Below are 112,218 nucleotides of genomic sequence, written 5' to 3'. Positions count from 1 at the left end.
TGACGCTGACGCTGCTGGTTATCCTGGTGGCGTTTCCGTTGTTGTTTATCACCTTACAGGCGGTGTTCCCGCAATTTTACTCAGGTGACTTTAGTGGCGCCTTTAGCGGCGTTCGCACGCTGCTGGCTGAGCCACAACTGCCCGCGATGCTTGGCGGAACGCTTCAGATTGCCATCGGTGTTGCGCTGGTGAGTGCCTTAATCGGTTTTCCGCTTGGGGTTGCCCGGGGGCTGTTGAACCTGCCTGCGCCACGGCTGTGGGATTTGCTTTTTCTGATCCCGTTCTTAACGCCACCCTATATTGCGGCATTGTCGTGGATGCTGGTATTGCAAACCAACGGCTATCTCCAGCAGTTAACCGGCATCAATCTCAACGATGTGCTGTTCAGTAAAACCGGCATCGTGCTGGTGATGGCGCTGAACATTTTCCCAGTGGTCTATTTTGCGGTGTCGCGCAGCCTGCTGGCGAGTGGGCAGCGTCTGGCGCTGGTGGCCCGCGTTCACGGCGCGAGTGCCGCCAGGGCTTTCTGGCATATCACCTTGCCGATGTTGTCACCGGCGTTGGCGGCAGGAATGCTGCTTGCATTTACCCTGGCCATTGAGGAGTTTGGCGTACCTGCGGCGCTGGGCACCCGCGCGGGCGTGCTGATGCTAACCACGGATATCGAAAAGAAACTGGCTGACTGGCCGGTGGATCTTTCCGGGGCGTCGATGCTTTCTGTGGTGCTGATGGTTATCGCCCTGTCGGCGTGGGGGTTACAGAAAAAGCTGACCGGACATCATGATGTCACCAGCGTGACCGGCAAACCGACGGAAAATAGCGGGGCGAACGCGGGCGTATTTACGCTGCCGATAGTGGTGATGATGGCAATTGTGGGCGGTATTGCAGTGATCCTGCCGGGCGCATCGATGGCGTTATCCGGGGTGTTAGGAACCTTATCCGGTGGGGTGACGCTGTCTAACGTGACAATGTCACATTATGTGGCGCTGTTTAGCCAGCAGGGTGACGCGCTTTCTGCGCTGGGCACCAGTCTGTCGCTGGCGTTGGGTGCCGCGTGTATCACCGGGATGTTGGGGCTGCTGGCGTCCTGGCTGGTGGTTGTGCAGAAGATAAAAGGGCGCGCGGCGCTGGATGCGCTGTCGCTGATGCCTGCCGCGCTGCCAGGAATTGTGGTGGGTGTGGGGCTGATCCTTTTGTGGAATCAGCGCTTCTGGCCCGTTTCGCCCTATAACACCTGGGTCATTTTACTGCTGTCGTACAGTTGTTTGCTCCTGCCATGGCCGGTGCGTTATGTGGGCAGTGCCTTACGCCAGCTTGGCGGTAATCTGGAGCCTGCCGCGCGGGTTCACGGGGCGTCGGCGTTTCAGGCGTTACGTTTTATTGTGATGCCGCTGGTGTCGCCTGCACTGCTGGCGGCGATGCTGATGGTGTTTGCTATCGCCTCGCGTGAGCTGGTGACATCGTTATTACTTGCGCCAGCGGGAACGCAGACCGTGTCGGTCTTTATCTGGCGGCAGTTCGAACAAGGTTCAGTCGGACAAGGGATGGCGATGGCAACCCTGACACTCATCACCGGGCTGATTTTGATGCTGGTTGCGCTTGGCATCATGCAGCGCAATACCCAAAGATAAAAAGCACTTTTGCACCAGTGGGCAGACAAAAATAGTTTATAAACAGGGAATCACTGAACAAGGAACCTCTGACATGTCTCCATTTCTGAGTGCGTATTTTGCGCGAACAGGCTGGCAACAGCCTGTATCGGTTGATATCGACACCCTGCATGCGCTGCATTTGCAGCATAACTGCACCATCCCCTTTGAAAATATCGACGTCGTGCTGCCGCGCGAAATTCATCTTGAGGATCAGTGCCTGGTCGACAAGCTGGTGACGGCGCGCCGCGGCGGTTACTGCTTTGAGCAAAACGGCCTGTTCGAGCGCGTATTGCGTGAAATCGGCTTTACGGTGCGCAGCGTACTGGGTCGCGTGGTGTTATCTAATCCTCCACAAATGCCGCCGCGCACGCATCGGTTACTACTGGTTGAGCTTAACGGCGAGCGCTGGATTGCGGACGTAGGTTTTGGCGGACAGACGCTGACGGCGCCGATTCGCTTAATTGCCAATAAAGAACAAGCCACTCCGCACGGGCTTTATCGGCTGCTCAGCGAAGGCAACGACTGGGTGCTCCAGTTCCGCCATCACGAGCACTGGCAGTCGATGTACCATTTCGACCTGACGGCGCAGTATTTCAGTGATTATGTGATGGGGAATTTCTGGTCGGCGCACTGGCCGCAATCGCATTTCCGCCACCATTTGCTGATGTGTCGTCATCTGCCGGAGGGCGGCAAACTGACCCTGACCAACTTTAACTTTACCCACTGGCAGAACGGGCATGTGGAAGAGCAAGTCCATCTGGCGGATGCAGAAGCGCTGTATGCATTGATGGCAGAACGGTTTGGGCTGGGTGTGGACGACCCAAAACACGGTTTTTCGCTGGCAGAACTGACGGCGGTAATGGCCGGGTTTGAAACACATCCACAGGCCGGAAAATAGCCCGGCGCGCTAACGCTTACCCGGCCTACAAAATCCCCGAACGTAGGCCCGGTAAGGCGTAGCCATCACCCGGCACCATCAGCGGCGCGATCGGACCACCTGATACCTGCGCGTCAGATACTCCACCGGCGCGCTCCACACGTGCACCAGACGCGTGAACGGGAACAGCAGGAAGATGGTCATCCCCAGCACCAGGTGAACGCGGAAGATAAACGCCACACCGTCCAGATGCGCTGACGCACCACCGCGGAAGGTGACGACCGCCTGCGCCCAGTCCACCAGTTTCAGCATTTCACTGCCGTCCGGGTGTTGAGCTGAAAACGGGATCGTGGTCAGACCGAGAATACACTGCACCAGCAGCACGCAGAGGATCAGGATATCGGCGGTTGATGAGGTCGCCCGAATCCGCGGGTTGGTCAGCCGGCGCACCAGCAGACCCGCACCGCCCACCAGCGTCAGTACACCGCACACGCCACCGGCAATCATCGCCATCAGCTGTTTTTGCGACATCGGCAGGAACCACGAATAAACCCAGTGCGGTGTCAGCATCCCGAACAGGTGGCCGAAGAAGATCCCCAGAATGCCGATATGGAACAAGTTCGACCACAGCACCATCCCGCGTTTATCCAGCATCTGACTTGATGAGGCTCTCCAGGTGTACTGCCCGTAGTCGTAACGCAGCCAGCTTCCCACCAGGAAAACCGTGCCGCACAGGTAGGGGTAGATATCATAGAAAAAGACGTTCAGATACTGGATCATTTTGGGCCTCCGGCGCTGACGTCGACGTACTGCGGGGCGACGTCCTGGCTAAAGCGTCGTTGATATTGCTGCATCGGCGAGCTGTCGCACGATGTGGCGTTGTCCTCAATAAACTTAACCTGTTCCTCTTCCCAGACCGCGTCCAGCGCCTGGCGGGTATCATCCCGTTTTTCACCTGAAACCTGTTTTGCCACGCTGTCGCTGGTAAGGCGGCTGCCGGCTAGCGACAGCAGGGCATCAAACAGCTGATAATGCGCCACACCGCGTTGTTTCAGGCGACCGCCAATCAGCGCCAGGATCGGCGCCACGTTTTGCAGCCCTTCGCGCGCCTCGTCATTGGTGACGATACTGAGGTATTCCAGATACAGCGGCAGATAGTCCGGCAGCTCGCGGCAGTCCAGCTGAAGCCCGGCTTTCTCATATTGCCCCATGAGATCAACCATTGCCTGTCCGCGATCGCGGGATTCCGCATGAACATGTTCAAACAGCAGCAGTGAGGTTGCGCGGCCACGCTCAAACACTTCACACCACTCAGCCTGTTTATCCAGCAGGTTTGCGCCCAGGTGCTGCCGGGCAAACGGCAGCAGCACGGGCGCATCCTGCGCAATAAGCCAAAGCGCTTCGTCACGGCTTTCCCACAGTGTTTCATCGGGATACTCAATCAGCAGCGCGATGATTTTAAGGATTTGCATTATTCTCCCTCCCCATGTTCGCGCACCTCGGAGATGTTGATGGCATCAATGCGATGGCTGTTGAAGAGGTTAAATTTGGTGTCGGAGCCGTGGCAGCCGTCGCCAAAGGTAAAGCCGCAGCCGTTCTTCTCCGGGAAGGCGTCCTGCGCCATTTCGCGGTGGCTGGTTGGGATCACAAAGCGGTCTTCATAGTTGGCAATCGCAAGATAACGGTACATCTCCTCAACCTGTTCCACGCTCAGGCCCACTTCCTCGATGGCGCGGGTATCGGTCACACCCTCAACGGTCTGGGAGCGTTTGTAATGGCGCATCGCCATCATGCGTTTCAGGGCGCGCAGCACCGGCCCGGTATCGCCTGCGCTGAGCATGTTCGCCAGGTACTGCACCGGAATACGCAGGTTTTCTACGGCAGGGAGCACGCCGTCGTTCATCGGCAGGCCACCCGCGTCAGCGTAAGACTGAATCGGCGACAGCGGCGGCACATACCAGACCATCGGCAGGGTGCGGTATTCCGGATGCAGCGGCAGGGCCAGCTTCCAGTCCATCGCCATTTTATAAACCGGTGAACGCTGGGCGGCATCAATCACGTTCTGCGGAATGCCTTGTTTCACCGCTTCTTCAATCACTGCGGGATCGTGCGGGTCGAGGAACACATCGCATTGACGCTCGTAGAGATCGGTTTCATGCTCGGTGCTCGCCGCTTCTTCGATACGGTCTGCGTCATACAGCAGTACGCCGAGGTAACGGATACGCCCGACGCAGGTTTCCGAGCAGACGGTCGGCTGGCCTGATTCAATGCGCGGATAGCAGAAGATGCATTTTTCTGACTTGCCGCTCTTCCAGTTGAAGTAGATTTTTTTGTATGGGCAGCCGCTGATGCACATGCGCCAGCCGCGGCACTTGTCCTGGTCGATCAGCACAATGCCGTCTTCTTCACGCTTGTAGATAGCGCCGCTCGGGCAGGTGGCGACACAGCTCGGGTTGAGGCAGTGTTCGCACAGGCGCGGCAGGTACATCATGAAGGTGTTTTCAAACTGGCCGTACATCTCTTTCTGGATCTTCTGGAAGTTGCGGTCGCGGGCGCGTTTTTCGAACTCGCCACCCAGCAGCTCTTCCCAGTTCGGGCCACCGACGATTTTGTCCATCCGTTTGCCGCTAATCAGCGAGCGCGGGCGGGCGGTGGGCAGGTGGTCTCCCTCCGGTGCGCGGTGCAGATCCTGGTAGTCGAAAGTGAAGGGTTCGTAGTAATCGTCAATGCCCGGCAGGGACGGGTTGGCGAAGATTTTCGACAGAACGCCCACGCGGCTGCCGAGGCGTGGCGTCAACTTGCCGGTAATACCTCGTACCCAGCCGCCTTGCCACTCCTCCTGATCTTCCCAGTTTTTCGGGTAGCCGATACCCGGCTTGGTTTCGACGTTGTTGAACCACGCATATTCCATGCCTTCACGCCCGGTCCAGACGTTTTTACAGGTGACCGAGCAGGTGTGGCAGCCAATGCATTTATCGAGATTCAGTACCATTCCAACCTGTGAGCGTATTTTCATTTTTTCGCCTCCTGAATCTGATCCCGACCTTCGCCGTCCAGCCAGTTAATGTTTTTCATTTTGCGGATCATGATGAATTCGTCGCGGTTGGAGCCGACGGTACCGTAGTAGTTGAAGCTGTACGCCAGCTGCGCGTAACCGCCGATCATGTGCGTCGGTTTCGGGCAGACGCGCGTCACCGAGTTGTGAATACCGCCACGACGGCCGGTCACTTCTGAACCCGGAATGTTCAGAATGCGCTCCTGAGCGTGGTACATCATGGTCATGCCCGGCGGCACGCGCTGGCTGACCACCGCGCGGGCGGTGAGGGCGCCGTTGGCATTGAAGGCTTCGATCCAGTCGTTATCTTCAATGCCTAACTCTTTGGCGTCCGCTTCGCTTATCCAGACAATCGGCCCGCCGCGAGACAGGGTCTGCATCAGCAGGTTTTCGCTGTAGGTGGAGTGAATGCCCCATTTCTGGTGCGGCGTCAGGAAGTTCAGCGCTTTCTCCGGGAAGCCGTTCGGTGGGATCTCGCGCATGTGGGTGACGCTGCGGGTATCAATTGGCGGACGATAGGCCACCAGGCTCTCCCCGAATGCGCGCATCCAGGTGTGATCCTGATACAGCTGCTGACGCCCGGAAATCGTCCGCCACGGGATCAGTTCGTGTACGTTGGTGTACCCGGCGTTATAAGAAACATGCTCGCTCTCAAGACCAGACCATGTCGGGCTGGAGATGATTTTGCGCGGCTGGGCCTGGATATCACGGAAGCGGATTTTCTCGTCTTCTTTGTTGATTGCCAGGTGCGTGTGATCGCGTCCGGTCAGTTGCCCGAGTGCTTCCCAGGCTTTTACCGCCACTTGGCCGTTGGTTTCTGGTGCCAGGGCGAGGATCACCTCAGAGGCATCAATCGCCGTTTCAATCAGTGGGCGACCTTTTGCCGGGCCGTCGAGTTTGACGTAGTTCAGCTTGCCGAGGAAATCGACCTCGTTTTGCGTGTTCCACGAAATGCCTTTCCCGCCGTTGCCAAGCTTATCCAGCAGTGGGCCGAGGGAAGTGAAGCGTTCATAGGTATCCGGATAGTTACGTTCCACCACCGCAATACTCGGAGCCGTTTTACCGGGGATAAGGTCACATTCCCCTTTGCGCCAGTCCTGGATATCAAACGGCTGCGACAGCTCCGCCGGGGAGTCGTGCTGTAACGGTTGCAGCACCACGTCCGTTTCGGTGCCCAGATGGCCGACACATACTTCAGAGAAAACTTTGGCGATGCCTTTGTAGATCTCCCAGTCGCTACGGGATTCCCACGCCGGATCAACGGCGGCTGAAAGCGGGTGAATAAACGGATGCATATCCGAGGTATTCATGTCGTCTTTTTCATACCAGGTGGCGGTCGGCAGGACGATATCCGAGAACAGGCAGGTGCTCGACATACGGAAATCAAGCGTCACCAGCAGGTCGAGCTTGCCTTCGATGGCTTTAGTCTGCCATTCCACCTCTTCGGGTTTGACATCATCCGTTGAGCCTAAATCCTCGCCCTGAATCCCGCTTTCGGTACCGAGCAAATATTTGAGCATGTACTCGTGGCCTTTACCGGACGAGCCAAGCAGGTTAGAGCGCCAGACAAACAGGTTACGCGGGTGGTTTTTGCCGTTGTCTGGTTGTTCGCAGGCAAAGCGGATATCACCTGATTTTAATGCCTGGACGGTGTACTCCTGCGGTGTCATTCCGGCAGCATCCGAGCGGGCCTTGATGTGCAGCGGGTTGAGGTTAAGCTGTGGCGCAGACGGCAGCCAGCCCATGCGTTCAGCGCGCACATTAAAGTCGATCAGATGTCCGGTGAATTTAGAGACATCCGCCAGCGGAGAGAGCAGTTCCTGCGCGGTCAGTTTTTCGTAGCGCCACTGGCTCGCATGGTTGTAGAAATATGAGGTGCTGTTCATCTGACGCGGCGGACGGTTCCAGTCCAGCGCGAAGGCCAGCGGCAGCCAGCCGGTTTGTGGGCGCAGCTTTTCCTGGCCGACATAGTGCGACCAGCCGCCGCCGCTTTGCCCGACACAACCGCAGAAGACCAGCATGTTGATCATCCCACGGTAATTCATGTCCATGTGATACCAGTGGTTCACCCCGGCACCGAGAATAATCATGGAGCGGCCATGGGTTTTATTCGCGGTATCGGCAAACTCGCGGGCAATTTTTTCAATCAGATACGCCGGTACGCCGGTAATCTGCGCGCCCCAGCCAGGGGTGTAGGCTTTGATTTCAGCGTAATCTTTCGCCGCATTGGTATCTTCCAGACCGCGATCAAGCCCGTAGTTTGCCAGCACCAGATCATACACGCTGACCACGCGTTTCTGGCTGCCATCGGCCAGCGTCAGGGTTTTGCTGGGCAAGCGGCGAACCAGGACCGGCTCTTGTTTCACGCTGCGGAAATGCGGGTTCTCGTTGCCACCGAAATAGGGGAAAGCGACATCGGTGATACTGTCGTGGGTGATCAGCAAAGAGAGCGTAAGCTCCGTTTCATGCCCGGCCGCCAGCGGCTCGAGGTTCCATTTGCCTTTTTCGCCCCAGCGAAAACCAATTGAGCCATTCGGTGCGACCAGGTTACCGGCGATATCAAAGGCGATGGTTTTCCATTCCGGGTTATTGGCTTCACCAAGCCCGTCAGCAAGGTCTGATGCGCGCAGCATTCGGCCAGGAACCACATAGCCATCGTCCCGCTCATCCAGCATAACCAGCATCGGCATGTCCGTGTAACGGCGGCAGTAGTTCAGGAAATAGTCGCTTGGGTTATTCAGGTGGAATTCTTTGAGGATCACATGGCCCATCGCCATGGCCAGGGCGCTGTCGGTGCCTTGTTTTGGCGCCAGCCACTGGTCACTGAGCTTCGCTACTTCGGAGAAATCCGGGGTAATGGCAACGGTTTTGGTCCCTTTATAGCGTACTTCGGTAAAGAAGTGGGCATCGGGCGTGCGGGTCTGCGGCACGTTAGAGCCCCAGGCGATGATATAGCTGGAGTTGTACCAGTCGGCAGATTCCGGTACGTCGGTCTGCTCGCCCCAGGTCATCGGCGATGCGGGCGGTAAATCGCAGTACCAGTCATAGAAGCTCAGGCAGGTTCCGCCTAACAGCGAGAGATAGCGTGTCCCGGCAGCGTAAGAAACCATCGACATCGCCGGAATAGGTGAGAAACCGGCCACGCGATCCGGGCCAAAATTCTTGATAGTCCAGACGTTGGCGGCGGCGATCAGCTGGTTCAGCTCTTTCCAGTTCGATCGGATAAACCCGCCGCGCCCGCGCGCCTGTTTATAGCTTTGGCTCTTTTGCGGGTCACTCTGGATGGCATCCCACGCCAGCACCGGATCGTTATGCTGCGCCAGCGCGTCGCGCCACAGTTCAATCAGCTTACGGCGCACCAGCGGGTATTTCAGGCGGTTGGCGCTGTACAGATACCAGGAGTAGCTTGCGCCACGCGGGCAGCCGCGCGGTTCGTGGTTCGGTAAATCCGGGCGGGTGCGGGGGTAGTCGGTTTGCTGCGTTTCCCAGGTCACTAACCCGTTTTTGACATAGATTTTCCAGCTACAGGAGCCGGTACAGTTCACGCCGTGGGTGGATCGCACAATTTTGTCGAACTGCCAGCGCTGGCGATAGCTGTCCTCCCAGTCACGGTTGGTGTTGTACATCTGCCCGTGTCCATCGGCGAACGTATCGCCTTTTTGTTTGAAATAACGAAAGCGATCCAACAGTTTACTCATGACATTTCTCCTGCTCCGATAACATTGCCGGAAAGCGCTGCACCGCTCGCCGGCGAAAGGCTATTTGTTATTTTTGTGAGGATTTACGGCCATAAACCAGCCAGGTGACGAATACGCAGACGATATAAAACACGAGGAAAACTTTCATGGCGCCAACCGGCGAGCCGGTCATGGCAAGCGAAGTGCCAAAGGCTTTAGGAATAAAGAATCCACCCACCGCGCCAATGGCTGAGATAAAGCCCAGCGCCGCCGCCGTTTCGGTGACGGCTTCATGCTGTGCCTGTTCATCGTTGCCGCCTTGTTGCTTCACACGGGTCATGGTTATCTGGCGAAAGATGATGGCAATCATCTGGAAGGTTGAGCCGCTGCCCAGTCCGGCGGTCAGGAACAGGCCCATAAACACCAGATAGAACGCGACAAAACTACCGGAACCTGAACCGGGCAGCGTCAGGAACAGCAGGGCGCTGAAAATCGCCATAAACACGAAGTTAATCAGCGTAACGCGCACCCCGCCAAGCCGGTCAGAGATCATCCCGCCGGCAGAACGAGCCAGCGCACCAATTAAGGGGCCAAAGAAGGCGAGGTGCAGGATGTTCACATCCGGGAACTGAGTTTTTGACAGCATGGCAAAGCCTGCGGAGAAACCGATAAACGATCCGAACGTTGCCAGGTAAAGCAGGCTCAACAGCCAGAGGTGAAAGCGCTTCAGCACTGGAAGCTGGCTGGCGATAGAGGCCTTAGAACTGGCGATATCGTTCATACCGAAGAAGGCGGCGATGGTGGCCAGCAGCAGAAGCGGTGCCCATATCCAGGCGGCATTGGCCAGCCAAAGCGTCGAGCCATCATCCTGAGGCACGCCATTCACGCCGAGAAACGTGTACATCGGCAGGAAAATCACCAGCGGCGCGACCAGTTGCATCACGCTGACACCCAGATTCCCCAGCCCGCCGTTGATACCCAACGCACTGCCCTGTTTTGCTTTCGGGAAGAAAAAGCTGATGTTCCCCATGCTGGAAGCAAAGTTCGCCCCGGCAAAACCGCACAGCAGGGCGATTACAATAAAGATCCAGTAGGGGGTGGCCGTGTTCTGCACGGCGATGCCCAGCCAGACGCAGGGAACAATCAAAATGACGGTGCTTAATACCGTCCAGTAACGGCCGCCAAATATCGGCACCATAAAGGAGTAGGGGACGCGTAATATGGCACCCGAAAGCGAAGGTAATGCGGTTAACATGAACAACTGGTCGGTGGTGAAATTAAATCCGACTTTATTAAGATTCACCGTAATGGCGCTAAATAACATCCATACGCAAAAGGCTAAAAGCAGACAAGCGACAGATATAACAAGGTTTCTTCGGGCAATACCTTTTCCTTTTTTCTCCCAAAAATCGCTGTTTTCCGGTTTCCAGTTACTGAGTAGATAATGATTATTCTTCTCACTTTGTTGTGACATATCGCCCTCTTGCTTACGCACAATGAACAAAAAAAGTGAATTGAAAACAAGCAGATATCTTACGTCGTGTTGTTCGGGGTTATTGGAGTTATTGGGGTGCAGTTGAAAGGATAGATAAAAAAGCGAACCCACGACCCGGGAATGGAATAGTGGATTCGCTTTATGTGTTACTAATTGTAACTTTTTCCGGTTTTTAATACCCCGTTATGGGTATTAAAACAATTCCAGAGCGATTAATTTATCAAGGTGTTTATTAAATGCGGCATTGTCCATATCAGGCATATTTAAAACGTATATACCGTCCAGGCCGCAGACCAGCCCAATCAAACGCCAGGCAATATTTTCTGCCCGGTCGGACAGGGTAAATTCTTTTGCTTCAGCGCCGCCCCGGATAATGGCCACCGTTTCCTGGTGCCACATTTCCATCGTCATGATGTACGCACTTTTGATTTCCGGGTCACGGCTTGCGAGGATTTGCGCTTCCCGCCATAGCCTGATGTACGGTTCAAATCCGCCGTCATCGCTGCCCAGCATCCCGTGCAGGCGTTCCCGCCAACTGGCGTTTTCAGCGACCACATCTGCATCCAACAGGGCGCGGATAAGCCGGACAAAGGCTAATGATTTTAATTCGCCGCCAGAGGCAAAATGGTGGTGAACCTGCCCGGTGGCAACGCCCGCTTCGGTGGCGATGCGCCTTACCGTCATCGCGGACAGCCCTTCGGCTAGCGCCACGCGCATTGCCGCCTGAAGAATATCTTCCCGCCGTTCGTCCTTGCTCAGATAACGCATTTTTACTCACTCTTAATGGGGATGAAACGAGTGTAACAAAGAGCTGGACATGCGTTCAACTTTACGTAGGATCGCATTCTGGACATGTGTCCAGATTTAAAATGAAAAGGACATTTATGTTTCGTCAGTGGTTAGCGTTAGTGATTATCGTGCTGGTCTATATTCCGGTGGCGATTGACGCAACGGTGCTGCACGTGGCGGTACCGACATTGAGCATGACGCTTGGCGCAAGTGGCAATGAATTGCTGTGGATTATTGATATTTACTCGCTGGTGATGGCGGGGATGGTGCTGCCGATGGGCGCACTGGGTGACCGCATCGGCTTTAAGCACCTGCTGATGATCGGCAGTACGCTGTTTGGCCTCTCGTCGCTGGCTGCGGCGTTTGCACCCTCTGCGGGCTGGCTGATTGCCGCGCGGGCTTCTCTGGCGATTGGCGCGGCGATGATCATTCCGGCCACGCTTGCCGGGATCCGCACGCTGTTTATCGATGCCCGGCATCGCAATATCGCGCTGGGGGTATGGGCCGCCGTCGGTTCAGGCGGTGCCGCGTTTGGGCCGCTTATTGGCGGGATGCTGCTTGAGCATTTTTACTGGGGCTCGGTCTTTTTGATCAACGTACCGATCGTGGTGGTGGTGGTTTCACTGGCGGCGCGATTTGTCCCGGCACAACAAGGGCGACCGGAGCAGCCGCTGAATATCAGCCATGCCATCATGTTGATTGTCGCCATCTTACTGCTGGTGTATAGCGCCAAAACTGCGCTGAAAGGCGCGCTTGCCCCGTGGATGGTGGCGTGTACGCTGCTTACCGGCGCGGTGATGTTGTTTGTTTTTGTGCGCATTCAGTTGCGCGCCCGTGTACCGATGATTGACATGCGCTTGTTCTGCCATCGCATCATCTTAAGCGGTGTGGTGATGGCAATGACTGCTATGATTGCGCTGGTGGGATTCGAGTTGCTGATGGCCCAGGAGCTCCAGTTCGTTCACGGTTTTACGCCATTTGAGGCCGGGATGTTTATGCTGCCGCTGATGGTTGCCAGCGGGTTCAGCGGCCCTATTGCCGGGGTGCTGGTCGGGCGTCTGGGGCTGCGGATTGTGGCCGCTGGGGGCATGGGGCTGAGCGCGATAAGTTTTATTGGCCTGTCGTTGCTTGATTTCAGTACCCAGCAGTGGCAAGCGTGGAGCCTGATGGTGTTGCTGGGGTTTAGCGCCGCCAGCGCGCTGCTGGCGTCTACGTCCGCCATTATGGCTGCCGCGCCGAAAGAGAAAGCCGCTGCCGCAGGGGCCATCGAAACCATGTCCTATGAACTGGGTGCCGGGCTGGGGATTGCCATTTTTGGCCTGCTGTTAACCCGCAGTTTTGCGGCATCGATAACTCTGCCGGAAGGGTTAACCCCGGCACTGACCGACAAAGCGTCCTCGTCAATTGGCGAAGCGGTGAAAGTGGCCCAGGAGCTGACGCCAGCGCTGGGAGATTCCGTGATCGCCGCGGCGAAAACGGCGTTTATTACGTCACACAGCGTGGCGCTGGGCAGTGCTGGCGGCATGTTGCTGCTGCTTGCCATCGGGATCTGGTTCAGCCTCTCAAAGGTGAACCAAAGCTAGCAGCGTATTGGCGTGAAAAAGGGATGTGGGCTATGATTTTTAAAGGATTATTAGACTCAAGCTGGATTTTATGAACCTGCTCAACAGCAGTGAAACATCGTCCGCATCCCCCCGGGCAGTCTTGCTGGCGGGCAGTGCGCTTGGTGTGGTGTTCGGTGATATCGGCACCAGCCCGCTCTATACCTTCAAAACGGTGCTGTCGTTGTCCGGGCATGACCCGACACCCGCGGTCATTTTAGGCCTGCTCTCGCTGATTACCTGGACGCTTATCCTGGTCACTTCAGTTAAATATGCCGCGTTCGCCATGCGCATTGATAACCACGGCGAGGGCGGCATCATGGCATTAATGTCATTGCTGGTTGAAAAGGGGAAAGGCGGGCGCTGGGTGATATTTGCGGCGCTGGTTGGCGCGGCGTTAATTTACGGTGACGGGGCGATCACCCCGGCCATCTCCGTGCTCTCAGCGTTAGAAGGCCTGGAAATTGTTATCCCGGCGTCTAAACCCTTCATCCTGCCTGCAACGGTTGCCATTTTGCTGGCACTCTTTTTTATTCAGCCTTTTGGCACCGCCAGAATTGGCAAAATTTTTGGCCCGATCATGGCGTTGTGGTTTTTCACCATCGCCGCGCTGGGGGTATGGGGTATAACGCAGCACCCGGCGGTACTGCTGGCCCTGAATCCGTACTACGGCATCACTTTTTTGCTCTCAAATGGTTTTACCAGTTTTCTGGTGTTAGGCGGGGTTTTCCTTTGCGTCACCGGCGCGGAAGCCCTGTACGCGGATATGGGCCATTTTGGTAAAAAACCTATCTGGCTGGCCTGGTATGGGGTGGTCTTTCCCGCGCTGCTGCTCAATTACGCCGGGCAATCGGCATTGATACTGGCGGGCGCAGACAGCACCAAAAACGTCTTCTTTATGCTGTGTCCCGGCGTGCTCCAGGTTCCGCTGATTGTTCTTGCCGCACTGGCGACCATTATTGCCAGCCAGGCGATTATCACCGGCGCTTTCTCGATGACCCGACAGGCGATCCAACTTGGCTGGCTGCCGCGCTTGCGGATCAAGCAGACTGCCGCCGAAAGCTACGGGCAGATTTATATCGGTGCGATCAACTGGCTGCTGATGGTGGTAACCATCGGGCTGGTCGTGTTCTTTAAATCGTCTGATAAACTTGCTGCCGCCTATGGCATCGCCGTGTCGTTAACCATGCTGATGACAACCGGCTTGCTGTTTGTCGCCATGCGTGAAATATGGCGCTGGAGCTTGTTCAGCAGTGCATTGATAGCCATGCTGTTTTTCATCATCGATACCAGTTTCTTATTCGCCAATATGATTAAAGTCCTTGAAGGGGGGTACATCCCGCTGTTGCTGGCCGCTGCCATCTGCACCGTTATGCTGATCTGGAATCGCGGGATTAAGGCGGTAGCAAAGGCGATTGGCGAGAAAGGGATCAGTGTCGATGGTTTCTTTTCGGCACTTTCGCAAAAAGAGGTGCCCAGAGTGGCGGGCTCGGCCATCTTTTTGACGCGCACCCGGGATAACATCCCGCCCGTGATGCGCTGGCATGTGGCACGAAACCGCGCCTTACAGCGCGAAGTGCTCTCCCTGACGATTGATATTCTCAACGTGCCTTACGTGGATGATGAACAGCGAATCGAAGTGATGCAACGCGCCCCGGGATACTGGCATGGCATCGCGCAATACGGTTTTATGGAGCACCCGGACATCCCGCATTTGCTGCAAGGGGTAAGTGAAATCAACGCGATATTTGCGACCGATGATGCAACCTGGTACGTCGGGCATGAAACCATTGTCGCGGGTGAAGGCACTGCGGGGATGGCGGTCTGGCAGCGCCACATCTTTGCCTTTATGAAGCGCAACTGTACGCATGTTATCAATCACTACCATCTGCCGAGCGACAGGGTGGTCGAAATCAGCCGACGCGTTGCGATATAGGTTCTGGCGAAAGCAGAGCGCATCTGCTTTCGCACAGTGTTATTGCTCCTGAGCCGCCGCCAGCACGCTGTGCAGCAGCACATTCGCCCCTTTCTCTGACCATTCCGGCAGGATCTTTTCTGCTTCGTTATGGCTGATGCCTTTCACGCACGGAATGAAAATCATGCTCGCCGGGGCAATTTTGCTGACATAACAGGTGTCATGCCCCGCGCCGGATACCATCGGTTTTGATGAATAACCCAGTGCCGCCACGGCCTGCTCTGTGCGGGCCAGACACTGCGGGTTGAATGTAATCGGCGCGTAGTCAAAAATGCGCTCAACAGTGGCGGTAACGCCGCGTGCAGCCAGCGATTCCGCAGCCTGATGCAGCTCCGACTCCATCACTTCAAGCGCATCCTGCGCCGGGTGGCGAAACTCCACGCTGCACACCACGCGAGACGGCACCACGTTGCGCGAATTCGGCGTGACCTGTGCCATGCCGATAGTGGCGCGACCATCTGGTTGATGCTGATAGCCAATCTCTTCCACTTTTAATGCCAGTTCGGCAAAGGCGGTTAATGCATCGCGTCGGCTGTGCATCGGGGTCGTACCCGCATGAGCGGCAAAACCGTCCAGGGTAATGGTAAACCAGCGCTGACCCATTGCGGCCCGCACCAGCCCGATATCAATGGCTTCATCTTCCAGAATCGGCCCCTGTTCGATGTGCAGTTCGTAACAGGCGTGAACCGGAAATGCCTGTGCCGGTTGTTCACCGCGATAGCCGATAGCGTCAAGCGCTTCACCAACGGTGATCCCCGCGTTATCGGCCCGGGCGTGGGCATAGGCTTCGCTAAACTGCCCGGTCCAGACCCCGGAAGAGAGCATCGCCGGAGCAAAGCGCGCGCCTTCTTCGTTGGTCCAGTTTACCAGCACGATATCGCGCTCGGTTTCCAGCTGGTTATCGTTCAGGGTACGCAGCAGCTCAAGCCCGGCCAGCACGCCGTAAATCCCGTCGTAGTTTCCGCCAAGCGGCTGGGAATCAACATGCGATCCGGTCATCACCGGAGCCAGAGCCCGGTTTTTCCCGGCGCGGCGGATAAACATGTTGCCCATGCTATCCACATCACAGGTAAAACCGGCGTCCAGCGCCCAGTCGCGCAGCAGATTGCGTGCGATCCGGTCTTCTTCGCTTAACGCCAGACGGGTGATGCCACCGGCGGGCGTGCCGCCGATTTGCGCCATCATTTCCAGCGTGGCCCACAGGCGCTCTGCGTTTACGCGGATCATGCTTTGTCCTTTGTGCTGCGATAGCGGAAGTCGCAGCATGAACCGCCCTGCATGATGGTGGACGTGCGGGTCAGCTCCACATCCGGCGCATAACCCACAATGAATTTCTCATCGCGCGCGCAGGAGAGCAGATGCCCGATTTCGCCAAGCCCCATCTCGTGATACATCTCGGCGTAGCGGCAACGGGTCACGTTGTAGTTGTACTGCTGATCGTCGGCGTCGATCACTTTGACGTCCAGCGCGTTGTCTTTCTCCAGCAGATATTGCAGGGCGATAAAACTTTTCACATCCGCGCCATCAGGCTCTTTGCTGGCAAATTCTTTACCCGCATCGATAGCGGCCTGTTCAATGGCCTCGCCAATCACCGCCTGGGCGCGGGTTTTCCCTATCTCGCGCACCAGGATTTCATAAATTGGCTTAATAATTTCTGCTTCAATTTTGCGGCGGGCGAGAATGCCCAGCTCATTATTATCACTCATCACATTGCCTCACTGCGTTACTTCGCTTTGGTGCCGCCCAGAACGGTCTGCGGCTGCCATTTGCCATCCACCACTTTGTACACGGTGAAGGACGGCGCTTTCAGGTTACCTTCGTTATCAAACGCAATTTGTCCGGTGACGCCAGAGTAGTTAATGGCGCGCAGGGCGGGCAGGTAGTCAGACGGCGCAACGGAGTTGGCTTTTTCCATTGCGGCAACCAGCACGCGGGTGGCGTCATAGGCGAACGGCGCGTGCAGCTCGATATGGGTGTGGTAACGGGACTGATACGCCTGCTCGAACGCTTTACCACCCGGCATCTGATCAACCGGCAGACCTGGCTCCAGCGCCACAACGCCTTCGCCTTCTTTCTGCGCCAGTTGCAGGAAGGTCTGGCTGACGAATCCGCCAGCGCCCATCAGGGTAGCGTTCATGCCGAGCTGTTTGATACGGCGCGCCAGCGGTGCGGCCTGGCTGTCCACGCCGCCGAAGAAGATCAGGTCAGCGTTTTTGCTGCGGATCGCGGTCAGAACGGCGCTGAAATCCACGGTTTTGTCATCAACGTACTGGCGGTCAACAATCTTCACGCCCTGGGCTTCCAGCGATTTAATAAATTCATCGGCCAGACCCTGACCAAACGCGGTACGGTCGTCGATCACCGCAATGCGTTTCGCCTTCAGGGTATTTACCGCGTACTGCCCGGCAAACTGGCCGCCGTCATCGTCATGACCCATCACGCGGAAACTGGTGTCGAAGCCCTGTTTGGTATAGGCGTGACCGGTGGCAACAGGGGCAACCTGCGCGATACCGGCATCGTGATACACGCGTGCGGCCGGAATACTGGTGCCGGTGTTCCAGTGACCCACCACACCTGCCACGCCGATGTCGACCAGACGCTGTGCGACTGCCACGGCGGTGCGTGGGTCAGACTGATCGTCTTCGGATTGCAGTTTGAAAGTGACGGCTTTGCCGCCGATGGTTGGATGCTGTTTGTTGATATCGTCGATAGCTAACTGCGCGCCGTTTTCCAGATCCTTACCGATACGGGCAGACGGACCGGTTAACGGGCCTGCCAGGCCAATAACAACGGTTTCGCTATCCGCTGCCCATGCGCCCGTTGAGGCAAAACCACTGAGCAGAATGGCGGCGCTGAGCGCACTGATTTTTACTGTTTTCATTGTTTTCCCTGATGTTGGTTGGTGTGGTTAAACGGGCATTTCGCCCAAATAAATCTGTGCAATCTGGTCGTCATCCAGCATGGCTTTCGACGCGCCGTGATGAACGATGCTGCCGCTGTCCATGACCCAGGCGTTGTCGGTCACTTCCAGCGCCAGGCGCGCATTTTGTTCAATCAGCAGCAGAGCCACGCCGCGTTCACGCAGCCCGGAAATGACGGCAAAAATGTTCTCTACCATTTTCGGTGCCAGCCCCATCGACGGTTCATCGAGGATCAGCAGGCGCGGGCGGCTGAGCAGGGCGCGGTTAAGCGCCAGCAGCTGTTGTTCCCCGCCGGAAAGCAGCCCAGCCAGCTGGTGCTGGCGTTCGCCGAGGCGTGGGAAGCGTTCAAATATTTCGTTCATTTCATGCCTGACCGTGACGGTGTCACGCCTTAACCAGGCGCCCATCTGCAAGTTTTCCAGTACCGTCATGCGGGCAAAGATGCCGCGACCTTCGGGAACCATCACCAGCCCGTCACGCAGCAGGGCTTCCGGCTTGTGTTTACGCACATTTTTGCCGCTGAAGGTGATGCTGCCGGTGAAACTTTCCAGCCCGGTAATGGCCCGCACGGTGGAGCTTTTCCCCGCGCCGTTGGCACCGATCAACGTGGCCTGTTCCCCTTCGTGCAGGGTAAAGGAGACATCGCGTACGGCCTGAATGCCGCCGTAATGCACGTCAAGACGCTCAACCTTTAATAACTCAGACATGCGCATTGCCTCCTAACCAGGCGGCAATCACGGCCGGGTCGCGGCGTACGCTGTCCGGCGTGCCGCTGGCGAGCGTTTTGCCATAATCAAGAACCGTCAGACGGTCGCAGATACCCATCACCAGTTTGACGTCATGTTCGATCATCAGCAGGGTTTTACCGTCGTCACGAATGCGGGTAAGCAGTTCGCCGAGTGCCACTTTCTCTGCCGCGTTCATTCCGGCGGCCGGTTCGTCGAGCGCCAGCAGCAGCGGGTCGGTTGCCAGCGCACGGGCAATCTCCAGCCGACGCTGGTGGCCGTAAGCCAGATCGCAGGCGCGGTAGTGGGCGAATTTTGCAATGCCGGTATATTCCAGCCAGTGCCAGGCTTGTTCGCGGGTGTCGGTTTCTTCTGCCCGTGCGCGCTTGTGGCGACTCAGTGCAGCCCACAGCCCGTTGCGGGTGCGTACATGGCGGCCGACCATCACGTTTTCCAGCACCGACATCTGGTTAAACAGGCGCACGTTCTGGAAGGTGCGTGCGATCCCGGCGGCAGTGACTTTCTCGATCTGTTTCGGGTAATAGGGTTTATCGGCAATCAGAAATTCGCCGCTGTCGGCCGGGTATAACCCGGTTATCAGGTTAAAACAGGTGGTTTTACCCGCGCCGTTAGGGCCAATCAGACCGTAGATTTCACCCTTGTTGATTGAAAGTGAAACATCGTCCACGGCGGTCAGGCCGCCGAAGCGTTTGGACATGTTGCGAACGGTGAGCAGACTCATGCTTTTACCTCCTTGTGACGCACCGGCCAGATCCCGGACGGACGAAGGAGCATCACCAGCACCAGCGCCAGGCCGTAAAACAGCTGACGGAGAATTTCCGGGTCAATCAGCACCGTTCCGAACAGCGCCTGCTGTACAGGGGCAGCCTGGCTGCGCAACAGCTCCGGTAGTGCGGTCAGTAGCACAGCGCCGAGGATAACGCCGGGGATGTGCCCCATACCACCCAGCACCACCATCGCCAGTACGGCGATAGACTCCTGCAACGTGAAGGATTCCGGCGAGACAAAGCCCTGAAACGCACCAAACAGCGCGCCCGCCACGCCGCCAAAAGAGGCGCCCATGGCAAAGGCCAGCAGCTTATAGTTGCGCACGTTGATCCCCATCGCGCGGGCCACGTCTTCATCTTCACGGATGGCGTGCCAGGCGCGGCCAATACGTGAGTGTTGCAGGCGCACGCAAACAAAAATGATCGCCACAATTACCAGCATCAGCAGGTAGTACCACAGCCAGAGCGCAGGTACTTTAACGCCGAACCAGTGGTACACGCCGCTGAACTTCAGGCCGAAAAGGTTCAGCGTATCCACGCCGGTAATGCCTTTCGCGCCGTTGGTGATATTGACCGGGCGGTCGAGGTTACGCATCAGGATGCGGATAATCTCGCCAAAGCCCAGCGTTACGATCGCCAGATAATCCCCGCGCAGCTTAAGCGTCGGTGCGCCGAGCACGATGCCGCACACCGCGGCGACGAGGGCCGCGACCGGAATAATCAGCAGATAGGATGTATGCAGTCCGTCGGGGAACCAGACGGCGAGGATTGGGAAAACCTCAAGCAGATGCGGTGAGGCCAGCAGGGCGGCCAGATAAGCCCCCACGGCGTAAAAGGCGATAAAGCCCATATCCAGCAGCCCGGTATAGCCGACCACGATGTTCAGTCCCAGCGCCAGCATGATGTAGAGCAGAGCGAAGTCGATTACCCGCACCCAGTAGTTGCCGCCAAGCTGGCTGGCAATAATAGGTGCAAGCAACAGGGCGAGGCAAAACAGGGTCATTCCTGACCAGAATTTACGGGTGGCGACGGGAGTCTGTAATTGTACGGTTGTCATAGTGTTCCTTACGCCCTGTGTGCCACACGTTCGCCGAGCAGGCCCGCCGGACGGAAGACCAGCACCAGGATCAGCACCATGAACGCAAACACGTCCTGGTAGTTACTGCCGAATACGCCGTTGGTGAGTTCACCGAGATAGCCCGCGCCCAGTGCTTCGATGATGCCGAGTAAAATCCCGCCTACCATAGCGCCACGGATATTGCCGATACCGCCCAGAACAGCCGCCGTGAAGGCTTTGATCCCCGGTAAAAAGCCCATCGAGAAACTGGCGTTGCCGTAGTTGCTGGCCATCATCACGCCTGCCAGCGCGGCAAACACACCGCCAATAGCGAAGGTCAGGGTGATAATGGCGTTAGGGTTAACGCCCATCAACGTGGCGACACGGGGATTTTCGGCAACCGCACGCATTCCTCGTCCAAGGCGGGTGTATTCAACCAGCAGCCACAGCGCGGTCATGACGACCAGCGCCAGCACCACGGTCACAATACCGGTGACGGTGACAATGGCTGGAGGGTGGGCTTCACTGCCTGCGGTGACGGCAATCGGGTCCATTGGCAAGATCTGCGGGAACATCAGCGGATTTCGTGTCCAGACGATCATCGCCACGGTCTGCAGCAATACCGAAACGCCAATCCCGGAGATCAGCGGCGCCAGACGTGGCGCGTTGCGCAGGCGGCGATACGCAAAGCGTTCAACCGCCATTGCCAGCAGGGCGCAGACGCCCATTGCAATCACCAGCGCGCAGCCCAGCTGAAGCAGCAGCGGCAGATGCGGGAAGGTATTATTCAGGACGTTAATGGCAGAAAGCGTGGTAAGCGCGCCAACCATCAGAATATCGCCGTGGGCAAAGTTAATAATGCGCAAGATGCCATACACCATGGTATAGCCCAGCGCGATCAGCGCGTAGATGCTTCCCAGCATCACACCGTTGATCAGTTGTTGTATGAGTGTATCCAACGTTTGTACCCGACAAATTGCTCTTTCAGCGGCTACCATCTAATAATTGAATTAAATTGTAAAATACGCATATATTATTTCTTATGAAAAACCGGTATCGTTTTATATTTATGATTTATATGGTTTTAATAAGCTTGCCTGATCGGGTGAATGGTCTAAAGAAGTCAACATATGAATAAAACAGAACAATTGAAAGGCCAGCCTCTCTTTGCTGAAACCCGTCTTGCTAACGATCCACCCCTGCGGGCCGTACGCGCGTTTGAAGCCATTGCCAGGCTCGGCAGCGTGACGCTGGCCGCGCAGGAGCTGGCGATTTCACCATCCGCCGTGAGTCACCAGCTCCGGGTACTTGAAGGGTATCTGCAAATGCCGCTTACAGAGCGTCAGGGACGCAGGCTGGTGCTGAGCCAGCAAGGGCGCGATTACTACCGCTCTATCCGGGCAGCATTTAACGTGCTGCGCCAGGCCACGGAACATCTGGTAGAACAATCACAAACGCGGCAGGTCACCATTAGCCTGATCCCGCTGTTTGGCATGGGCTGGTTTATCCCGCGTCTGCCTGCTTTTATGCGGGCTAACCCACAGACTGAAATCAATGTGGTGTATGCCAACCACCGCAACTACCTGAGTGATGCCTCAGATATGTCGATTCGTTTTGGCAATGGGCAGTGGGCGGGCTATCTGAGTGAAAAACTGATTTCCGGGCAGATGGTGCCGGTATGCAGCCGGGCTTTTTTGCGCATTCACGGGCACATCGACACGCCGGAACAGCTGCTACAAATGCCGCTGTTGCATGATGAGGAACGCAGTACCTGGCAGCAGTGGTTTATGCTACAGGGGGTAAAGCGCCCGCCACGACGAAGCGGCCCGATGTTTGAAGATGGCCTGCTGACGCTGGCGGGTGTTCAGGCCGGGCTGGGCTGTGCGCTGATGCGCGAACCGCTTATCGCGCCGTATCTTGAAAGTGGGGAACTGGTCAAAATTTTCGATTTGCCTATTGATGATGGTCGCGACTATTACCTGTGCGTGCGTTCAGATACAGAAATGACCGAGGACGGTAAGCTCCTGCAAAACTGGCTGCGCCGTGCTGCGGGCAGTGAACAGCCTACGGTGTGAGCAGACAGCTTTTGTCCTGCGCTTCGATTTCCGTCCCGCTATAGCGTGCGTATTGCCCGGTCAGCCCCCAGAAAGCGGGCTGGGTTTCGGTATAAATTTCGGCGGCCAGCACCAGGCGACGACGTTCGTCTTCGCTCATCTCCAGCAGCGTCCAGGGAATTAAGTAGCGTGCTGATGAGGTTAACTCAAACCATAGTGGGCAGCCGCAACCCGGGCAGAACCAGCGTTCACCACGCGGGGAGGACGAAAAATGAGAAGGGGCGATGGAATCGTCCTCGACCAGAGGATGACCTTGCGCTTCCAGATACATGGCGATACCGCCGGACCATTTCTGGCACAGCGTACAATGGCAGGCATACACGTCGAAATTGGTGAGATTCACACTGAACTGACTCATCCCACACAAACAGCGTCCTTTGAATATGTGCATGGCGTACTCCTTTATCACGCCAGTAAAACCGGATAAAAAAAGCCAGCCACGAGGGCTGGCCTTTTTATACTGACAAATCTTAGAACTGGTAGGTCAGACCCAGTGCAACGATGTTGTCGGTAGAAACACCAGCAGCTTTGGTGAAGCTGTTGTCGTCAACCAGGTTGATTTTGTAATCAACATAGGTAGACATGTTTTTGTTGAAGTAGTAGGTCGCACCCAGGTCTACGTATTCAACCAGATCCTGGTCGCCGTAAGAACCGATGTCTTTACCTTTGGATTTCAGGTATGCGATGGATGGACGCAGACCGAAATCGAACTGGTACTGAGCAACAACTTCGAAGTTCTGTGCTTTGTTCGCGATATAACCGTCACCGAAGTTGGTCATGTTGCGAGTTTCAGAGTAGGTGGTTGCCAGGTAGATGTTGTTCGCATCGTATTTCAGGCCAGTAGCCCACACTTCTGCGTTCTCGCCGCCAGCATTCAGGTTGCTTGCAGAACGAACTTGCAGGTCAGTACGGTCAGATTTCGCATAGGTCGCACCCACGCCGAAACCGTTCATTTCATAGGTAGAAGACAGACCCCAGCCGTCACCGTTCGCTTCGGTGATGTCGCGGTTGTCGTTTTTACCCTGGTACTGAGCAGCGAAGTTCAGACCGTCAACCAGACCGAAGAAGTCGGTGTTACGGTAGGTTGCAACGCCAGTGGTACGGCCAGTCATAAAGCCATCAGTCTGGGTCCAGGTATCGCCACCGAACTCTGGCAGAACGTCAGTCCATGCGCCGATGTCGTAAGCAACACCGTAGTTACGACCGTAGTCGAAAGAACCGAATTCGTTGAATTTCAGACCTGCGAATGCCAGACGGGTTTTGTTGCCGTCAGAACCCTGAGATTCAGAGCGGTTGCCCTTGAACTCATATTCCCACTGGCCGTAACCGCTCATCTGGTCGTTGATCTGAGTTTCACCTTTGAAGCCCAGACGAACGTAGGTTTTGTCACCGTCGTTGCTGGAATCATCAGAGAAATAGTGCAGACCTGTTACTTTACCGTACAGATCCAGTTTGTTACCGTCTTTGTTATAAACTTCAGCCGCGTTTACAACGCCCGCTGCCAACATGGAAGTCACTGCCACTGCAACTAATTTAAGTTTCATCTCAAATAATCCTTATAATTTCTTTAGGTATATCCTGAGCCAAATTGAACGATTTCTAAACGAGGCTGTTCGTCAATGGCATGTTATTTTTAAAAATCTTGTAGCTTCGTTTCAATAATAAGTTTCAAAATATTAGAGATAATTTCAATTAGTGTGATCCTGATCTGAAAAATTGCCGTTAAAAGCGCGGTTTTGACTAATTAATGCACAGGTAAACACTATTTACAGCCGCAAATAATTGTCATAGGTATAGTTTTTTTGGGGTTCTATTTTTCACTGAAATTAATGGCGATGACGCGATAGATATTAGATACACCGCGTAATTGATGGCGGTAAAACAGTAGGTTATGAGATTGCTCGCATAATCGTTGCGCAAAATCCTATGAAACATCCAGAAATAAACTATTGCAATAAGTGCTATATACAATGTGAATATTCGCAGGGAATTAGTTACACGCCGTTGTCAATTTGTGTCAATAAGTGCGAAAAGGAATTTACGAAGGGAGATAAATATAAACAGAATCTAAACCTCTTAACTACGAGTCGTGTAAATATTCTGAGGTGCGATCACGTTTTATTTTTACAGGGATTTTGCCGGGCAGGGAGTTTGCCCGGCAGAAGGGGCATCAGGCTCTATTTCGCGTGGCATACCAGCACAGCAGAGAACCGGCGCAAACCATCAGAGCGCCTTGCCAGAAGGCGAAAGAGAGCGGTGCGTTGAGTAGCGCGGCGGCCAGCGCGGCGGATAATACGGGGGTAAAATAGGATACCGCAGCAAGTACCGTGACATTTCCGTGCAAAATGCCGATATTCCACGAAGCATAGCCAAACCCAAGCGCAACACCGCACATTAATAGCTTCACTACCACCTGAACGCTGAACACCATTTCCGGCTGGCTGCTCAGGGCATATTTCACCCACAGGCTCAGGGCGGTGAGCAATACGAAGAGGGTGATGCCATTTTGCCCTTTCGCAAATTTGCTGGTGACGGTGCAGTAGGCCGCCCAGATAAATGCCCCGGCAAAGGCCAGCGCATAGCTCAGTGGGCTGGAGACAATATTGCTGGTGATTTCATCAATATGCAGGCCATGTTCGCCCCCTAATACCCAGCAAACACCCAGCAGCGATATCGCTAGTCCTGGGATCACCCACAGGGTTGTTTTTTGACCATTAAACAAAATTGCAAACACAATGGTCAGGCTGGGCCAGAGATAATTGACCATCCCCACTTCAATCGCCTGCGGCCGTGTTGCCGCATACCCTAAAGAGAGCGCCAGGCAAATTTCATAACTGACAAACAGGACACTGCCTGCAATAAGGTATCGGGTTGAGAAACGTCTAATATCAGGAAAACCCACCGTCACCAGACACAGTAATCCGCTGACGGTATAAATCATTGCCGCGCCGCCCACCGGCCCCAGCCCTTCACTGACACTGCGAATAAGCCCGACCATCGTGCTCCATAACAGGATTGCCGCCAGCCCAATGAGCGTTGCTCTTTTTTTGTCCATCACCTTGCCATTGCCATCAAATATAAAGGAAAAATTTATAGCATTAATCCACGGTTTACCGCGAATAATTCTGTTAAGCGCTTAACCCAAAAGGATTATTCAATTTCGCCAGTCGCGACTATTAAGGGGGCGATGCCGTTCGACATTGATTTGACGCAAAAAAATCAGGGGCTTTGCTGTTAGTTTGCGGCGCGAAGTCTTATCAGAAAAAGAGGACAGCAATGGACGTCAGCCGCAGACAATTTTTCAAAATCTGCGCGGGCGGTATGGCCGGAACAACAGCTGCGATGTTGGGATTTGCTCCTAAAATGGCACTGGCTCAGGCACGCAACTATAAACTGCTGCGCGCCAAAGAGATCCGTAACACCTGCACATACTGCTCCGTGGGATGCGGGCTATTAATGTTTAGCCTGGGCGATGGTGCGAAGAACGCCAAAGAAGCGATTTATCATATTGAAGGTGACCCGGATCATCCGGTAAGCCGCGGGGCGCTGTGTCCTAAAGGGGCTGGGCTGCTCGATTATGTTCACAGTGAAAACCGTCTGCGTTATCCCGAATACCGTGCGCCAGGTTCAGATAAATGGCAGCGTATCTCGTGGGATGAAGCTTTCTCCCGTATTGCAAAACACATGAAAGCCGACCGCGACGCCAATTTCATTGAAAAAAACGCGCAGGGCGTCACCGTCAACCGTTGGCTTTCCACCGGGATGTTGTGTGCCTCTGCGGCAAGTAATGAAACCGGGATGCTGACGCAAAAATTTGTGCGTTCGCTCGGGATGCTGGCGGTAGATAACCAGGCGCGCGTCTGACACGGACCAACGGTAGCAAGTCTTGCTCCAACATTTGGTCGCGGTGCGATGACCAACCACTGGGTTGATATCAAAAACGCTAACGTCGTGATGGTGATGGGCGGTAATGCCGCTGAAGCACATCCGGTGGGATTCCGCTGGGCGATGGAAGCGAAAAATAACAATGATGCGACGCTTATCGTCGTCGATCCGCGCTTTACGCGTACGGCATCGGTGGCAGATATCTATGCGCCTATTCGTTCCGGTACGGACATTACGTTCCTGTCTGGCGTGCTGTTGTACCTGATTGAAAACAACAAAATTAATGCTGAGTACGTCAAACACTACACCAACGCTAACCTGCTGGTGCGGGATGACTTTGCCTTTGATGACGGGCTGTTCAGCGGTTATGACGCGGAAAAACGGCAATACGATAAGTCGTCCTGGCACTACCAGTTCGATGAAAACGGCTATGCGAAACGCGATGAGACGCTGTCCGATCCACGCTGTGTGTGGAACCTGCTGAAACAGCACGTTTCCCGCTATACGCCGGACGTGGTCGAGAACATCTGTGGAACGCCAAAAGCAGACTTCCTGAAAGTGTGTGAAGTACTGGCGTCTACCAGTGCGGCCGACAGAACCACCACGTTCCTGTATGCACTGGGCTGGACGCAACACACCGTAGGTGCGCAGAACATCCGCACCATGGCGATGATCCAGCTGCTGCTCGGCAATATGGGGATGGCCGGTGGCGGGGTGAACGCACTTCGTGGTCACTCGAACATTCAGGGATTAACCGATCTCGGACTGCTCTCCACCAGCCTGACGGGGTATCTGACGCTGCCGTCGGATAAACAACCAGACCTGCAAACCTATCTGGCTGCCAGCACGCCAAAAGCCATGCTGCCTGACCAGGTCAACTACTGGAGCAACTATCCGAAGTTCTTCGTTAGCCTGATGAAATCCTTCTACGGCAATGCGGCGCAGAAAGAGAACGACTGGGGCTTTGAGTGGTTGCCGAAATGGGACCAGGCCTACGATGTCATCAAGTATTTCAACATGATGGATAAGGGCAACGTCACGGGTTATATCTGCCAGGGCTTTAACCCGGTGGCCTCTTTCCCGGACAAAAACAAAGTCGTTCGCAGCCTGAGCAAGCTGAAGTACATGGTGGTTATCGATCCGCTGGTGACTGAAACCTCGAACTTCTGGCAAAACCACGGCGAGATGAATGACGTGGATACCGCGTCGATTCAGACCGAGGTGTTCCGCCTGCCGTCGACCTGCTTTGCCGAAGAGGATGGCTCCATTGCCAACTCTGGCCGCTGGTTGCAGTGGCACTGGAAAGGGCAGGATGCTCCGGGCGAAGCGCGGAATGACGGCGAGATCCTGGCCGGGATTTATCATCGCCTGCGTGAGATGTACCGCACCGAGGGCGGTAAGGGCGTTGAGCCACTGCTGAGGATGAGCTGGGACTACAAGCAGCCCGATCATCCTGAATCTGAAGAGGTGGCAAAAGAGAACAACGGCGTTGCGCTGGCGGATCTCTACGACACAACCGGCAACCTGGTGGCGAAGAAGGGGCAACTGTTGAGTAGTTTCGCGCTGCTGCGTGACGACGGCACCACGGCGTCTTCCTGCTGGATTTATGCCGGTAGCTGGACGGAGCAGGGTAACCAGATGGCCAACCGCGATAACGCCGACCCTTCAGGGTTAGGCAATACGTTGGGCTGGGCCTGGGCGTGGCCGCTGAACCGCCGCGTGCTGTACAACCGCGCCTCGGCGGATATCAACGGTAAACCCTGGGATCCGAAACGGATGCTCATCCAGTGGAACGGGGCGAAGTGGACGGGTAACGACATCCCGGACTTCAACACTGCACCGCCGGGTAGCGCAACGGGGCCGTTCATCATGCAGCAGGAGGGCTTAGGTCGACTCTTTGCGCTCGATAAGCTGGCAGAAGGTCCGTTCCCGGAACACTACGAGCCAATGGAAACGCCGCTCGGCACGAACCCGCTGCACCCGAACGTGGTTTCAAGCCCGGTTGTGCGTATCTACGAAGAGGATGTGCTGCGTTTAGGTAAGAAGGACAAATTCCCTTACGTGGGGACAACCTATCGTCTGACCGAGCATTTCCACACCTGGACCAAGCACGCACGGCTTAACGCCATCGCGCAGCCTGAACAGTTTGTCGAAATCAGCGAAACCCTGGCGAAAGCGAAAGGGATTGCCAATGGCGATCGCGTAACGGTAAGCAGCAAACGCGGTTTTATTCGCGCCGTGGCCGTGGTGACACGCCGCCTGCAATCGTTAAACGTGCATGGTCAGCAGGTGGAAACAGTCGGTATTCCTCTGCACTGGGGCTTTGAAGGCGTGGCGCAGAAAGGTTATATCGCCAACACCCTGACGCCGAACGTTGGCGATTCCAACTCGCAAACGCCGGAGTACAAAGCGTTTCTGGTCAACATCGAGAAAGCGTAAGGAGCGAATAAATGGCGATGGAAACACAAGACATTATTAAACGCTCCGCGACCAACCCTATTACCCCCGCGCCGCGCGCGCGGGATTACAAGGCAGAAGTCGCAAAGCTTATCGATGTCTCTTCCTGTGTGGGCTGTAAAGCCTGCCAGGTGGCCTGTTCAGAATGGAACGACATCCGCGATGAAGTGGGGCACTGCGTTGGGGTCTACGATAATCCTGCCGATCTGAGCGCCAAATCCTGGACGGTGATGCGCTTTAGCGAAACCGACCAGAACGGCAAGCTGGAGTGGCTTATCCGCAAAGATGGCTGTATGCACTGCGAAGATCCGGGCTGCCTCAAGGCATGTCCGTCAGCCGGGGCAATCATCCAGTACGCCAACGGTATTGTCGACTTCCAGCAGGACAACTGTATCGGCTGCGGTTACTGCATTGCAGGCTGTCCGTTTACTATTCCGCGTCTCAACAAAGAGGATAACCGGGTCTACAAATGCACTCTGTGCGTGGATCGCGTCAGCGTCGGGCAGGAGCCTGCCTGTGTTAAGACGTGCCCGACCGGGGCTATCCACTTTGGCACCAAAAAAGAGATGCTGGAAGTGGGGCAGCAACGCGTGGACAAGCTGAAAGCGCGCGGCTATGAAAACGCGGGGATTTATAACCCGCAGGGCGTGGGCGGTACGCACGTGATGTATGTGCTGCACCATAACGACCAGCCGGAGTTGTACCACAATCTGCCGAAAGATCCGGCGATCGATACCGCGATCAACCTGTGGAAAGGGGCGCTTAAACCGCTTTCGGCGGCGGGCTTTATCGCCACCTTTGCCGGGTTGATTTATCACTACATTGGTATCGGGCCAAACAAAGAGGTGGATGACGACGAGGAGGAGCACCATGAGTAAGTCAAAGATGATTGTGCGCACGAAGTTTGTTGACCGCGCCTGTCACTGGACGGTGGTGATCTGCTTCTTCCTGGTGGCGGTATCGGGGATTTCGTTCTTTTTCCCGACGCTACAGTGGCTGACCGAAACCTTCGGCACACCGCAGATGGGGCGCATTTTGCACCCGTTTTTTGGGGTGCTGATTTTCATCGTGTTGATGTTTATGTTCGTGCGCTTTGTTCACCACAACATCCCGGATAAGCAAGATATTCCGTGGGTGAAGGGAATAGTCGAAGTCCTGAAAGGAAATGAACATAAAGTCGCGAGAGTGGGGAAATACAACGCCGGGCAGAAAATGATGTTCTGGACCATCATGAGCATGATTTTTGTGCTGCTGGTGACTGGAGTGATCATCTGGCGTCCATATTTTGCGCACTACTTCCCGATTCAGGTCGTGCGATATGCGCTGTTGATCCATGCGACGTCGGCCATCATTCTGATCCACGCCATTCTGATCCATATGTATATGGCATTCTGGGTAAAAGGGTCGATTAAAGGGATGATTGAAGGCAAAGTGAGCCGCCGCTGGGCGCAAAAGCACCATCCGCGCTGGTATCGGGATGTTGAACGCCTGGAAGCGAAGAAAGAGAGTACTGAAGGGATGAAGTAAGCGTTAGCGCCGTCGGCGTGGGTCGGCGGCGTTTAACAATTGCCAGTGCGTTAGAAAATGCAGGCCAGGTATACTGAATGGTCAGGTATTGGTTAACAGCCTGTCAATGGCTGAAATAACATCATGACGTGAATCGCGTAAATTACAGATAAAGTCTTTTCGGTTAATTTTATTAGTGTTGATGTTGGTGATCATGGGTGCATAAATAAGGAATGATTCGAATTCTATATTTATGCCTGGCGCAAGAGGGCTATGCCATAAGGGTAACTGATGATTTCGCATTAAGGGCAAAATTACACGTGTTGCCAGATCCTCATAGCAATCATCCTGAATAAGCATGTAATAAGGCAGTTTATCCCGGGTCATCGTAGAGGGGTTACGATAAACGTTAAATTGTTTAAGCATTAAAGCACCCTGAAAAATTCATCATCGGTAATCGTCCCGTTCTTTTCGACAAAATCATTCATTGCTTGAATAAACTGCCGGTCATGCTCTGATAGCTTACGCTGAGAGCTTGAGCGCCTGTGAGTAAGGGCTACATGGCTTTGGGACGGACTGGATTGATGTTCATGTACTGCTGCTGAATCTTTCATTTTTCACCTCCTGTGTGGGTGCGCTCATTATCAACCTCTGCCGCGCAAAAACAATACTGTTTCCCCTGGCAATATTAATATTGCGAGCAGCATTCCAGACAACAGTGAATGAAATGGCCTCTTTGCATTCAACAAAGAGGCCGGGAATATCAGAAGCGTTCCGCGACATACCTGAAGGGGTATTTTGTCGGTTTGACTTTGCCGATTTTACGTTTCGGCAATTCAACAGACTCAACGTGCAGTTCTTTATATGGGATCTGGGTAAGCAGGTGAGAAATAATATTCAGGCGAACACGTTTCTTATCTTCAGAGCGGGCGACAAACCAGGGCGCCCAGGCGGTGTCGGTAGCGGCAAACATGGCATCGCGTGCGACGGTATAATCATCCCACATAGTGAAGGATTTAATGTCCATTGGGGATAATTTCCAGATCTTACGCCCGTCGTTAATGCGATCGCGCAGACGGCGTTCCTGCTCTTTTGGCGTCACCTCCAGCCAGTATTTCACCAGGATTATCCCGGCATCCACCATCGCTTTTTCCATCACAGGTGTGCCATCCAGAAACTTTTCTACCTGTTCCGGGGTGCAAAAGCCCATCACCCGTTCAACGCCTGCCCGGTTGTACCAACTGCGATCGAAGATAACTATTTCACCCGCTGCAGGCAGGTGGGGCACATAACGCTGGAAGTAGAGCTGACTTTTTTCTTTCTCGGTCGGGGCTGGTAAAGCAATCACCCGGAACACTCGCGGGCTGACGCGCTCGGTGATCGCTTTAATCGTACCGCCTTTACCTGCGCCGTCACGTCCTTCAAAGACAATGCACACTTTCAAGCCTTTACTGACGACCCATTGCTGGAGCTTAACCAGCTCAACATGGAGACGGCGCAGCTCTTTTTCATACTCTTTGGTTTTGAGAGGTGCATCTTTAACGACATCAACAACGACACTGGCTTTCTTTTTTTTACTGACCATCATTGTCATCCTCTTATTGTCCGGTCGCGGAATAAAGGGCCGTGCTTTGAAGTGTAATCTACCTGAATTAATGGATTAACCTGTCAGCGAGCCGTTTTGAACTGGCTCACCATACAAGATTATTTAATAATAGCTGTTGCAAATTTTTAACAAGTGGTTGCGGTATGAAAAAGACTATTTTTTCGTTAGCACTTGGCACATTCGGCCTTGGCATGGCTGAATTTGGCATTATGGGTGTGTTAACCGAGCTGGCGAAAGATACGGGGATTTCAATTCCTTCCGCCGGCAATATGATTTCGTTTTATGCCTTCGGTGTAGTGATCGGTGCGCCGATTGTGGCGCTGTTTTCCGGTAAGTTCTCGCTGAAATCAACGCTGCTGTTTTTAGTGGCGATGTGCGCGGTCGGGAATGCCATCTTTACCTTTTCGACCTCCTATACCGGGCTGGCGATAGGGCGCCTGATTTCCGGTTTTCCGCACGGGGCCATTTTTGGCGTGGGTGCCATCATCCTCTCGAAAATTGCCCCTCCGGGTAAGGTGACGCTTGCGGTCGCAGGCATGATTGCCGGGATGACGGTCGCCAATCTGGTGGGTGTCCCGCTCGGGACGTGGCTTGGGCATGAATACAACTGGCGCTACACCTTCTTACTGATTGCCGTGTTCGATGCGCTGGTGATCCTGTCCGTCATTTTCTGGGTGCCAACACTCTACGATAAAACGGAAACCCGGCTCAGCGAGCAGTTTCATTTTCTGAAAAAACCGGAACCCTGGCTTATTTTTGCCGCCACCATGTTTGGCAACGCCGGGGTGTTTGCCTGGTTCAGCTTTGTTAAGCCGTTTATGGTAAATGTCTCTGGTTTTTCAGAAGGGCTGATGACCGTGATCATGATGCTGATGGGGCTGGGCATGGTGTTGGGTAATATGCTGAGCGGTAAATTATCCGGGCGTTATAGCCCGCTGCGCATCGCGGCAACGACCGATATGGTGATTGTCGCCTCATTGTTACTGCTCTTTGCGTTTGGGGAGCACCAGACAGCTTCTCTGGTGATGGGCTTTATTTGCTGCGCTGGGCTGTTTGCCCTCTCGGCACCACTGCAAATACTGCTGCTGCAAAATGCAAAAGGTGGGGAACTGCTGGGTGCTGCGGGTGGTCAGGTGGCATTTAATCTGGGCAGTGCAATTGGTGCCTATTTTGGCGGGATGATGATAACGCTTGGCTTTAGCTGGAGCTACGTCACCTTGCCCGCGGCCATTCTTTCGTTCTCCGCCATGACGTCTCTGCTGATGTATGGCTACCTGAAAGCCAAACGAAATCAGGCTAACACACACGCGTTAGCCTGATACCCATCAGGACAGCCAGGGTTCGCCCAGGGTCAACATCAACCGGTTGGCCCAGGCGAAGAAGGCGGCAGACTGAATCAAATCGAGTTGTTCCAGCGTATCCAGCGACTGTTTTTCCAGTGCCGCAAGGTGATGTGGCGTCACAGCCGGTGGCGTGACGGACAGCGCCGCCGCAAATTCAATTTCCGCCTGCCAGCGCGCAGACTGCCCTTCACTCAGCGACTGCCCGGGGCGGATGGCCAGCAGCGCTTCAACGGCGCTGTCATCCTTTGATAACTGACTAGCTTTACGCGCATGGACAGATGCGCAGTAAATGCAGCCGTTAACCTTGCTGGTGACCGTTGCCGCAAGCTCGCGTTCGGCGCGGGGAAGGCCTCCCGACGTATAAAAAATCCCTTTATCCGTGAGTGTGCGTTGTTCCAGTACCGGCAAATTGCGCCCCAGCAGGCGGAAATAGTCAGAGTCGGTGTGGCCAAACTTCGCGAGGATAGCCACCTCATCGTTGGTAAAATCGGCCAGCGGTTTTGCCGCAATCCACGGCTCCCAGCCGAGTTCAGCCTGGGTGAAGGCTACTGGCGCGGCTTTGCCCGTTGCGGTGGTGTTTGTTGTGTGCCAGATACCCGCCACAGCCGGTGTATCACTGGCTGTTACCGGTTTATCGTTCAGCAAACGTAGCCCGGTAATAAGCCGGCTCTGGAAGCTGACAAACGCGATGAGCTGCGCCAGCGTCACAATGCCTTCTTTGCTCCAGCCTGCCTGAGTCAGTGTTTTCAGGGCTGACGGGGTGGCTTCTACCGGAGAAAAGGTCAACAAACGGGCGAAATTAAGGGCCGGAGTCAGACGCGCAGAGGTCGGGTCAGCCAGCCCAAATCCGGCGTAGTGCGCCGCAAGTGCGTCTGCGTTATGCCATTTCGCGACTTTTGCCGCCACGGCAAAACGTTCATCCAGCGGAAATGCCGTGTCCTGCTGGCTGAACAACGTTTCGTAACTCCCCTGGGCATGACGCGTTGCGGCATCACGCGTGGCGCGGGCCTGCGCCAGAGCGGAACCTGGGGCGATCTCTGCCAGTTCGGCGAGAATATCCTGACTTAATGCCATCTGTGACTCCTCAAAGAATGTGGGGGGCGATATGTGCTGCAATCAATTCAATCGAACGCAGGGTATCCGGGTGCGAGGGTTCCACCGAATGCACCTGGAATGAAATATCCGTCGCGCGCGCCAGGACGGAATCGGCCTGCAGCGAGGCGAGAACGGTTTCAGGCGCGCCAATATGGGCGTCAAACTGGCGGCGATAATCCGCCACGCTATCGCCTGTTACCTGATGCCCGGCCGCGCGATGCTGCTGAGCCTGTTTTGTCAGCCCGGGGGTTGCCACCGCTAGCGCATAGTCATCGCTGTCGGTGACGAATGCCGTACGCGAGGCCAGAATACGTGGCGCGACGCCCGCAGGCAGGGCATCCAGATAGGCATCCACGATCGGGTTCTGGATTTCATCCAGCGTCAAATCCAGCCTGTCTGCCGGGCGGGGTTGCGTGCGTGAGAGCATCAGACCGTGCCCGGCCTGTGCCGCGCGTATGGCTCCTTCCACCGAAAAGGTCGCAATCCATACCCGCTGGTTGAGCTGTGGGGAGGGTGGATAAAGATGGTTGTCGGGATGGGTGAGCGAATCCCCGCCCCAGGCGCTCTGGATAACATGCAGATGTTCAGCAAACACGGCGGAGCGTTCCTCGAACGTCAGGCCAAACGGCAGGAATGAGGTGGGTGTACCCCCGGAGCCAAAGCCCACTTCCAGGCGGCCATTCGCCAGCAGATCCAGCACGGCGGCATCTTCCGCTACCCGCAGCGGGTTTTCCATCGGCAGCGTGATGATGGCGGTTCCCAGACGAATGTTGCGCGTATGCGCCGCCACATGTGCCAGGAATAACAGCGGAGAGGGCAGCCCGCCTTCGTGCTCATGAAAGTGGTGCTGCGCAATCCAGGCGCTGTCGAAACCGTGGCGCTCCGCGTGCTGTATTTGTTCTGTTGCCAGGCGGTAACGTTCTTTCGGCGTGGCGTCATCCAGCAGGCGGGTGAAAAATCCCAGGCGTTTTCGCGTCATGCGAACTCCTCCGTAACGGGTGAAAAATGGGGAATGGCGTCAATCAGTTCGCGGGTGTAGCTATTCTGCGGTGTGGCAAACAGCGCTTCTACCGCGCCATGCTCTACAACCTGGCCGCTACGCAGCACCGTCACGCTGTGCGCAATGCGGCGAACGGTCGACAGATCGTGAGTGATAAAGAGATAGGTCAGCCCCAGCTGTTGCTGTAACTGCTGAAGCAGGGCCAGGATTTGCGCCTGTACCGTGACATCCAGCGCCGAGGTGGCTTCGTCCAGCACCAGGATGGTCGGTTCAAGGATTAGTGCCCGCGCAATGGCTACGCGCTGACGCTGCCCGCCGGACAGTTCGCGTGCCGTCCGGCTCAGAAGCTCTGCGGGCAACGCGACACGCCGGGCAACGTTCTCGACGCGCGTCTTGCGTTCCGTTTTGCTGAGGCGGGCAAAGTTTTTCAGTGGTTCTTCGATTATCTCAAAAAGGGTTTGCCGCGGATCCAGTGACGCAAACGGGTTCTGGTATACAAACTGGATTTTCTGGCGCAGCTGGCGGCGTGCCTCATTGCTTAAGGTGGTGGCGTCGATATCGTCAATCACTACGCGGCCGCTGTCGGCCTGTTCGAATCCCAGTAAAATGCGGGCGAGGGTGGTTTTCCCGGAACCCGATTCGCCCACCAGGGCGTGCGTACTGCCGCGCGTCACGTCGAAACTAACCTGGTCCAGGGCCTGAAGCTGATGACCTTTACCCAGCGAAAATTGTTTGCTGATCCCCTGCGCGCGTATGGCTGGTGACGCCAGCGGTAAACCTGACACCGGGGCAATGGTCAGCCGTTGTCCCAGGAGATCGCTTAACAGCTGGCGAGTGTAGGCGTGCTGCGGTGCACGCACGATATCTGCTGTGGCACCGTGCTCCTGTACCTCTCCGTGACGGAACACCAGCAGCCTGTCGGCGCGTTGTGCGGCAAGCGCCAGGTCGTGCGTGACAAACAGCACCGCCGTACCGGACTCGCGACGCAGCACGTCCAGTAAATCGAGAATGCGCTTTTGTACCGTGACGTCCAGCGCACTGGTCGGTTCATCGGCGATGATCACATCGGGGCGCAGGGCAATGGCGATGGCAATCAGAACGCGTTGCTTCATTCCCCCGGAAAGTTGATGCGGGTACTGTTTCATGCGTTGTTGCGGGTGGCTTAACCCCACTTTGGTTAACAGGGCTAACACCTGTTCATCCCGCTGGACGGCAGTGATTTTTTGATGGATCTGAATAATTTCCCCCACCTGCGCGCCGATAGTCTGAACCGGATTCAGTGAGTTACCGGGGTCTTGCGGGACAAGGCTAATCCGCGTGCCGCGCAGGGCATCGAGCCGTTTAGCAGACCAGAGGCTGATATCTTCACCATTAAGCAGAATGCTACCGCCATCGCGGCGGGCGTTGTCTGCCAACAGGCCAATAATCGCCTGTGCGGTCGTGGTTTTGCCCGACCCGGACTCGCCTACAAACGCCAGCATTTCGCCGCGTTTTAAGCTAAAGCTGACGTTATGGACCACTTCCCGCCACTGGCGGCCGGTGCGGTAGCTGAGGCTGAGGTTTTCCACGCTGAGAACGGTCATATACGGCCTCCGCTGAACTGCTGGCTAATACGGTTGGTGGCAAGCACTACCGCGATGACGACAATGCCCGGGAAGGTGGTTAACCACCAGGCGGTGGAGAGATAGTTACGTCCCTCAGCGATCAATAATCCCCACTCCGGGACGGGCGGCGGCGTACCATAGCCGAGAAAACTCAGCGTAGAGAGCGCCAGAATCGCCTGGCCAAACTGTAAGGTGGCAAATGCCAGTACCGCAGTGAGTGAATTGGGAAGAATGTGTCGCCACAGCACGGCCAGGAATGTGCCGCCGCTACCAAACGCCGCTTCGACGTAATCCGTATGGCGAATACGGACCACTTCACCGCGCGCCAGCCGGGCGAAGCTGGCGATGGAGGCCACCCCGACGGCAATGGCGGCGTTTACGGTACCAAAACCGAGCAGAATAATGACCGTCAGCGAGAGCAGCAGAGACGGAATTGACAGCAGGACATCGACAAAGCGCATCAGCAAGGACTCAACACGCCCGGCAAACGCGCCGGCAATGACGCCAAGCCCTGTTCCGGCGACTAATCCCATGGTGACGGCAGCCAATGCAGCGCTCAGGGAGTGTGAAGCGCCGTAAATAATGCGCGTATACACATCCCGACCAAGCTGGTCGGTACCGAGCCAGTGGCCCGCCTGCGGCACCAGACGTTGCGCCCCCGCGATGCCTTCAATAGGGCTGTAGTGGGTGAGCAGGCCCGGCGCGAAGGCAGCAAATGCGGCAAGCACAATTACGGCCCATGCCAGCCATAATCCGGGTTGCCACGAAATACCGGGCAACCGGGGCACGCGTTTTCGTGCGGCCGCGGCGTAATCAACAAGACTCATTGGGCACCTCCGGTGACGGTTTGCAGGCGAGGATCGAACAGCGGCATCAGCAGATCCACCAGCAGGTTAATCAGGACAAACCCCAGGGCAGAAATCATCACCACCGCCTGGAGCACGGCAATATCCTGGTTATTCACCGCCTGCTGGGTTAGCTGGCCCAGGCCGCTGCGCCCGAAGACGGTTTCAGTGATAAGCGCCCCGGCAATCAGTTCGCCCAGCAGTAAACCGGCAATATTCAGCACCGGTAGCAGGGCGTTACCCGTGACGTGGCGCCACAGAACAGCGGTTTCGCTCAGGCCTTTGGCACGCGCTACGGCCACAAAAGGCTGAGATGCCACCTGGTCCAGACTGCGCATTAAAATCTGTGCTAGTGGGGCGGAGATCGGAATGGCGACGGTCACGATCGGCAGGATCAGGCCTTGCAGGGGCGTTGGGTTAATGACCGGTATCCACTTCAGCTGGAACGAAAAGAGCTGGATTAAGGCGATACCCAGCCAGAATGTCGGCAGAGAGATAAACAGCACCGGCAAAGACTGAATGGTATTGCTGAGCCAGCGCAAACCTGGCAGTCGCGAAGCAAAAGCCAGTGCGAAAGCCAGCAACACCGCTAGCGCAAACGCCGGGAGCGCCAGGCTCAGGGTATCCGGCAGATTGCTGGTAATCAGCTCGCTGACCGGGACACCCGCCTGGAGCGAGTAGCCGAAATCTCCGCGTAACATGGCAAACAGCGTATGGCCATACTGCTGCCACAGTGGGCTGTCTGCCCCGTAAGCCACGCGCATCTCCTGAATTTGCGCCGGGCTTAAACCAAGATCAGGGTTCTGAAATTTGATTAGCACTGCATCACCCGGCAGCACCTGAAGCAGCACGAACGACAGGGTAAAGGCGGCCCATAATACCAGCAGCCCATGGCCTGAACGTCGAAGCAGTGCGTGGCTCATGTTCGACTCCTTAATGTTTCTCAATCCATGCGCCGTAGAACGACGGGCGGCCAACGGCTTCAAAGTTCACCCCTTTAAGCCAGGGTGCGCCAGCAAAGACCTGCGGCTCTTCGAAGATCGGGATCACGTAGGCATTGTCCAGCAGATACCGCTGTGCATCCCCTGTCAGCTGAAGGCGTTTTTGCGGGTCCACTTCTGCGGAAATATTTAACAGCAGTTCGTTCAGCTTGTCGTCGCGGAAACTCTTAACCTTGTCGCTGGAACCACCTTTTTGCAGCAGCGCATCGCGGTTAGCTGGGTAGAACATGCTTTTCACCACATCCGGGTCGGCGCGACCCACTTCAGAAACCGTCAGCGGTGTTTTTAACGGGTCGAGGTTATCCAGCGTGCGGCTTCCTGCGTCACCGGCTTTGACGTTCAGCGCCACGCCAACCTGACGCCACTGCTGGGCTACCAGTTGTAACACCTCTTTGTTTTGAGGCTGAGGCAGAGATTCATAAATGGTCAGCGCCAGGCGTTGCCCGTCTTTGGCGCGGATCCCGTCGCTGCCCGCTTTCCAGCCGGCATCATCGAGTAATGCGTTGGCTTTTGACGCATCGAAGGTCAGTTTGTCGCTCAGATCAACAAAGCCCGCGGCGGAACCTGCAATAACGGATTTTGCCTGCGGGTAATGGGGTGAGAAGAGGGTGTCGACGACCTGTTTCGCGTTTGTGGCATGGAGCAGTGCCTGGCGGACCCGAACATCGGCAACCAGCGGGTTATCCGGGCGGAAACTAATACTGTCGTTCACTCCTCGAGTCGGAGCGGCGTAGATGTGATAACCCTGATCCGTGGCCTGTTTTTCGTCATACGCCTGCACCTGGCGAATCAAATCTGCCTGGCCTGCCAGCAAGGCGCCAATGCGAACGCTGTCTTCCTGGGTGACAATAAACTTGATGCCATCGAGGTTGGCCGGGCCTTGTTGGGCCAGATTTTTTGGCCCCCATTGATAGTCTTTACGCGCCTCGAGCGTCACTTCGCGGCCCAGCTTTTCGTCTTTCACCACGAACGGCCCGGAACCAATAATATGGCGGGCATCACCCAGCTCTTCGAAATTACGCTTCAGCGTACTGAGCGAAACCAGACCCGAACCGATGGTGGCCGTACCTTGTAAGAATCCCGGCGATGACTTTTTAAAGAAGAACTTCACGGTGAGCGGGTCGACCACTTCGCTGTGATCGTAGTTGTTGATCACCTCAGAAACCGGCAGGCGCTGTGCCTTATTCCCCAGACCATAGGTGTCGAAGTTTTTCGCCACGGCGTTAGCATCAAGCGATGTGCCGTCCGAGAACGTGATCCCCGGGCGGATCTTAAAGGTGTATTCGGTTTTATCGGCGTTTGTGCTCCAGCTTTCCGCCACCCAGGGTTCAACCGCCAGCGTCTGCGGGTTCTGCCAGGTCAGTTTGTCGGTTATCTGATTCAGAATGCCGCCGTTAGGGTAAAAACCCCCGGCGGGCGGATAAAGGTTGGTATGCGCCTGTTGTTCCAGATAGATAAGCGTGCCGCCTTTAACTGGCGTATCAGCCGCGTAAGCCGCCGTGGTAGCCAGAATCAGCGCTGTCAGCAGCGGCAGGCGAAATGGGGTTTGCATGGTGAATTCCTTTGTTATCTTCTTGTTAGCGTCGGATTCATCATCGGGCGCGGGGGAAAACAAGGGAACAAAGGAATTGAGATAAGGTTTGCCGGAAACTGAAAATGTAAACGCCCCATCAGCGGGGCGTTGAAAGCAAACTACACAAATTTAGCCAGCGGATCGGCGGCAGCAAATGCCACGGCTTTATCTGCCGCAGGTGGGTAGATAAGTTCGTTGGTGATGGCGATTTTGATCTTCTTCGCCTCTTCACGAACAGACCTCACCTCCTGCTCCCAGCCTTCGGTATACACCGCGCCCCAGGCTCCTAAATCAAGGCAGGTGACATAATTCACCTGGCGATAAGGATACGGCTCGACGTTTAACAGGCTGGCTGCGGCGTTGTGCCCGGCAAATTTACCCAGTTGAATAGCGTGCTGGCAGGTCATCAGCGCCGTGTTGCCCACATCGTCGGTTTTGGCGTGCGCCATATCGCCGGTGGCGTAAATGTCCGGGTGAGCGGGCACTTGCAGGCTCTCTTCAACAATCAGACGCCCCTGGCTATCACGCTCGCCTTCAATCTGCTGGTTAAGCGGGCTGGCTTCTACACCGGCCGTCCAGACCACGGTTGAAGACGGGATGCGCTCGCCATTTTTCAGGGTAATGCCGTCAGCATCAATGGCTTCGATTTCGCTGTTCAGACGCCATTCAACTCCCAGCGATATGCTCGCCTCTTCAATGGTATTGCGCAGCGCTTCGCTATAGCGGCCACCGATAACTGCACCGCGTTCAACTACGATAACTTTAGTCTCTGTATCTTCACCGAAACGCGCACGAAGACGGGCAGGGAGCTCGGTTGCCAGTTCAATTCCGGTAAACCCGCCGCCACACACGACAATGGTATTACGTGCCTGTGTTGACGGGCGAGCCACCAGGGAATCAAGGTGTTTTTCGAATACCTGGGCAGATTCTAACTGGTCGATATCAAATGCATAGTTGGCAAGCCCGGCAATCGCTGGGCGGCGGGTCTGGCTGCCTGTGGCCAGTACCAGTTTATCGTAGGCGGCAGACGCGGTAGCGCCGTTCACGTCACGATAAAAAACAATTTTTTCTTTAGTATCAATTAGTTCTGCGCTTCCGGCGATAAACGAAATGCCCAGTTCAGCAAACAAATCGTTCAGCGGTGCAACCAGCGTGGACACCTTCTCTTCATAAAAGCGCGGACGAACGCGCAGCTCAGGGACGGGTGCCAGCACGGTGATCTTCAGGTCATTACCTTTTTCCAGGTCGGCCAGGCGCGCTGCACTTACCGCCGCCCACATACCGGAAAAACCACTGCCTACAATTAAAATTTGCTTCTTCATATTCGATCCTTTTGATCGTCAGGCTGTATGTCTGACATAACTGCAACTATACTTGTCGCAGTTAACTGCGACAACTTTTTTCTGAGTTAAAATTAAAAGTCGCCTGAAATCAGTTTGTTAAAGCAAAAGGGTGGTGAGAGGTGTTTTTCCTTTGAGGAACATCGCTATAATGACCCGGATTATTGACTTCGGAGTTAACCATGGCTTTTTACAGTTCCGGTGTGGAATACGGCATTCACAGCCTGATGTGTATGGTGGATGCAAAAGGCAACGAACGTGAGATGAGCGTCAGAGAGATGGCAGCCTTACAGGGCGTGCCATACGATTATCTGGGCAAAATTTTCACCCGTTTGTCCCGCGCGGGTCTGGTGATCAGTACCGAAGGCAAGGGCGGCGGATTCAAGTTGGCTCGCCCGGCAGAGTTGATCACGGTGCTGGATGTGGCGCACGCCATCGACGGTGAAAAGAACATGTTTGAGTGCCGGGAAGTGCGTCAGCGTTTGGCCGTATTTGATGAAACACCGCCCGCCTGGGTGTGTGATGGGCCATGTGGTGTACGTTCAGTGATGGACAGCGCGCAGCAGAGAATGGAAGAGGAACTTTCGCGCCACACGATCCTCGATCTGGCCCGCAAGATGTTCCGAAAAGCACCGGATACGTTTCAGATTGAAGTGCAGGAGTGGATTGCTGACAGGCGCAGTGCGAACTGACACCTTGGCATGTCCCGTACTTAAAAGTACGGGACCGGTACCCGGTTGCTTTTCCAGATATAATCGTCTTTCCGATTGATATGTTCACAGCCTTGCGGAGACAAATGCGATAGCAGTTGCTCGTTGATCCTCATCCCCTTTATTCATTCCAGCCTGTACTCGACTAAGAAGTAACGGATCACGGAACCAGTCGAGCATATAACATCGTTTGTTAAATCTGGCTGATTTCCCTCACTGCTTTTTTAGCTGAGCTCGCGAGCAGAATACAGCCCCTCCCAGATATGCCACTTCCAGGCACTGTACCGGCAATCAGAAGCGAGTAATTTTGGTTAAGTTTCGGATGTTGTATGATAGCGGTGGGTATAACCGCTTATATATTGAGGGATTAATATAGATGAAGAGTCAGACCACGCCAGCCGACAATACAACATCCACCTGACTGAAATTACAATCCACCGGTGTCACGGTGTACTGCACCTTTGGACCTGCACTCTATTTTCATCACTGACAGTGAAACCCTGATTGCCGTCGATGCCTGTGATAATGATGCCATTGAGCGGGAGCATGGACGGTTACTCCTTAAGAATTAGAGTTTTGTCGGTGTTATGCAAGGCCGCAGCAACATAATGTCATTATTTTATTAGGTTTTTGTTCATTAATGCGGCAAGGCAGCATCATTCCCCTCAATTCAGGGGGGTGGTAAAAAACTGACAAAAAACTGTCATGGTTCTGACATGAACCAAACGTAACGTGTTGTCTTCCTAATAACCGAAGAGTTAAAAGACAATGCATCTGGTGAAAAAACTTATCGCAATCAGCGTTCTCCTGTCCGCTTCCGTTCAGGCGCAAAACATTCTTGAATTCCCTCAGCCGGAGAACAACCCGGAAGAGTTCTATGCCGTTACGGAAATCCCCGCAGGCGGCATTATCAAATATGAAACCGATGCCAGGACCGGTTTTATCGTTGCTGACCGTTTCCAGTCCATGCCTGTGGCTTATCCGGCTAACTATGGTTCCCTGACACAATCTCTGGCCGGTGATGGTGATCCGCTGGATGTGATTTTCTATACCCGTGCGCCAATGGCACCGGGTACGCTCATTAAGCTGCGTGCGATTGGCGTGCTGAAGATGGTGGATGGTGGTGAGAAGGACGATAAAATCGTCGCGGTTCCGGCGAGTAAAATCGACCCAACTTACGACGATATTAAAGAACTGAAAGACCTGCCGAAAATCGAAGTGCAGCGCCTGGAGTCGTTCTTCCGCGTCTACAAACAGCTGCCAGAAGGGCGCAAAAAAGTTGAGCTGAGCGGCTTTAACGATGCGGCGACCGCGAAGCAGGAAATTAAACAGGCATGGGATGCCTGGAAAGAGAAAAACCCGCAGTAATACTCTGGCCCGGCGGGGTTAACCGCCGGGCGCAGACTTACAGTTGTGCTTCCAGCTCCTCAATTTCTTTACGCCATTGCGCCTGCAACTGCGGCTTTTGATGCTTCGGCTTGCGTGCTAAGTCATCTGCAAGCAGTGTCTCCAGCGCCACCAGTTTTTCCAGCACATCATCATACGGCGACGGGGCTTCCTCCCGTGGTAGCACGGTATCGACCGGTTGCGTCAGCCCCGAGCTTTCACGCAGACGTTCGAACACGGCGTCGGCATCGTGCCATTCACTGAGCTTACCGTCTTCAATCAGCCAGAAACGATTGCAGCTCTGGCTAATCAGCTGTCGGTCGTGGCTAACCAGTAGTACACCGCCTTCAAACTGTTGCAGAGTGTCGGCCAGCGCCTCTTTGCCCTCCATGTCCAGATGGTTGGTCGGTTCATCGAGCATCAGAAGGCTATAGCGGGCGAGCGTCAGCCCGACAAACAGCAGTCGAGAGCGCTCGCCTCCGCTGAGTGTGCTGACCTGCTGCCCATGACGCGCCCACGGGAAACCCGCACTTATCAGCGCCATTTTGCGATCCTGTGGGTTTGGCGCAAAGGGCTCCAGCGCGTCCAGCAGAGGGGCATCGTCCGGTAGCTGGTGTAGCGTCTGGTCGTAATAACCCGGCGCAACACGTGGGTGGAGTTTCAGCGTATCCGTTGATTGCTCAGCACTAAATTGCTGCCAGATAAGCTTCATCAGGGATGATTTTCCGCAGCCGTTACGCCCGATTATGGCAACCCGATCACCACTTTTCAGCCGTGCGATGTCCACCCTGAACAGGGCAGGTAAACCCGGCGCCGGTGGAACGTCGAGGTTATCCAACTCCAGCAGACGGTCGGCACGTAGTGCATCACCCCGCAGAGTTAACGTCCACTGACTACCGGCTGTGACTTCCGTCTGGCTCTCTTTGAGCCGTTCGACCTGTTTTTCCATTTGTTTGGCTTTGCGGGCGAGATCTTCGTTATCGTAAACCTTGCCCCAGGTCGCCAGCCGTTTAGCACTGGCCGCGACGCGGTCGATCTCCTTTTGCTCTGCCTTGTGGCGCAGGGCATCGCTTTCATCCTTTGCGACCAGCGCTTTGCGTGCCGCAGTACAGGGGAGCGCAAAGTAGTGCAGCGTTTTGTCTCGCAGGATCCAGCTTCCGTTGGTGACGGCATCCAGCAATTGTCGGTCGTGGGATACCAGCACAAAGCTACCGGACCAGTTTTGTAAAAACTGCTCCAGCCAGAGCATCGTCGGCAGATCAAGGTGGTTACTGGGTTCATCCAGCAGCAGCAGATCCGGCTCGCTGATTAGCGCACGTGCCAGCAGCAGGCGGGTATGTTGCCCACCGCTAAGGGTAGCCGATTGCAGGGCGGTGTCCTGCGGTGTAAAGCCCATGCCGGCCAGCAGCGTTTCCGCTTTCCAGCGAAGACTGTCACGTTCAGCTGCGGGCAACTGCGCCAGTACGGCATCCAGCATAGTTTGCGGATAAATTGCTTCCGGCAGATGTTGTTCTACACGCGCCATCATACAGTGTCCGGCCAGCGCGACGTTGCCCGCAGCGGGGGAGTCTGTGCCGTCCAGCACCTTCAGCAGCGTACTTTTACCGCAGCCGTTATCGCCCAGCAGGCCGATGCGGTCGCCTTTTTTCAGCGTAAAGGAGAGTGAGTCGAAGAGCGTGCCAAACGCCGTATCAACACGTAAAGATTGTGCAGTGAGTAAAGTGCTCATTTGTTGCTTACCCAAGAGTTACAGGCATGTTTATGCCTCGTCAAACATCGCTGACGATAACTCAGTAAGCCCGAGAGAAGGGATTTCAGGAATTGGTGTCTTCGCTCAAGCCGAAGTTATCGCAGCACGATATCGATAACGCTTGAGCTGGTGCGATCACCAAATGTATGTGAAACATTGAAAATTTCACAGTACAGCATAATTGGCCTCCTTATATATTCAGTGGGTTAATGAGTGTCGAAAGTATAATCGAATGCTGCACTATTGAACATTAAGATTTTTGTCGTTATGCCGATACCATTCCATATGAAAACAAAAGGAGATTGAGTGCATGGCTTATTTTTACGCCTATCATAGTGCATCTAATACCACCGATTTTGATTACACAAAGGGGTATGGTGTTAGTGCGGAAAGTGAGAAAAAGCTGACTCATGTGAATACAGGTGACTTTGTCTTTGTCATCCAGAATGTGCATAAATCCGTGGGTTACCAGCTATGCGGTCTTTACCGTATTGAAAGCATCAATTTCGAGCAGGATAGCGTCTATCCCCATCGAGTGCAGTTAAGCGATGTTTCTGAACTGAATGATTTTATTACTCTTAACCGCCACGAACTGAGCAAAGTGCTGCCTCCTGCGGGTAAAGAGGGTCACTGGGATCGTTTTATGAACCACTTTGCACAGACAGGGCGGACATTCCAGAAGCCTCTGGATGTGTCGGTCATTGCCATCCTTAAGGAACAACTTAACCTGCAACATGAGGAGAGTGAAGATATTCCGGGTAGCGACGAAATAGACTTTTACGACAAAGTCAGCAGGGCGTTAAAACTAAAATCTGCGGAAAGAAAAAAGCGCCTGAAAAATGCGTCTGTTCATCCGGCGAAAAAACAGGTTTCCGTCTGGCGTTACGATCGTAATCCCGATGTGGTGGCCGAAGTACTTCTCAGGGCTCAAAATAATTGCGAATGTTGTCATTCCCTGGCACCGTTTCAGCGTATGAAGGATGGGGCTTATTATTTAGAAGTTCATCACATTATTCCACTATCAGAAAATGGGGAAGACAACGTAGATAATGCCATTGCCCTTTGCCCAAACTGTCATCGGCAGGAGCATTACGGTGAACAGAAAATAGATAAAAACTGGCGACCTGCCAAAAAATAAGTGGGCCAGCGGCCCACTTACAGTTTTAGATGGAGGTACGGCGATAACTCCGGTATTCCGGCATCCAGAAGTTATCGTCGATGGCTTGTTGCAGCGCATCAGCAGAGGTTTTGATTGCCACGCCTTGCTGCTGCGCCATTTTGCCCACCGCAAAGGCGATAGCGCGGGACACCTTGTGAATGTCTTTCAGCTCTGGCAACACCAGGCCTTCACCGTTATTGACCAGCGGCGAGTGCTTCGCCAGCGTTTCACTGGCAGACATCAGCATTTCGTCGGTAATGCGCGATGCACCGGAAGCAATAACCCCCAGACCAATTCCCGGGAAGATGTAGGAGTTGTTGCACTGGGCGATTGGGTAGGTTTTATCCTTCCACACCACCGGATCAAACGGGCTACCGGTGGCAACCAGCGCATTGCCTTCGGTCCAGGCGATGATGTCCTGCGGGGTCGCTTCCACACGTGAGGTCGGGTTAGAGAGCGGCATCACGATAGGGCGTTCACAGTGTTTGTGCATCTCACGAATAATCTCTTCGGTGAAGAGACCCGTTTGTCCGGAAACGCCAATCAGAATATCCGGCTTCATGTTGCGCACCACATCCAGCAGGGACAACACTTCGTTATCGGTATCCCAGTTTTTCAGGTTATCGCGTTTTTGCACCAGCTTGGTCTGGAACGGCAGCAGGTTTGGCATTGCGTCGGTCAGCAGGCCAAAACGGTCGACCATAAAGACACGGGAGCGCGCCAGCTCTTCGCTTAAGCCTTCACGCTGGGTCTGGGCGATAATCTGTTCGGCGATACCGCAACCCGCCGAACCTGCTCCCAGGAAGACGATTTTCTGATAACTGAGTTGGCTGCCTGCCGCACGGCTGGCGGCGATCAACGTGCCAACGGTCACGGACGCAGTACCCTGAATATCGTCGTTGAAAGAGCAGATCTCATCGCGATAGCGGTTCAGCAGCGGCATGGCGTTTTTCTGCGCAAAATCTTCGAATTGCAGCAGCACATCCGGCCAGCGGTGCTTCACGGCCTGGATAAAATCATCGACAAACTGATAGTACTCGTCGTCGGTAATACGCGGATGACGCCAGCCCATGTACAGCGGATCGTTCAGCAACTGCTGGTTGTTGGTTCCGACATCCAGCACTACTGGCAGGGTATACGCCGGGCTGATACCGCCGCACGCGGTGTACAACGACAGCTTACCGATTGGAATGCCCATCCCGCCGATGCCCTGGTCACCCAGGCCCAGAATACGTTCGCCGTCAGTTACCACGATCACTTTGATATTGTGGTTTGGCACGTTTTGCAGAATGTCATCCATGTTGTGACGGTTCTGATAAGAGATAAACACGCCGCGGGAACGACGGTAGATTTCAGAGAAACGCTCACACGCCGCACCCACCGTTGGGGTGTAGATAACCGGCATCATCTCTTCGAGATGGTTTTGCACCAGACGATAGAACAGGGTTTCGTTAGTATCCTGGATGTTACGCAGATAGATGTGCTTATCGATTTCGGTTTTGAAGCCTTGATACTGGATCCAGGCGCGTTCAGCCTGTTCCTCGATAGTTTCAACCACTTCTGGTAACAGGCCGAGCAGGTTGAAACTGCCGCGCTCTTCCATGCTGAAGGCGCTGCCTTTGTTAAGCAGGGGGAATTCAAGCAGGACGGGTCCGGCATAGGGAATATATAGGGAACGATGTTTTTTCAGTTTATTGTCCATGTCACTCACTCTTTTTTGAAGATCCGTCCCTGACACTGCGGTTGTCATCTTTCTGGCCTGTGCTGCGGGTTTCGGTCGGGCAGTATTATAGAGGAGCTGAATGTTAATTACCGCAACACATAAACAAAAACACCATCGGTGTTGCCGATGGTGTTGTGCGTCATAAGCGGAAACTTACTTGTCAGCGTGGCGTTTTCTGCCCGTTGCATGAGCGATAACCGTTTCATGGCTATCTTCGATAACCACTTTTTTGTGGTTAGAAATCTTGTAGTTCAGTCCCAGAATATGACGTGCCTTACGGTTCGATTTCATGCGTACTCCTCAATCCTGTTGATAGTTTTAAGGACAACTCCGCGTGTGCGGAAGAAATGTAACCCCTTAGGTTGCCAATCCAGCTTAGCAGATTTTCACATTACCACTTCATTTCGCCGGTATTCACTTTGGCGCTCAGCTCCAGGGAACTGGCTTCGGCCAGGTTTGGCCACTGGGTTTTCATTGCATTAATCACGCCTGCGGAATCTTTATGTTGCGCTAGTGCTTGCTCAAACTGCGCCAGATACTGACGGGTAAAGGCAATGGCCTCGCTTCCGGCCGGCGGTGTGCCAAGATAATGCCCAGGGATCACGCGCTCAGGTTTATGTGCAGCCATGCTGTCCAGCGTCTGTTGCCACTGCTGGCGGCTCTCTTTGCTCTGGGTATCGGCAGTCCAGACGTGAATTCCCCATGAAACCCCAGTGCCGCCCAGTATGGTTTTTGCTGACGGGATCCACACATATGCTGCATAGCTGTCGGATTGTTCAATATCGATTTTTTCACCATCAACCATAAAGGTTGTCGAGGCGATAACCTGCGGCACCACCAGCGTAGTTGGCGCGCCGTCTTTCATCTGTGGGCCCCAGAACGCAAGTTTGGCGTCTTTGGTGGCCTTGATGTGATCAACCACTTTTTGCGTCGCCACTACTTTGGCGTCAGGGAAGGCTTTCACCAGCGGTTGCAGGCCAAAATAGAAATCAGGATCACCGGAGGTGATCACAATCTTATTGAGCGTTTTGCCGCTGCGACGAATTTTGTCGACCAGCTGCTCGCCGTCTTTCACACTGAACTGGGCATCAAACAGCACCGCTTCAGTTGGCCCGGACACCAGCGTGGAAGAGACGGCAAAAATGCCTTTTTCCTGCGGGTTGTAGCTATCAATGGTTAACGGCGCGGCGAAAACAGCCGGCGTAAAAAGGGTGCACAGTACAGCAAGGCGGGTGAGCTTCATCATCATGTCTCTGTTATTCAGGAAAGTCTCTATTGTATGGATTTCTGCATTTGCCAGAATTCCTGAAACAAGACATGCTTAGTTTCATAAATCGAGCAGATGGAGTACTACATGGATCGCGTTATCGCCGCCCAGGTCTATAACCGGATATGCGAACTGGGAAGTCTGAGCGCCGCCTCGCGCTCGCTTGGGATCTCACGTCCGATGGTCAGCCGTTATCTGGAACAGATGGAAAAGTGGGCCGGAACACGGCTGGTAAACCGTTCCACGCGCAAACTGACGCTGACGGCGGCGGGGGAAAAAGTGTTGCTGAAAACGCGCTCGCTCTCGCAAATTTCCCAGGAAATAGAAGATCAGTCCGCCAAAGATTTACCGTCGGGCACGCTACGGGTCGCCTGCGCGCATTTTACCGCAATGCATATGATTGCCCCTGTGTTGCCTGAGCTGCTGGCACGCTACCCGCAACTGCGAGTCGAGCTGGATGTGAATAACCACCCGGTGAGCCTGGTGGGTGAGCGTATTGATGTGGCTATCCGCATAACCGATAACCCCGAGCCCGGAATGATTGCCCGGCGTCTGGGGGAGTGTCGCTCGGTGCTGTGTGCTTCGCCGCAATATCTGGCCGCGCGGGGCACGCCGCAGTGTCTGGAGGACCTGGCGGATCATAACTGCCTGCATTATAGCTTCTTTGCCGGGCAATCCTGGCACTTTGTCACCGCTGAAGGTGAGCAGGTGAGCGTCGCGGTCAGCGGGAATCTCAGCGCCAGTATCTCGTCGCTGTTGATGGAATCGGCGATTCAGCATTGTGGCATCGCCATGCTGCCGGAACGAGAAGCCCAGGCCGCGCTGGCATCGGGGCGTTTAGTGCCGGTGCTTACGTCCTTCACGCCTAAGTCGCTCGCTATTTACGGTATATATCAGTCACGTGAGTATCAGCCTGCGGCATTACGGGTGTTTCTTGATGAGCTTACCCGCAACCTGCGCTAATTCATGAGCTACGCTCATTACGCTATGCCACTTTTATCCATAGTCAGCGCACCGGGGGTGCAGTAGCGTTGTACGGTTCCTTCTGCGCATTGCCATGAAATGAGGTAAAGAGATGAAAGTATTGGGTTATGCAGCAAAAACACCAACCGCGCCACTGGCTCCCTTCACCTTTGACCGCCGCGAGCCACGTCCTGACGACGTCGTTATCGAGATCCTGTACTGCGGCGTTTGTCACTCCGATTTGCATCAGGCCCGTAATGACTGGGGATTCAGCGAATATCCTATCGTGCCGGGCCATGAAGTTATCGGCCGGGTTGTCTCTGTAGGTGACAGCGTCACAAAATTTAAAGCGGGAGATCTGGCCGGTATTGGTTGCATGGTTGATTCCTGCCGTGAATGTAATCCGTGTCAACAGGGGCTTGAGCAGTATTGTGAAGAGGGCAATGTTCAAACCTATAACGGTCACGATCGTCACGATCACCAGCCCACTTACGGCGGCTATTCCCAGACGATTATCGCCAGCGAAGCCTTTGTGCTTCACATCCCGCAAGGTATCGACCTGAAAGGCGCAGCACCGTTACTCTGTGCAGGGATCACTACCTGGTCGCCGCTGCGCCACTGGAATGTTGGCAAGGGCAGTAAAGTCGCCGTTATTGGTTTGGGCGGGCTTGGGCATATGGCCATCAAGCTGGCGCATGGTCTGGGCGCAGAGGTTACGCTCTTTACCCGTTCACCCGGGAAAGAAGCGGACGCCCGCCGACTTGGAGCTGACCATATCGTCTACTCAACGGATGCAGATCAGATGCAGTCGGTGGCGAATCAGTTCGACCTGATTATCGACACCGTGCCGTACGTTCACGATATTAACCCTTATATGTCGACCTTAACGCTCGATGGCACCCTGGTGTTTGTCGGCTTCCTTGGCGATAACCCACCGGTAAGCACTTTGCCGCTGATCCTGGGGCGCAAGTCAGTGGCAGGCTCGTGCATTGGCGGCATTGCCGAAACTCAGGAGATGCTCGATTTCTGTGGTGAACACGGAATTACTGCCGATGTGGAAGTGATCAAAATGGATGAGATCAACGATGCCTTCGAAAGAATGCTGAAAAGTGATGTGAAGTACCGTTTTGTCATCGACATGAGCACCTTAAGCGCCTGATATCCTGTTCCTGCTTCACGCTATCCCGGCCGGATGCGGTTTGTTTACATGCGAAGTGAGAATATTCCGTGTTCGGCATTACGAAAAATGCGTTGTCTATACTTAACCCTTTGTAGGCAAAAGGAGAGCGACGATGACGATTCATAAACACGGTTCGGCACACTGGTCTGGCGACATTAAACGCGGAAAAGGGACGGTTTCTACAGAGAGTGGCGTTCTTAACCAACAACCTTACGGCTTCAACACCCGTTTCGAAGGCGCCAAAGGTACCAACCCGGAAGAGCTGATTGGTGCAGCGCACGCAGCCTGTTTTTCTATGGCGCTGTCGTTGATGCTGGGTGAAGCGGGCTACACCGCAGATTCCATCGATACCACAGCGGATGTGTCGCTGGATAAAACAGACAATGGTTTTGCAATAAGCAAAATTGCGCTGAAAAGTCAGGTTACGGTGCCTGGCATTGATCCGCAGCAGTTCGACGGCATTATCCAGAAAGCCAAAGCCGGTTGTCCGGTGTCACAAGTACTGAAAGCAGAGATCTCGCTGGATTATAAGCTTAACTGAGTCAGGGCCGGGGCCGCCCCGGCTATCCCTTTAACCCCGCCGGGAATACCTCACCAAGCCAGCTAATAAATACGCGTAAACGATGCGTCAGGTGTCTGTTCTGCGGATAGACCACATGAAATGGATACGCTGCCGGGCGCCATGCCTGGAGGATCTCAACCATCGAGCCGTCTTTCAGGTGTGATTTAACGGAATAAGCAAAGGTCTGGATAATGCCTAAGCCGGCGACCGATGCCGCGAGGTGGGCGTTGCTTTCATTCACTCCCAGATAGTGTGGGGCAGTAATTTCCCGCGCCTCGCCGTTTTCGCGAAAACGGAACGGAAAGGGTCTGCCAGTTGCCGGTGATAAATAACTGATCAGCCTGTGGCCATTACGCAGTTCCTCCGGATACGCCGGGATACCGTATTTTTTCAGATAATCTGGCGTGGTACAGGTGACCATTTCAGCATCACCAATATGGCGGGCGATAAGGGTGGAGTCATTGAGCGGGCCGCCACGGATCACGCAGTCCACATTGCCGCTAATCAAATCGACAGGGCGATCCGCCACGCCCAGATCAATGCGGATATCCGGGTAGCGTTGCATAAAATCGGGCAGCAGGGGGATCAGAACATCCCGGGCGGTTGAGCCCCCGACATCAATGCGCAGATGTCCCTTCGGCGTGCTGCGTGTTACGCGAAACGAGGTGTCAATATCTTCGATATCAATCAGCACGCGCAGGGCTTTTTCGTAATATTCCTCGCCCTCCGGTGTGCTCACCACCCGACGCGTAGTACGGTGCAGCAAACGCACCTCAAGATGGGTTTCAAGCGACTTCACCAGCTTGCTCAGGGTCGCAATGGGCATGTTCAGTGAATCTGCTGCCTGGGTAAAACTCCCGGTTTCTACCACGCGGGTAAACGCGCGCATAGCCATTAACTGATCCACTCTGCAATCCCCCTGATTATTTCTGTGTGTGAATAGTCATTTTCATTTTTGCTGGTTTTTCACTAATCACGCAAGCGCTAAAGTGATTTCAACGCAAGCGAAAGCCCCTTCAACCGTTTTTGCTGGCATCTACCCCACATAACAGAAGGTGAATCACATGAATAAAAATCTCTCAGGTAAAATTGCACTGGTCACTGGCGGTAGCACAGGTATTGGTCTGGCCACCGCACAGGAGCTGGCAGCACAGGGCGCAAAAGTTTATATCACTGGCCGCCGTCAGGCAGAACTGGATGCGGCGACCGCCGAAATTGGTGCCGCTGCGGTGGGTATCCGTGCTGACGTTTCAAAATTGTCTGACCTCGACCTGGTGTATGCGCAGATTGCCAAAGAGGCTGGCCGCCTTGATATCCTGTTCGCCAACGCCGGTGGTGGTGACATGCTGCCGTTAGGCGCCATCACTGAAGAGCAGTTTGACAGAATATTTGGCACTAACGTGCGTGGCATGCTGTTTACCGTGCAAAAAGCGCTGCCGCTGCTCTCAACCGGCTCGTCCATCATTCTGACAGGCTCTACAGTGTCGATTAAAGGTACGGCAAACTTCAGCGTCTACAGCGCCAGTAAAGCGGCCGTGCGTAACTTTGCCCGCTCGTGGGCGCTGGATCTGCAAGGCCGTGGGATCCGCGTCAATGTGGTGAGCCCTGGCCCAATCAAAACGCCTGGCCTTGGCGATTTAGTTCCGGAAGAACACCGCCAGGGCTTGTACGATGCACTTGCCGCGCAAGTTCCGTTGGGTCGCTTAGGTGCGCCTGGGGAAGTGGGTAAAGCGGTGGCGTTTTTGGCCTCTGATGCCGCCAGCTTTATCAATGCCACTGAACTGTTTGTCGACGGCGGTATGGCCCAGATTTAAGGCTGGTAAAGCACCGTTAAATCGCCGCCCATGCGGCGATTTTGTTGTGGATGACTGGCATCGCGCAGTGAAGGCGTGACGCTGTCACATTTTGTCAGGGTGCAGTAAAGCGCAAGCCAGTCCACATTGTGGTTATCATGCTGCAAAACCCAGTTTGCCAGGCGTTGCAGGGCGTATTGGTTTTCAGGTAACAGGTCAACTCTGTTGGCCTGCGCAAAGCTTGAGATCATGACCAGCGGTTGCAGGGCGTAATTGTGGTACGCCGCCGCCCGCTCGCGGCGTTTACGTTCGTTGGGTAAGGTGCCATCCGCTTCAATCTGCCCGGCGGCGATGCGGTACTCTTTTACCGACCAGTTAAATAAATCCTGCCTGTTTAACGCCACTGACGCGGCCATCACTGACCAGGCGGCCCAGTAGCTGTGGTTATTGGTTTTGGCCAACGGCAGCCCGTCCCAGTCCTGCACAACCTTGTCGGCCAGCAAGGCTAACCAGCGTTCAATATCTGCATTCTCTTTTAACGGCGAACCGGGCATAAATTTCAGTTCAACCCAGCCGGTGGCAAGGGTTGCCAGCGCCCATTTACGCATCGACCGCCCGGTATGGTTGGTGTGGGCAGAGGTCAGGGCGTTGGCGTCAGCCCACTGTTTAAAGCCGCTCAGGATACAATCCCGCGTTTTCGCATCACCGGTGTATTTATAGCGCCAGATCATCTGCGAAATGCCGCGTTCAAAATCGGTTATCGGTTTGGTTTCGTCACGAAAGGCTTTTTCAGCTTCAGGATTGAGCGTGGCGCGGGCACTGTCAGATCCTTCGTATTTGCTACGAAACACCAGATCTGCGGTGTAAGGCGCAGGGAGCGTGACACAGTTACCTTGCCCGGTGTGGGGTAACGGTTTGGCAAAACCCGGCGGCGGCACAAGCTGTGCCGCACAGGTATAAACGGGTAAACAGGCCAGAAAAAGAACAATTCGCATCAGGTGACTTTACGCCAGCAACGCACTGCGCGTCCATCGGCGGCGGGTTGCAACGACTGCGGCACCTGGCAACCTTCGGTAGCCAGTGGACAGCGATCGCGAAAATAGCAGCCTGCAGGAAGATGCCGGTTACCTGGCAGCTCCGTTTTTCGCAGCGCCAGGCTGTCATCCAGCGGTTCGCCGGTTTTGGGGACGGAATCGAGCAACAGCTGGGTGTACGGGTGGCGCGGCTGACTCAGCACCTGCCGGGCAGGGCCTAACTCGACAATTTGCCCCAGATACATCACCGCTACCCGGTCGCTCATATGCCGCACGACGGAGACATTATGCGAAATCAGCACATAGGTGAGATTGCGTTGCTGTTGTAGTTTTACCAGCAGATTCAGGATCTGCGCCTGGACGGAAATGTCCAGCGCGCTGGTGGGTTCATCCAGTACGATGATATCGGGATCGGATGATAGCGCACGGGCAATGGCGATGCGCTGGCGCTGCCCGCCGGAAAACGCATGTGGCAGTCTGTCGAGATATTCCGCGCGAATGCCCACCTGTTGGGCCAGGTTTTCCGCAAGCTGTCGGCGTTCGCGCTCGCTGCTGCGTTTTTGTACCCAAACGGGCTCGGTAATAATGCGCCAGACCGGCAGGCGCGGGTCGAGAGACGAGAGCGGATCCTGAAACACCATCTGCATCCCGCTGGCGCTGTTGGGCCGGTGACAATCTCCTGTGCTTGGTCTGAGCATCCCCATCAGTAACTGTGCCAGAGTGCTTTTCCCGCAGCCGGACTCCCCGACAATGCCCAGCGTTTCGCCTTTGTGGATTTTCAGATCCATCCCGTTGAGAGCGTGAACCTGTTCCGTTACGCGGCCCAACCAGTTTTTACGGGCCGGGAAATTCACGTGTACATGGGCCAGTTCGAGCAAAATGTCAGACATGGCGTTCCTCCAGTTGTGGATACCAGCACGCTGCCAGCTGGCCCTGCGCGCCATTTGGCGTTAAACGTGGCGTGTCGGTGCATTTTGCTCCCGCGGCAAAACAGCGTTCACGGAAAGCACAGCCCTGCGGTAAACGGGTCAGATTCGGCACCGTACCGGGAATGGCAGGCAGCATGTCGCGCGGTTCACCGTTTTCCGGCGCACACTGCAACAGCCCAATGGAATACGGATGAACCGGGTGGTGGATAATCGTCTGGGTGGTTCCGCTCTCAATGACGCTGCCGGCGTACATCACATACAGACGATCGCAGAGCTGCGACACCACCGCCATATCATGACTGATAAACAGCACTGACGTGCCGCTGGCGCGGGCTTTATGCTTAAGCAACCGCAACACCTGCAATTGTACGGTTACGTCCAGCGCGGTAGTGGGTTCATCGGCAATAATCAGCTCTGGCTCGCAGGAAAAGGCAAGGGCAATCATCACCCTCTGGCGCATCCCGCCGGAAAGCTCGAACGGATAACGATCCATCACTTCGCCTGCATCCGGGATTTGCATCTCTTCCAGCAGCGAAATGGCTTTCTTCTGCGCGTCGCGGCGCGAAAGGGGCTGGTGCTGGCGGATAACCTCCACCATCTGCTTGCCAATGCGCCGTGTAGGGTTGAGCGCCGTCATCGGCTCCTGGAATATCATCGCCACTTTTGCCCCGCGCCACTGGCGAAGCTGCTTTTCCGAAGCGTTCAGCACATCTTCACCCAGCAGTGTCACCTGCCCGTGGTGAACGTGATAGCTCCCCTCCGGCAATAGCCGCATGGTCAGCATCGCCGTCACCGATTTCCCGGAACCGGACTCGCCCACCACGCCGACAATTTCGCCGCGTTTGATCTCAAGCGACACATGGTTTAACGCGTGGACTTCACCGCGAAACACCGGGAAGCTGAGGTGTAAATCGTCAATGGATAAAACTGACTCGCTCATCACTGTTTCGCTCCTGATTTCGGGTCAAGCAGATCGCGGATACCGTCGCCAAACAGGTTGAAGCCCACGGCGGTGATCAGAATGGCCGCACCGGGAAACGCGCAGTACCACCACTGGTCGAGGACATAGTTACGGCCCACAGCCACCATCGCCCCCCATTCCGCCGTGGGTTGCTGGGCACCTAAACCAATGAACCCCAGCGTGGCCGCCATCAGGATCGCGCTGCCAATATCCAGCGAGGCCTGGACAATCAGCGGCGGCAGGGCGTTACGCAGGATATGCCAGCTGATCAGATGCCAGCGCGATGCGCCAAACGTTCGCGCAGCCTGCACATAGGTAAACTGGCGCACCACCAGCGTCAGCCCGCGTGCCAGGCGTACGTAAAACGGTATGCGCACAATCGCAATAGCCAGCATGGCATTAAACAGGCTGGGGCCAAGTGCCGCCGCCAGCGCCATGGTCAGGACCAGGGAAGGGATCGACAGCATGATATCCATCACCCGCATGATGATGGCGTCTCCGCGTCCACCCAGCACCCCGGATAAACAGCCCAGCAGCGAACCAATCCCGCCGGCAATCACCACCACGGCAAGCCCGGCAGTGATTGACTGCTGGCTTCCCACCAGCACGCGGCTGAACAGATCGCGGCCCACTTCATCGGTGCCAAACCAGTGTAGCGCCGAAGGTGCCTGTAACCGTGCGGTCAGATCCAGGGCATTAGGATCGTGAGGCACAAGCCACGGCGAGGTGAGCATTAACGCCAGCATCAGGAACATAATCATTCCGCCAATCATCGTTAGCGGGCTTTTACGCAGCAACCAGAACAGTTTTGCCCAGTCGATGCGCGGTTTGTTGCTTTTAACGGGGACGGGCGTTTCCTGGGTTAACATCATTCGGCACCTCCGCGCCCGATGCGGGGATCAATCCACAGATAGAGAAGATCAACCACCAGATTCACGAAAACGTAAGCCAGCGACACCACTACGGCAAAGCCCATCACGGCGGGGAAGTCGAGCGCCTGGATAGAGGTTACTACCCATGCGCCCATACCCGGCCAGGCAAAGACGGTTTCGGTTAATACTGCGCCATAGAGCAGGTCGCCAAGGGCCAGACCAAGCACGGTGATGGATGGGATCATCGCGTTGGGTAAGGCGTAACGTAAAACGATGTACCATCCCGGTAACCCGCTTGCGCGGGCAGTTCGAATGTAATCCTCGCTCAGCTGTTCCAGCATGGCGGAACGCACCTGGCGCGCCACGATTCCCAGATGCACGAATGCCAGGGTCAGCGAGGGTAAAATCAGGTGTTGCAGGGCATTAAAAAAGACCTCGCCGTTGCCTTCGAGCAGCGCGTCCACCAGATAAAACCCGGTTACGTGTGCGGGCGGGTCGAGCCAGTCGTCCAGCCTGCCACCACCGGGCAGGATTTGCAGATGCCCGTAGAACAGCACGATGACACCAAGCCCGAGCCAGAATGCCGGGGTTGAGATCCCGGTCATCGCCATCAGGCGCACCAGATGGTCGAGCCAGCGGTTACGGTAAACCGCCGATAAAATCCCCAGCGGCACACCGATAACCAGCGCCAGTAGTAAGGAGCAAAATGCCAGCTCAAGGGTAGCAGGGAAGAAGGCTTTTAAATCTTCCGCTACCGGGCGACCAGTGCGGATAGACGTCCCCAAATCGCCGTGTACAAGGGCATCCACATAGCGACCGAACTGGATATAGAGCGGTTGATCCAGCCCAAGCTGCTGACGAATACCCTGCACAATTTCGTCGCTGGCGCGGTCACCGGCCAGCAGGCGAGCCGGATCGCCGGGGATCAGGTGCGAAATGATAAAAGTGATGATACAGACACCCGCCACTACCAGGAGTAATCCCCAGCAGCGCTGGCGCACAATGCTCCAGAACGTCATATGCTTCTCCCCGGTCCGGACAGTTACTTGCTCATGGTGTCGATGTTGAACACCTGCTCAAGCATCGGGTTAAAGGTGAAGCCTTTCACCTCTTTGTTCATCGCCAGCTGGTAGTTCTTCTGGAACAGATACACATAGGCGGCCTCGTCGATCACAATCTTTTGCGCCTGCTGGTAATCTTTGGTGCGTTCCGCCTGGTCGGTGGTTTTCAGCGCTGCCTGCAACAAGGAATCGACCTCTTTGTTCTCATAGAACGAGCGGTTACCTGGCAGCCCTTTTTTGTCCGACTCAAACCAGTAGTTCATGAACATGTACGGGTCGGCGAAGTCAGGGCTCCAGTTGCCGATAGCAATGTCGTAATCGCCTTTTCCGACGCGGTCACGCATGGTGGCATTAGCCAGTTTTTCCAGTTTGACGTTAATCCCGAGCTTACCGAGGCTGGCCTGGGTGGACAGGGCGATAGGCTCCCAGTTCGGATCGTTATCGGAATAGAGGAAGGTCAGGCTGGCCGGTTTGTCTTTAACCTTCTCCAGCGCGTCTTTGGCTTTGGCTTCATCAAAGCTGTACTGCATGGCAGTTGCGTCAAAGCCCCACATGCCGTCCGGGATTGGGCCGCGCATCTGCTTACCATTCCCGCTAAGGATGCCTTTCACCATGCCCTGATAATCCGTCGCCCAGGAGACAGCACGACGCAAATCCACCTGGTTCAGCGGCGCTTTGCTGTTATTGAGGTACAGATAGGTCACGCGCAGAGAGGGGTATTCCGCGACAGCCACTTTGCCTTCCTGCTTCAGGGCGGAAAGCTGATCTACCGGCAAGGAATCGGCGATATCCAGATCGCCGCGAGAGAGTTGCAGGCGACGCGATGCGCTCTCACCGATAATCTTCACTGAGACTCGCTTAAAGTGCGGTTTATTTCCCGGCCAGTGCGGGTTCGGCACCAGCACCAGTTGCTGACCTTTTTGCCAGCTTTTCAGCATAAACGGCCCGGAGCCTGCGGTGTTTTGCGCCAGGAAGCCGCGCGCATCATCGGTGGCATTGGCTTTAAGTACGGCAGGGTTAATGATCGACGCCCCGTCGTTCGCCAGGGTATACAGGAATGGCGCAAACGGCTGGCTTAAGGTGAATTTCACGGTGTGCTCATCCACCACATCCACTTTTAAATCTTTCGGGAAGGCTTCAGACGGCCCCTGGCTCAATTTCAGCAGACGCTCAAAGGAGAGCTTGACCGCTTCGGCAGTGACTGGCGTTCCGTCGGAAAATTTTGCGTTATCCGTCAGGGTGAAAGTCCACTCTTTCTGGTCGTCGGAGGCTTTCCAGCCGGTCGACAGATCGCCTTCAACCTCGGTGGTTCCGGGTTTGTATTTCACCAGACGCTGATATGACGGATAGGTCACGGTCCAGTCGTTGTTATCAATGGTTACTGCAGGATCAAGCGTTTGCGGGTCGGCAGCTTTACCGATCACCAGCATATCTTTTGGCACTGCAGCCAGCACTGCGGGGGCGCTCATGGCCAGTGTAGCGGCGATCAAAGTGGTCAGAATCGTTGTTTTCATAGCAAAGCTCCAGATTTAAAGGGATGTGTGCGTCAACGGAAAACAGTCAAAACGATCGTCAAGAAGGGGGTAGCTGGCCGCATTCGGTAGCTCAAAGTGCCACCATTCGCTGCTGATCCCCACAAAGCCGCCGCCAAACATAATGGCGTTGAGCAGCAGGCGGTTACGCTGTGCCTGCGGTGGCACAGAAGGGTGATAGGGGTGTGAGCGGTCATGCATTTCGTCAAACCCGGCTCCCATATCCATTATGTTGTCGTGCTCGTCCATCAGGGTGACGTCGATGGCGGTGCCGCGGCTGTGGTTAGAGCCAATGGCCACGTCAACCACGTATTCCGGGTCCGGGCATGCGTCCCAGAGTTGCGCCTGAGCCTGCTGTGGCCGGTAGGCGTCGTACACCACCAGTTTCAGCCCGGCGAGCGTGGCGATGCTGATCGCCTTCGCCAGCGCGGTAGTGGCATCGGGATGTAGCAGGCACAAGGCTTCCCGATAGATAGGGTGGCCGGTAATGTTGTCGGCCGTCGCGTATTTGAGATCGATATGCAGCGTGGGGAAGGTTTTCGCCACATCAACCAGTTGACACTCTTCGGGCATAGCTCCGCTCCTTTAGCGTTCGAATTGACCAAACTCTTGTTGTAATTGTCGGTTGACTGCCAGACGCGCCGGGAGCGCATCACCCAGCGCTTCCACCACGCCCGACAGCAGCAGGTTGAACAAACAGCTCACCGGTGCCAGCGAATCCCAGAAATGACCGGTATCGGTTTTCACCTGGAGCAGATCGACAGGATAATCCCGCGCCCACGGGCACCAGATGTCGGTAATAAGCGCCATGGGAATGTTCTTTTCACTCGCCACGCGGCAGTACTGACGGGCGATGGCAGAATAGGCGCGGGTATCGGTGAGCACGATATAGGGGTGCGCAAACCCGGAGTTCAGTGACTCAACCCAACTGCCGGATAACCCTTCCGAATAGCTGACGCGCGGGCGCAGATATTCCAGATGGCTGAAGAAGGCGTTGGCTATCCCGCGCGTAGACTGGATCCCCAGCACGAATACGGCATCAGCATGGGTTAAACGGTGAACGACCTGTTTAAAGGTGTCACTTTGCGCCAGCTGATAAACCTGGGTAATGGCGTCCACTTCGAGCGATAACGAATGCTGAACGCGGTCAGAGAGCGGGCGCTGCTGTTGCCAGGAGTCGAGGCGATCGTTCATTCCCCAGGGCTGATAAGGATCGCGCAGACTTTTTTTGGCGTCTTCCAGATTGCGATAGCCGAGCTTACGCAGGAAGCGGCCCACGGTGATCCCGCTGGTACCGGTCGCCAGGGCAACGCTTTCCGCTGTTTCGAACGGGATTTGCGCACCATGCGCCAGCATCCAGCTCGCCACGCGTTTTTCACTTGGCGTGAGCTGGCTGAAGGTCGCTTCAATGCGGCTCATCATCTCTGGTTTTATCGTCATGCCGCCTCGCTGTTAATAGGCTGTCAAACGCCGGGTTGTTGTTATCTGATTAACAATGCACGGCGCGTGCCATGTTCGCATGGCGTGATTTTCCGCCTGCGCTGCAAAGTTAATGCAATATTTGCTTAACCAATGATCAACATTTGTGCAGCGTAGTTCACTTTTGGTGCAGTGAGCGGAGGGCAGGGTATGATTTTGGTGAATACGTCAGTGCCTTCACATTTTTGTTAAGATAAAAGGAATTGTGAAAAGGAAAAGGATATCGGCATGGCTAACCTGCCGTGGCGCATCAGTATGCGTCTGATGGTTCTTGCAAAGAAAATTGCGCTGGTGATCGGCGTGGTGCTGATTGTACTGCTCGCGATCCGCATTTATGCTTCGCAAAAAGGGCCGGCGCTGCACGTATGGCATACCTGGACTGCAGATGAGATGTCGGTCGCAGAGATTGACCACGCCAGCTTTGCGCAATACCTCACCCGGGAAAACGCCATATTTAGTGAACTGCGCAGTCAGGTGACGGACAAAACCGAGGTGAGCGAACGTACGCCGCTTAACCGTTTTTACCGTCACAGCCTGGTGTGGCCCGGTCAGTTCTCGCCTGACGCTAACCGTTCGTTTGTATTGATGCCCGCCGGGAAGCCGCGCGGGGCCGTGGTGCTGCTGCATGGGCTGACGGATTCACCCTATAGCGTCCGGCATCTTGCGGTTGATTACCAGCAGCGGGGATTTGTGGCGGTCGCCCCACGCCTGCCAGGGCACGGAACTGCGCCGGGCGCGCTCACCGATGTGGAGTGGGAAACCTGGCTTGCCGTAACGCGTCTTGCGGTGAGGGAGGCGACACGTCTGGCGGGTGATAATGTGCCGCTGCATCTGGTGGGATATTCCAACGGCGGGGCGCTGGTCATGAAATATGCGCTCGATAGTCTGGATTCCCCGCAGCTTCGTAAGCCGCAGCAGCTGGTATTACTTTCCCCGATGATAGGCGTCACGGCGTTTGCGCGTTTTGCCGGTCTTGCCGGTTTACCCGCGATGCTCCCGGCATTTGCTAAAGCAGCATGGCTGAATATCGCCCCGGAGTATAACCCCTATAAATACAATTCATTCCCGGTTAATGCTGCCCGTCAGTCCTGGTTACTTACCCAGGCGCTGCAACAACAGCTCAGCCGCGACGCAAGAGAGAACAGGCTAGTCTCATTACCACCTGTCATGGCATTTCAGTCAGTGATGGATTCAACGGTCAGTACCCGGGCTGTGGTCACCGAGCTGTTCGACCAGCTCCCTGCAAACGGCAGCGAACTGGTGATGTTTGATATTAACCAGGCCGCCATTTTCCGTCCGCTGTTCAGGGCGTCGTCGTGGACGGCTGTCTCTGAGCTGCTGCCCGCTGCCGCAAGGCGTTACAGTGTCACAATTATTACAAACGCCAGCGCCCACTCGTTCGACACCATTGCCAGAACCACACCAGCCGGAAGCCTGGAGGCACAGGTTGTGCCCTTGACCACACCGTATCCGCAGGATGTGTACTCACTGTCGCATATCGCGGTGCCATTCCCGCCCGATGATTCGCTGTACGGCAGCCGTCCGAAGGTGAAAAACCAGTATGGTATCAGTCTGGGAACCGTTTCGTTGTGGGGGGAGACATCGGTGCTGAGCGTTGGCAAAGATACGCTGATGCGGGTCACATCGAATCCTTTTTATGACTATATGCAGGAGCGGATCGACAGGCATATTGGTGGGATATCGAATCCAGGAGAGACAAAATAAATGTCACAGGAGATTTTTATGTGCAGTCACCAAACATTATGTCATTACACCGATTTGACAGGGCTGACAGGAATTATTGGGTCTGGCGCATTCTGGGCGACAAATCTCTCATTCCTGAATGATAAGTCAGAACTCCTTCACGGCCTGAACTGTGCAAAAAAAGCTCTGCAACTGATGCCGTCACCAGTGTATTTTGACGAGTGGGATCAGGATGTTACCGCTGCGATCGAACAGCTTGAAGATCAGGTGATTGACGATATCTTTACGGTCAGCTTTTGCCGAAATGCAGACCTGCTAAGCCAGTGGCGTGGTTACAGCGGGAAAGCCCAAGGGGTATCGCTAGTTTTCGATCAGCAACTGCTGATGGAGATGTTTGAAAGTTTTATTAAGCGCGAGATTACATTCCTTAATAAAACCATTCCCGTAGAGAAATTTTACCTCATACAAAATGAGGTTACCTATACAGAGCCGGAGCAAACGCCTGAGTTCAAAGAAAAAATCCAGACCTACATCGATGAATATGAAACGTATGAGCAGGCAATTATCCCTGATGATGCAAACCAGTCTGGATATATCCAGCATATGATTTCGCAGGTTGCGCCCTTCTTCAAACACCGTGGTTTTCGCGAAGAAGAAGAGTACCGTATCGTGATAAGAAACAGTTTTGGCAGTGACAAAATTCAATTCAGAAATAACGGTAAAACCATTATTCCTTACATCCCCGTCACGTTGGCGGACGTAAAGAAAGACACCGAGGAAGAAGAAAAGAAAAAGAAGATAACATTGCCGTTACGAGAGATAAAAGTTGGGCCGTGCGAAGACTTTATGCAGGTCAAAAAGGGAATAGAGCTGCTGCTCAGGGTTAACGGTTACTTGGGCGTCAAAATCACCCCATCATCTATCCCTTACCGGGGATAAAAAGCCACCTTCAGGTGACGTATGGCGTTGATCTCGGCATCGGGATCGGTGCCTTTACGTATCAATTTCACTTATACTTAACCGGGAAAATCTTAAAACAATTTATAGAAGTAATATAATTAGTCGACATTTAGAAATTATGCTAAACAAGAGGTTACAGGCGTAAAAATCACATCGGGAACAGTTTCTGTGCTTACTACACTCATTTATCGAAGCCAGTTAAATTCATCCTGTAAATCTACTCAGCTTAGCGCTCTGGTAAAGAAAGCCAGACATCGTAATGCGTTGCTGAACATCACCGGGATTTTGCTGTTCGATGGACAGAACATTCTGCAAATTCTGGAAGGCGCTGAAGAGGACGTCGTTAAGCTATTTCATCGGATCCGTGACGATAAACGGCACAATGATGTGGTTGAGTTGATGCGGGACTACGGTCCGCGCAGACGCTTCGAAAATGTCGGTATGTTGCTTTTTGATCTGCGCATTGAATCCCCCAGTGCGGTGCTGGAATCGGTCCTGCATTACAGCAAACTGGAAAACTATCTGGCATCTGATGATCGGGTGTTTAAATTTATCCAGTCGTTTATTACCAGGAAAAAAACCGCACATTCAGGCGCTGCGTTAAATGCCGATAAATGGACACTCGCAAAAGAAAATACCCGTTTTGGCGGGAGTGTTGGCGTGCCGATTGCCAATCAAGTTTGCCAGTTTGCGTTGCAACCGATTGTTGAACCTGGCGAAGGTAAAATCTCCTCACTTGAAGCCCTGATCCGCAGTAATGACGGCGGAAGTCCGGAGCATTTCTTTAAGACCCTCGATCAGGATAAAGTCTATGAAGTGGACCTACAGACCAAGACGTATGCATTCGCGCTGGCCGAAAAAATTGGCATTGGCGGCCATAAAATAGCAGTTAACCTTCTGCCCATGTCGCTGGTGAATGTGCCGGGTGCGGTGGAATTTTTGGTGGATCAAATCAAGCTTCACGGACTCCAGCCCGAGCAGGTGGTTATCGAGGTTACGGAAAACGAGATGATCTCCGGCTTTAATCAGTTTAACAGCGCTATAAAACAGCTGCGTGCCGAAGGTATTGGCTTAGCGATTGATGATTTTGGCTCCGGCTATGCCGGGCTTTCTCTGTTGACCCGGTTCCAGCCCGACAAGATCAAGATCGACCGGGAGATCGTCAGCAATATTCATTTAAGTGGCCCGAAGCAGGCGATTGTGAAATCGATTGTCAGTTGCTGTACCGATATGGAAATTTCGCTGGTGGCGGAAGGGATCGAGAAGATAGAAGAATGGTGCTGGTTAGAGTCTGCCGGTATCCGACGTTTCCAGGGATTCTTGTTTGCGCGGCCTCAGCTTAATGGTGTCGGTGATATCCACTGGCCGCAGGTTTCCTGTTAATTCATTAGCCGACAAACAGATTAATTTTGGATACTAAAATAAATGCTTTTCCCGCACGTTTTTATAGATAACTGATTGATATTAAACAGAGCGATGGTCTGGTGACTTTACTTAATAATACAATAATTTTAATTAAATAATGTTATGAATAAGCCGATAACCATAGGTAATGTCTATCCCTAAGGTATCTGCCCATGTCGTTGAAAAAATCGTCCCTCTTTATACTGTTCTCCCTGCTGTTTTTCTTTGTAGCCAGCACGTTCACAAGCGTCGGGCTTATCATTAAAAGTAATAACTCACTGGATGATGTGAACAAAGAAATCCAGGTCGTGCTGTCCATTATTGACCCCATCAACCATAGCCGTACTTTGCGTGTAAGGGTTATGGAGTATGTGAAAATGGTGGAAGCAGGGGATTCAGCCGATCAGGCTGAGAAGCTGTCGTCTGTTAAAGCGGCGCTGGGCAAAGCCGATAGCGCCTTTGCCGCTTTTATGGCCGCACCGCGTCTGCAAGATGAAACCCCACTGGTGAGCGCGTATCAGGAAGCCTGGCAAAACTACCGTAATCAGGGGCTGGAGCCGCTGATTGACGCCGCGCAAGCGCATGATGTGACGAAATTCAACGCACTCATCACCACGGTTTCTCAGCTCGACCGTAAATACGAAATCGTGCTTGATCAGGTACTGTCGGTTCACCAGAAATACGCCAAAAGCCTGAATGAAGATGCGAGCAGTAATTTTGTTTCTGGTCTCTGGCTTATCGCTACATTTGCGATTCTGTTTGTGGCGGTGATTATTGCGGTCAGCCTGCTGATGAAACGCTTTATTTTTGCGCCAGTAAACCTGGCCCGTGAACACTGTAGTCAGATTGCCGCCGGTGAGTTGACTCACGCTGTCCCGGTGAAAGCCAACTCCAGCAATGAAATTGACAACCTGATGGGCTCGATGGAGCAGATGCGCCTCGCGCTGCTTGATACCATCTCTCAGGTTCGCGACGCCAGCCATACGGTAACCCATGCCGCGCAGGAAATTGCTTCCGGGAATATTGATCTTGCTTCACGTACCGAGCAACAAGCTTCCGCCCTGACACAGACCGCCGCCAGTATGGAAGAGCTGAGTGCGACCGTGGCCAATAACACTGAAAACGTGAATCAGGCGGGCAAGCTGGTGCAGGATGCAGTGAAAAACGCCCATACCGGTGAAGCCGTAACGCGTGAAGTTATCGAGACGATGAACACCATTGCGGCCAACTCGAAACGTATTGAAGATATTACCAGCGTCATTAACAGTATCGCATTCCAGACCAACATCCTGGCGCTGAATGCGGCGGTTGAAGCGGCTCGCGCCGGAACGCAGGGACGCGGATTTGCGGTTGTCGCCAGTGAAGTCCGCACACTTGCCCAGAAGAGTGCGGTTGCTGCGAAAGATATCGAAAGCCTGATCGCCCAGTCGGTCGCCAGCGTTAAGAATGGCGCAGAGCTGGTGCACCGCTCAGGTGACGTGATTGACTCGATTATCACGTCGGTTAATAAAGTAAATACGCTGATGGAGCAGATTTCAGTTGCTTCTGAAGAGCAGAGCCGGGGTATTGGCCAGGTGGGCCAGGCGGTGACCGAGATGGATGGCGTCACGCAGCAAAACGCCGCGCTGGTGCAGGAGTCTGCAGCCGCTGCCGCGTCTCTGGAAGAGCAGGCGCAACATCTGTCGCATAGTATTTCAAGCTTTAGCCTGCCTGCGCGGGCGTAACTCTCCTGTCGGGGGGAGCGATCCCCCTGAACACACCCTCAGATATTTTTTCATTTTTTTAGCAATATTCTTCTCGCTCATTCGTCTACCTCATCTCAAGCCATAATCAGTTACTGTAATGAGGAAAAAACAATGAGAGATTTTGATATGCACGCAAGAGGCCATGGGCGCGGTTTTGGTCGTCATCGTATGGGTAAAGCCCTGGTGATTGGCGCATTGTTGTTTGTAGTGCTTGGCCTGCTGGTGATGTCCCTGTGGAACGCGCTTCTGCCTGCCATTCTGGGCGTTAAAGTCATTGGATTCTGGCAGGCGCTGGGATTACTGGTTCTGTGCCGTATTCTGTTTGGTGGCCTTGGTTTCCGCCCGGGGATGTTTGGTGCGCATCGCCGTATGCACGAGCGCTGGATGAACATGACGCCTGAGCAGCGTGAAGCCTTTATCCAGCAACGGCGCGAAGGTTTTGGACGCCACGGTCATTGCGGCTGGCGCGGTCATCGTGAAGATAAACGGGATGACAGTGCGGCAAAATCGCCGGACGCAGAGTGAGTGAGATGAAAACCGGGATGGCAGGCGGATCATTGCTGGTGTCGGCGCTCAATGCCTGTCGTGCACGGTTGAAAGCCTTTATTCGCGGGCGGACTAGCGTACGCGAGGATGCCGACGATATTGTCCAGGAAGTGACTTACCAGCTGCTAAACGTTGAGCAGCCGGTCGAGAATGTCGCCGCGTGGTTGTTTCGCGCGGCGCGTAATGAAATGACCGACCGGGCGCGCAAGAAACGGGAATCACCGCTTTCAGGCTATTTTACGGCAGATGATGACGGGGAATTCGCTGAAGATGAGATTGCAGAAACACTCTTTGGTGTGCCGAACACCCCGGAAGAGGAGTACCTGAAAACGCTGTTGTGGGAAGAACTCGGGCAGGCATTGTCCGAACTGCCGTCGCTTCAGCGAGAGGTATTCGAGAAAACAGAACTTCAGGGCTATAGCATGAAAGCGCTGGCGGATGAGTCGGGTGTCAGTGTGCAGACGCTTTTATCCCGCAAACATAAAGCTGTGCTGTATCTACGTACCCGTTTGCGGGATATTTATGATGCCCTGACAGGGGAGTGAGGTCGTGGGAATAAGGGGCTGTCGGGTATGACGATGCCGGTGTTTTCAGGATCATTATTCGTTGTTTAATCCGTTCAGAGGTTAAGGTTTCGTTAATTAATAGGCGCAATACTGATAAGGTTAATCCCTGACAGAAGGGCTGAATGATGAACGAACAATTACGAAATGCACTTCCGCACCAGGACACTCCCTTTTTCCGGATGCTGCATATTATCGTGGCCGTATTGGTCCTGTTGCAGATAGTTAACTCGAACCTTACAGAGCGCGAGGCACTAAGTAGTTTATCGCTGACTGGCATCGTCACATGGTTCCATATTATATCTGGCCTGGCACTGATTGTTCTTGGCGTTATCATGCTTGGCTGGATGTTGAAACAGCGAGGATTTCGTTACTATTTTGCCTGGCTTGCCCTTGATTTTAAGGGGGTAATTGAAGACATCAAAGTGCTTTTCTCATTCCGTCTTCCTGACGCTCATGCCGGCGGAATTGCGGCATTAATCCAGGGGCTTGGCGTGCTGTCACTACTGGGCGTTGCCATGTGTGGTGGGCTCTGGTTTGTACTTAATACCCTTTACGGGCCATCATCAGCGCTGACAGAAAGCATGCTGCATTTTCATAAATTTTTGACGGTATTTATTGAGGCTTATTTCTGGGCGCATGGTGCGATGGGGCTGATTCATATATTCCTTATCGTTCGTAGCCAAAGGAAAAATTCCGTTAACGGGTAAAGCCCGTCATTAAATTCCGTTCAATTTCAATCTCACACTTCCATTACGGCGGGTTGATTCTGCCGCGCTTTTGCGGAACAGTACGCGCTGGATAACCCTAAGCTAAAGGGGTCTACGGCGGCCCCCGATAATGCCGGAGATGAGAATGAAGAAATTACTGTTACTTTCAGTGCTGGCGCTGTCCGGTCTGGCACACGCAACAGAAGCCGTTCCTGACGTGGTGAAGAACTTCAGTGAGCAGCAGGGTATTAAAATTATAAAGAAAATTGATGCCCCTGGTGGGGCGTCTGGCTGGCTGGGGCAATATCAGGACATGGGCGTCACGCTTTTTTTGACCCCAGACGGCAAGCATGTGATCTCTGGTTATCTTTATGATGATAAAGGTAAAAACCTGAGCGAAGAGTACTTCCAGAAGGAAATCTACATTCCGCTGGGCAAAGAGATGTGGAAAACGCTCAATGCGGCGCATCCGCTGAAAGAGGGTGCGGATACCGCCCCGCGTAAGGTGTTCGTCTTTGCCGATCCATTCTGTCCGTATTGCAAGACGTTCTGGTCTGAGGCTCAGCCCTGGGTGAAAGCGGGCAAGGTCCAGCTGAATACGCTGCTGGTGGCGTTTCTCAATCCGAACAGTGGGCGTAATGCCTCCGCCATTCTCAATGCGGAAGACCCTGTCAGCGCCTGGCGGGACTATGAGCTTTCCGGCGGTAAAACGCTGCCGAAAACACAAGGCGATACCTCGCACGCAACCTTTAACATCCTGCAACAGCATCAGAAGATCATGGATTCGCTGGGGGCCAATGCCACGCCAGCTATTTATTATCTGAATGCTAAAAACGAACTTCAGCAGGTGGTCGGCATGCCAGACGAAAAACAGCTGCTGGAGATGTTTGGACCAAAACCACAGTGACGGCCTTAATCCAGAAGCCCGTCTTGTGCAGCTCTGACCAGAATGTCGACAACATGACGTATTTTTGGCAGCAGATGACGGCTTTTAGGCCATAATGCGCTGATGGGCATTTCACCACCGGAATGCGCCGTCAGCACTTCTCTTAAAGCACCACTTTCGATATGTTTTCTGACCAGCCACAGTGGTAACTGGGATAACCCACAGCCGGAAAGCGTGGCGGCTAGCATGGCATCGCCATCGGAAAATTCGAACGTTGCGGGTGGTGTTACCCGGGTGATGTGGCCATCAGGGCCTTTGAGTCGCCAGGAGAGTGGCTGATTGCGACGAAACCCAACCACGCAGCGATGTCGATGCAACTCGTCAGGAGATGCAGGTTCCCCCTGTTCATGCAGATACTCTGGCGAAGCGCAGATCGCCAGCTTTTGCGTGGTTAACGTCCGTGCAACCAGGCCGCTGCTGTCTGTTAATTCCCCAATGCGGATAACCAGGTCAATGCCTTCTTCAATAGGGTCAACAAATCTGTCGCTGAAGGTCACCGTTAGCGTAAGTTCGGGGTAACGTTGAGTGATGGGCAGCAACAGAGGCAAAATACGTTGCCGGCCAAACGCGGCCGGTAAATCCAGCCGGAGCCTGCCTGAAGGGCTGCGGATATGAGATGTTAATTCCGATTCTGCCTGGTCCAGAATGTCGATTGCGCTCTGGCAGCTTGCCAAAAATCGCTCACCGTCTGGGGTCAGGCTCAGCCGCCGCGTTGAACGTTGAAACAGCGTCACGCTAAGTCTCGCTTCAAGACGGCTCACGCTCTTCCCAACGGCTGACTTCGTTAAGCCCAGTTGTTCTGCCGCAGCGGTAAAGCTGCCCTGATGTGCTGTTATGACGAACGCGGTGATGCCGCCCAGATGGTCTGTCTTGCGCATTCTGTGAACGCCTTTATTGTTGAATCTATGTCTACACAGTAACAACGGAAAGGCTGTTTATCACGTTATTAAAAACAATCATAGTATTCGCCGATTCGATAAACAGCCAGAGAGGGCGCTATGTCGTCAGAACAAGGTTTTAAACATGTTGGTTTTCTTACCCGCAAAAAAGGGCAAAGTTTCGAGGCGTTTGTAGCGCACTGGAATGATGTACATACCGAAATTGCGCTACGTCTGCCGGGGCTGAGAGGGTATGTGCTGAACCCCATAGACCGTGAAAAATACCCTGATTCACCCGTCGATGGATTTTCTGAACTGTGGTTTGACTCGATTGAAGACGCGAAAGCCGCATTCAGCTCACCTGTGGGCCAGGAAGCATACAAGGATGTGCCAAACTTCGTGGAACATGCCGCGATCACCTATATCACTGAGATAAGGAAGCGCTAAGAAACAGGCAGAAACACCCAGTTTCTGCCTGATGGATTAACTTCCCCAGCGGGTCCTGAGGTAGCTGACCGCGTCCTGAGTTTGAGGCTGATTAAGGTAATCTTCCCGGAAAAGGATCGTGCCGCTGACGTTAGGCAGAGATTCGTTCAAATCGAGCTGTTTTTTTAGCTCCGGTACACCGCCATTTACCGTCCAGTCCGGTTCATTTTTAGACGGCTCGCCCACTTTATAGAACGCAATACCAATATACAGGCGCGTATGGGTGGGTTTTACCACCTCTGCCCACCACTTCGTCAGCACGTCATAACGTGCCGCGCTGCGGGAGAACGGCCAGTAAATCTGTGGTGCGATGTAATCCAGCAAACCTTGCTGTACCCAAAGACGGGTGTCAGCGTAAGACTCATCATAAGCGGCGGCTCCACGTGTGTCTGAACCCGCAGGATCGAACGAGCGGTTACGCCACACCCCGGCAGGGCTAACGCCAAACGCAACATCAGGTTTCTGCTGCTTGATCGCTTTAGACACCTGCGCAATTAGCTGCTGCGTATTGTGCCTGCGCCAGTCTGCTCTGGAAGCAAAACCCTGGCCGTATTGCCGGAAGGTCTGGCTGTCATTCAGGGCGGAACCTGGTGTTTCGGTGTAGAAATAGTCATCAAATTGCACGCCGTCTATCGCGTAGTTGGCGACAACTTCAGTCACCACCGCAGTTATCCAGTCGCGCACTGCCGGGATGCCCGGGTCGAGCACAAGGCGATCGCCTGCAGTTCGGATCCAGTCAGGATGCTGTACAAACACGCTGGCGGGGCTTTGCGATGCGGTTCTGTTAAGCGCAGCGACGGTAGACAGTTTTGTGTTGGTGGATACCCGATACGGGTTAAACCAGGCGTGGACTTTCATCCCGCGTTTATGCGCTTCATCGAGCATAAATTGCAGCGGATCGTATCCTGGGTATTCGCCAATATTGCCGGTCATCATATCGGACCAGGGGAGGATTTTTGATGACCAAAGCGCGGTGCTGTCGGGTTTAACCTGGAAAAACACGGTGTTGATACCGAGGCTTTTCAGCTTATCCAGCTTGTCTTTAAGCGCCTGCTTTTGCATATCAATGCGTCGGTCTGCGCTGCTGACATTAACCGATGCTACCGGCGGCCAGTCCAGTCGCGAAACGGTGGCCAGCCAGATGCCGCGCATCGGTTCGTTTGCCTGCTGACCCGGTTTACTCACCGGAGGAAGGGGAGTAACGAGTGATTTTGGTGGTTTAGAGGAGCAACTAACAAGTAAAAGTGCGCAGCCAACAAGCGCACCTATCCGTTTTACGTGTAGCGACATTTACGTTTTAGCTCTTAGTAATCCGACTATTTGCCCAAGGGTTAACGGCGAGAACATCCGGTTCTTCGGTGGCATCATCACTGAGAGAATCGAGATACAGGGCTTCAACTTCTGCGCGCGCCCAGGGCGTTCTTCGTAGAAATTTTAAACTCGATTTGACACTTGGATCGTTTTTAAAACAGTTGATGTTGATGATTTTGCCCAACTCACTCCAGCCATAGCGGGCAACCAGCGCATTGACTTGCATTTCCAGCGTTATGCCGTGCAAAGGATCTTTCGAAGTGTGTGCTGTCATGTTGTCTCATATATACGGGGAGGGGGGAACGATAAAAGGGTACAAGAAAGCAGAGAAAGCGGCAATGAAATGGCGTATTTCACCGACAGAAATAAGGTAGCCGCCGGAGGCTAGACCCTCCGGCGGAAAGATGCGTTACTCAACATCCTCAGTAATACGTTTACCGGTGAAACGGCGTCGTACCACCACGAAGAAGACCGGTACAAAATAGATAGCCAGCAGCGTTGCTGCGACCATCCCACCAATGACGCCAGTACCGACCGCGTTCTGCGCACCCGACCCGGCACCACGCCCTAATGCCAGTGGTAACACTCCCAGAATAAAGGCCAGTGAGGTCATAAGAATAGGCCGCAGGCGCATATGTGCCGCTTCGAGAGTTGCGTCAATCAATCCTTTGCCTTCTTTCATCATCAGGTCGTTGGCAAATTCAACGATCAGGATGGCGTTTTTAGCTGATAGTCCAATGGTCGTCAACAGACCGACAACGAAGTAAACATCATTGTTTAGCCCGCGTAGCGTCGTCGCCAGCAAAGCGCCAAAGACACCTAGCGGAACGACCAGCATAACCGCGAAGGGTATTGACCAGCTTTCATACAGCGCTGCCAGACACAGAAAGACGATAATCAGTGACAGCGCATATAGTGCCGGAGCCTGCTCTCCGCTGAGGCGTTCCTGATAAGACATTCCGGTCCAGTCATGACCAATGCCTTTAGGCAATCTGGATGCCAGTTGCTCCATAAGCGCCATCGCTTCACCTGAACTTCGCCCTGGTGCTGGTTGCCCAAGAATTTCGAGGGATGACAAACCGTTATAACGTTCAAGACGCGGTGAGCCATAAACCCACTGTGCATCAGCAAAACTGGCAAAGGGAACCATCTTGCCGTTGCTTGCGCGGACATACCAGTTGTTCAGATCGTCAGGCATCATGCGCCATGCTGCGTCACTCATCACATAGACTTTTTTAACCCTGCCACGATCCATAAAATCATTCACGTAACTCCCCGCCCAGGCGGTGCTGAGGGTAGTATTGATATCGTCCAGCGATACCCCCAGAGCTGACGCTTTATGCTGATCAATATTTACCCGATATTGTGGTGTATCTTCCAGTCCGTTTGGTCGCACGGCCATCAATACATCAGGGTGCTGCTGAGCCATCTGAAGCAGCATATTTCGCGCTTCCATTAACTTTTCATGTCCGACCCCGGCCTGGTCCGTCAGCTCAAAGTCAAAGCCGGTTGCGTTACCCAGTGCAATAATCGGGGGCAGGTTGAACGCGGCGATCTGGGCATCAATTAGCTTTGAAAAGGCCTGATTAGCTCTTGCCGCAATTGCGTCAACGCTGTTTTCACTTCCCTCACGATTAGACCAGTCTTTCAGGCCGATAAAGGCGATACCGATATTCTGCCCACGACCGGCAAAACCAAAGCCGTTTACAGTCAGTACATTGGCAACGTTTTGTTTTTCCTCATTCAAATACCAGTCATTGATCTGATCCAAAATAAGCTGGGAGCGTTCCTGCGTGGCACCTGCGGGCAGAACAGCCTGTGTTGCCAGGACACCCTGATCTTCAGAAGGAAGAAAGGCCGTTGGCAGACGAGCAAACAAGAAGGCCAGGCCCAGGACAATAACGCCGTAGACGATCAAGTAGCGACCTGTACTGTTCAGCATCCGTGCGATAGCGCGAGAATAATGCGAACTACTGTCCTCGAAGCGGCGGTTAAACCAGCCAAACAATCCGCGCTCTTTTGTGTGCTCGCCGGGTTTAACCGGTTTCAAAAGGGTGGCACAGAGTGCGGGTGTCAGGGTCAGGGCAACCAGTACCGACAGAACCATCGCTGAGACAATGGTGATGGAAAACTGTCTGTAGATAACCCCCGTACTGCCACCGAAAAAGGCCATGGGAACAAAGACTGCCGACAGCACCAGTGCTATCCCGACGAGAGCACCCTGGATCTGTTCCATGGATTTTCGTGTTGCCGCGCGGGGCTTGAGTCCCTCTTCAGCCATCACTCGCTCTACGTTTTCCACCACGACAATTGCGTCATCAACCAGTAAACCAATGGCTAACACCATTCCAAACATTGTCAGGGTGTTAATGGAGTAACCCAGCGCACTGAGGATCCCAAACGTACCCAGCAGAACCACCGGCACGGCAATTGTGGGTATCAACGTCGCCCGGAAGCTTTGCAGGAAGAGATACATGACCAGGAAGACGAGAATAATCGCCTCAAAAAGTGTTTTCACCACTTCATGGATCGAGATGCTGATAAACGGCGTCGTATCATAGGGATAAACAACTTTCAGGCCTTCCGGGTAATAAGGTTCCAGTTCTTTCAGTTTGGCACGAATGGCTTTGGCGGTATCCATCGCATTGGCGCCGCTCGCGAGCTGGATCCCAAGTGCTGATGCTGGCTTACCGTTAATTTTCACCACGAACTGATAGTTTTCGCCTCCGCGTTCAATCTTCGCGACATCGCGTAATTTAACCTGCGATCCATCGTTGTTGACCTTCAGTAAAATATCCCCGAACGCCTCAGGAGAGGAGAGTCGAGTCTGGGCGATTATCGACGCATTGAGTTGCTGGCCCTTAACCGCAGGGGCACCACCTAACTGTCCGGCCGCGATTTGCGCATTCTGCACCTTAATTACATTGGTCACATCAACAGGAGTAAGCTGATAATTATTAAGCTTATTCGGATCAAGCCAGACACGCATGGCATACTGTGAGCCAAACAATGTGGTATCACCTACACCCTCAATACGGCTGATGGGGTCTTTAATTGTGGAGGCCACAAAATCAGCAATGTCTTCCATACTCATGCGCCCGCTTTCGTCTACAAACCCGGGGACAAGGAAAAACGTGCTGGATGATTTCATCACTGTGATCCCTTGTTGCTGCACTTCCTGAGGCAGCAACGGGGTGGCAACTTGCAATTTGTTCTGAACCTGGACCTGGGCGATATCCGGGTCTGTACCATTTTTAAAGGATAAGGTCAGCTGTAGCGTTCCTGAGGAATCACTGGTGGAGGACATATACATCAGGCCATCAAGACCCGTCATATTCTGTTCAATGACCTGGGTTACGCTATTCTGAAGCGTGGTGGCATCCGCACCCGGGTAATTCACCCGGATCTGCACTGCCGTTGGGGCGACATCAGGATATTGTTCTACGGGTAATCCCAGGATCGCAATGCCCCCGGCAATCATCACAATGATTGCCAGCACCCAGGCGAAAATAGGGCGGTTAATAAAAAATTTAGACATCAGAATGATTCCTGAGAAGACGAACCTGAGGAGATAGCACGCTCATGTGGCGTCACGGTTTCTCCCTCTTTAACGCGCTGGCTACCGGAGACAATGACGCGTTCACCTGCTTCTAAACCGCGGGTGACCTGCCAGCGGTCACCTATGGTTTGAGATACGACCACTGTGCGGCGTTGAACCCTATTTTCGTGGTCGACGACGAGAGCAATCGCATCGCCACGCGGTGTGCGGGAAATGGCCTGCTGAGCAATTAACAGTGCGTTGGGGGTGGTACCTTCATCAAGCTGCGCGCGGACAAACATTCCGGGTAACAGTTGATGTTCCGGGTTAGGAATAATGGCGCGTAACGTGATGGCGCCCGTTGTCTGATCGACGGTGACATCCGAGAACGCCAGCATTCCGCTTAAAGGGTACGGCGTACCGTTTTGCATGAGTAAATGAACCAGGACTTTACCGTTTGCCTGCTTAATCTGGCCATTTGCCAGCGCCTGTTGCAGACGCAAAAAATCTTCGCTGGGCTGGGGGATGTCGACATAAATCGGATCTAACTGCTGTACCGTCGCTAACGCGGTTGCTTGTCCGTTCTGAACAAGAGCCCCTTCAGTTATGCTCGACAGACCAATTTGGCCATCCACAGGCGATGTAACAATGCTGTGTTTAAGGTCTATTTCAGCAGAGCGAAGTGACGCACGGGCAGCTTCAATCGCTGCATGGGATTGCTGAGCGGTAGCCTGAGCCTGATCGAGATCCTGACGACTGACATAATTTTTGCCGCTCAATGCGCGATAGCGAGAGAGCGTAGCCTGGGCGAGTTGTGACTGTGCTGTAGCCTGGTTAACAGCCGCTCTGGCGTTATCCACCGCTGCGCGAAATACCGCGGGGTCGATATGATAAAGCGGCTGACCCGCCCTGATGTCACTTCCCTCTGTAAAATCCCTGGACAACACAATGCCTGACACCTGCGGGCGAATTTCCGCAATGCGTGAGGCCACCGTACGGGCAGGAAGATCGCGTGTCATGGAGAGAGGAGCGGACTTTAGGGTTTCGACAACCACTTCCGGATTCTCATCTTTGCCGGAAGAGGAAACAGCATTATTATCGCACCCAGCTAGCCCCGTAGATAAAGCACAAATGCATAGCATAGCCAGAGGCGTATAAGCCACCGAACTTTTCATAAATGTTGACTCTTATTATTAGTACAGTATTAGTAATACCTTTCGGCATACAAACGGCGATACTTTTGCGGTGGGATTCGGTATTTTCTGGAGAATGATCGGGTAAATGATTGTTGCGAATCAAAACCATAGCGAAAACTAATATCAAGGATCTTATCACGACTTTTAACAAGATCGTTTGCAGCTAACGTCAGTTTTCTGTCCCTGATATATGCGGCAATGTTTTCGCCCTTCATTTGAACGAAGACGCGCTGAAGATGCCATTTTGAATATCCAGCGCGCGCCGCAACATCTTCGATGCTTAATGGTTGGTGAATGTTATCATCTATCCATTGTGTAATTTCAGATATTAAATCATCCAGTCTAATCATTTACAGTCTCATTTGTTAAATCAACTAAAACACTCAGTAAAATGATTGCCACTGGAGAGTGGGTTTCTAAATTATTTGTAGATATCTGCTACGCCATGCATTTTATTGGCACCTGAAGTGGAAATAACTTTGAAATACGTTGCACCTTGTTTATCTGCCTGAGCAGAAAGTCTGGCAACCAGCTCGTCAAGTGTTGTTGCACCGCCAGCTGAAACAACACCAATTTTTACTTTTCCGGCATCGCTGTTCACTATTTGTGCAGAGAGGGCACTGCTTGCGGTAAAGAGCGCACAAAGAGCGGACAAAGTGATAATAATGGATTTCATCTGTAACCTCGGAAGTCTATCTAAGAAAATATTACGGAACGGGAACATAGTAACGATTTCCGTTAACGTGATTAAGACACTCTCGTTACTAACACTTATGAATTTTTAGCATTAATCAGCACTTGAAAAATCTATTATTTAACCATTTATGCGATTCTTATCACAAAATGTGCTTTTATTGATTAATTAAAAATATAAGTTGGTACGGGAGATAACCGATGATTGCGAGGGGTTGGAAAAGCGTTATATGCCCCTGGTCAGGATGCCAGGAGAGGTAACTGTGAGCAAAAATGCCATAATGTGGAGTCTGGTCATTTGCCAGGGGCAGAATATCTTCTGCTCCTGGTTTTCATTTCGTTATACCAGAGTCATTTCGGTTATTGGTGCAGCAGGTAATACGTAGACACGCATCATCCAGCCTTGTGTCATCTATTTATCCACCCCAAATCCCTGTTTGAGCAGCGAAGGCAGCACGTCCGGGAAATAAACGTGCTGGTAATAACCGCTCACGCTTTCACTCCATGTTTCACCGTCGGTGCGATTAATGGCCTGCCAGTGATCGGTCATCTGCTGGTTGTAGCGGGCGATTTTCTCTTCCAGCCCATCAGTGGCATAGGTTTCGTCATGGCGAAACGTCTCCAGCGGAAGACGCGGTTTATGATGTGACGGAACATCGACGTGTCCAATCACCACACCAGCAACCGGGAAAGTGTGCTCCGGCAGTTCGAGCAGATCAATTAGCGCCTGAGGATGCAGGCGGATACCGCCAATCGGCACGATCCCCAGGCCTTCAGAACGTGCTGCTGCCATTACCGAACCCAACGCTATACCCACGTCGGTCGCTCCGGCAACAAGGCTCTCGATACTTTGATGGGCTACTTGCTCCTTGCCAGCCAGGTTCATGCCAACTTCGGTTTTATGCATATCCAGCACGAAGGTGACGAATACCGGTGCTTTGGCAATCCACGGCTGGCCGCCCGCAATACGGGAGATCTCTGCACGTTTCTGTGCATCGCGTGTGACGATCGCTGAAACCTGCTGGGAATGGACTGAGGTAGGGGCGTTCCAGGCGGTGCTAATAATACGGTCGAGCGTGGCGTCATCGATGGCTTTATCGGTAAAACTACGTTCGCTCTTATGGTCGTTAAACAGGTCAATAATGGTGTTCATACATTCTCCGGTGTTAATCGCAAAATCCTAACAGCCCTCCGCCGTTTTTCATTTAACACTCTTTGCGGAATGCAGGCGTAAAGTACTGGCGCACATTGGCCACGATGATCCCGGCCATCGGGGATTGATAGCCGGGGTGGTGGTTAACTCAGCTGCGAAACAAGGGCTTTGGCGACACCTTCGGAGCTGGCCGGGTTCTGCCCGGTGATCAGTTTGCCGTCTTCGACAATAAACGGTGCCCAGTTCGGGCCTTTCTGGTAGTGCGCACCCAGTGCGATAAAGGCATCTTCAATCAGGAAAGGCACAACATCGGTCAGCTCTACATCGGCCTCTTCGCCGTTGGTAAAGCCCGTCACCTGTCGGCCTTTGATCAGCGGCTCGCCAGAAGCGGCTTTCACATGACGCAGCACCCCCGGTGCGTGGCAGACGAAGCCCGTTGGTTTACCGGCGCGGGTGAAGGCTTCAATAAGTGCAATGGAAGTCTTCGACTCAGCCAGATCCCACAGTGGGCCGTGGCCGCCCGGATAGAACACGGTGTCAAAATCCTCCTGTCGAACGGTGTCGAGTTTCACTGTGTTGGCAAGTTCATGCTGCGCTGCCAGGTCGGCTTTGAAACGATGCGTCAGTTCGGTCTGAAAATCGGCTAAATCACTTTTCGGATCCAGCGGTGGCTGCCCACCGGCCGGAGAGGCCAGCACGATATCGGCGCCAGCATCTTTGAACACGTAATACGGGGCGGCAAACTCTTCAAGCCAGAAGCCGGTTTTCTTACCGGTGTTACCCAGTTCACTGTGAGAGGTCAGAACCATTAATACTTTCATTGCTATCTCCCGATAATGTTGTAAGACAGGGGGCGAAATCAGTTTTGTAAAAATGCGAGGATATTAGCGGTTTTTGCCTGATAAGGGGCCCGCAGGCGCAGGTTAGAGGCGCCATCTTCGCTCTGTACCACGATCGGTTTCTGATGACTAAAACGCCTGAAACCGTGTATCCCGTGATACGCCCCCATCCCGGATGCCCCGACGCCACCAAATGGCAGGCTATCGATGGCGGCGTGCGTCATCACATCGTTAATCACTGCGGCACCGGATGTGGTGTTTGCTATAAAGGTAGCCTGGTTCACCTTATCGTTCCCGAAGTAGTACGCCGCCAGCGGACGCGGATGGGCATTGATCCAGGCCAGGGCGTCGTGACTTTCAGTGAAGGTTTTCACCGGCAGCAGCGGGCCGAAAATCTCTTCCTGCATGATGAGCATGGAGTCGTCCACATTCAGCACCAGGTGCGGGGCTATTTTGCGGGTTTCGGCATCGAAATCCGCTTCGCCCTCTGGTGCGAGGCTAATAACCGTCGCGCCTTTGGTTCGCGCATCTTCCAGCAACATCACCAGACGTGAAAAATGGCGCGGGCTGATGATCGCGGTGTAGTCAGGGTTCAGCCGCACCGTCGGGAAGCTGTCAGCCATAAACCCACGGGCCGCATCCACCAGGTCCTGCACTTTATCCTGCGGTACCAGCAGGTAATCAGGTGACAGACAGATCTGACCGGCGTTAAAGGTTTTAATGGTCAGCGTGCGGGTGATGGCCTGCGCCATATCGGCATCTTTATCAATAAACACTGGCGATTTCCCGCCCAGCTCAAGCGTGACAGGCACCAGGTTTTCTGCCGCTGCGCGCATCACATGTTTTCCGACGGCTGTGCTGCCGGTAAAGATCAGATGGTCAAATGGCAGGGCGCTGAAGGCCTGGCCAACATCAGCATCGCCCAGAACCACGAGCAGTTCGTCCGCGGCAAAATACTGTGGGACCAGATCGGCAATCAGCTGAGAGGTGTGAGGTGTCAGCTCAGAGGGCTTCAGCATGGCAGTGTTGCCCGCGGCAAATACTCCCGCCAGCGGCCCAAATGCGAGGTTAATCGGGAAGTTCCACGGAGAGATGATCCCCACAACGCCCAGCGACTGCTGTTCAATCCATGCCTGCATCCCCGGCCAGGGCGCGGCGATGTGTTCCGGTTTCATCCACTCGCTGACCTGTTCTGCGGCGTGACGCAGCATGGTGACGGTGGTTGCGACATCAACGGCCAGCGACTGATATTCACTGCGGTGACCGAAGTCGTCGTTGAGCGCGACCTTAATCGCCTGGTGGTTCTCGGTCAGCAATCTGGCGGCACGCATAAGGCGATCTTTCCGCTGGGCAGCGCTGGCTGGCCCAGCCTGTAAATGGCTGTTTTTCATTGTAGAGAGCTGCGCGTGCAGTTCGGCTTTGATGATAGTAGACATGGTAAATTCCGTGTTTCGTTGCGATGGGGGAAGCTTGACGGATCTTGTTTACCGGCGCTAACAACGCTATTTTGTCAGGGGTATAAATTTATTTATGGGCTGGATATGTCTCTGATTCGACTGAGAACATTTGTTGAGGTTTACCGTCAACGTTCAATAACCGGTGCTGCCAGAGCACTCAATTTGACGCAACCCGCCGTATCGCAACACATCGCCGGGCTGGAATCAGCGGTAGGGAAGACGTTATTTGAACGCCAGACTCACGGTGTGCTTCCCACCTCAGCAGCAGATGAGCTGGCGGCTGATATCGGTAATAAACTGGATGCAGCAGAGGCCGCACTTGCCACCGCGCGGGCGCGTTCATCCGGGGTTGCCGGCACGCTCCAGATAATCGGCCACGCTGATTTTATGGCTGAAAAACTCCCGGAAGGGCTGGTGCCGTTACTGGAGGCGGATGTCCGGGTGCGGATGCATTCCGGGGATGGTCCAATGGTCATTGATATGCTGCTTGAAGGCCACTGTGATCTGGGGATTTCGGCCCATCCGGTTACGGACAGCCGCCTGAAGAACGAGGTGATTTATACCGACAGTGTTCTGGCCGTGGCAAGCCCGGCGGTGGTTCACCGCGTGCAGCAGGCTGAATCGCTGGCTGATGCATTAAGCCGCGAACCGCTGCTGGCCTACAATCTGGAATTGTCCCTGATTGATAACTGGATGCAGAAGAATGGCATTACCGTACCCGACACGCTGCCCGCTGCGGTTGGCCAGGATCTGCGGGCGCTCAGAAGCCTGCTGACAAAGGGATTCGGCTGGACGGTAATGCCGCGATATCTGTGTGCAGACCAGCTGAATCGCAACGAGTTATTGGAATTTCCGGCGCCAGTGGGTAACACAACGATCAGTTACAGCCTGATATGGTTGCCAGCCTCAATGCGACAACCACGCGTGGCATATGCAAAACAGATCCTGATTGACCGCATTGGCGGAGCCGGGGGACTGGTGTAACGCGCAAACGCACTGCATTCAAAAACTCATCGCCAGGCCAATCCCGTAACCACTGGTGTCATGCCCAAACATGTAGCGTGCCACAAGTCGCGTGCGAGTGATAAAAACAGGGTACTGACTACTTACACTAGATTAAAGTGCTATTTATATATCTCCGCAACTCCGTGCAGTTTGTTATTCCCTGACGTAGACAGGATTTTGAAGGACGTAGCACCTTGCTCATCAGCCTTACGAGAAAGTGCATTTGATAAATCATCAAGCGTATAGGCATTGCTGGCTGAGACTACGCCAATTTTTTCTTTGGCATCAGCATGGTTAATTTCCTGAGCCGCAAATGCGGCATTCGCTGAAATGGATCCCATAACCAATGTTGCAATAAGCAGTGCTTTCATATCTGGTACCTCTTTTAAACGCTATCTTTGAAACCGGGCTTGTATCAGGAGGGTTTCCTCTGTCTGTATAATCAAATATACAGTTCCTAAGCTGTCATAAGACTGACCGCTATATGACAAAACTGTCAGGGTTTTAGATGTGCTAAGTTTTTTGAATACTGGTTTAGCTCATTAATAATGCACTCAGGCTCTTCACTGAGAGGCATATTGTCCAAATCTAAAATGGCATCATACTTTTGGGGATTGTCTGCCTGTAATTGTGCAAACAGAGGGGTAAGATCCTGCTGTGCTTCGCCTCGTATAGCCACCAGTTCGAACGTTTTATTTTTTGCCGCATCGTTGCTCAGGGCACTGACCAGAACCTGGGCGATTTGCTCGCGGGATATCACACCATCTTCCGGCGTTCCCGCATGGCGACGATCCCCCTGAAGCATAACGATTTTGTGCTCATCATCATTGTTGTAATCAAACCAGCCTGGCCTGACGATGGTATAGGGATGACCACTGGCCCTGACCACACGTTCGGCACGTCTTTTCCAGTCATGAACCTCAGTGCGTTGATTCCATGTGCTGAGCCGTTCAGTCACGCCAATCGTGGTCATTAAGGCGATACGAACAGGCGTATCCTTGAATATACGTAAAATATTACGCACACCGCCGTAATCTATCGCTCTGGCACCAATGCGCCCCTGACCATCGGAGCCAAGAGTGAAGATCACGGCATCAATATCTCTCGGCAAATCGGTGAGTGTTTCAGGCATTGAGACATCGCCGTAGAAAACATCGGTTCCACGAGGAAGTAATTTAACTTTGCGCTTATTTCTGACAAGGGCCACGGGATGATGACCCATTTCAATAGCGGTATTCACGACATGAAGACCAATACTTCCTGTCGCACCAGCAACGAGTATTTTCATGATAAACCTTCTGATACTTCAGACTAATTTTCGATAGCGTCAGAATATCAATTATCATTATTGTCAGTAATGGGGCTAAAATGATTGTGTCTATGAACGCCCTTCATGAGTGAGCGTTGAGGGGAATACATCCATAAGGAAATCGCCAATGCTCAAAGAAAACTTCAACGAACTTCAACTCTTTCTTGTGGTAGCAAGGGAGCGTAGTTTTACGAAAGCCGCGGGCAAACTTGGTGTTTCACAGTCAGCCCTCAGCCATGCGATCAAGGCACTGGAAGAGAGGCTGAAAATCCGCCTTCTGACCCGCACGACCCGAAGCGTTGCCCCAACAGAAGCGGGGGAGCGTATTATTGCCTGCCTTGAACCCCGGATCGCCGATCTTGAACAGGAACTGGAATCACTTGTTCAACTCAATGGCACTGCTTCCGGCAATATCCGTTTATCCGCCGGGGAGCATTCCGCGCGAAGTGTGGTATGGCCGAAGTTAAAACCCTTCCTCAGGGAATATCCGGAAATCAACGTTGAGCTGGTGGTTGATAACGGCTTTGTCGACATTGTTGAAGGGCGCTTTGACGCCGGGATCCGTTTGGGCGAAAGCGTGGATAAGGATATGGTTGCCGTAAGAATTGGGCCAGATATGCGAATGGCAGTGATTGGCGCACCGTCATATTTTGCAGCGAACCCCGTGCCTGAAACGCCTCACGATCTGCAAAATCATCGGTGCATCAATATGCGCCTGCCGACGGCTGGTGGACTTTACCACTGGGAGTTTGAGCGGGAAGGGAAGCCGTTACGGGTCAGAGTTGACGGGCAGGTAACGTTTAATATGCAGGCAGAAAGGATCGATGCCGCTTTATCCGGTTTTGGTATCGCTTGTATCCCTGAGGATAGGGTGCTGGAGTATATACAGTCAGGCGAGCTTATTCAGGTTCTCCAGGACTGGTGTCCCTCTTTCCCCGGATATTATCTTTACTACCCGAGCCGTAAGCAGCATCCGCCCGCTTTTGCGCTGATGATCGATGCGCTTCGCTACTCGGAATAACGGGTCCGCAACTTGCTGCGGACCCGCCCGGGTATTAGCGGCCTACGCGTGCCTGATGCTCAGGAGAGTAACGTTCGCCAACGATTTTAATCGTTTCAAGTGCCTGGGTTATCTGATGAGAATCATCCAGCGAAAGAATGATGTCGGCGGCGCACAGGTTTTCCTCCAGCCGGTGCAGTTTAGTGGTGCCAGGGATAGGAACAATCCATGGCTTTTGCGCCAGCAGCCATGCCAGCGCGATTTGCGCGGACGTCACGCCTTTCTGTGCAGCCAGTTCACCCAGCAACGAGACCAGCTTTTCATTGGCTTCTATCGCTTGTTCGGCGAAACGCGGCACGGTGCTGCGGTAATCATCTTTCCCAAAGGTCGTTCCTGGCTTAATTGAACCCGTCAGGAAGCCTTTACCTAATGGGCTGAAAGGTACAAAACCGATGCCCAGTTCCTCCAGCAATGGCAGGATCTCCTGTTCAGGCTCGCGCCACCACATAGAGTATTCGCTTTGCAGGGCTGTGACCGGTTGTACCGCATGTGCACGACGAATGGTTTGTGCACCCGCTTCAGACAGACCGAAATGCTTAACTTTGCCTTCAGTAATCAGGTCTTTCACTGTTCCCGCAACATCTTCAATGGGCACATCCGGGTCGACACGGTGTTGATACAGCAGATCAATGACATCAGTTTTAAGACGGCGAAGTGATCCTTCCACAGCCTCACGAATATGCTCCGGACGGCTGTTTAAAATCTGCTGCTTGTTGTCATCACCGAAGGTAAAACCAAACTTTGTGGCGATGACCACGCGGTCACGAAACGGTTTTAAGGCTTCGCCTACAACCTCTTCATTAAGAAAGGGGCCGTATACTTCTGCGGTATCGAAGAAGGTAACGCCACGTTCGACCGCAGCGCGAATGAGCTCGACAGCCTGACGGGTATCGGTCGCCGGGCCGTAGCCGTGGCTTAAGCCCATGCAGCCAAGCCCAAGAGCAGAGACTTCGAGCCCGGATTTACCCAGATAACGTTTTTGCATTGAATGACTACCTCTTTTAAATCGCGCCTTAAACATCAAGTTTGCGGCCAGTCAGCCATTCCACCATCGCCGGGTCGCGGTGAGAGAAGAAGGCGCTGGTTGCGGTATCGAGTGCGGTAATTTGCAGCATATCGTCATGACTGAGTTCAAAATCGAGAATGTTGATGTTCTCTTCCATGCGTTCTTTGCGCACAGATTTCGCCAGTGAAACAATGCCTCTCTGGAAGATCCAACGCAGTACAACCTGACCCACGCTTTTGCCGTACTTCTCACCAATAGCCATTAGCACGGGATGCTGGAACAGACCATTTTTGCCTTCCGCGAACGGTGCCCAGGCTTCCGGCTGAATGCCACGGCTTTGATTCCATGGAACCGCATGTAACTGCTGGTTGAAGGGGTTAACTTCAATCTGGTTTACCGCAGGGACAACGTTGTTGAAAGCGATAAGATCGGCCAGTCTGTCAGGTTGGAAGTTGCTGACACCAATCGCGCGAATTTTGCCCGCTTGTTGTAATTCTTCCATGGCACGCCATGCTCCATGAACATCACCGTAAGGCTGGTGAATCAGGTACAGGTCAACGTAATCCAGTTGCAGCCGATTAAGGGAGCGATCGAATTGTGCTTTGGCGCCTTCGTAATTCGTATCCTGCAACCACAGTTTGGTCGTGACAAAGAGCTCGTTACGGGCAATGCCGGTCTGTTTCAGTGCGTTCCCGACCTGGGTTTCATTCTGGTAAGACGCGGCGGTATCGATCAGGCGGTATCCCGTATCGATGGCATCAATAACGGCTCTTTCGCATTCAGCGGCATCAGACATTTGAAACACACCAAAGCCCAGCAGGGGCATTTCAATACCATTGTTCAGTTTTACAGTTTGCATAACGTTATCCTTCAGCTGTTGTGTAGGAAAAGCATAACGCAAAGAGATTTATTCGATTAGATGGGGTAATTAGCTAGGGTTTATTAGGAATGTTCATTAATTTTTAGAGAGGGCTGAAGGTCGGCTTTGTGCTGTGAGTTCAATGGCGCGATTTGCCACAACCATGGCGTATTTTGAATGCTTATTTGAGGTTTAAAAGAATATGATACCCGTTCTATCCCGGTAGATAATTTACGTCAGGAACCAGAAAATGGCACGTAACCGTACTTTTTCTCTCAACATCGGCTGGAGAGCATTACTCAAAGACGCCGGGCTTACACCACCAGACATATTGCGAAAAGCACACCTGCCAGACGACACATTCTCCAGGGCCGAAAGCGGCCTTGATACAGAAGAATACATGCGTTTGTGGCATGCGATCGAGACAGGAATGAATAGTCCTGCTTTCCCCCTACCTCTTGTTGAAAAGGTTTCAGCTGAAGTTTTCGATCCACCGCTTTTTGCCGCCTTGTGCAGCACTAATATGATGCAGGCCGTACAGCGACTGGCAAGGTATAAGCAGCTCATTGCCCCAATGGTACTGGAGACGGCAGTCGATCATAACGGCATTCTGACTGTTTCACCGCGCTGGTTGTCAGCCACAGACATCCCTGTATCTTTGCAGGTCGCAGAGCTGGCTTTCTTACTGAAACTGGCACGACTTGCAACACGTGAACCGATCAGGGCATTAAACGTCCTGCTCCCGCAGCTTCCCTCCGGTGCACAGGCTGGTCACTTTACCCGGTTCTTTGGTACCGGCATCTCGCATGGAGAAAAGCCTGCTATCAGCTTTTCCGCCACTGATGCCCTGAGGCCATTTTTAACGGTAAATGAAGGGATGTGGCAGGTATTTGAGCCTGAGCTGCGTCGTCGCCTCAGTCAATTAGATGTAACGGCTTCAACCTCTGAACGTGTGCGTGCGGTACTTCTGGAGTTGCTGCCGGGTAACGAAGCCACTATCGAGAAAACAGCAGAGCGTCTGGGTATGAGTAAGCGAACATTACAGCGCAGACTTGAGGATGAGGGAGAGAATTTTCGCGCTCTCATCAATACCTGCCGCGAAAATCTGGCCCGCCACTATCTGCGCAATACCAGCCTGCACGGCTACGAAATTGCATTCCTGCTGGGCTTTGAAGATCCGAATTCTTTCTACCGTGCTTTTATGGCCTGGACAGGCCAGACGCCTGAAACAGTCAGAGAAGCCATGCGTTTTAATTAAAAGAGATCATCATGACAACACCCGAAAATCATCGCGTTGTATTGTTGGCAGGTGCCACAGGCCTTGTAGGTGGACATTTACTTCAGCTCCTGCTGAATGATCCAGGAGTAATCCGCATTCATGCCCTGAGTCGCAAGCCACTCAAAGTCAGCCATCCAAAGTTACAGGTCCATCTGGTTGATTTCGCATCATTGCCACAGCTTCCTCATGCGGATGAAGCCTACCTTGCACTGGGGACAACAATCAAAGTGGCAGGCAGTAAAGAGGCGTTCCGGGCAGTGGATTTTGACGCTAATCTGGCTGTTGCACAGGCCGCTATACGGGCCGGGGTCAGACGTATAGGACTGGTAAGCGCTGGCGGAGAGAACGTGAAGTCGTCTATGTTTTACACCCGCGTTAAAGGTGAACTGGAAGAGGCGCTCAGAGCACTGCCGTTAACCACGCTGGTCATTGCGAGGCCTTCTTTATTGCTCGACTACCGTTCAGGACTGGGGCAGCCGGTTCGCTTGGGTGAAATAATTTCTATACCGATAGCCAGGCTGTTATCTCCCGTTCTTCCCGGAGCTTACAAGCCAGTAAGGGCTCTGGCTGTTGCCCGGGCGCTGACGCAGACGGTCCCTATCAAGAAGGGGATGATGATCCTGTCCTCTGACCAGTTGATAGAGCTGGGAACCGGTGCCGGGTGAGATGACAACACGAAAACCCTGTCGATGTTTGTCGCTGCTGTTGATGGTCTGCTCGCTCTTAGGTTGCGGTACTGCTGATCATTCCGCCAGTAAAAGCATTTCAGGAAGTCTGCTGAGCGACGGTCATCTTCAGGATCCTGGTGTGGCCCCCCTTGCTGCGGTATCCACCCGCCCCAGAATATCGCTGGTTCTCGGCGGTGGTGGTCTCAGAGGCTATGCACACATAGGCGTGCTGCAGGCTCTGGAAGACGCGGGTACGCGTGTCGCAGGCGCAAACTTGTCTGCTCGCCAGACAAGAAGCTGACTCTGTAGATGTTCTCATCACCCCGGCAGTCAAACCCGCAGGAATCTACGACTCTGAAGGGCGCGAAACCGCACGGCAGTTGGGCTATCAGGCCACTGTTGAACAACTACCGCTCATCAGGTCGGTGTTAGAGCATTCCCGTTTATCTGAAAGAGGCTCGCTTTCTGCACCGAAGGCACCTTCAGCAAGCACTCTGGCGCACAGAGCAAGATATTCTCGGCACCGGCTCAGGCAAACTGAACGCAGTTCATTCATTGAGGTGCCTATGTTTACTCAGGAAAAGAAAACCGCGCTGGTCACCGGCGCATCGTCCGGGATGGGCAAGTCCATTGCCCGCCGTCTAATACAGGATGGTTATCAGGTTTACGTTGCCGCTCGCACTGTCGAAAAGATGGCTGACCTTGCCAGGCTTGGAGCACAGCCTCTACGGATGGATATTTCTGTCGATGAGCAGATTGTCTCCGGCGTAAATACCATTCTGGCTGAGACTGGCGGTGTCGATGTCCTGGTCAATAACGCAGGTTTTGGTCTCTACGGCCCGGTAGAAGAGATCGGGATTGACGAAGCCCGCTATCAGTTTGAGGTCAATCTGTTTGGTGCCGCGCGGCTGACGCAGTTGCTGCTCCCTGCGATGAGGGACAGACGCTCCGGACACATTGTCAATATCACCTCCATGGGCGGAAAGATGTACAGCATTCTGGGGGCCTGGTACCACGCAACCAAACATGCACTGGAAGGCTGGTCAGACTGCCTCAGGCTGGAAGTTGCCGGATTCGGGATTAAAGTGGTGATCGTTGAACCGGGCGTGATAGAGACAGGCTTCGGCGACGCCGCCAGTGACACCATTGTCAAACGTTCGGCCAGTGGTCCGTATGGTCACCTGGTGAAAATGGTGGCCATGTCGATAAAAAAAACGTACGGGCAGGGCACAGGCAGCTCACCTGAGGTTATTGCGGAAGTGGTATCCCGTGCAGTGAAAAGCAGTAACCCGCGTACACGGTATGCGGCCGGTAAGTTTGCAAAGATGCTCATCCTCATGCGCGTCTGGCTGGGCGATCGTATATTCGACCGAATTATTCTCAGCCAGACCCGCTGACAGACAATCAGCGCAGATCTATTTTCATCACATGAGGTAAAGGTCATGACAGCGAAAATCTGGTTCATCACTGGTGCAGCAAGAGGGTTTGGTCATATCTGGGCTGAAGCGGCACTGGCCCGGGGGGATAAGGTTGCGGCAACCGCACGTAATACAGGCTCCCTGGAAACACTTGTTGAGCGGTATGGTGACAGGGTGCTTCCTTTACAGATGGATGTTACCGATTATCCGTTAAATTAAATATTACACCCTGATGCATTCAGTCACGTTCAACAATTTACCGCCAGGATTAGGCCTTTTTAATTTTATAAAGCTTATATTTGTTTTGAGCCTTCATTAATGAAGGCTCGCTATTATCTCGTCCTACTGCAGATCTTTTTCCTTCAGGAATTTGCTCACCAAATCAGCAATCTGCACATTATTTAAATCAGAGAATGGGAAGTGGGTATTACCTTTGATTCCCACTTCAGGCAGATGCGTCACAGTGACATCCCCGCCATGCTTGTTCACCACGTCACGCCACTCACGGGCCATCGCCAGTCTTACGCGCCAGCTGTCCTGCGCGGGCATGGCGACAGGTTTATCCGGTATGTTATCGCCGTAAATAATCAGAATCGGGATTTTGGTCAGGGCCATAAACTGCTCCATTGGCACTGGCTCACCCTTCAGCGTGTCGAACGCGCTTGGCATAGAGGCAGGGAGCTCTTTTTCCGGGAAGACAAAACTGCTGCCAGGCTCGAAGGCGACAATGGCTTTGACCTTGTCGTTTTTCATCGCCGTGTACCAGCCTGGTCCGCCGCCCTGAGAGTGGGTGAAGAGGATCGCCGGTCCGGATTTATCCACGACGGCGGACATCGCATCAGAGATAACATTGATATCAAACGGCCCGGTATTTGGGGTCATCTGACGGAAATACTGATTCAGCGCTTCTTTGTCATGAGAGAACTGAACGCCTTTAAAATACTCTGGCCACACGCCAACGCGGAACTGATTAAACCACAGTTGCTCATCCGGTTTTGGCGAAACAGTTCCTTCTACAGTCGTGCGCCCGGCGCTGCCCCGACGAGGCTGATCGACAAGATAAGTTGAGAATCCGCGACGCAGGAATATGTTCTGGAATCCTTCGCGACCATCTGGAGTGCTTTCCCAGGTACGAGAGAACTGGCCTGCACCGTGCAGCATGACGATAGGGTATTTATGCGGATTCACCGGGATTTGGTAGAACACCGATGCATGATCGCCGTGATAAGTTTGACCAGCAGAGTCCAGCGGTTTTTTCGCGTCAAATTTCCCGGGAGCGGTGATGATCGTCCCGCCAGCAGAAAAGCTCCCCTGTTCCTGAATGACCAGTGGCTCGGCGTATACCGACTGAGCCACCAGACCACTCGCTATAACGCAGACGGACAGTGCTTTTAAAAGTGTCTTCAAGGGTATTTCCTCTTATTAATAAATCAGCTGCGTATTGTCTCTAACCAACGGGTGACCGTTTCTGTCGTTCTTCGCTCCTGATCACATTCAATGATCAGCGGTTTTTCCCGGCGCGCAGTTGGGGCGAGGCTGGCAAGGATGTCGTCGCTGTCTCCTTTACCGTAGCCACCGTGAGTAATGAAAGGGATGAGTAATTTGCCCGCAAGGTTGTGGCTGCTAAGAAACGTTTGCACTACGGGCGGCACGCTGGTCCCCCAGACAGGAAAACCTAAATACAGGGTTTCATAGCGTGAGATATCTGCGACGCTATTTTTTAATGCGGGTTTTACTCCTCGCTCACGCTCATTTTTCGCCTGTTCAACGGTCCGAAAATAATCTTCCGGATAAGGTGTAGCCGGTTCGATTTCAAACAGATCGGTATTCAGGCTGCGGTGAATGACGCCCGCAATCACCCGTGTATTTCCGCTGCGAGAAAAATACGCTACCAGAATTCGACTCTTACCCTGCACATTTGCATTTCCGGTGGCAGCTGTCGCCAGGGAGACGTTCGCCAGCGTCAGCCCGGCAAGCGCTGTTATCAACATTCTGCGGTTGGGATCATGCTCCATAGTCCACTCCTAATGGTTTGCAAGCGCCTGTTGCAGCGCTTTTTCAGCTCGTGTCGCTGCATCATTTTCGCCATGTTCACGCAGAACCTCTGCCAGCTGGCGAAGCTGCGCTGCCGTTAGCCCAACCCGCATACTTGCTCGCGTATGTGACAGCAGTTGTGATTCAACGCCTGGCGTGGCTGCTAATGCGCCAACCGTTGCCAGCTCCCGGCTTTGCCAGTCGAGGTTATCGCGGGCAAAAATGTCGCCGAACAAATGCGTTTGCAAGAATTGGTTAATGACCGGTGCAAAATCAAACAGCGGCCCCTGAACCGGGGCACCTGAGATTTTCGTCTGATTTGCGGTACCGATACGGCGAAGTTCATCCCCGACAGGGATCGGGGCGGCGGGTTCTTTTCCTTCAACGTCTTCAATGCCACGTTGCTTACGTGCTTCGACGACCTTCATCAGTTCGCTTAGCGCGTTCAGGCTCCGGGGGAATCCCGTGTAGGCATAAAGCTGGACGAGTATCTCTTTGGTTTCGTTTATCGTGAGCCCGGCATCAAGTCCCTGATTAAGGACCTTATTCAGCTTATCCATCTGACTGCTGGCCATCGATGCCGCAATCAACGGGATGGCCTGCTGGCGGGCTGACAGTGTTTCTGAAACTGTTTGTTCATGGTTCATTTCTGAAGCTCCTGTATTGGCGGGTGCAGCATGTGCCGTAAGACCAAAACCGAAGGTCAGCAGCACCCCTGCCGTTAATGCCTTAATGGGCGTGGTATTGTTCATCTGTCACTTTCTCCATCCAGTTAACGCTTTTGCCATCCACAACCCCGGTTATTGCCAGATGCGTCATCGCGCTATCCGGTGTGGCCCCGTGCCAGTGTTTTACACCTGCCGGGCAAGTGACAACGTCACCCGTGCGGATAATCTGCACCGGCTGGCCTTCTTGTTGGGTTAGCCCAACACCAGAGGTCACAATCAGTCGCTGACCTGCCGGATGCGTATGCCAGGCGGAGCGGGCGCCAGGCTCAAAGGTGACATAAGCCCCGGAAACACGGATGTCGTTATCAGGCTTGAAGAGAGGATCAACCCGGACGCGACCGGTAAAGTTCTCCGCTGGCCCGTACACCGCGTTCTGGCTTCCTGCGGGGGCGATATGGACAGCGGTATTTTGCTCCGCAGCCCAGGATGAAAACGCAAAGAGGGGAATAAATAGCCCGAGGTAACGTAAGTGTCTGATCATACATAGCGTCCTTATCAATGAAGAGGGGGATTGCCTGTGATGATTTTAACGAGGGCGTCATGTCCTCAGGCTGACACCCCCCTGACAATTCTGTCAGTTAACTCTGGTCCCGTATCAGTGCCGGAGTGAACATTGCTCGCTGTTTTATCCGCTTGTTTCTCAAAGGTAAGGCCAAATGTATTGATGCCATTCTCACTGCGCGCAAAGACATCTCCCCGGTGCATAATGGCGACGGCGCGTACGATCGACAGGCCCAGCCCATGATGGGTATCACTCCTGGCCCGGGAGGTGTCGACGCGATAAAAGCGTTCGAAAAGCCGGTGTAAGTGCGCTGGCGCTATCGGATCGCCCGGGTTCGAAACTTCTATCCAGGCCTGATGACCTTTTTCGCTTAACCGCACTGTAACCGTGCTATTGGAGGGCGAATGTCTTGCGCTATTTTCCAGTAAATTGGCCAGTGAGCGGTGGAACAGTCGTCGGTCGATGTGCGCGGTGACGTCGCCTTGAACATCCAGAGAGAGGTGTTTTTCAGCAAATGAAGGTTCAACATACTCTGCTGTTTTCAGGGTTTCTTCTCGCAGGGACACCTTTGTGAGCTGAGAGGCATGTTCACCCGCATGGGCATGAGACAGGAACAGCATGTCGTTAACGATCGACGTCATGCGTTCAAGCTCTTCCAGATTGGAACCCAATAGCTCTTCCAGCTCATCCTGCGAACGTCGGCGTGATAACCCCAGTTGCGTCTGGCCGATAAGGTTTGTCAGCGGGGTACGGAGTTCATGAGCAACATCGGCATTAAAACTGTCGAGCTGACGCCAGGCAATTTCCTGACGCTCTAACACGCCATTAAATGATGATGACAGTTGCTGGAGTTCCTGGGGTAACGCGCAGGTATTCAGACGCTGACCATGGTCCCCCGGAGCGAGTTGTTGGGCCTGTCTACTGAGGGTGCCAACTGGACGAAGACCAATCCTTGAAACAACGTAGCCCAGTATGGCGACAATAACGACGCCCAGTGCGGCTATGATAAGCAGCGTCCTGGTGAAGGCATTCAGTGTGCCCATGTAGGGTGTTGAGTCGATGGCAACGACATAGCGCAGCTCGGGTCTTTCTCCATTGGCGGGGATAGTTTTCACTAACAGGAACAGTGAACATGCGCCTTCCGATGCGCCAGGCACTTTATTAAAACCTTCCTGCAAAGAAGACCACTGAACGCCTACTGGTGGCGTTCCTCCTACGCTAAAGCGCGGGTTATCGCTCACGATCCAGTAGCGAACGCGCTCACCTTCAGAATTGGTTAATACGGTGAATTTATTGGCAAGCGTAGACCAGCCTTCAGCCGAGGTTCGTGCGGTGATCCACGGGCTCATTAATGATTCCCGGAACAACAGCTCGTTGTGCATCTGCTTTTGCAAAGAATCATGCAAGGAGCTTCTCAGGAGGATACCGATTACGGACACAATCAGCAGCGCGGATAAAGCAAACATCAGCGCCAGGTGAACTGAGATGGAACGCTTAGGCATGATTATCCCCTTCATTTATTCAGAACGGACTTCGAGGACATAACCCATGCCACGAACGGTATGTAACAGTTTGACGTCGAACGGGGCATCCACTTTTGCACGAAGTCGTTTAATGGCGACTTCAACCACATTGGCATCGCTGTCAAAATTCATGTCCCATATCTGTTCAGCAATCATCATCTTTGACAGGATCTCCCCCTGATGCCGGGCCAGAAGGCTCAACAGGGAAAACTCTTTCGCGGTCAGCTCCAGCCGTGTTCCGGCGCGAAAAACGCGGCGAGCCAGTAAGTCGAGATGCAGATCGTGAATTTGCAGTTGGGTGATGTCTGCACCATCCATCGAGCGGCGACGCACCAGGGCCTGAATACGTGCCACCAGTTCAATAAGAGAGAAGGGCTTGGGGAGATAATCATCCGCGCCAAGACGCAGCCCTTTGACGCGCTCATCGACCGATCCGCGAGCCGAGAGCATCAGCACCGGTGTCTGTTTAGCCGCTCGCACCCCCTCAAGTACCCGGTAGCCATCCATCCCCGGCAACATCACATCCAGGATTATCGCGTCGTAGTCGAACTCCAGCGCGTAATGAAGACCTTCAGCGCCATCTGCAGAGACATCTACCGTAAAACCGGACTCGCTCAACGCACGGTTGAGATAGGTTGACGTTTTTTCTTCATCTTCGACTAACAACAGGCGCATAACGGAACTTCCTCTTAATTTTTCATCGGCGCTTCAATACCTGAACAACCCTGTTACCGAGACCATTTTGCCCCCTGGTTGCCAACATAAAGCTGACGGTTACCTGACAGCATTGTCAGAATTGCTTAGCCATCCCAGCGCGTTTCCTGACAAAAATGTTATTTCCCTGTCACCCTGCTGACAGTCCTTTCACCCTAATCTGAGCCTGCAAATTTAAATCCGCGGGCCTGCTTAACGAGGCCGACACTCATCGGGGGAAACCATGAAATTCACACTTATAAGTGCAATTCTGCTCACGGCAATGGCTGGCGTGAGCTCAGTCAATGCGGCTGATTACAAAAAGAATCCATTCACACTGGTCTATGAAGGTGCAATTACTGAGAACGTCAAAGGCAAGGTCAATATTCATCCGGTGAAATACGATCTGCATGGCATCCAGATTGCTGCGAATGTCTATACCCCTGCTAACTATGATCCTGCCAAAAAATATCCTGCCATAGTGGTCGCGCATCCTAATGGTGGTGTAAAAGAACAGGTCGCCGGGTTGTATGCACAGCGCCTTGCTGAGCATGGGTACATCACGATTACCGCCGACGCGGCTTATCAGGGTGCCAGCGGCGGGATGCCTCGCAGCGTGGATAAACCGGCTAACCGTATTGAGGACGTTCACGGTATGGCTGACTACATCAGCCAGTATCCGGGGGTTGATACTTCCCGCCTCGGCTTGCTTGGCATTTGCGGTGGTGGTGGTTATTCACTCGTTGCTGCCGAGACGGACAAACGGTTCAAATCCATTGCAACCATCAGCATGTTTAATTCCGGTCTTGTACGCCGTAATGGGATGCAGAATTCACAGCTGGATACTGTCCAGCAGCGCCTTCAGCAGGCGTCAGACGCACGAACTCAGGAGGCCGCCGGAGGCGAAGTGCTTTATTCCGGTGATGCCAACCTGACTAATGAACAGATTGCTAAATTACCCTTTGCCTTATATCGGCAGGGCTACGAGTACTACTGGAAAACCCACGCACACCCGAACTCAACGTTTAAATACACCACAAGCAGCCTGTTAGATTTGATGAGCTTTGACGTAACGGACCATATCAATCTCATCAATAAACCACTGCTGATGATTGCCGGTACAAAAGCGGATACGCTCTATATGACTGAAGATGCGTTCGCTAAGGCCACCGGTACGAAGGACAAAGAACTCTTCCTGATCGATGGTGCTACTCATATCGAGACTTACTGGGTGCCAAAATATGTTGACCAGGCTTTGCAAAAGTTAGACGTATTCTTCGATAAAAACATTTAGTTAGACACTAATAACACCCCCCGCCATTAAGGTTGGGGGATCCCCACCATCTTCGCGGTGCTGACTCTCCTGATGCACCCAGATTAACGAAATTGCGGTTAAAGATAATTACGCTACTTAAATAGGTGCTATGAATGAAATTCATAGACCAGATAAGGGGCAGGGGGATGAAACGAGTTCGACGGGATATTAGCGCTTACTGGCTGACTGCCTCAGCACAGTAATATCTCTTTTTGGTGATACGCCAAACATCCGCGTATATTCGCGACTGAAATGAGATAAGCTCTCATAGCCAACAGTAAACGCCGCCGTGGTGACATCATTATGCTCATTGAGCATCAGCCGTCGTGCTTCATTAAGACGCAGCCATTTCTGATAACGGAGCGGACTCATTCCCGCAAGTTGCCTGAAATGATGGTGGAAAGAGGGCGTGCTCATCTGCACACGACTCGCGAGCTCCTCGATACGTAAAGGTGATGAGATATTGGTTTTCAGCCAGTCAATTGCTTTGCCGATACGGTAGCCATGCCCGTCAACGGCTGCAATCTGTCTGAGATGATCGGACTGGTCACTCATCAGCAGCCGGTAATGTATTTCCCGTTGAATAAGTGGACCAAGAATCGGGATTGCTTCTGGCTCGTCAAGCAATGAAAGCAGACGGCAAAAAGTCTCAAGCAGGACATCGGTAACGGTACCTATTCCGACACCAGCCCCCAAATCTCGCTTTTTGACAGGCGGCAGACTTCCCTGCGCAATTAACTCCATCAATACACGCTGGTCGAGTTTATAGGCTATGCCGACGCACGGACGGGATGACGATGCTTTAAGCACTTCTGAACTTGCGGGCAGGTCGAGAGAGGTGATCAGGAATTTTTCCGTATCATATTTATAAGGCTGACCCCCAACCCACATGATCTTCGCACCATCGGTCACCAGTACGACGCTGGGAGGAACCAGGCAGCTTACCGGGGAAGCAGGCTCATTTCGCCGGAATAATTCCAGTCCGTCTAATGCTGTGGGGAAATCACCGGTGCCTGGCGTACGCAGTGCGATATCCCGGGTAAGCGCACCGAGTAATTCCTCAACCGATCTGTCTGACACCATTTTGAACGCCTCAAATTTGCTATATCTCTCTGAGGCTAACTTACCAGCTTAAAAAACTGAAATACACGCTTTCACTACAGATTCATAGGATCAGGCAAAAATCACAGAGTATTTTAATAACACATTTCCTCTCCGACATCCAAAATAGCAACACTCCAACAAACCCCTGGATGAGTAAGACGGCACAGACGGTAAATATATTAAAACTGCTCATGCAACGAGCATTATTGAAATACACATGCGAGATGTTTAAAAACAGAATCCTTATCTACAAATGAAAGGTTTTTAATATCATGACAATTAAATCCCCAAATCGCTTTTTTAATGGTGCACTCCTTGCCGGAGCGTTGGCTCTGCTTTCAGCAGAATCTGCGGTCGCCCAGTCAATAGCTGGTGCAGCAGATTCTTCATTACCTCTGGTTCAGACCTGGGATAAAACCTTCCCGAGGAGTAACAAGGTGGAACATCAAAAGGTAACGTTTAAAAACCGTTATGGTATTACGCTGGCCGCAGATGTTTATCTGCCTAAAGATCGCGGTAATAAGAAGTTTGCGGCACTGGTTATTTCCGGGCCTTTCGGCGCAGTAAAAGAGCAGGCATCAGGCCTTTACGCACAAACGTTAGCCGAGCGCGGATTCGTGACGCTGGCTTTTGATCCTTCTTATACAGGGGAAAGCAGTGGGGAACCACGCAATATAGCCTCCCCGGATATTAATACCGAAGACTTTATGGCTGCGGTGGATTTCATTGGATTACAATCCTATGTGGATCGGGAACGTATCGGCGTAATCGGTATCTGCGGTATGGGCGGGATTGCACTGAACGCTGTTGCTGTTGATAAACGCGTAAAAGCTGTTGTCGCCAGCACCATGTATGATATGAGCCGCGTTATGTCGAAAGGGTACAATGACAGCGTAACCCCGGTGCAACGTGAGCAGACACTTGAGAAGCTGAGCCTTCAACGCTGGGAAGATGCGGCAAACGGTAAACCGGCTTATCAGCCTGCTTACAATAAACTGAAGGGCGGCGAAGCGCAGTTCCTCGTGGACTATGCGGACTATTATATGACCAAACGAGGATATCATCCACGCGCCGTTAACTCAGGAAATTCATGGTCAGTGACAACGCCGATGTCATTTATGAATTTCCCTCTGATGACCTATATTAAGGAAATCTCTCCGCGTCCTATCTTATTTGTCCATGGTGAAAAAGCGCATTCGCTTTATTTCTCCAAAACAGCATATGAAGCGGCAAATCAGCCAAAAGAGCTTCTGATTGTCAAGGGTGCTACTCATGTTGATTTGTATGATCGAATGGATAAAATCCCGTTCAATGGCATAACGGAATTCTTCAATAAGTATCTAAATAAACAATAATCACCATCTATTTTTAAGAAATAAACACAGGAAAAAACCAATAGTAATTTAGCCATTTTTATTCGGTTGCAAAAACAATGACGCCGAATCCATCACTCCATGAGGTATTTATGAAAACGGTTGGTTATGCCGCGCACGCTTCCGATGCGAAACTGGTTCCTTATCATTTCGAGCGTCGCGATTTACGTGAAAACGACGTCGCCATTGAAATTCTCTACTGCGGAGTTTGTCACTCAGACCTGCATACGGTTAATGGAGACTGGGGGCCACAGCTTTACCCGTTGATCCCGGGTCACGAAATTGTTGGCATTGTGACGTCACTAGGACAGAACGTCAAAAAGTATCATGTGGGCGATCATGTCGCTGTTGGTTGTATGGTGGACAGTTGTATGCACTGCGATCAGTGTGAACATGGTGAAGAACAGTTCTGTCGTAACGGGATGACGCCGACCTACGGCGCACCGGATCGCATTAGCGGCGAAGTCACTCAGGGCGGTTACTCCAAACATATTGTTGTGCGTGAAGAGTTTGTGCTGCGCGTACCGGAAAATATGGATCTGGCGAAAACCGCGCCGATTCTGTGCGCCGGTATCACGACATTCTCTCCGCTGCGTACCTGGAATATTGGCCCAGGCAGCCGCGTTGGCGTGATCGGATTAGGTGGCCTGGGCCATATGGCGGTTAAGCTGGCCGTGGCGATGGGGGCCGAGGTGACCGTCATCAGTCGAACCAAAAACAAAGAGGAGGAGGCAAAAGCGCTGGGTGCGAAAGGCATTCTGCCTTCTTCAGATGCGCAGGTATTGCAGGGCTCGGCCTGCGCATTCGATTTAATTATTGATACTGCGCCCGTTAAGCATGATCTGAATATCTACACGCCGCTGTTAGATATTGATGGCTCGTTAGTCATTGTCGGCCAAATTGGTCTGATGGATGAACCGCTGACGATCCCTTTGGTAATGGGACGCCGCCGTGTTGCCGGTTCGCTGATTGGTGGCATTACAGAAACCCAGGAAGTGCTGGATTTCTGTGCGAAACATAATGTCTATCCTGAGTGTGAAATGATTAAAATCGATCAGATTAACGATGCTTTCGCTCGTCTTGAACAGGGTGATATGGCGCACCGTTTTGTTATTGATATGGCATCACTGAGCGCAGAATAAGCATATGTAATGAAGCGGTGGCGCATGCTTGCTACCGCTTATTCAACACGGAATGGCAGTAATCAAAGCTACAATTAATGAATTCTATTCATTTCTCTATTCTGATAACCGCTATTAACAAGCTGTTTTATTCTGTTCAGAATAGCTGCAAACGTCTGCGCTCGGATGGTTGAACATGCTTATCTCTTCTAATACGCAACGTGTATTACCCGGCCTTTCGAGTTGGTCAGTGTTGGCCTTGATCACGATATTTCCGGTTGCGGCAATAGCACGTCATACACAGGAAAACCCTATGAAGTTACGCATCATTCTCGATGACAAAACGATTACCGCGACCCTGAATGACAGTCAGGCAAGCCGTGAGTTTGCAGCACTTTTACCGCTTACGCTGAAACTGAAAGACTATGCCGGGGAGGAGAAAATAAGCGATTTGCCCGGCCGATTGTCTACCGAGAGTTCACCAGCAGGCATAGCCGCAAAAAAGGGTGATATTACGATTTATGCCCCGTGGGGAAATCTGGCTATTTTCTATAAACCGCATGGCTATGCGAGCGGATTAATTAAATTAGGACAGTTAGATGAGCCGGACGCGTTGCCCGTCCATCCTGACTCCTATAGCGCCAAATTTGAACTGCTGACGGACTAATCGTTACCCCGAACAAAATGCAGTAATGTAGTCCAGCTTGCGTTTATATTTTTATTTTAGAATCATGCTGTTAACAGAGTGGAGGAACCTTACAGTGGAATATTCAGTATTAAGTAACAACCTGAAAATGCCGATGGTGGGATTTGGCGTTTTTAAGGTAACCGATAAAGAAGAATGTAAACAGTCGGTATTGAATGCTATTCGTACCGGCTATCGTCTTATTGATACCGCCGCAGTATACGGCAATGAAGATGCAGTGGGTGACGCGGTTCGTGAAGCCATTGCCGAAGGTTTGTGTACCCGCGAAGAGTTGTTCATTACCTCAAAACTGTGGGTACAGGACATGGCCAGTTACGATATGGCCAAAGCAGGCATCGATGCTTCGTTAGAAAAATCAGGGCTTGAATACTTTGATCTCTACTTACTCCATCAGGCGATGCGTGACTATTTCAGCGCCTGGCGTGCGCTGGAAGATGCGTATGATGCCGGCAAACTGAAAGCGATTGGGGTGTCCAATTTTTATGCTCACGTATTAGCAAACTTCTGTGAAACCGTCAGAATCAGGCCGATGGTAAATCAGGTTGAATTGCATCCTTATTTTGCGCAGCCTGCCGCGCTTGAAACTATGAAGCATTACAATGTCCAGCCAGAAGCCTGGGCACCGTTGGGCGGCGGAAGACATAAGCCGTATGAAAATGAGATGCTTCAGGGAATTGCTGATGCACATAAAAAAACCGTTGCTCAGGTTGTTCTGCGCTGGAACATTCAACGTGGTGTTACGGTCATCCCCAAATCCACTCGTCAGGAACGTATTGATGAGAATTTTGCCATCTGGGACTTTTCATTGTCTGAGGGCGAAATGGCGCAAATCAGCGCACTCGATTTAGGTTATGTGGGTGAGGCAGTGAAGCACTTTAATCCTGAATTTGTTCGCGGTTGTCTTGGCGTCAGGATCCATGATTGATCTTGCCGCTGCGTTAGAAAATTGGCATCTCTGATGAATCAGCACATTGTTCTGGATCTGGAAAGAGGGAAGGGCTATGTCCTGGAAACTTAACCTGTTAGCAAAAATTGATGAGGCTGATGACCTCAAAATTGCGCCATTCCATCCTGATATGACGACCACCGGTACGCCAACATGGATCTGGGAAGTGACTGTAGATAACCGACTGTTTGTACGCGCATACAATGGCAAAGCATCAAAATGGTATCAGGCCGCGCTAGCTCAACGGGCGGGTAAGATTCTGGCTATTGGGCAGGAATTTGACGTTGTGTTTGCAGCAGTTTCAGAGCCCGTTCTGGAAAGCAAAATAGATCAAGCCTATCGTTCAAAATATGCCAGCAGCTCCTATGTATCCGCCATGACAGGGCCGCGAGCCAGAGCGGCAACAGTCGAGATATTACCAGCCTGACGTTCATTTCATTGAAATATTGCGAGTAGAACAATATAAGCTTTCTCAGCGACGAGAAAGCTTTTGTTGGTCACTCATGTTCGTAAATCACCAGAATGCATTTTACGGAGCAATAATGAAAACCTGAGCGGTTCAGATAGCAAAACGGCAGGGAATGGTTCAGGGATTGGTGCAGTACGGTTGGCGATATTGCATTTAACATAATATACATTATGCGCACTGAGGTTGTAGAGAATCAATATTGATATCTATTTGTGCTCATTTACCAGGAATGTCCTGGCTATAGTTTTAAAGCCTGTATGCCTGGTCAACATCTGATACCGGGATGTTCACCGTGAAAGAAATCCAATTCTGCCAAATTTTCCTTCAGCAATCTCACCAGGGCAATCATCGAATCACCAACGTCCGAAACTCATTCCTGTCTCAGTATGTACACCCTTTTTGTTATTGAGCTTTACGGGAGAAAAAGAGCGTCACCGTGCCGAATGTAATGCCAAATTTTTTCATCTCGGTTTTATTAAACAGATGGTTGTCATCCTGCAAGTACATCCAGTCATCAAAGTTTAACAACCAGGTTTTGCCGTTGGCCTTCACATCCATGCTGTAATGCCAGTTAAAAGCATTACCTGCTGCGCCGCCCTTTGCGACACCTTCAATATCGCCAGCAGTGCCCTCGTAATTACCGGCACTGACCCGACGGATGTGCCATACCCGCTGCTGTTTCTCTCCGTTGTCATACACAAATCTTTCGTTGAGAGTTAACGTGTCGCCTACCACATCACCGTTGATATTGACATGGAAACGGCGAAGCTGTTTGCCGCTGCGATCCTGAACCATTCCCCACGCCTGCGTTTCTCCCTGGAAGTACTGAAAGATATCCAGTGTCGGCTGCTGCTGGCGATAGTCAGCGATGTCTGCACTACAACCTGCCAGCTGCATCATCAATAGCAGGCTCAGCGTCAACAAACGTTTCATACGCGTTCCGCCGTCAGTTGCACCACGCTGATAGTGCGAGCGTTAAATCCCGCTTCACAGTAGCCGAAATAGTACAGCCACATGCGACGAAAACGTTCATCAAACCCCAGCTTTTCAATATCCTGCCAGGCATGAGCGAACTGTTGCCGCCAGTGAGAAAGCGTCCGGGCGTAGTCAGGTCCCATATCGAAAAGATTGCGCACGACAAAATCGGTATGTTTTGTCATCAGACTGCTCATCGCAGTGATACTGGGTAAAAATCCACCAGGGAAAATATAACGCTGTATAAAATCGACGCTTTTACTGTAATCGTGATAGCGCTGATCCTGAATGGTAATGGCCTGAATCGCCATTTTTCCCCCGGGACGCAGGCGAGCCTGACAGGTACGGAAAAACTCAGGCAGGTAGCGTCGCCCTACTGCCTCGATCATTTCAACTGACACTAGTTTGTCAAATTCCCCGGTCAGATCGCGGTAGTCGCTCAGTAGCACTTTCACTCTGTCCTGTAAACCAGCGCGGGCAATGCGGGCGTTAGCCCATGCAAACTGTTCCTGCGACAGCGTGGTGGTGGTCACCCGGCATCCGTAATGACGCGCGGCGTATTCCGCCATCGCCCCCCAGCCAGTACCGATTTCCAGCAGGTGGTCATCAGCAGTCAGCGCCAACTGTTCGCAAAGTCGTGCCATTTTGGCCTGCTGAGCCTGTATTAACGTCAGTTCTGGACGGGTGAACAATGCGCTTGAGTAGAGTAAATCCTCATCAAGAAAGTGCGCATAAAATGCATTGCCAAGATCGTAATGAGCAGCAATATTTTCTCGCGCCTGTTGACGATGGTTGCGACGTGTCCAGTGGCGCACACGTTCAACGGGCCTGCTCAGCAGGCGAAAACCGTTTTCCAGTCGCCTCTGCATAATGCGGTTGTGTGCGAATATCTGAAGCAACGTGGTTAACTGTTGCGTTTCCCACTCCCCATCAATCCAGGCTTCTGCCGCAGCAAGACTTCCACCAGTCAGCACCCGCCAGTACACCGTTGGGGAAATAATATGAACGTCGGCGCGTAATTCAGCCGACATGTCGCCAAAATGAAAGACCTGCGCCCCTTCCCGTACGGTAAGTGAACCTTCGCGAAGGCCACTTAACACGCGAAAAACGAGCCAACGCGCCAGACGCAGTGTGCACGAAACATCAGGTTCAAGCGCAAAGACGGGATCGGTCATGATCATTCACTCCTGCTGGCGGGATGGTTGTAGAGTGGAACTCGCTTGAGCCACAGCCGCAGAGCCTGCCAGTAAATAGCGAACACCGTTTTAAGTGTCATAAATGGCAGGCGCAACAGCAGTGCGTGCAGACTCGCCTTCGTCAAAGGCTCACGCTTGAGTATCAGAGTGGCATCAAATACTTTCGCTACCTGATGGTTTTCAATATGCATATGCAGCGTTTTACCGGGCGGGCTAAACCGCCAGTGATAGACCATGTCCATTGGGTTAAACGGTGATACATGGAAGGCTTTATCCAGCGGATACCTTTTCTGTGCGTCTACGGCGTAGTAATAGCGCTCATTCCAGGGCGTATTGCGGACCTCCGCCACTACCCAGCGCAGTATGTCCGCGCGATCATAGCAGTAGTAGAAATTGACTGGATTGAAATGAAAGCCGAAGTAGCGCAGCTGTGTTAACAGCATCACACGACCATCAGGCCGAGCCCCTGTCAGACGGGTAAGTTGATTTAACGCTTTTTCTTTTAACGGTGTTCCCAGAGGATAATCGACATCATGAAAAGCCGCTGCCGCAAAGTGATTTCTTCGTATACCTACGCCAGGGAGTTGCTCCAGTTCATCCAAATCGAGCCAGGCCATAAACACCTGATAACAAAACTGGTGCGTTTTAGGATGAAGGCGGCGGTGGCGCAAAAGGCCCTGGTAAAGGCAACTGTTCATTTTAGCGCCCCGCTCCTGCGACAATGCCCTGAACCACATCCAGTGCACTCCGCACTCCATCTTCATGAAAGCCGTTATACCAGTAGGCACCACAGTACCAGCTGCGGCGCAGGCCACTTATCTCATTGCGGCGAGTCTGCGCCTGCCAGCTTTCTGGATTAAATAATGGATGCTCGTAGACAAAGCGTTTCCAGACGTATTGCTCTTCAACAGGAATGTCCGGATTGAGTGTCACGCAGAATAATGGGCTTCCTTCAGGCAATCCCTGGAGAATGTTCATGTTATAGGTGACACAGGCTCTGGCCAGATCCTGTCCGCTAAGACGATAATTCCAGCTTGCCCACGCACGTTCGCGTACCGGTAACCAGCGGCGATCGCTATGTAACACGACTTCGTTACGCTGCCAGCCAAACGAACCCAATACGTCGCGCTCGACGGAGGTTGCATCCTCAAGCATGGCCAGCGCCTGTGAGGAATGGCAGGCAAAGATCACCTGGTCGAAATGATGTGTTGATGCCCCCAGCGTGATGTTGACGCTGTTGTCGTTACGCGTCACCTGTTGAACCTGGGTATTGAGGCGCAGCGTCAAACGATCGCCCAGCAGTGCCAGCATAGCGCGGATGTATTCCCGTGATCCGCCCGGCACCACGTACCACTGGGGTCTGTTCCTGATATCCAGCAGTCCATGATGCTCAAAGAAGCGTAAAAATAAGGGTAGCGGGAAACGGCGCATCTCCTGGAGCGATGATGACCAGATCGCCGCACCCATCGGCAGAATATAGTGACGCGCAAAAAACGCACTGAATTGATGCTGGTCAAGGAATGTCTGTAGCGTCGCGCAAGGATCGATCTCATTCAGTGACTGTTTCGCCAGACGATTAAAACGAACAATCTCTTTCAACATTCCCCAAAATGCAGGATTAATCAGGTTACGACGCTGTGCAAACAGTGAAGTCAACGTATGACCGCTGTATTCCAGACCGCTTTGCGGATTATGCACCGAAAAACTCATCTGCGTTTTTTGCCCATGGATGCCAAGTTCACTCAGCAATCCCATAAAACGCGGATAGGTCCGGTCGTTATAGACGATAAAACCGCTATCAATCGCAAAACGTCCCTGAGGCGTAACCACATCTACTGTGGCGGTGTGTCCGCCAGTGGTCGACTCCGCTTCAAAAAGAGTCACCTGATGGTGCCCGGCAAGACGCCAGGCGCAGGTCAAACCGGCAATACCGCTGCCAATGATAGCGATATTCATGAGCGCACCATCCTGCGCAGCACTGAGCGCTGAAGCCCCTCAGGTAGCCCTGCCAAGATTCGTAACATCACACTAAAGCCTGTCGGGAAGGCGATATGATTTTTTCCTTTTGCCAGGCCGCAGCGAATTGCCTTCACCGCATATTCAACGCTCACCTGGCCCGGCATGGGAAAATCGTTTTTACGCGTGAGAGGTGTATCGACAAACCCCGGTGAAACAACGGTCACCGCAATACCCTTCGGTTCCCAGTCCAGACGCAGGCTGTTAGCAAACCAGGTCAATGCGGCTTTGGATGCACCGTAAGCTTCGGCCCTTGGGAAAGGCAACCAGTGCGCCATCGAACTGATGAACACCACACGGTTACCCTCAGTCAGCTGTGGCTGGAGTGCTTCAAGGCAGTTCACACAGCCCAAATAGTTCGTCACCATGACCCGCGCGACCAACGCAGCGTCCACCCGTCCATCGTCCAGATATTCGCAAGTCCCGGCGCAGAAAATAACCAGATCGGGCTGACAGTCTGCGAGGCCCAGGCGACAGGCGTCCCTGTCTGTCATATCGAACAGCCGTACTGTGATTTTTGGGTTATACCGACGCAAATTTTCCAGCCGGTCAGGATCGCGACCGCAGGCAATAACATCACAGCCTTCAGCAGCCCATGATTTTGCGAGCCCTTCGCCAATCCCTGAGCTGGCACCGGTAATGAGGACGGTTGTCATGCACCTACCCTCCTTTTGATGCCCCGAATGGCCCATCCCAACAAAGGCAAATGCTCATAAATCATCTGTCCGGCGTCGTAGTAATCACGCTGTCGGAATATCTTTTCACCCTGGGTCTCAACCATTGAACATCCCGGTAAAGAGCGTATTTCGCCACTGGCTATACGCGGATGAGACCAGTGCATGGTCCACGTCACAGCAAAACGTTGGGTATCATACAGCGGAGGATCAATGGCAAAACGGCAGGCGCTTACATTTGCCAGCAGATGCGTGAAATAGCGCTGGATTGCAAACAGTCCATTATGGTCCCCGAAGGGATCAATAAGCACAGCGTGCTTGTCGTACAGGCTGGCAAGTGCCGGAATGGACTTGTTATCCAGACCGGCATAGTAATCAACGAACCTGTCAATAACGGATAGCTGTTCGCGCATAAATCCTACCCTTACGAGAACCACGTCGTGTGGCACATAATTAAAACTTACACAAACACGTTTATTTGTCCAAGTTAAAGGCAATGAATTTTTTAAATTCATTTTTATTCAATAAATTATGATTATGTTTTTTGTGACAAATCCTCAAGGGGCGATGGCGTACTATAGCCGCTGTTCATCAGACCCACTCTCCTGCCAACATGCACAAATTCACTTGAAACTGCACGATAATGCGTATTAACATGCATTCTTCATTTTAAAACATGCAAATACATGCTTAACCGTGCAGTCTCGCGCATTGAAACGGTTAAGCAGGTTTGCAGGACCTACAACAAAGAATGAGGTATGTATGACACAACAACTGATCTTAATCGCTGGCCCTTATCGCAGTGGAACTGACGGCGTACAGGCCCGCATTGATGAGAATCTTGTCAGGCTGGAAAATGCCGCACTGGCGGTTTACCAACGTGGGCATGTTCCGGTTATCGGTGAGTGGCTGGCTCTGCCGCTGGCAAAAGCAGCGGGATCTCAATCCGTGGGTGATGAAATCAGTGAAGCGATGCTTTATCCCGTTGCTCACCGGCTCATTGCAAAATGCGATGCCATTTATCGTATTGCCGGAGAATCCAGAGGGGCTGATTTGGATATTGAAGTGGCGCAGAAACTGGGATTAGCGGTGTACACATCCCTCGACAACATTCCTCAGGCCTGAGGATAGTCGCAAACCTGCCTGTATTTTCAGGCAGGTTTCAGGCTCAGGCCCCTGCACTTTTGCTCAACCGGCCGTGTAGCCTGAGCACATTCTTGTATATCGAGGTCGCGACCTTTTGCGAAAAGTCCGTGGGTAAAGACGCCATCACCGTATCCAGTGCCTGCGGCACATGGTCGATAAATTCCTGCATAATCTCGGTCATCTGGTTTTCAGGAAACCTGACGGCCCTGGCTGTCACCATAAAATGTCTCGGATAGATCTTGTCGATATCGTTTTTACGACCTTTTGAGGCATTCAGGCTCATGGCCAGTTTCAGATCGCTGATGTGGATCCCGGTGCCGCCCAGCACAGGAAACGCCGATATGATGTCGTAGAACGGGGTCAGTCGATAGCTTCCGCCAGGCTGGATGAATATCGAGAAGTTCTTGGCATGTCCATCCGTTGCGCCCGTTATCCACTGAAATAGCTGGAATTTCATGAAATTATAACGGTCGGTAAGTGCTTCGCTGGAGCCCTGTAAAAATGCCATGATTTGTGGAATACCTGGACCGCCATCAGATTCATACTTCACGGACGAAGGAAGACCAAAAGTCTGACACATATCTTCCTGCGGTAATCGCAATAAAACGGAGCGGCTCGCGTTCCAGCGGCGGTCAAAACGCTCGACGGCGAGTGCTCTCACCCTGCCCGCTCTGATGATTTCCGCCTTCGGCACATCAAGGCCCAGCGCTCTCGCCAGCTCTAAACAGAAGTATTCATTATCCACACTATCGCTCAGATCCAACGTGGCATTGGGCTGTTTAATCTCGCCAATCGGCAGTTTGATGATGTGCGTGGTCGGCGTGATCCCTTTCGGGATACACCAGTCGTCGCCGGCTTTAAGGAGCGCGGTTTTTTCCTGAGCACCGGCAACGGAAATGCGGAAATCATTTTCCTCATTAATCATCCCCAGCGGAATGTCTGACTGATAAGCCGTCAGCACCGTCTCGAGCTTCTCTTCGCTCAGCGTCTCCCATGTCATTTCCGGTGTCGTACTGTTTTCATTCGCGGGTAATAACGTTACCGCGCCAACGCTGTCACGCCCTACCTCAGCCAGTAAATCAAAGGGTTGCTTAGAACGGGCATGGTAGCGCTTCACGATACGAGCCCGTACCGCAGGGCTATCCGGGAGCAGGTTGTCAAAGAAATTGAACACCGCATCGGAGGTAATCTCACCAAATTGCAGCGGAAGCGATAACGACAAAGGCCTGGCATACCGGTTCATTAGCCATTCATTGGCGTATTTAAACGTATGGGCCCCGTTGGTCAGCTTTGTCAGTTCGCCGACCCGCTCGTTATTCATCCACGTCACTAATTTTGGCATTACCAGTCCAAGCCCTGTTGGTTGTTATTGTCTGACCCCGACGCCGCATCGTCTTTTTCATACAACGCCATTGTCATTCCAAGGGATTGCAAGATCCTGAAGAACGTTGTCAGCGTGGTGTTATACGGGTTGTTTTCAAAATTTGAGATGGTGGCCTGCTTAATGCCGATTCTTTTGGCCAGGTCGCTTTGCGTCCAGTTATTTTTCTGACGCACCAGTTTCATGGTATTTGCCAACTGGACCGGACTATAAATCATTGGTGGTTTCATCTGTTCACGTCCGTAGTTTATCCCCTTGAAGGGATATTGTTAGTATTATCCCTTTAAAGGGATATTGTCAATTCTTTATCCCCTTCAAAGGATATTTCGGCGTTTATCCCTTGCAGGGGATAAATAAGCCCGTTCTTCTCACTTTCCCGTCTGATACAATCAAAGAGCAACGTTACCATGACGACGAGATCAAAATATGCGCCCTAACATGCTTGAATATATGGATATCTTTGTCCGGGTTGTTGAGCTAAACAGCTTTACCCGCGCGGCCGAACAGTTGCAAACACACCGGCCATCCATCAGTAAAGCGATCACCCGGCTGGAAAACGAGCTGGGGGTAAAGTTATTGCACCGGACTACCCGAAAGCTCCAGCTGACTGACGAGGGGCACGCATTTTACGAAAGGTCAAAACTCTTGTTAAACGAAGCTGCCGAACTGATGGCGTCCTACTCGTCCGGGCAGCACCCACATGGGCGATTAAGGGTGGATTCCCCTCTCGCGCTCACCCATACAGTGCTGATCCCTGCGATGGGCGATTTTCAGCAGCGCTATCCCGATATTGATGTTGTTTTAACCTCAACAGATCGCAAAATTGATTTTCTGTCGGAAGGGATCGACTGCGTTATTCGCCTGGGCAAACTGGAAGACTCAAGCTTTATTTCCCGCCGTCTGGGCAGTGTCCAGCTGATGACCTGTGCCGCCCCTTCTTATCTGGAAAAATATGGTCAACCTCAGACACTGGACCAACTCCAGGATCATAAAGCCGTCAATTTCTTCAGCCGGAACAGCCGTGAAGTGATGGAATGGCAATTTATTGTTGAGGGCAAAGTAGTTAACCAGAAAGTCAAAAGCAGTATTCTGGTGGATAATTCAGATACCTTTCTGACCTCGGCGCTTAATGGGCTGGGCTTGATCCAGGGCATTAGTGTTGCGCTTGCTCCACATATCGCCTCCGGGGCGCTGGTCCCGGTTCTGTCACAGTACCTCTGCGCCCCAAAAGACGTGTCTGT

At 53.2% G+C, this 112,218-nt stretch carries 107 protein-coding genes and 1 pseudogene (2 of these 108 cut by a window edge); 40 read left to right on the top strand and 68 right to left on the bottom strand.

Annotated features, from left to right (window positions below):
• Both ACT9TW_RS17420 and nhoA read left to right on the top strand, forming a co-directional pair.
• Positions 1-1,631 carry the 3' portion of an ABC transporter permease gene (locus ACT9TW_RS17420; protein ID WP_446493197.1) on the top strand. The gene continues 25 nt to the left of window position 1, outside the view, so only the last 1,631 of its 1,656 coding nucleotides appear in the window; the start codon falls outside the window, past its left edge; its stop codon occupies positions 1,629-1,631.
• 73 nt (positions 1,632-1,704) lie between these two features.
• Positions 1,705-2,550: an N-hydroxyarylamine O-acetyltransferase gene (gene nhoA, locus ACT9TW_RS17415; RefSeq protein WP_446493196.1), complete on the top strand. Its 846-nt coding sequence runs from the start codon at positions 1,705-1,707 to the stop codon at positions 2,548-2,550.
• Positions 2,551-2,628: 78 nt separating this feature from the next.
• On the opposite strand, the gene narI is transcribed toward nhoA, so the two are convergent.
• The 6 genes from narI to ACT9TW_RS17385 all read right to left on the bottom strand — a co-directional run bounded on the left by narI (position 2,629) and on the right by ACT9TW_RS17385 (position 11,524).
• Positions 2,629-3,309: a respiratory nitrate reductase subunit gamma gene (narI, locus tag ACT9TW_RS17410; protein ID WP_014070379.1), complete on the bottom strand. Its 681-nt coding sequence runs from the start codon at positions 3,307-3,309 to the stop codon at positions 2,629-2,631.
• A complete protein-coding gene (gene narW, locus ACT9TW_RS17405) occupies positions 3,306-4,001 on the bottom strand; it encodes a nitrate reductase molybdenum cofactor assembly chaperone (protein WP_446493195.1) in 696 nt (231 codons plus the stop codon). Before narW ends, narI begins: the two co-directional genes overlap by 4 nt.
• On the bottom strand, positions 4,001-5,545 hold the full coding sequence (gene narH, locus ACT9TW_RS17400) for a nitrate reductase subunit beta (RefSeq protein WP_182061202.1): 1,545 nt from the start codon (positions 5,543-5,545) through the stop codon (positions 4,001-4,003). Before narH ends, narW begins: the two co-directional genes overlap by 1 nt.
• Entirely contained in the window at positions 5,542-9,282 is a 3,741-nt protein-coding gene (locus ACT9TW_RS17395; RefSeq protein WP_446493194.1) for a nitrate reductase subunit alpha, read from the bottom strand. The genes narH and ACT9TW_RS17395 overlap by 4 nt, the downstream gene beginning before the upstream one ends.
• Positions 9,283-9,349: 67 nt before the next feature.
• Positions 9,350-10,735 (bottom strand): NarK family nitrate/nitrite MFS transporter, encoded by a 1,386-nt coding sequence (locus tag ACT9TW_RS17390; protein ID WP_446493193.1) that lies wholly within the window; start codon positions 10,733-10,735, stop codon positions 9,350-9,352.
• Positions 10,736-10,948: 213 nt separating this feature from the next.
• Positions 10,949-11,524: a TetR family transcriptional regulator gene (locus ACT9TW_RS17385; protein WP_446493192.1), complete on the bottom strand. Its 576-nt coding sequence runs from the start codon at positions 11,522-11,524 to the stop codon at positions 10,949-10,951.
• Positions 11,525-11,640: 116 nt separating this feature from the next.
• Here ACT9TW_RS17385 and ACT9TW_RS17380 point away from each other — a divergent pair, with 116 nt between their 5' ends.
• Positions 11,641-13,128: a SmvA family efflux MFS transporter gene (locus ACT9TW_RS17380; RefSeq protein ID WP_446493191.1), complete on the top strand. Its 1,488-nt coding sequence runs from the start codon at positions 11,641-11,643 to the stop codon at positions 13,126-13,128.
• Between the two features lie 70 nt (positions 13,129-13,198).
• Positions 13,199-15,082, top strand: a complete 1,884-nt coding sequence (locus tag ACT9TW_RS17375; RefSeq protein WP_446493190.1) for a potassium transporter Kup — start codon at positions 13,199-13,201, stop codon at positions 15,080-15,082.
• A gap of 39 nt (positions 15,083-15,121) precedes the next feature.
• Here ACT9TW_RS17375 and ACT9TW_RS17370 read toward each other — a convergent pair whose 3' ends face one another.
• Genes ACT9TW_RS17370 through ACT9TW_RS17340 form a run of 7 tightly spaced genes read right to left on the bottom strand, consistent with a single transcriptional unit; the run spans position 15,122 to position 21,571 of the window.
• A complete protein-coding gene (locus ACT9TW_RS17370) occupies positions 15,122-16,348 on the bottom strand; it encodes an allantoate amidohydrolase (protein WP_446493189.1) in 1,227 nt (408 codons plus the stop codon).
• Complete coding sequence (locus ACT9TW_RS17365; RefSeq protein WP_446493188.1) at positions 16,345-16,827, bottom strand: L-2-amino-thiazoline-4-carboxylic acid hydrolase; 483 nt, start codon at positions 16,825-16,827, stop codon at positions 16,345-16,347. The genes ACT9TW_RS17370 and ACT9TW_RS17365 overlap by 4 nt, the downstream gene beginning before the upstream one ends.
• Positions 16,828-16,844: 17 nt before the next feature.
• Positions 16,845-18,002 carry a branched-chain amino acid ABC transporter substrate-binding protein gene (locus ACT9TW_RS17360; protein ID WP_446493187.1) on the bottom strand — a complete coding sequence of 386 codons (1,158 nt, stop codon included), beginning with the start codon at positions 18,000-18,002 and terminating at the stop codon, positions 16,845-16,847.
• 27 nt (positions 18,003-18,029) lie between these two features.
• Positions 18,030-18,749 (bottom strand): ABC transporter ATP-binding protein, encoded by a 720-nt coding sequence (locus ACT9TW_RS17355; protein ID WP_446493186.1) that lies wholly within the window; start codon positions 18,747-18,749, stop codon positions 18,030-18,032.
• Positions 18,742-19,509: an ABC transporter ATP-binding protein gene (locus ACT9TW_RS17350; RefSeq protein WP_182061192.1), complete on the bottom strand. Its 768-nt coding sequence runs from the start codon at positions 19,507-19,509 to the stop codon at positions 18,742-18,744. The genes ACT9TW_RS17355 and ACT9TW_RS17350 overlap by 8 nt, the downstream gene beginning before the upstream one ends.
• Positions 19,506-20,612 (bottom strand): branched-chain amino acid ABC transporter permease, encoded by a 1,107-nt coding sequence (locus ACT9TW_RS17345; protein WP_446493185.1) that lies wholly within the window; start codon positions 20,610-20,612, stop codon positions 19,506-19,508. Before ACT9TW_RS17345 ends, ACT9TW_RS17350 begins: the two co-directional genes overlap by 4 nt.
• Positions 20,613-20,620: 8 nt before the next feature.
• Positions 20,621-21,571, bottom strand: a complete 951-nt coding sequence (locus ACT9TW_RS17340; RefSeq protein ID WP_182061190.1) for a branched-chain amino acid ABC transporter permease — start codon at positions 21,569-21,571, stop codon at positions 20,621-20,623.
• Between the two features lie 171 nt (positions 21,572-21,742).
• On the opposite strand from ACT9TW_RS17340, the gene ACT9TW_RS17335 reads away from it, so the two are divergent.
• A complete protein-coding gene (locus ACT9TW_RS17335; protein WP_446493184.1) occupies positions 21,743-22,687 on the top strand; it encodes a LysR substrate-binding domain-containing protein in 945 nt (314 codons plus the stop codon).
• Here ACT9TW_RS17335 and ACT9TW_RS17330 read toward each other — a convergent pair.
• The 3 genes from ACT9TW_RS17330 to yddG form a co-directional block, all read right to left on the bottom strand.
• A complete protein-coding gene (locus tag ACT9TW_RS17330; protein WP_446493183.1) occupies positions 22,677-23,117 on the bottom strand; it encodes a GFA family protein in 441 nt (146 codons plus the stop codon). The two genes, ACT9TW_RS17335 and ACT9TW_RS17330, sit on opposite strands and share 11 nt — an antisense overlap.
• A gap of 79 nt (positions 23,118-23,196) precedes the next feature.
• The gene (gene ompC / locus ACT9TW_RS17325) at positions 23,197-24,270 is read right to left on the bottom strand and encodes a porin OmpC (RefSeq protein ID WP_446493182.1); all 1,074 of its coding nucleotides are present in this window, start codon (positions 24,268-24,270) and stop codon (positions 23,197-23,199) included.
• A 626-nt stretch (positions 24,271-24,896) separates the two neighbouring features.
• Positions 24,897-25,781, bottom strand: a complete 885-nt coding sequence (gene yddG / locus ACT9TW_RS17320; RefSeq protein WP_446493181.1) for an aromatic amino acid DMT transporter YddG — start codon at positions 25,779-25,781, stop codon at positions 24,897-24,899.
• A 221-nt stretch (positions 25,782-26,002) separates the two neighbouring features.
• On the opposite strand from yddG, the gene fdnG reads away from it, so the two are divergent.
• The 3 genes from fdnG to fdnI are packed head-to-tail and all read left to right on the top strand — an operon-like array spanning position 26,003 to position 30,595.
• Positions 26,003-29,050 (top strand): formate dehydrogenase-N subunit alpha, encoded by a 3,048-nt coding sequence (fdnG, locus tag ACT9TW_RS17315; protein WP_446493180.1) that lies wholly within the window; start codon positions 26,003-26,005, stop codon positions 29,048-29,050.
• A gap of 11 nt (positions 29,051-29,061) precedes the next feature.
• Positions 29,062-29,946, top strand: coding sequence for a formate dehydrogenase subunit beta (fdxH, locus tag ACT9TW_RS17310; RefSeq protein WP_446493179.1), 885 nt, complete (start codon positions 29,062-29,064; stop codon positions 29,944-29,946).
• Positions 29,939-30,595, top strand: coding sequence for a formate dehydrogenase-N subunit gamma (gene fdnI / locus ACT9TW_RS17305; RefSeq protein ID WP_315685835.1), 657 nt, complete (start codon positions 29,939-29,941; stop codon positions 30,593-30,595). The genes fdxH and fdnI overlap by 8 nt, the downstream gene beginning before the upstream one ends.
• Before the next feature lie 81 nt (positions 30,596-30,676).
• On the opposite strand, the gene ACT9TW_RS17300 is transcribed toward fdnI, so the two are convergent.
• The 3 genes from ACT9TW_RS17300 to ppk2 all read right to left on the bottom strand — a co-directional run bounded on the left by ACT9TW_RS17300 (position 30,677) and on the right by ppk2 (position 32,159).
• Complete coding sequence (locus tag ACT9TW_RS17300) at positions 30,677-31,000, bottom strand: CcdB family protein (protein WP_182061186.1); 324 nt, start codon at positions 30,998-31,000, stop codon at positions 30,677-30,679.
• Positions 31,000-31,188, bottom strand: a complete 189-nt coding sequence (locus tag ACT9TW_RS17295; RefSeq protein WP_182061185.1) for a hypothetical protein — start codon at positions 31,186-31,188, stop codon at positions 31,000-31,002. The genes ACT9TW_RS17300 and ACT9TW_RS17295 overlap by 1 nt, the downstream gene beginning before the upstream one ends.
• A 149-nt stretch (positions 31,189-31,337) precedes the next feature.
• Complete coding sequence (gene ppk2 / locus ACT9TW_RS17290; RefSeq protein WP_182063582.1) at positions 31,338-32,159, bottom strand: polyphosphate kinase 2; 822 nt, start codon at positions 32,157-32,159, stop codon at positions 31,338-31,340.
• Positions 32,160-32,323: 164 nt separating this feature from the next.
• Between ppk2 and araJ the strand changes: the two genes are divergently transcribed.
• Entirely contained in the window at positions 32,324-33,499 is a 1,176-nt protein-coding gene (gene araJ / locus ACT9TW_RS17285; protein ID WP_182061184.1) for an MFS transporter AraJ, read from the top strand.
• A gap of 6 nt (positions 33,500-33,505) precedes the next feature.
• On the opposite strand, the gene ACT9TW_RS17280 is transcribed toward araJ, so the two are convergent.
• The 7 genes from ACT9TW_RS17280 to ACT9TW_RS17250 all read right to left on the bottom strand — a co-directional run bounded on the left by ACT9TW_RS17280 (position 33,506) and on the right by ACT9TW_RS17250 (position 41,963).
• Positions 33,506-34,597, bottom strand: coding sequence for an alkylhydroperoxidase domain protein (locus ACT9TW_RS17280; RefSeq protein ID WP_446493178.1), 1,092 nt, complete (start codon positions 34,595-34,597; stop codon positions 33,506-33,508).
• 10 nt (positions 34,598-34,607) lie between these two features.
• Complete coding sequence (locus ACT9TW_RS17275) at positions 34,608-35,597, bottom strand: putative FMN-dependent luciferase-like monooxygenase (protein WP_446493177.1); 990 nt, start codon at positions 35,595-35,597, stop codon at positions 34,608-34,610.
• Complete coding sequence (locus tag ACT9TW_RS17270) at positions 35,594-37,201, bottom strand: dipeptide ABC transporter ATP-binding protein (protein ID WP_446493176.1); 1,608 nt, start codon at positions 37,199-37,201, stop codon at positions 35,594-35,596. Before ACT9TW_RS17270 ends, ACT9TW_RS17275 begins: the two co-directional genes overlap by 4 nt.
• A complete protein-coding gene (locus ACT9TW_RS17265; RefSeq protein WP_446493175.1) occupies positions 37,198-38,049 on the bottom strand; it encodes an ABC transporter permease in 852 nt (283 codons plus the stop codon). Before ACT9TW_RS17265 ends, ACT9TW_RS17270 begins: the two co-directional genes overlap by 4 nt.
• Positions 38,046-38,990, bottom strand: a complete 945-nt coding sequence (locus tag ACT9TW_RS17260; RefSeq protein WP_182061179.1) for an ABC transporter permease — start codon at positions 38,988-38,990, stop codon at positions 38,046-38,048. Before ACT9TW_RS17260 ends, ACT9TW_RS17265 begins: the two co-directional genes overlap by 4 nt.
• Positions 38,991-39,000: 10 nt before the next feature.
• Positions 39,001-40,620, bottom strand: a complete 1,620-nt coding sequence (locus ACT9TW_RS17255) for a TIGR04028 family ABC transporter substrate-binding protein (RefSeq protein WP_446493174.1) — start codon at positions 40,618-40,620, stop codon at positions 39,001-39,003.
• A 140-nt stretch (positions 40,621-40,760) separates the two neighbouring features.
• Positions 40,761-41,963 (bottom strand): NAD(P)/FAD-dependent oxidoreductase, encoded by a 1,203-nt coding sequence (locus ACT9TW_RS17250; RefSeq protein WP_446493173.1) that lies wholly within the window; start codon positions 41,961-41,963, stop codon positions 40,761-40,763.
• A 200-nt stretch (positions 41,964-42,163) separates the two neighbouring features.
• On the opposite strand from ACT9TW_RS17250, the gene ACT9TW_RS17245 reads away from it, so the two are divergent.
• Positions 42,164-42,673 carry an RrF2 family transcriptional regulator gene (locus ACT9TW_RS17245; RefSeq protein WP_446493172.1) on the top strand — a complete coding sequence of 170 codons (510 nt, stop codon included), beginning with the start codon at positions 42,164-42,166 and terminating at the stop codon, positions 42,671-42,673.
• 786 nt (positions 42,674-43,459) lie between these two features.
• The gene (locus ACT9TW_RS17240; RefSeq protein ID WP_182061176.1) at positions 43,460-44,059 is read left to right on the top strand and encodes an inorganic diphosphatase; all 600 of its coding nucleotides are present in this window, start codon (positions 43,460-43,462) and stop codon (positions 44,057-44,059) included.
• Positions 44,060-44,096: 37 nt separating this feature from the next.
• On the opposite strand, the gene ACT9TW_RS17235 is transcribed toward ACT9TW_RS17240, so the two are convergent.
• A complete protein-coding gene (locus tag ACT9TW_RS17235) occupies positions 44,097-45,806 on the bottom strand; it encodes an ABC-F family ATP-binding cassette domain-containing protein (RefSeq protein ID WP_446493171.1) in 1,710 nt (569 codons plus the stop codon).
• A gap of 331 nt (positions 45,807-46,137) precedes the next feature.
• Between ACT9TW_RS17235 and ACT9TW_RS17230 the strand changes: the two genes are divergently transcribed.
• Positions 46,138-46,965 (top strand): HNH endonuclease, encoded by an 828-nt coding sequence (locus ACT9TW_RS17230; protein ID WP_446493170.1) that lies wholly within the window; start codon positions 46,138-46,140, stop codon positions 46,963-46,965.
• Positions 46,966-46,990: 25 nt separating this feature from the next.
• Here the strand turns inward: ACT9TW_RS17230 and ACT9TW_RS17225 are convergent, their stop codons facing one another.
• The 3 genes from ACT9TW_RS17225 to ACT9TW_RS17215 all read right to left on the bottom strand — a co-directional run bounded on the left by ACT9TW_RS17225 (position 46,991) and on the right by ACT9TW_RS17215 (position 49,952).
• Positions 46,991-48,688 (bottom strand): NAD-dependent malic enzyme, encoded by a 1,698-nt coding sequence (locus ACT9TW_RS17225; protein WP_446493169.1) that lies wholly within the window; start codon positions 48,686-48,688, stop codon positions 46,991-46,993.
• Between the two features lie 174 nt (positions 48,689-48,862).
• Positions 48,863-49,000 carry a stationary-phase-induced ribosome-associated protein gene (gene sra, locus ACT9TW_RS17220; RefSeq protein WP_315688671.1) on the bottom strand — a complete coding sequence of 46 codons (138 nt, stop codon included), beginning with the start codon at positions 48,998-49,000 and terminating at the stop codon, positions 48,863-48,865.
• Between the two features lie 100 nt (positions 49,001-49,100).
• Positions 49,101-49,952 (bottom strand): Vmh family MBL fold metallo-hydrolase, encoded by an 852-nt coding sequence (locus ACT9TW_RS17215; RefSeq protein ID WP_446493854.1) that lies wholly within the window; start codon positions 49,950-49,952, stop codon positions 49,101-49,103.
• 111 nt (positions 49,953-50,063) lie between these two features.
• Between ACT9TW_RS17215 and ACT9TW_RS17210 the strand changes: the two genes are divergently transcribed.
• From ACT9TW_RS17210 to ACT9TW_RS17200, 3 genes are all read left to right on the top strand, one after another.
• On the top strand, positions 50,064-50,939 hold the full coding sequence (locus ACT9TW_RS17210; protein ID WP_446493168.1) for a LysR family transcriptional regulator: 876 nt from the start codon (positions 50,064-50,066) through the stop codon (positions 50,937-50,939).
• 112 nt (positions 50,940-51,051) lie between these two features.
• Positions 51,052-52,098, top strand: coding sequence for an NAD(P)-dependent alcohol dehydrogenase (locus ACT9TW_RS17205; protein ID WP_446493167.1), 1,047 nt, complete (start codon positions 51,052-51,054; stop codon positions 52,096-52,098).
• 133 nt (positions 52,099-52,231) lie between these two features.
• Positions 52,232-52,660, top strand: coding sequence for an OsmC family protein (locus ACT9TW_RS17200; RefSeq protein ID WP_446493166.1), 429 nt, complete (start codon positions 52,232-52,234; stop codon positions 52,658-52,660).
• A gap of 22 nt (positions 52,661-52,682) precedes the next feature.
• Here ACT9TW_RS17200 and ACT9TW_RS17195 read toward each other — a convergent pair whose 3' ends face one another.
• Positions 52,683-53,588, bottom strand: coding sequence for a LysR family transcriptional regulator (locus ACT9TW_RS17195; RefSeq protein WP_446493165.1), 906 nt, complete (start codon positions 53,586-53,588; stop codon positions 52,683-52,685).
• A gap of 157 nt (positions 53,589-53,745) precedes the next feature.
• Here ACT9TW_RS17195 and ACT9TW_RS17190 point away from each other — a divergent pair, with 157 nt between their 5' ends.
• A complete protein-coding gene (locus ACT9TW_RS17190) occupies positions 53,746-54,495 on the top strand; it encodes an SDR family oxidoreductase (RefSeq protein WP_446493164.1) in 750 nt (249 codons plus the stop codon).
• Here ACT9TW_RS17190 and ACT9TW_RS17185 read toward each other — a convergent pair.
• The 8 genes from ACT9TW_RS17185 to ACT9TW_RS17150 are packed head-to-tail and all read right to left on the bottom strand — an operon-like array spanning position 54,492 to position 62,303.
• Entirely contained in the window at positions 54,492-55,469 is a 978-nt protein-coding gene (locus ACT9TW_RS17185; RefSeq protein ID WP_446493163.1) for a mannuronate-specific alginate lyase, read from the bottom strand. The genes ACT9TW_RS17190 and ACT9TW_RS17185 overlap by 4 nt on opposite strands.
• Positions 55,469-56,398: an oligopeptide/dipeptide ABC transporter ATP-binding protein gene (locus ACT9TW_RS17180; RefSeq protein WP_446493162.1), complete on the bottom strand. Its 930-nt coding sequence runs from the start codon at positions 56,396-56,398 to the stop codon at positions 55,469-55,471. Before ACT9TW_RS17180 ends, ACT9TW_RS17185 begins: the two co-directional genes overlap by 1 nt.
• Entirely contained in the window at positions 56,391-57,377 is a 987-nt protein-coding gene (locus ACT9TW_RS17175; protein WP_446493161.1) for an ABC transporter ATP-binding protein, read from the bottom strand. Before ACT9TW_RS17175 ends, ACT9TW_RS17180 begins: the two co-directional genes overlap by 8 nt.
• Positions 57,377-58,270, bottom strand: coding sequence for a D,D-dipeptide ABC transporter permease (gene ddpC / locus ACT9TW_RS17170; RefSeq protein ID WP_446493160.1), 894 nt, complete (start codon positions 58,268-58,270; stop codon positions 57,377-57,379). Before ddpC ends, ACT9TW_RS17175 begins: the two co-directional genes overlap by 1 nt.
• Positions 58,267-59,289: an ABC transporter permease gene (locus ACT9TW_RS17165; protein ID WP_446493159.1), complete on the bottom strand. Its 1,023-nt coding sequence runs from the start codon at positions 59,287-59,289 to the stop codon at positions 58,267-58,269. Before ACT9TW_RS17165 ends, ddpC begins: the two co-directional genes overlap by 4 nt.
• Positions 59,290-59,312: 23 nt before the next feature.
• Positions 59,313-60,845, bottom strand: a complete 1,533-nt coding sequence (locus ACT9TW_RS17160; protein ID WP_446493158.1) for an ABC transporter substrate-binding protein — start codon at positions 60,843-60,845, stop codon at positions 59,313-59,315.
• Positions 60,846-60,860: 15 nt separating this feature from the next.
• A complete protein-coding gene (ddpX, locus tag ACT9TW_RS17155) occupies positions 60,861-61,436 on the bottom strand; it encodes a D-alanyl-D-alanine dipeptidase (RefSeq protein WP_446493157.1) in 576 nt (191 codons plus the stop codon).
• 12 nt (positions 61,437-61,448) lie between these two features.
• Positions 61,449-62,303: a MurR/RpiR family transcriptional regulator gene (locus ACT9TW_RS17150; protein WP_182061159.1), complete on the bottom strand. Its 855-nt coding sequence runs from the start codon at positions 62,301-62,303 to the stop codon at positions 61,449-61,451.
• 267 nt (positions 62,304-62,570) lie between these two features.
• On the opposite strand from ACT9TW_RS17150, the gene ACT9TW_RS17145 reads away from it, so the two are divergent.
• The 8 genes from ACT9TW_RS17145 to dsbG all read left to right on the top strand — a co-directional run bounded on the left by ACT9TW_RS17145 (position 62,571) and on the right by dsbG (position 70,881).
• Positions 62,571-64,067 (top strand): alpha/beta hydrolase, encoded by a 1,497-nt coding sequence (locus ACT9TW_RS17145; protein ID WP_446493156.1) that lies wholly within the window; start codon positions 62,571-62,573, stop codon positions 64,065-64,067.
• Complete coding sequence (locus ACT9TW_RS17140; RefSeq protein ID WP_446493155.1) at positions 64,068-64,985, top strand: DUF2971 domain-containing protein; 918 nt, start codon at positions 64,068-64,070, stop codon at positions 64,983-64,985. It abuts the gene before it with no gap.
• A 189-nt stretch (positions 64,986-65,174) separates the two neighbouring features.
• Positions 65,175-66,389 carry a diguanylate phosphodiesterase gene (locus ACT9TW_RS17135; RefSeq protein ID WP_446493154.1) on the top strand — a complete coding sequence of 405 codons (1,215 nt, stop codon included), beginning with the start codon at positions 65,175-65,177 and terminating at the stop codon, positions 66,387-66,389.
• Positions 66,390-66,583: 194 nt separating this feature from the next.
• Positions 66,584-68,134 carry a methyl-accepting chemotaxis protein gene (locus ACT9TW_RS17130; RefSeq protein WP_446493153.1) on the top strand — a complete coding sequence of 517 codons (1,551 nt, stop codon included), beginning with the start codon at positions 66,584-66,586 and terminating at the stop codon, positions 68,132-68,134.
• 132 nt (positions 68,135-68,266) lie between these two features.
• Complete coding sequence (locus ACT9TW_RS17125) at positions 68,267-68,680, top strand: hypothetical protein (RefSeq protein ID WP_446493152.1); 414 nt, start codon at positions 68,267-68,269, stop codon at positions 68,678-68,680.
• Between the two features lie 5 nt (positions 68,681-68,685).
• Positions 68,686-69,246 carry an RNA polymerase sigma factor gene (locus ACT9TW_RS17120; protein ID WP_446493853.1) on the top strand — a complete coding sequence of 187 codons (561 nt, stop codon included), beginning with the start codon at positions 68,686-68,688 and terminating at the stop codon, positions 69,244-69,246.
• A gap of 146 nt (positions 69,247-69,392) precedes the next feature.
• Positions 69,393-69,974, top strand: coding sequence for a cytochrome b/b6 domain-containing protein (locus ACT9TW_RS17115; protein WP_182063579.1), 582 nt, complete (start codon positions 69,393-69,395; stop codon positions 69,972-69,974).
• A gap of 145 nt (positions 69,975-70,119) precedes the next feature.
• Positions 70,120-70,881, top strand: coding sequence for a thiol:disulfide interchange protein DsbG (dsbG, locus tag ACT9TW_RS17110; protein ID WP_446493151.1), 762 nt, complete (start codon positions 70,120-70,122; stop codon positions 70,879-70,881).
• 5 nt (positions 70,882-70,886) lie between these two features.
• Here dsbG and ACT9TW_RS17105 read toward each other — a convergent pair whose 3' ends face one another.
• The gene (locus ACT9TW_RS17105; protein ID WP_446493150.1) at positions 70,887-71,798 is read right to left on the bottom strand and encodes a LysR family transcriptional regulator; all 912 of its coding nucleotides are present in this window, start codon (positions 71,796-71,798) and stop codon (positions 70,887-70,889) included.
• 120 nt (positions 71,799-71,918) lie between these two features.
• Here ACT9TW_RS17105 and ACT9TW_RS17100 point away from each other — a divergent pair, with 120 nt between their 5' ends.
• Positions 71,919-72,245, top strand: coding sequence for an EthD family reductase (locus ACT9TW_RS17100; protein ID WP_446493149.1), 327 nt, complete (start codon positions 71,919-71,921; stop codon positions 72,243-72,245).
• Positions 72,246-72,281: 36 nt separating this feature from the next.
• On the opposite strand, the gene ACT9TW_RS17095 is transcribed toward ACT9TW_RS17100, so the two are convergent.
• From ACT9TW_RS17095 to ACT9TW_RS17055, 9 genes and pseudogenes are all read right to left on the bottom strand, one after another.
• Positions 72,282-73,574: a glycoside hydrolase family 10 protein gene (locus ACT9TW_RS17095; RefSeq protein ID WP_446493148.1), complete on the bottom strand. Its 1,293-nt coding sequence runs from the start codon at positions 73,572-73,574 to the stop codon at positions 72,282-72,284.
• 7 nt (positions 73,575-73,581) lie between these two features.
• Positions 73,582-73,869, bottom strand: coding sequence for a VF530 family protein (locus tag ACT9TW_RS17090; protein WP_446493147.1), 288 nt, complete (start codon positions 73,867-73,869; stop codon positions 73,582-73,584).
• Positions 73,870-74,004: 135 nt separating this feature from the next.
• Positions 74,005-77,133 (bottom strand): efflux RND transporter permease subunit, encoded by a 3,129-nt coding sequence (locus tag ACT9TW_RS17085; protein ID WP_446493146.1) that lies wholly within the window; start codon positions 77,131-77,133, stop codon positions 74,005-74,007.
• Positions 77,133-78,308 carry an efflux RND transporter periplasmic adaptor subunit gene (locus ACT9TW_RS17080; RefSeq protein WP_446493145.1) on the bottom strand — a complete coding sequence of 392 codons (1,176 nt, stop codon included), beginning with the start codon at positions 78,306-78,308 and terminating at the stop codon, positions 77,133-77,135. Before ACT9TW_RS17080 ends, ACT9TW_RS17085 begins: the two co-directional genes overlap by 1 nt.
• Positions 78,309-78,337: 29 nt before the next feature.
• The gene (locus ACT9TW_RS17075) at positions 78,338-78,679 is read right to left on the bottom strand and encodes a helix-turn-helix domain-containing protein (RefSeq protein WP_182061149.1); all 342 of its coding nucleotides are present in this window, start codon (positions 78,677-78,679) and stop codon (positions 78,338-78,340) included.
• Between the two features lie 71 nt (positions 78,680-78,750).
• Positions 78,751-79,005, bottom strand: a complete 255-nt coding sequence (locus tag ACT9TW_RS17070) for a DUF1471 domain-containing protein (RefSeq protein WP_446493144.1) — start codon at positions 79,003-79,005, stop codon at positions 78,751-78,753.
• A 429-nt stretch (positions 79,006-79,434) separates the two neighbouring features.
• On the bottom strand, positions 79,435-80,175 hold the full coding sequence (locus ACT9TW_RS17065) for an NADPH-dependent oxidoreductase (RefSeq protein ID WP_182061147.1): 741 nt from the start codon (positions 80,173-80,175) through the stop codon (positions 79,435-79,437).
• Between the two features lie 143 nt (positions 80,176-80,318).
• Positions 80,319-80,996: a type 1 glutamine amidotransferase domain-containing protein gene (locus ACT9TW_RS17060; RefSeq protein WP_182061146.1), complete on the bottom strand. Its 678-nt coding sequence runs from the start codon at positions 80,994-80,996 to the stop codon at positions 80,319-80,321.
• A 38-nt stretch (positions 80,997-81,034) separates the two neighbouring features.
• Positions 81,035-82,459 (bottom strand): annotated as a pseudogene (locus ACT9TW_RS17055) (coniferyl aldehyde dehydrogenase); the annotation flags it as partial.
• Between the two features lie 96 nt (positions 82,460-82,555).
• Between ACT9TW_RS17055 and ACT9TW_RS17050 the strand changes: the two are divergent.
• The gene (locus ACT9TW_RS17050) at positions 82,556-83,455 is read left to right on the top strand and encodes a LysR family transcriptional regulator (RefSeq protein WP_182061144.1); all 900 of its coding nucleotides are present in this window, start codon (positions 82,556-82,558) and stop codon (positions 83,453-83,455) included.
• A 140-nt stretch (positions 83,456-83,595) separates the two neighbouring features.
• Here the strand turns inward: ACT9TW_RS17050 and ACT9TW_RS17045 are convergent, their stop codons facing one another.
• Complete coding sequence (locus tag ACT9TW_RS17045) at positions 83,596-83,847, bottom strand: DUF1471 domain-containing protein (protein ID WP_182061143.1); 252 nt, start codon at positions 83,845-83,847, stop codon at positions 83,596-83,598.
• 125 nt (positions 83,848-83,972) lie between these two features.
• Complete coding sequence (locus tag ACT9TW_RS17040; RefSeq protein ID WP_446493143.1) at positions 83,973-84,764, bottom strand: SDR family oxidoreductase; 792 nt, start codon at positions 84,762-84,764, stop codon at positions 83,973-83,975.
• Between the two features lie 148 nt (positions 84,765-84,912).
• Here ACT9TW_RS17040 and ACT9TW_RS17035 point away from each other — a divergent pair, with 148 nt between their 5' ends.
• Positions 84,913-85,806, top strand: coding sequence for a LysR family transcriptional regulator (locus tag ACT9TW_RS17035; protein WP_182061141.1), 894 nt, complete (start codon positions 84,913-84,915; stop codon positions 85,804-85,806).
• Between the two features lie 34 nt (positions 85,807-85,840).
• Here the strand turns inward: ACT9TW_RS17035 and ACT9TW_RS17030 are convergent, their stop codons facing one another.
• Together ACT9TW_RS17030 and ACT9TW_RS17025 are read right to left on the bottom strand one after the other, a co-directional pair.
• Positions 85,841-86,830 carry an aldo/keto reductase gene (locus ACT9TW_RS17030; RefSeq protein ID WP_182061140.1) on the bottom strand — a complete coding sequence of 330 codons (990 nt, stop codon included), beginning with the start codon at positions 86,828-86,830 and terminating at the stop codon, positions 85,841-85,843.
• Positions 86,831-86,858: 28 nt separating this feature from the next.
• Positions 86,859-87,710, bottom strand: coding sequence for an aldo/keto reductase (locus ACT9TW_RS17025; protein ID WP_446493142.1), 852 nt, complete (start codon positions 87,708-87,710; stop codon positions 86,859-86,861).
• Positions 87,711-87,960: 250 nt separating this feature from the next.
• On the opposite strand from ACT9TW_RS17025, the gene ACT9TW_RS17020 reads away from it, so the two are divergent.
• The 5 genes from ACT9TW_RS17020 to ACT9TW_RS17000 all read left to right on the top strand — a co-directional run bounded on the left by ACT9TW_RS17020 (position 87,961) and on the right by ACT9TW_RS17000 (position 91,294).
• A complete protein-coding gene (locus tag ACT9TW_RS17020) occupies positions 87,961-88,968 on the top strand; it encodes an AraC family transcriptional regulator ligand-binding domain-containing protein (protein ID WP_446493141.1) in 1,008 nt (335 codons plus the stop codon).
• 11 nt (positions 88,969-88,979) lie between these two features.
• A complete protein-coding gene (locus ACT9TW_RS17015; protein WP_446493140.1) occupies positions 88,980-89,654 on the top strand; it encodes an NAD(P)H-binding protein in 675 nt (224 codons plus the stop codon).
• 1 nt (position 89,655) lies between these two features.
• Complete coding sequence (locus tag ACT9TW_RS17010) at positions 89,656-89,958, top strand: hypothetical protein (protein WP_220458421.1); 303 nt, start codon at positions 89,656-89,658, stop codon at positions 89,956-89,958.
• 265 nt (positions 89,959-90,223) lie between these two features.
• Positions 90,224-91,054 (top strand): oxidoreductase, encoded by an 831-nt coding sequence (locus ACT9TW_RS17005; RefSeq protein WP_182061136.1) that lies wholly within the window; start codon positions 90,224-90,226, stop codon positions 91,052-91,054.
• A gap of 45 nt (positions 91,055-91,099) precedes the next feature.
• Positions 91,100-91,294, top strand: coding sequence for an SDR family NAD(P)-dependent oxidoreductase (locus ACT9TW_RS17000; protein WP_446493139.1), 195 nt, complete (start codon positions 91,100-91,102; stop codon positions 91,292-91,294).
• Between the two features lie 123 nt (positions 91,295-91,417).
• Here the strand turns inward: ACT9TW_RS17000 and ACT9TW_RS16995 are convergent, their stop codons facing one another.
• The 6 genes from ACT9TW_RS16995 to ACT9TW_RS16970 form a co-directional block, all read right to left on the bottom strand.
• Entirely contained in the window at positions 91,418-92,482 is a 1,065-nt protein-coding gene (locus ACT9TW_RS16995; protein ID WP_182061135.1) for an alpha/beta hydrolase, read from the bottom strand.
• Positions 92,483-92,505: 23 nt separating this feature from the next.
• Positions 92,506-93,090 (bottom strand): flavodoxin, encoded by a 585-nt coding sequence (locus ACT9TW_RS16990; protein WP_182061134.1) that lies wholly within the window; start codon positions 93,088-93,090, stop codon positions 92,506-92,508.
• Positions 93,091-93,099: 9 nt separating this feature from the next.
• Complete coding sequence (locus ACT9TW_RS16985; RefSeq protein ID WP_446493138.1) at positions 93,100-93,861, bottom strand: carboxymuconolactone decarboxylase family protein; 762 nt, start codon at positions 93,859-93,861, stop codon at positions 93,100-93,102.
• Positions 93,839-94,318 carry a (R)-mandelonitrile lyase gene (locus ACT9TW_RS16980; RefSeq protein WP_446493137.1) on the bottom strand — a complete coding sequence of 160 codons (480 nt, stop codon included), beginning with the start codon at positions 94,316-94,318 and terminating at the stop codon, positions 93,839-93,841. The genes ACT9TW_RS16985 and ACT9TW_RS16980 overlap by 23 nt, the downstream gene beginning before the upstream one ends.
• Before the next feature lie 65 nt (positions 94,319-94,383).
• Positions 94,384-95,841: a heavy metal sensor histidine kinase gene (locus tag ACT9TW_RS16975; RefSeq protein ID WP_446493136.1), complete on the bottom strand. Its 1,458-nt coding sequence runs from the start codon at positions 95,839-95,841 to the stop codon at positions 94,384-94,386.
• 15 nt (positions 95,842-95,856) lie between these two features.
• Complete coding sequence (locus tag ACT9TW_RS16970; protein WP_182061130.1) at positions 95,857-96,537, bottom strand: heavy metal response regulator transcription factor; 681 nt, start codon at positions 96,535-96,537, stop codon at positions 95,857-95,859.
• A gap of 262 nt (positions 96,538-96,799) precedes the next feature.
• Here ACT9TW_RS16970 and ACT9TW_RS16965 point away from each other — a divergent pair, with 262 nt between their 5' ends.
• The gene (locus tag ACT9TW_RS16965) at positions 96,800-97,849 is read left to right on the top strand and encodes an alpha/beta hydrolase (RefSeq protein ID WP_182061129.1); all 1,050 of its coding nucleotides are present in this window, start codon (positions 96,800-96,802) and stop codon (positions 97,847-97,849) included.
• Between the two features lie 189 nt (positions 97,850-98,038).
• Here the strand turns inward: ACT9TW_RS16965 and ACT9TW_RS16960 are convergent, their stop codons facing one another.
• Entirely contained in the window at positions 98,039-98,953 is a 915-nt protein-coding gene (locus ACT9TW_RS16960; protein ID WP_182061128.1) for an AraC family transcriptional regulator, read from the bottom strand.
• A gap of 293 nt (positions 98,954-99,246) precedes the next feature.
• Here ACT9TW_RS16960 and ACT9TW_RS16955 point away from each other — a divergent pair, with 293 nt between their 5' ends.
• From ACT9TW_RS16955 to ACT9TW_RS16935, 5 genes are all read left to right on the top strand, one after another.
• A complete protein-coding gene (locus tag ACT9TW_RS16955) occupies positions 99,247-100,329 on the top strand; it encodes an alpha/beta hydrolase (RefSeq protein ID WP_182061127.1) in 1,083 nt (360 codons plus the stop codon).
• A 110-nt stretch (positions 100,330-100,439) separates the two neighbouring features.
• Positions 100,440-101,489: an NAD(P)-dependent alcohol dehydrogenase gene (locus ACT9TW_RS16950; protein WP_446493135.1), complete on the top strand. Its 1,050-nt coding sequence runs from the start codon at positions 100,440-100,442 to the stop codon at positions 101,487-101,489.
• A gap of 292 nt (positions 101,490-101,781) precedes the next feature.
• Positions 101,782-102,135, top strand: a complete 354-nt coding sequence (locus ACT9TW_RS16945) for a cyclophilin-like fold protein (RefSeq protein ID WP_446493134.1) — start codon at positions 101,782-101,784, stop codon at positions 102,133-102,135.
• 94 nt (positions 102,136-102,229) lie between these two features.
• Complete coding sequence (locus tag ACT9TW_RS16940) at positions 102,230-103,099, top strand: aldo/keto reductase (RefSeq protein ID WP_446493852.1); 870 nt, start codon at positions 102,230-102,232, stop codon at positions 103,097-103,099.
• Between the two features lie 76 nt (positions 103,100-103,175).
• The gene (locus ACT9TW_RS16935) at positions 103,176-103,547 is read left to right on the top strand and encodes a DUF2255 family protein (RefSeq protein WP_182061125.1); all 372 of its coding nucleotides are present in this window, start codon (positions 103,176-103,178) and stop codon (positions 103,545-103,547) included.
• A 444-nt stretch (positions 103,548-103,991) separates the two neighbouring features.
• Here ACT9TW_RS16935 and ACT9TW_RS16930 read toward each other — a convergent pair whose 3' ends face one another.
• From ACT9TW_RS16930 to ACT9TW_RS16905, 6 genes are read right to left on the bottom strand one after another with little or no spacing between them, the layout of a single operon-like run.
• A complete protein-coding gene (locus ACT9TW_RS16930; RefSeq protein ID WP_446493133.1) occupies positions 103,992-104,522 on the bottom strand; it encodes a DUF3833 domain-containing protein in 531 nt (176 codons plus the stop codon).
• Positions 104,519-105,739, bottom strand: a complete 1,221-nt coding sequence (locus tag ACT9TW_RS16925) for a class I SAM-dependent methyltransferase (protein ID WP_446493132.1) — start codon at positions 105,737-105,739, stop codon at positions 104,519-104,521. The genes ACT9TW_RS16930 and ACT9TW_RS16925 overlap by 4 nt, the downstream gene beginning before the upstream one ends.
• Before the next feature lie 2 nt (positions 105,740-105,741).
• Complete coding sequence (locus ACT9TW_RS16920) at positions 105,742-106,458, bottom strand: DUF1365 domain-containing protein (RefSeq protein WP_446493131.1); 717 nt, start codon at positions 106,456-106,458, stop codon at positions 105,742-105,744.
• 1 nt (position 106,459) lies between these two features.
• Entirely contained in the window at positions 106,460-107,716 is a 1,257-nt protein-coding gene (locus tag ACT9TW_RS16915; RefSeq protein WP_446493130.1) for an NAD(P)/FAD-dependent oxidoreductase, read from the bottom strand.
• Entirely contained in the window at positions 107,713-108,432 is a 720-nt protein-coding gene (locus tag ACT9TW_RS16910) for an SDR family NAD(P)-dependent oxidoreductase (protein WP_446493129.1), read from the bottom strand. The genes ACT9TW_RS16915 and ACT9TW_RS16910 overlap by 4 nt, the downstream gene beginning before the upstream one ends.
• Positions 108,429-108,863 carry a nuclear transport factor 2 family protein gene (locus ACT9TW_RS16905; protein ID WP_446493128.1) on the bottom strand — a complete coding sequence of 145 codons (435 nt, stop codon included), beginning with the start codon at positions 108,861-108,863 and terminating at the stop codon, positions 108,429-108,431. Before ACT9TW_RS16905 ends, ACT9TW_RS16910 begins: the two co-directional genes overlap by 4 nt.
• Positions 108,864-109,212: 349 nt before the next feature.
• On the opposite strand from ACT9TW_RS16905, the gene ACT9TW_RS16900 reads away from it, so the two are divergent.
• The gene (locus ACT9TW_RS16900; RefSeq protein WP_446493127.1) at positions 109,213-109,575 is read left to right on the top strand and encodes an NUDIX hydrolase; all 363 of its coding nucleotides are present in this window, start codon (positions 109,213-109,215) and stop codon (positions 109,573-109,575) included.
• Positions 109,576-109,618: 43 nt separating this feature from the next.
• On the opposite strand, the gene ACT9TW_RS16895 is transcribed toward ACT9TW_RS16900, so the two are convergent.
• Positions 109,619-110,938, bottom strand: coding sequence for a type II toxin-antitoxin system HipA family toxin (locus ACT9TW_RS16895; protein WP_446493126.1), 1,320 nt, complete (start codon positions 110,936-110,938; stop codon positions 109,619-109,621).
• Positions 110,938-111,207, bottom strand: a complete 270-nt coding sequence (gene hipB / locus ACT9TW_RS16890; RefSeq protein WP_446493125.1) for a type II toxin-antitoxin system antitoxin HipB — start codon at positions 111,205-111,207, stop codon at positions 110,938-110,940. The genes ACT9TW_RS16895 and hipB overlap by 1 nt, the downstream gene beginning before the upstream one ends.
• A 196-nt stretch (positions 111,208-111,403) precedes the next feature.
• Here hipB and ACT9TW_RS16885 point away from each other — a divergent pair, with 196 nt between their 5' ends.
• Positions 111,404-112,218, top strand: the 5' portion of a protein-coding gene (locus ACT9TW_RS16885) for a LysR family transcriptional regulator (RefSeq protein ID WP_446493124.1). Its footprint extends 88 nt past the window's final position; the window shows 815 of its 903 coding nt (coding positions 1-815); it begins with the start codon at positions 111,404-111,406; the stop codon falls past the right edge of the window.

This window comes from Enterobacter sp. C4G1 (assembly GCF_052886895.1).
This window is presented reverse-complemented; position numbering and strand designations above follow the sequence as displayed.

What these genes read in the sequence shown, in the direction of transcription:
- nhoA (WP_446493196.1), top strand. Translation starts at nt 1,705, where the DNA reads ATGTCTCCATTTCTGAGTGCGTATTTTGCGCGAACAGGCTGGCAACAG.
- narI (WP_014070379.1), bottom strand. Translation starts at nt 3,309, where the DNA reads ATGATCCAGTATCTGAACGTCTTTTTCTATGATATCTACCCCTACCTG.
- narW (WP_446493195.1), bottom strand. Translation starts at nt 4,001, where the DNA reads ATGCAAATCCTTAAAATCATCGCGCTGCTGATTGAGTATCCCGATGAA.
- narH (WP_182061202.1), bottom strand. Translation starts at nt 5,545, where the DNA reads ATGAAAATACGCTCACAGGTTGGAATGGTACTGAATCTCGATAAATGC.
- ACT9TW_RS17395 (WP_446493194.1), bottom strand. Translation starts at nt 9,282, where the DNA reads ATGAGTAAACTGTTGGATCGCTTTCGTTATTTCAAACAAAAAGGCGAT.
- ACT9TW_RS17390 (WP_446493193.1), bottom strand. Translation starts at nt 10,735, where the DNA reads ATGTCACAACAAAGTGAGAAGAATAATCATTATCTACTCAGTAACTGG.
- ACT9TW_RS17385 (WP_446493192.1), bottom strand. Translation starts at nt 11,524, where the DNA reads ATGCGTTATCTGAGCAAGGACGAACGGCGGGAAGATATTCTTCAGGCG.
- ACT9TW_RS17380 (WP_446493191.1), top strand. Translation starts at nt 11,641, where the DNA reads ATGTTTCGTCAGTGGTTAGCGTTAGTGATTATCGTGCTGGTCTATATT.
- ACT9TW_RS17375 (WP_446493190.1), top strand. Translation starts at nt 13,199, where the DNA reads ATGAACCTGCTCAACAGCAGTGAAACATCGTCCGCATCCCCCCGGGCA.
- ACT9TW_RS17370 (WP_446493189.1), bottom strand. Translation starts at nt 16,348, where the DNA reads ATGATCCGCGTAAACGCAGAGCGCCTGTGGGCCACGCTGGAAATGATG.
- ACT9TW_RS17365 (WP_446493188.1), bottom strand. Translation starts at nt 16,827, where the DNA reads ATGAGTGATAATAATGAGCTGGGCATTCTCGCCCGCCGCAAAATTGAA.
- ACT9TW_RS17360 (WP_446493187.1), bottom strand. Translation starts at nt 18,002, where the DNA reads ATGAAAACAGTAAAAATCAGTGCGCTCAGCGCCGCCATTCTGCTCAGT.
- ACT9TW_RS17355 (WP_446493186.1), bottom strand. Translation starts at nt 18,749, where the DNA reads ATGTCTGAGTTATTAAAGGTTGAGCGTCTTGACGTGCATTACGGCGGC.
- ACT9TW_RS17350 (WP_182061192.1), bottom strand. Translation starts at nt 19,509, where the DNA reads ATGAGTCTGCTCACCGTTCGCAACATGTCCAAACGCTTCGGCGGCCTG.
- ACT9TW_RS17345 (WP_446493185.1), bottom strand. Translation starts at nt 20,612, where the DNA reads ATGACAACCGTACAATTACAGACTCCCGTCGCCACCCGTAAATTCTGG.
- ACT9TW_RS17335 (WP_446493184.1), top strand. Translation starts at nt 21,743, where the DNA reads ATGAATAAAACAGAACAATTGAAAGGCCAGCCTCTCTTTGCTGAAACC.
- ACT9TW_RS17330 (WP_446493183.1), bottom strand. Translation starts at nt 23,117, where the DNA reads ATGCACATATTCAAAGGACGCTGTTTGTGTGGGATGAGTCAGTTCAGT.
- ompC (WP_446493182.1), bottom strand. Translation starts at nt 24,270, where the DNA reads ATGAAACTTAAATTAGTTGCAGTGGCAGTGACTTCCATGTTGGCAGCG.
- yddG (WP_446493181.1), bottom strand. Translation starts at nt 25,781, where the DNA reads ATGGACAAAAAAAGAGCAACGCTCATTGGGCTGGCGGCAATCCTGTTA.
- fdxH (WP_446493179.1), top strand. Translation starts at nt 29,062, where the DNA reads ATGGCGATGGAAACACAAGACATTATTAAACGCTCCGCGACCAACCCT.
- fdnI (WP_315685835.1), top strand. Translation starts at nt 29,939, where the DNA reads ATGAGTAAGTCAAAGATGATTGTGCGCACGAAGTTTGTTGACCGCGCC.
- ACT9TW_RS17300 (WP_182061186.1), bottom strand. Translation starts at nt 31,000, where the DNA reads ATGCTTAAACAATTTAACGTTTATCGTAACCCCTCTACGATGACCCGG.
- ACT9TW_RS17295 (WP_182061185.1), bottom strand. Translation starts at nt 31,188, where the DNA reads ATGAAAGATTCAGCAGCAGTACATGAACATCAATCCAGTCCGTCCCAA.
- ppk2 (WP_182063582.1), bottom strand. Translation starts at nt 32,159, where the DNA reads ATGGTCAGTAAAAAAAAGAAAGCCAGTGTCGTTGTTGATGTCGTTAAA.
- araJ (WP_182061184.1), top strand. Translation starts at nt 32,324, where the DNA reads ATGAAAAAGACTATTTTTTCGTTAGCACTTGGCACATTCGGCCTTGGC.
- ACT9TW_RS17280 (WP_446493178.1), bottom strand. Translation starts at nt 34,597, where the DNA reads ATGGCATTAAGTCAGGATATTCTCGCCGAACTGGCAGAGATCGCCCCA.
- ACT9TW_RS17275 (WP_446493177.1), bottom strand. Translation starts at nt 35,597, where the DNA reads ATGACGCGAAAACGCCTGGGATTTTTCACCCGCCTGCTGGATGACGCC.
- ACT9TW_RS17270 (WP_446493176.1), bottom strand. Translation starts at nt 37,201, where the DNA reads ATGACCGTTCTCAGCGTGGAAAACCTCAGCCTCAGCTACCGCACCGGC.
- ACT9TW_RS17265 (WP_446493175.1), bottom strand. Translation starts at nt 38,049, where the DNA reads ATGAGTCTTGTTGATTACGCCGCGGCCGCACGAAAACGCGTGCCCCGG.
- ACT9TW_RS17260 (WP_182061179.1), bottom strand. Translation starts at nt 38,990, where the DNA reads ATGAGCCACGCACTGCTTCGACGTTCAGGCCATGGGCTGCTGGTATTA.
- ACT9TW_RS17255 (WP_446493174.1), bottom strand. Translation starts at nt 40,620, where the DNA reads ATGCAAACCCCATTTCGCCTGCCGCTGCTGACAGCGCTGATTCTGGCT.
- ACT9TW_RS17250 (WP_446493173.1), bottom strand. Translation starts at nt 41,963, where the DNA reads ATGAAGAAGCAAATTTTAATTGTAGGCAGTGGTTTTTCCGGTATGTGG.
- ACT9TW_RS17245 (WP_446493172.1), top strand. Translation starts at nt 42,164, where the DNA reads ATGGCTTTTTACAGTTCCGGTGTGGAATACGGCATTCACAGCCTGATG.
- ACT9TW_RS17240 (WP_182061176.1), top strand. Translation starts at nt 43,460, where the DNA reads ATGCATCTGGTGAAAAAACTTATCGCAATCAGCGTTCTCCTGTCCGCT.
- ACT9TW_RS17235 (WP_446493171.1), bottom strand. Translation starts at nt 45,806, where the DNA reads ATGAGCACTTTACTCACTGCACAATCTTTACGTGTTGATACGGCGTTT.
- ACT9TW_RS17230 (WP_446493170.1), top strand. Translation starts at nt 46,138, where the DNA reads ATGGCTTATTTTTACGCCTATCATAGTGCATCTAATACCACCGATTTT.
- ACT9TW_RS17225 (WP_446493169.1), bottom strand. Translation starts at nt 48,688, where the DNA reads ATGGACAATAAACTGAAAAAACATCGTTCCCTATATATTCCCTATGCC.
- sra (WP_315688671.1), bottom strand. Translation starts at nt 49,000, where the DNA reads ATGAAATCGAACCGTAAGGCACGTCATATTCTGGGACTGAACTACAAG.
- ACT9TW_RS17215 (WP_446493854.1), bottom strand. Translation starts at nt 49,952, where the DNA reads ATGAAGCTCACCCGCCTTGCTGTACTGTGCACCCTTTTTACGCCGGCT.
- ACT9TW_RS17210 (WP_446493168.1), top strand. Translation starts at nt 50,064, where the DNA reads ATGGATCGCGTTATCGCCGCCCAGGTCTATAACCGGATATGCGAACTG.
- ACT9TW_RS17205 (WP_446493167.1), top strand. Translation starts at nt 51,052, where the DNA reads ATGAAAGTATTGGGTTATGCAGCAAAAACACCAACCGCGCCACTGGCT.
- ACT9TW_RS17200 (WP_446493166.1), top strand. Translation starts at nt 52,232, where the DNA reads ATGACGATTCATAAACACGGTTCGGCACACTGGTCTGGCGACATTAAA.
- ACT9TW_RS17190 (WP_446493164.1), top strand. Translation starts at nt 53,746, where the DNA reads ATGAATAAAAATCTCTCAGGTAAAATTGCACTGGTCACTGGCGGTAGC.
- ACT9TW_RS17185 (WP_446493163.1), bottom strand. Translation starts at nt 55,469, where the DNA reads ATGCGAATTGTTCTTTTTCTGGCCTGTTTACCCGTTTATACCTGTGCG.
- ACT9TW_RS17180 (WP_446493162.1), bottom strand. Translation starts at nt 56,398, where the DNA reads ATGTCTGACATTTTGCTCGAACTGGCCCATGTACACGTGAATTTCCCG.
- ACT9TW_RS17175 (WP_446493161.1), bottom strand. Translation starts at nt 57,377, where the DNA reads ATGAGCGAGTCAGTTTTATCCATTGACGATTTACACCTCAGCTTCCCG.
- ddpC (WP_446493160.1), bottom strand. Translation starts at nt 58,270, where the DNA reads ATGATGTTAACCCAGGAAACGCCCGTCCCCGTTAAAAGCAACAAACCG.
- ACT9TW_RS17165 (WP_446493159.1), bottom strand. Translation starts at nt 59,289, where the DNA reads ATGACGTTCTGGAGCATTGTGCGCCAGCGCTGCTGGGGATTACTCCTG.
- ACT9TW_RS17160 (WP_446493158.1), bottom strand. Translation starts at nt 60,845, where the DNA reads ATGAAAACAACGATTCTGACCACTTTGATCGCCGCTACACTGGCCATG.
- ddpX (WP_446493157.1), bottom strand. Translation starts at nt 61,436, where the DNA reads ATGCCCGAAGAGTGTCAACTGGTTGATGTGGCGAAAACCTTCCCCACG.
- ACT9TW_RS17150 (WP_182061159.1), bottom strand. Translation starts at nt 62,303, where the DNA reads ATGACGATAAAACCAGAGATGATGAGCCGCATTGAAGCGACCTTCAGC.
- ACT9TW_RS17145 (WP_446493156.1), top strand. Translation starts at nt 62,571, where the DNA reads ATGGCTAACCTGCCGTGGCGCATCAGTATGCGTCTGATGGTTCTTGCA.
- ACT9TW_RS17140 (WP_446493155.1), top strand. Translation starts at nt 64,068, where the DNA reads ATGTCACAGGAGATTTTTATGTGCAGTCACCAAACATTATGTCATTAC.
- ACT9TW_RS17130 (WP_446493153.1), top strand. Translation starts at nt 66,584, where the DNA reads ATGTCGTTGAAAAAATCGTCCCTCTTTATACTGTTCTCCCTGCTGTTT.
- ACT9TW_RS17125 (WP_446493152.1), top strand. Translation starts at nt 68,267, where the DNA reads ATGAGAGATTTTGATATGCACGCAAGAGGCCATGGGCGCGGTTTTGGT.
- ACT9TW_RS17120 (WP_446493853.1), top strand. Translation starts at nt 68,686, where the DNA reads ATGAAAACCGGGATGGCAGGCGGATCATTGCTGGTGTCGGCGCTCAAT.
- ACT9TW_RS17115 (WP_182063579.1), top strand. Translation starts at nt 69,393, where the DNA reads ATGAACGAACAATTACGAAATGCACTTCCGCACCAGGACACTCCCTTT.
- dsbG (WP_446493151.1), top strand. Translation starts at nt 70,120, where the DNA reads ATGAAGAAATTACTGTTACTTTCAGTGCTGGCGCTGTCCGGTCTGGCA.
- ACT9TW_RS17105 (WP_446493150.1), bottom strand. Translation starts at nt 71,798, where the DNA reads ATGCGCAAGACAGACCATCTGGGCGGCATCACCGCGTTCGTCATAACA.
- ACT9TW_RS17100 (WP_446493149.1), top strand. Translation starts at nt 71,919, where the DNA reads ATGTCGTCAGAACAAGGTTTTAAACATGTTGGTTTTCTTACCCGCAAA.
- ACT9TW_RS17095 (WP_446493148.1), bottom strand. Translation starts at nt 73,574, where the DNA reads ATGTCGCTACACGTAAAACGGATAGGTGCGCTTGTTGGCTGCGCACTT.
- ACT9TW_RS17090 (WP_446493147.1), bottom strand. Translation starts at nt 73,869, where the DNA reads ATGACAGCACACACTTCGAAAGATCCTTTGCACGGCATAACGCTGGAA.
- ACT9TW_RS17085 (WP_446493146.1), bottom strand. Translation starts at nt 77,133, where the DNA reads ATGTCTAAATTTTTTATTAACCGCCCTATTTTCGCCTGGGTGCTGGCA.
- ACT9TW_RS17080 (WP_446493145.1), bottom strand. Translation starts at nt 78,308, where the DNA reads ATGAAAAGTTCGGTGGCTTATACGCCTCTGGCTATGCTATGCATTTGT.
- ACT9TW_RS17075 (WP_182061149.1), bottom strand. Translation starts at nt 78,679, where the DNA reads ATGATTAGACTGGATGATTTAATATCTGAAATTACACAATGGATAGAT.
- ACT9TW_RS17070 (WP_446493144.1), bottom strand. Translation starts at nt 79,005, where the DNA reads ATGAAATCCATTATTATCACTTTGTCCGCTCTTTGTGCGCTCTTTACC.
- ACT9TW_RS17065 (WP_182061147.1), bottom strand. Translation starts at nt 80,175, where the DNA reads ATGAACACCATTATTGACCTGTTTAACGACCATAAGAGCGAACGTAGT.
- ACT9TW_RS17060 (WP_182061146.1), bottom strand. Translation starts at nt 80,996, where the DNA reads ATGAAAGTATTAATGGTTCTGACCTCTCACAGTGAACTGGGTAACACC.
- ACT9TW_RS17050 (WP_182061144.1), top strand. Translation starts at nt 82,556, where the DNA reads ATGTCTCTGATTCGACTGAGAACATTTGTTGAGGTTTACCGTCAACGT.
- ACT9TW_RS17045 (WP_182061143.1), bottom strand. Translation starts at nt 83,847, where the DNA reads ATGAAAGCACTGCTTATTGCAACATTGGTTATGGGATCCATTTCAGCG.
- ACT9TW_RS17040 (WP_446493143.1), bottom strand. Translation starts at nt 84,764, where the DNA reads ATGAAAATACTCGTTGCTGGTGCGACAGGAAGTATTGGTCTTCATGTC.
- ACT9TW_RS17035 (WP_182061141.1), top strand. Translation starts at nt 84,913, where the DNA reads ATGCTCAAAGAAAACTTCAACGAACTTCAACTCTTTCTTGTGGTAGCA.
- ACT9TW_RS17030 (WP_182061140.1), bottom strand. Translation starts at nt 86,830, where the DNA reads ATGCAAAAACGTTATCTGGGTAAATCCGGGCTCGAAGTCTCTGCTCTT.
- ACT9TW_RS17025 (WP_446493142.1), bottom strand. Translation starts at nt 87,710, where the DNA reads ATGCAAACTGTAAAACTGAACAATGGTATTGAAATGCCCCTGCTGGGC.
- ACT9TW_RS17020 (WP_446493141.1), top strand. Translation starts at nt 87,961, where the DNA reads ATGGCACGTAACCGTACTTTTTCTCTCAACATCGGCTGGAGAGCATTA.
- ACT9TW_RS17015 (WP_446493140.1), top strand. Translation starts at nt 88,980, where the DNA reads ATGACAACACCCGAAAATCATCGCGTTGTATTGTTGGCAGGTGCCACA.
- ACT9TW_RS17010 (WP_220458421.1), top strand. Translation starts at nt 89,656, where the DNA reads ATGACAACACGAAAACCCTGTCGATGTTTGTCGCTGCTGTTGATGGTC.
- ACT9TW_RS17005 (WP_182061136.1), top strand. Translation starts at nt 90,224, where the DNA reads ATGTTTACTCAGGAAAAGAAAACCGCGCTGGTCACCGGCGCATCGTCC.
- ACT9TW_RS17000 (WP_446493139.1), top strand. Translation starts at nt 91,100, where the DNA reads ATGACAGCGAAAATCTGGTTCATCACTGGTGCAGCAAGAGGGTTTGGT.
- ACT9TW_RS16990 (WP_182061134.1), bottom strand. Translation starts at nt 93,090, where the DNA reads ATGGAGCATGATCCCAACCGCAGAATGTTGATAACAGCGCTTGCCGGG.
- ACT9TW_RS16985 (WP_446493138.1), bottom strand. Translation starts at nt 93,861, where the DNA reads ATGAACAATACCACGCCCATTAAGGCATTAACGGCAGGGGTGCTGCTG.
- ACT9TW_RS16980 (WP_446493137.1), bottom strand. Translation starts at nt 94,318, where the DNA reads ATGATCAGACACTTACGTTACCTCGGGCTATTTATTCCCCTCTTTGCG.
- ACT9TW_RS16975 (WP_446493136.1), bottom strand. Translation starts at nt 95,841, where the DNA reads ATGCCTAAGCGTTCCATCTCAGTTCACCTGGCGCTGATGTTTGCTTTA.
- ACT9TW_RS16970 (WP_182061130.1), bottom strand. Translation starts at nt 96,537, where the DNA reads ATGCGCCTGTTGTTAGTCGAAGATGAAGAAAAAACGTCAACCTATCTC.
- ACT9TW_RS16965 (WP_182061129.1), top strand. Translation starts at nt 96,800, where the DNA reads ATGAAATTCACACTTATAAGTGCAATTCTGCTCACGGCAATGGCTGGC.
- ACT9TW_RS16960 (WP_182061128.1), bottom strand. Translation starts at nt 98,953, where the DNA reads ATGGTGTCAGACAGATCGGTTGAGGAATTACTCGGTGCGCTTACCCGG.
- ACT9TW_RS16955 (WP_182061127.1), top strand. Translation starts at nt 99,247, where the DNA reads ATGACAATTAAATCCCCAAATCGCTTTTTTAATGGTGCACTCCTTGCC.
- ACT9TW_RS16950 (WP_446493135.1), top strand. Translation starts at nt 100,440, where the DNA reads ATGAAAACGGTTGGTTATGCCGCGCACGCTTCCGATGCGAAACTGGTT.
- ACT9TW_RS16945 (WP_446493134.1), top strand. Translation starts at nt 101,782, where the DNA reads ATGAAGTTACGCATCATTCTCGATGACAAAACGATTACCGCGACCCTG.
- ACT9TW_RS16935 (WP_182061125.1), top strand. Translation starts at nt 103,176, where the DNA reads ATGTCCTGGAAACTTAACCTGTTAGCAAAAATTGATGAGGCTGATGAC.
- ACT9TW_RS16930 (WP_446493133.1), bottom strand. Translation starts at nt 104,522, where the DNA reads ATGAAACGTTTGTTGACGCTGAGCCTGCTATTGATGATGCAGCTGGCA.
- ACT9TW_RS16925 (WP_446493132.1), bottom strand. Translation starts at nt 105,739, where the DNA reads ATGACCGATCCCGTCTTTGCGCTTGAACCTGATGTTTCGTGCACACTG.
- ACT9TW_RS16920 (WP_446493131.1), bottom strand. Translation starts at nt 106,458, where the DNA reads ATGAACAGTTGCCTTTACCAGGGCCTTTTGCGCCACCGCCGCCTTCAT.
- ACT9TW_RS16915 (WP_446493130.1), bottom strand. Translation starts at nt 107,716, where the DNA reads ATGAATATCGCTATCATTGGCAGCGGTATTGCCGGTTTGACCTGCGCC.
- ACT9TW_RS16910 (WP_446493129.1), bottom strand. Translation starts at nt 108,432, where the DNA reads ATGACAACCGTCCTCATTACCGGTGCCAGCTCAGGGATTGGCGAAGGG.
- ACT9TW_RS16905 (WP_446493128.1), bottom strand. Translation starts at nt 108,863, where the DNA reads ATGCGCGAACAGCTATCCGTTATTGACAGGTTCGTTGATTACTATGCC.
- ACT9TW_RS16900 (WP_446493127.1), top strand. Translation starts at nt 109,213, where the DNA reads ATGACACAACAACTGATCTTAATCGCTGGCCCTTATCGCAGTGGAACT.
- ACT9TW_RS16895 (WP_446493126.1), bottom strand. Translation starts at nt 110,938, where the DNA reads ATGCCAAAATTAGTGACGTGGATGAATAACGAGCGGGTCGGCGAACTG.
- hipB (WP_446493125.1), bottom strand. Translation starts at nt 111,207, where the DNA reads ATGAAACCACCAATGATTTATAGTCCGGTCCAGTTGGCAAATACCATG.